Below are 113825 nucleotides of genomic sequence, written 5' to 3'. Positions count from 1 at the left end.
GGCTCTTCTTCGTCGGGATCGTCGTGTTGCGCTCGATCAGGCGGGTGAAGACGCCGCCGAGCGTTTCGATGCCGAGCGACAGCGGGGTGACGTCGAGCAGCAGGACGTCCTTGACGTCGCCCTGGAGAACGCCGGCCTGGATGGCGGCGCCGAGAGCGACGACTTCATCCGGGTTGACGCCCTTGTGCGGCTCCTTGCCGAACAGCTGCTTGACGACTTCCTGCACCTTCGGCATGCGGCTCATGCCGCCGACGAGAACGACTTCGTCGATTTCGGCAGCGGTGACGCCGGCATCCTTGAGAGCGGCCTTGCACGGCGCGATCGTGCGCTGGACGAGATCATCGACCAGGCTTTCGAGCTTGGCGCGGGTCAGCTTCAGCGTCAGGTGCTTCGGGCCGGAGGCGTCAGCGGTGATGAACGGCAGGTTGATTTCGGTCTGCTGCGAGGAGGACAGCTCGATCTTTGCCTTTTCCGCGGCTTCCTTGAGGCGCTGCAGGGCAAGCTTGTCGTTCTTCAGGTCGATGCCGTTGTCCTTCTTGAACTCGGCAACGAGATATTCGACGAGACGCATGTCGAAGTCTTCACCGCCGAGGAAGGTATCGCCGTTGGTGGACTTCACTTCGAACACGCCGTCGCCGATCTCGAGGATCGAAATATCGAAGGTGCCGCCGCCAAGGTCGTAAACGGCAATCGTCTTGCCTTCTTTTTTGTCGAGGCCGTAGGCGAGAGCGGCAGCGGTCGGCTCGTTGATGATGCGCAGCACTTCAAGACCGGCGATCTTGCCGGCATCCTTGGTTGCCTGGCGCTGCGCGTCGTTGAAATAGGCCGGAACGGTGATGACCGCCTTCTCGACCTTTTCCCCGAGATAGGATTCGGCAGTTTCCTTCATCTTCTGAAGGATCATCGCGGAAATCTGTGCGGGCGAGTAGCCCTTGCCATTGGCTTCGACCCAGGCGTCGCCATTGTCGCCCTTGACGATGCTGAAGGGAACGAGATGCTTGTCCTTCTCGACGGTCGGATCTTCGTAGCGGCGGCCGATCAGGCGCTTCACCGCAAAGAGCGTGTTCGTCGGGTTGGTGACCGCCTGGCGCTTGGCCGGCTGGCCGACGAGGCGCTCGCCGTCATCGGAAAAAGCCACCATGGAAGGGGTCGTGCGCGCACCTTCCGCATTTTCGATAACCTTCGCGTCCTTGCCGTCCATGACTGCGACGCAGGAATTCGTCGTTCCAAGGTCGATACCAATTACTTTTGCCATGTCATTCTCTCCTTGAAGCAAGCTGTCGGAACCCCCAGAAGGCATTTCCCTGACAGCCCCTTACGGGATGGGTCTACTTAAGATTACGCAATCGTGATTGCGGTGATGCGGCGTATATAAGGAGCGGTTTTCTGGACTGCAAGGCGGGAAATCGCCCGGAATCCAGCAAAACGAATGTGTTGCCTCCAATTTTGACGTTAGCCGGGAAAGCGGCCCGTCCATATCAGGAAAGCGGCTGATCTCTGAGTTGGTCCCGCAGAATGTACAGCGGTTTTGCGCCCGAAAGAACGCGCTCCACTTTAAGGGATCGGGCTTGCGCCGGGCATGCCGCAAGGTTCTCACTGGCCCATGATCAGATCGAGCAGGGTGGTGCGTCGCGGCTGCACGGAGGAGGTCGTCTGCGGCGCCCCGACATCGCCGGGCGGCACCACGTTTCCGTACCCGCCGCCATTACCTTCGGCAACGTCGGCAGGCGGAATCGGACCATTTCCGGATGTTGCCGTCGGCGGCCGGACAGGCGCCTGCGGATAGCGGTTGGCATTCTCGTTGCCGCCGAAGACGCCGGAAATAATGCCGCCGATCGTCGTGGGCGGCGGCACCTCGGCGGTGACCGGCTGCCCACCGTCCGGCGCCGTCTGCGCCATCGGCTGGCCGTCGGGATCGCCGATCAGCTGGCCGTTGCCGAAGAGCGGCGCCGGCGAAAGGCCCTTGTGGGCGGCGATCATGAATTCCTTCCAGGCCTTGGCCGGCAGGCCGCCGCCCGTCACCTTCTTCATCGGCTTGCCGTCGTCATTGCCGAACCAGACGCCTGTCGTGAGGTTACTGGTGAAGCCGACGAAGAGCGCGTCTCGCGAATTCTGTGTCGTGCCGGTCTTTCCCGCCGCCTGCCAGCCGGGAATCTTGGCGCTCTTGCCGGTGCCGTTGTCGATGACGCCCATCATCATCGCATCCATCTGCGCGGCGATCTGTTCGGACAGCACACGCGGCGGGCTGTCATAGGTATTTTCGTAAAGAACCTTGCCGTCTGCGGTCGTCACCCGGCGGATGACATGCGGCGTCGCCTTGTAGCCGCCGTTCATGAAGGCGGCATAGGAGGCGGTGAGTTCCATCAGCGACACTTCCGACGTGCCGAGCGCAATCGAGGCGTTCGGCTGCAGCTCGCTTTCGATGCCGAGCCGGTGGGCAAGCTTGATCACCTGGTCGGGCCCGTCATACATCACCAGCTGCGCGGCAACCGTGTTCAGCGACTTGGAAAGCGCGGTGGCAAGCGTCACTTCGCCATTGTATTTTTTCTCGTAATTCTCCGGCGTCCAGTCGCCGATGCGGATCGGCGCGTCGTTGAAAACGGAAAAGGGCGTCAGCCCCTTTTCCAGCGCTGCGGCATAGACGAAAGGCTTGAACGAGGAGCCCGGCTGGCGTTTGGCCTTGACGGCGCGGTTGAACTGGCTCGTTGCATAGTCCCTGCCGCCGACCAGCGCCCGGATTGCGCCGGTGCCGTCGATCGAGACGAGTGCTGCCTGCGAGGCGTCCAGCTTGTCGCCTTCCTTGTCGAGCACATCGACCAGTGATTGCTCGGCCTTTTTTTCCAGTGACTTGTCGATGGTCGTATCGACGATGACGTCTTCCTTGACGTCGCCGATCAGGCCCGGCAGTTCATCCATCACCATGTCGGCGACATAGTGCCCGGCGCCCGACCAGTAACTCTTGGCCGAAGCCGGGGTCTGCGACATCGCGGTCTTGACCTCGGAATCGGTGATGAAACCCTGTTCGCGCATCGCGGCGAGCACGAGCTGGGCGCGCGCATTCGCAGCTTCGGCGTCGCGGGCCGGCGAAAGCCGCGACGGCGCCTTGAGGAGGCCCGCCAGCACGGCCGCTTCGCCGAGGTTCACGTCGCGCGCCGATTTATTGAAGTAGCGGCGTGACGCCGCCTCGACGCCATAGGCGTTCGATCCGAAGAACACCCGGTTGAGATACATCGCAAGAATCTGGTCCTTGGTGTATTTCTGCTCCAGCCAGAAGGCGAGCAGTACCTCCTGCACCTTGCGCTCCAGCGTTCTCTCGGGAGAGAGGAAGAGGTTCTTGGCAAGCTGCTGCGTCAGCGTCGAGCCGCCCTGGACCATGTGGCCGGCCGTGAAATTGGTGACGATCGCCCGACCGAGGCCGAGCGGATCGACGCCGAAATGCGAATAAAAACGCCGGTCTTCGATGGCGATGACGGCCTCGGGAATATAGGGCGACATGTTTTCGAGCGACAACGCCTCGCCGCCGGTGGCGCCGCGATTGGCAATGACGCTGCCGTCGACGGCGGTGATCTTGACGTTCGGCGGCCGCTCGGGAATCGCCCATGTGCTGGCGCTCGGCATGCGCGAGCCATAATAGACCACAAGCCCGGCAACGCCGATGCCGGCCCAGATGAAAAGCACGACGCACCAGTAGACCACACGGCGCAGAAAGCCGAAAAAGCCGCCGCCTTCACGCTCGCGCGGCTCGCGCCGCCGTTGGCGGGCGGCACGCTGCGGTGGAGGTCTGGAACCGCCGCGCCGCGCCGGTCTGCTGCCGACGACGCGATCATCGGCGTCGAGCGAAAATTCGTCATCGTCGCGGGCCGGGCGGCCGCTGAAGGACGGTTCAATTCTGTCGCTTGATCTGCCTCTGCCTGCCATCGCCGACCGGTCGCATCCCCTGTTCGATCGCGAAGCCTGCTTCGCATAACGGCGCCCCTGCAGCGCTGCGTGTCCTTCCGGACGCGCAAAGAACGCTGTAGCACTTTGAAGGGCTGCGTGATTTTACCTTTAACCGATTCCGGTCCAAGGATCGACGCAGCGGGCGACGCGATCATCCGGTTGAACTTTAATTGCGGCGATTTAACGGGGTGTTAAAGGGCGGCAAACACGATGTCGCGCTGCCGCCGGTTAAATCGTCTCTTCAATATTGGCGGCTTCGTAATCGTCGGGCGTTTCCGGATCCTGCTTATATTCCCACTCGCCGAGATGAAAGCGTCGCCAGATCTGGCCAGAGGGGTTGAGGCTGGCCCCATCAGTCAGGTGTCCTGGAAGGATGGGATTGTATTTATGCCAAACGGCAACGCCCGTGGCGGCCGACCGAGGGCCGAACAGCCCTAAGACAGCCAGGTATATCTTGCGTCATCAGGGTTCCAGCCTCGAATGGATCAGAAATCGATCCGCAATTCCGCGAAATTGCTATAAGCAACCCGGGAAACAAGAGCGGCAGGCTGCGCTCACAGCAAATTGTCGTTGCATCGATCAAATGCGATTTCTGATTTAAGGAATTATGCGCAGGATGGAACCAATAGGCTCGACGATTGTTTATTGAGCAGCGGGACACCCCCTCAAGTCCCGCCTAGATCGGCCGTCTCCCCTCAACGCGGCCGATCGACATCAGGCCCGGTGCATCCCCCCAAGGAGCGCCGGGCTTTTTCTGACACTGCTGTCGCATTGAACCCGTCCATGCAGAAAGGGCGGCATTGCTGCCGCCCTCGATATTTCAGTTGTCGCAGGACGGATCGCCCGGGCGGCAGACAAAGGGCGAAGCCCTGGGATCCGGGCGGTTGTAGGTATCGGCCTTTCCGCCCCTGAACTGCGGCAGATCACGGAAATCCGAACTCCTGTTGTCGTCATCCCTGCGGACCTCTCTGCGGCGTTCCTCCCGTCGGACGTCGTCGCGTCGGTCCCGGTCACGATCCCGGTATTCGCGGACCTGATAATCCCGATCCCGATACTCCCGCGGCCGGTAATCCCGCTCCCGGTAGTCGCGGTCGCGGTAATAATAGTCCGGGCCGCGGCTCCAGCGGTCACGCTCGCGATAGAAATCGCGGCCGCGGTAGTAGCGGTCCCAATAATTGCCGACGCTGAAGGTAACCATCGGAATGCCCAGCGGACGGTAATATTGCGGGCCGACATAGACACGGCGTTGCTGGTAGACGGCCTGCACATACTGGCCGGAAACCCAGCCGCGGCCGCCGTAGAATTCGACGTCGCACCAGTTGACGTTGGAAAGACATCCACGGATTTCGACCGAAGAGCCGGCGGGGATGACTGCGACAGCGGGATAGCGCGTGCTTGGTCCCGCACGCATGTTGACATTCGCCGTCGAGTAGCCCTCGGCGGCCTGTACTATTGCCGGAGCCAGCACAAGCAGCGCGGCCGCGGCGATCTTGACGATGAGGTTTTTCACGCTTCTCACTCCTGGTTGGCGTGTTTTCAGCAGCGCTTGGCTGCGTTTGTTTGCGGCATATGCCATATGCGCAAAGATAGAGCGATCGCCGGCATTTGTTAGGCGTCACCATTTTTCTTGTCTTTCAAAGGCTTATACTGAGGTCACGATGAACGCAGCTTGAACGAGGGGGATTTTTGTGATGCGATATGGCGTTCTCGATTCGAAGACGCTTGTGCAGGTGTCGTTAACCGCTCGTTAACCTTTAGAAGGCAGTGTCATGGCAATCCCGCTTGCTCCTTGACCACGGATGAACTGGCACTGAGACGAGCGGATAACGAAAGGCCGGTTTGAACCGGCCTTTTTGTTGTCGCAAATTTTTGTGCTGCGTGAGACGCGCCAGTCTCTCTCAGGCGGCAAGGGCCTGAAGAATCCGTACCCAGGAGCGGATGCCCTTGTGATAGGAGACAAGCTCGTATTTTTCGTTCGGCGAATGGATGCGGTCGTCGCTGAGGCCGAAGCCGACGAGCAGCGATTCCATGCCGAGCATCTTCTGGAAATCGCCGACGATCGGGATCGAGCCGCCCATGCCGATGACGATGGCGGGTTTCGGCCATTCATCGGAAAGTGCGGTCTTTGCCTTGGTCAGCAGAGGCGAGTCATAGGAGAGATGAATCGCCGGCGAGCCGCCATGCGGATGGAATTCGACCGAGCAGTCGGCCGGAATTTTCGACCTGATATAGCTGCGGAACGCCTCGCGGATGGCGGTCGGATCCTGGGTGCCGACGAGCCGGAACGAAACCTTTGCCGAGGCCTTGGCGGCGATCACCGTCTTGAAGCCCTCGCCGGTATATCCGCCCCAGATGCCGTTGATTTCGGCGGTCGGCCGCGCCCAGGTCAGTTCCAGCACCGACCGGCCCTTTTCGCCGGAGGGAATGGAAAGGCCGACTTCGCCGAGGAATTTGTCCGCGCTCTTACCGAGCGTCTCCCATGACGCCTTGATGTTGTCGGGCGTTTCCTCGACGCCGTCATAGAAGCCGTCAAGCGTGATGCGGCCGGTCTCGTCATGCAGCCCGGCAAGCGCCTCGACGAGAATATGGATCGGATTTGCCGCCGCCCCTCCGAACAGACCGGAATGCAGATCGCGGTCGGCGGCCGTCACGACCACCTCCTCGCCGACGAGGCCGCGCAGCGCCGCGGCGATGGCCGGCGTGTCGCGGTCCCACATGCCGGTATCGCAGACAAGCGCATAGTCGGCCTTCAATTCGGCGGCGTTGGCTTCGAGAAAAGGTTTCAGCGACGGTGAGCCCGATTCTTCCTCGCCTTCGAAGAGAATGGTGATGCGGCAGGGAAGCGCGCCGTTGATCTCCTTATAGGCGCGGCAGGCTTCGACGAATGTCATCAGCTGGCCCTTGTCGTCGGATGTGCCGCGGCCGGTCAGGATCTTGCGTCCCTCGCCGATATCCTTGATCGACGGCTCGAAGGGATCGTTTTCCCAGAGTTCGATCGGATCGACCGGCTGCACGTCGTAATGGCCGTAGAATAGTACATGGGGCGCATCGGCGGAGGCCCCGGCATGGTGGGCGACCACCATCGGATGGCCGGGCGTGTCACGCACCGAAGCGGAAAAGCCGATCCCCTGGAGATAGGCGACCAGCCATTCGGCGGCTTTCCGGCATTCCGCCTTGAAGGCGGGATCGGTGGAAATCGACTGGATGCGCAGAAGCTCGAACAGCTTTTCGAGACTAGAGGAAAGGTTCTGATCCGCGCGTGCAAGCACCTGTTGTACATCCGTCATTTTCGACTCCTTTTTGAAATTCGGCCGGACGATAGACCAAACCAGCAGGGCAGGCGAGGCGGAAAAAGCAAAAGTGGGCCTGGCGGAAGTGACCAGATCTGGACCGGTGTCGGGAAGATTTGTCGGATAGTATAGAAGAACATCCTAATTCAATTTACGGTTATTTAGTACAACCAAATTAACTTGACCGAATTCAGCTGTGCGAGGGGCGAGATGTTTTCGGTCATTACTTGTATTCGCGACAATCACGATTGGCGGCTGGTGCTCGCGGCGGCCGTGGTCTGCCTGATCGGGGCAATGGCAGCGATGCTGCCGCTTTCCCGCGCCCAGGAATGCGATGCGGGACGCCGCAAGCTTTGGATCGGCGCGTCGGCTTTCGCTTTCGGCACCGGCGTATGGGCAACCCATTTCATCGCGATGCTGGCCTATGACGGCGGCATGCCGATCACCTACCAGCTGGGCCTGACGGCGCTTTCCTTCCTCTTGTCGGTGGTCGGCTCGTGGGCGGCAATCCTCGTCGCTTCGCAGGGCCGGGGCAGGTTTTCGCGCATCCAAGGCGGCGTTCTGATGGCGCTCGGCATCGCCTCGATGCACCTGACCGGCATGCAGGCGATCGAGACGCAGGCGGTTATCCTCTACGATCCGTACATGACGTTGAGTGCGGTACTCGCGGGGGCGCTGCTGTCGAGCATTGCCTTCCACGCCTTCTTCCACTTGAAGGGACTGAGACGGCTCCTCGCCTCGTCGGTCACCTTCGTCCTTGCGATCTGCGCACTCCACTTCATTTCAATGGCCAGCATCACCCTCGTGCCGGATCCCGGCAAAGAGGTTCCGGCAACGGTGCTGGACACCAGCCTGCTGGCCGCGATCGTCGTGGTGGCGGCCACAGCTCTCATTCTGATCGCTATTGCCGTGGTCTTTGTCGAAAGCCACCTGACGGATCTGAGGGGGCTGGCAAATGCGTCGCAGGAAGGATTGCTGATCCTGCGGGAAGGCAGGATTATCGATGCCAACGAACGCTTTCAGGGCTTTTCCGGCTGGAAGCTTGCCGATCTCCTGGGCAAGGCGCCCTCCATGGTCTTAACCCAGGGACAGAACAGGCCGGGCGAGACGCTGCTCAACACCAGGAACGGCAGGGAGATCTCCGTCGAAGTGAACACCAGCAGGATCGTCTATCGCGGGCACCACTGCGACGTGCTGGCGGTGCGCGATCTCACCGAGCGCAGGCAGGCCGAGGAGATGATCGAGCACCTCGCCCACCACGATGTTCTCACCGACCTTCCAAATCGGTCGTTGTTCGACAAGCGCATCCGCCAGGCGCTGCAGATGGCCAAGGGAAAGAACAGCGAGGTTGCCCTCTTCTATATCGATCTCGATCGCTTCAAGACCGTCAACGATATTTTCGGCCACGCCGAGGGCGACCGCATTCTTTGCAAAGTCGCCTCGATCCTGCGTCGCGTGGCCGATGAACGCGATACCATCGCCCGTCTCGGCGGCGATGAATTTGCCATCATTCAATCCGCCGGACAGCAACCGGCGGCCGCGCAGAAGCTCGCAGCCGCGATCCTCGACGAATTCGCCGCCGAGATGGATATGGCGCGCGACCCGACCGCCGTCGGCGTCAGCCTCGGCATCGCTCTTTATCCGACCGACGGAAGCGATGCAGACGAGATCTGCAACAACGCCGATATCGCCCTTTATCGGGTCAAGCACGGCGGCCGCGGCAAGGCCTGTTTCTTCAATGCGGAAATGGACGAGGCCACGCGAGCCCGCCGCCAGATCGAAAGCGAACTGCGCCACGCCATCACCCGCAATCAGATCCATGTCAGCTATCAGCCGGTTCTCGATGCACAGAGCGGCGAGATCAGCGGTTACGAGGCCCTGATGCGCTGGAACCGGCCGGGCCACGGCCTGAGCGAGCCGGATATCTTCATTCCGATCGCCGAGGAAAGCGGGTCGATCGTCCAGCTCGGCGAGTGGGTGCTGCAGCAGGCCTGCAAGGAGGCCGCGCGCTGGCCGCTTCCGCTGAGGATCGCCGTCAACGTTTCGCCGGTGCAGTTCATGCTGCCAAACCTATGCGAGCGGATCGAGGCGATCCTCAAGGAAACCGGGCTTGCGCCCGGCCGGCTGGAAATCGAGATCACCGAGGCCGCTCTCATCCGTGATCGCGACCGGGTGATGGCCACGCTGCAGCGTCTGCGCAGTCTGGGTGTTCACATCGTCATGGACGACTTCGGCACCGGTTTTTCCTCGCTTTCCAACCTGCGAACCTTCCCTTTCGACAAGATCAAGGTCGACCGCAGCTTCACCGGAATGCTGGACCATGACGCGGCGGCGCGTTCGATCGTGCGCGCGATCATCGGCCTCGGTCACAGTCTCGGCATGCCTGTCGTGACGGAGGGCGTCGAAACCGAGACGCAGCGCCAGATCGTCGTCGAAGAAGGCTGTGCGCAGGTACAGGGGTTTTTGCTCGGCAGACCGGATGTCGAGCCGAGCACCAAGCTCGCTGCCCGCGAGACCCTCCTGTCCTCGATAGCCTAATGCATGTCGCCCGGAAGTGTGCATCGGTTCTGGGACAACGCCATGCATCAAAACAAAAGGCTAAAGGACGATCCGTCGATAACGTGGCGGTGATCCAGCCGTCTTGCCGGCGAGCAATACCCGGTCAGAGCGCCTTGGCGTTTTCCAGCAGCCGGCGGATATATTCGAGCGTCAGCTCGCGCTCGAAAGTCCGAAAGCCCTTGAACAGCGCGAGGTCGGCCTCGCGCGCGCTTTCGATCGCCTCGGCTTCCATGGCACGCGCCTTCGGCGTCAGGAAGATCAGCTGCGCCCGCTTATCGGATGGATGCGGCCGACGTTCGATCAGCCCGTCGCGGACCATGCGCGACAGCGTATTGGCCATGGTCGCCTGCTCGATATCGACCCGCTCGAGCAGCTGTTTCTGGGTCAGGCCGTCTTCGCCCCAGAGTTCCAGCAGAATGGGAAACTGACCGGGGGAAAAACCGAGCCCGACCGCGCGCCGGTGCAGCGAGCGGGCAAAACCCTTCGCCAGCTGGCTGGCAAGGTAAGCTCCCGAATCCATGCGGTTAAATCCCATGATTGCAAGTTAGGCTCAAAACCATGCCGGAGACAATGCAGCAAATCGCATAGGACGCTCCAAAAAGACGCAAGCTCCGCCCATCGTTTCGAGGGGCTGGAAAAACAAAAGTCGCCATGACCTGGAGGTTGGCCATGGCGACCTTAAAATGGGGACAAAGGCCCGGAGAGGGGGATAAAGGCCTTTGTCCAAGCCTGATGCGGCGGGGGACAAGCCGGTAATCAGACCCGCGGCGCGATCAAGCGCCGGTGACATGAATTTGTAACTGCGAATGTGGTTTTTCAAGGGTCACGCCACGTTACAAATCGGTAACAGTTTGGTGAGCAGGAATCCCTTCTGCATATATCCTTGAACCCGACGCCATAATCTCCTGGCGCGCCGAACTTTATATGGACCTCGTTCCGTGCCCGCGCTATCCATGCACGCATGAAAAAAGGCGATCACCTCTTCCTAGTCGACGGTTCCGGTTTCATCTTCCGGGCGTTTCATGCATTGCCGCCGCTGACGCGCAAGACGGACGGCCTGCCGGTCGGCGCCGTTTCCGGTTTTTGCAACATGCTGTGGAAGCTTTTGAGGGATGCGCGCAATACCGATGTCGGGGTAACGCCGACCCATCTTGCCGTCATCTTCGATTATTCCGCCAAGACTTTCCGCAAGGATCTCTACGACGCCTACAAGGCAAACCGGTCGGCCCCGCCGGAAGAGCTCATCCCGCAATTCGGGCTAATCCGCGAGGCAACCCGCGCCTTCAATTTGCCCTGTATCGAGACCGAAGGCTTCGAGGCCGACGACATCATCGCCACCTATGCCCGCCAGGCCGAGGCAACGGGCGCCGACGTCACCATCGTTTCCTCCGACAAGGATTTGATGCAGCTCGTCACAGCAAATGTCCACATGTATGACAGCATGAAGGACAAGCAGATCGGCATTCCCGATGTCCTCGAGAAATGGGGCGTGCCGCCGGAAAAGATGATCGACCTGCAGGCAATGACCGGCGACTCCGTCGACAATGTGCCCGGCATTCCCGGCATCGGCCCGAAAACCGCGGCCCAGCTCCTTGAGGAATACGGCGATCTCGACACGCTGCTCGAACGCGCCACCGAGATCAAGCAGGTCAAGCGCCGCGAGACCATTCTAGCCAATATCGAGATGGCAAAGCTTTCGCGCGAACTCGTGCGGCTGCGCACCGACGTACCGCTCGATCTCGATCTCGACGCGCTGGTGCTGGAGCCGCAGAACGGCCCGAAGCTGATCGGCTTTCTCAAGACGATGGAATTTACGACGCTGACGCGACGGGTCGCCGAAGTCTGCGATTGTGATGCAAACGCCATCGAACCGGCGGTCGTCCGCATCGAATGGGGAGATGCCGCCCATGGTCCCGATCTCGATGCGGCCGAGCCTGCGCCCGTGGCCGGCGGCATTCCTGATGTCTCGGGGCCATCCGTGCCCGTGCCGCCGCGTGCGAAGGCTGGCGTCGAAGGCGCCTTTTCACCTGCCGATCTTGCCAAGGCGCGGGCCGAGGCCTTTGCGACGCTGCCCTTCGATCATTCCACCTATGTGACGATCCGCGATCTGGCGACGCTCGACCGATGGATCGCCGATGCGCGCGACACCGGCCTCATGGCCTTCGATACCGAGACGACGTCGCTTGACGCGATGCAGGCCGAGCTCGTCGGCTTTGCGATGGCGATCGCCGACAATGTCGCCGATCCCACCGGCACGAAGATCCGCGCCGCCTATGTGCCGCTTGCCCACAAGAACGGCGTCGGCGATCTGCTCGGCGGCGGCCTTGCCGAAAATCAGATCCCGATGCGCGATGCCCTGCCGCGGCTGAAGGCGCTGCTGGAGGACGCTGCGGTTCTCAAGGTCGCCCAGAACCTGAAATACGATTACCTCTTGATGAAGCGTTATGGCATCGAGACCAAGAGTTTCGACGACACGATGCTGATCTCCTACGTGCTCGACGCCGGGACCGGCGCCCATGGCATGGACCCGCTCTCGGAAAAATTTCTCGGCCATACGCCGATCCCGTACAAGGACGTGGCCGGCAGCGGCAGGGCGAACGTGACCTTCGATCTGGTCGATATCGACCGCGCCACCCATTATGCCGCCGAAGACGCGGACGTGACGCTGCGCCTCTGGCTGGTGCTGAAGCCGCGGCTGGCGGCAGCCGGGCTGACCAGCGTTTATGAACGGCTGGAGCGGCCGCTATTGCCGGTGCTGGCGCGCATGGAAGCGCGCGGCATCACCGTCGACCGGCAGATCCTGTCGCGCCTGTCCGGCGAGCTGGCCCAGGGTGCGGCGCGGCTGGAGGACGAGATCTATACGCTGGCCGGCGAGCGCTTCAATATCGGCTCGCCGAAGCAGCTCGGCGACATCCTGTTCGGCAAGATGGGTCTTGCCGGCGGCAGCAAGACGAAGACCGGGCAATGGTCGACCTCCGCCTCGGTGCTCGAGGATCTCGCCGCCGCCGGTTTCGAGCTGCCGCGCAAGATCGTCGACTGGCGCCAGCTCACCAAGCTGAAATCGACCTACACCGATGCGCTTCCCGGCTATGTGCATCCGGAGACAAAGCGGGTCCACACCTCCTACTCGCTGGCCTCGACGACGACAGGTCGCCTGTCCTCCTCCGAGCCGAACCTGCAGAACATTCCGGTGCGCACCGCCGAAGGCCGCAAGATCCGCACCGCTTTCATCTCGACACCGGGCCACAAGCTGATTTCCGCCGATTACAGCCAGATCGAACTGCGCGTGCTTGCCCATGTGGCCGAGATCCCGCAGCTGACCAAGGCCTTCGAGGATGGCGTCGATATTCACGCCATGACGGCGTCGGAAATGTTCGGCGTGCCGGTCGAAGGCATGCCTGGCGAGGTGCGACGCCGCGCCAAGGCGATCAATTTCGGCATCATCTACGGCATCTCGGCCTTCGGGCTCGCCAATCAGCTCTCGATCGAGCGGTCGGAAGCCGGCGACTATATCAAGAAATATTTCGAGCGTTTCCCGGGCATCCGCGACTATATGGAAAGCCGCAAGGCGATGGCGCGGGACAAGGGTTATGTCGAGACGATTTTCGGCCGGCGAATCAACTACCCCGAAATCCGTTCGTCCAATCCGTCGGTGCGCGCCTTCAACGAGCGCGCCGCGATCAACGCGCCGATCCAGGGCTCGGCCGCCGACGTCATCCGCCGGGCGATGATCAAGATGGAGCCGGCGCTTGTTGAAGCCGGTCTTGCCGAGCGTGTCCGCATGCTCTTGCAGGTGCACGACGAACTCATCTTCGAAGTCGAGGATGAGGATGTCGAAAAGGCGATGCCGATCATCGTCTCGGTCATGGAAAACGCCACCATGCCGGCGCTCGAAATGCGCGTGCCGCTGCGCGTCGACGCCCGCGCCGCCACCAATTGGGACGAGGCGCATTGAGCGCCTCCCCAAAACGGAAAAAGATTTTTCCGTTTCACACAACTCATTGAAATAGCGACGGTTTGCCTCTGGGAGCTGTATCGGAACGATCCGGCTGGAAGGAACTTATTAACCTTCCTTTTCTATCCCGGTAGGGTCGTAATTTGTTAGGCATGAGTGAGTAGCGGACGCATGCGTTTTCCCAGAACCAATTTGACGGATGCCGCAGATTTTTCCAGCGGGCTTGAAACGGAGCTTGTGGAGGAAAATCCCGGTGAAAAGCCGGCGGCGCCGATCTGGCAGAGCAACTTTTCGCTCGCGCCGAATGTTCGCTTCACGCGCACCCCGGAAACGCTGATCAGCCGGCGCCGTCCGCCGAACGACCCCGTTCGCGACGAACCGCAGCTCGAACAGCATGCAATACGGATAGAACCGGTCGCCGTCGATGTGCCTTTCGACATCTATCTGCCGGAGCCGAGCGAGCTTGCCGCAGCACCGGCTGCGATGATCGAGATGCCGCAGCCGTCGGCCTCCGGCCGGGCGGAGGCGCCTGCCTTGCGCGCTGCCGCCGAACTGGCTTCGATTTCCGATTTCGCCTTCTGGGAAGTCATGGCCTTCGAAGAAGGCGAGCCGGTCCGCATACCCTCGATCGTTGTCCCGAAGATCGAGACCACGCCCGAATCGATCACCGCCCTGTTCCGCGTCATGGAATGGCGTCCAGGCGCGCCGAAACCGGCTTCCGCCGCATCGCGCCCGATCCAGCCACCGGCCGCAAGACCCACATCGGCAGCTCCGCGGCCGCCGGCCGCGATGCCCCTGCAAAAGCCGGTTCGTGCTCCGGAGCCGATTGTGTTGGCGCCCAGAGGCGTGCCCCAGGCACCCGAGAGCGCGCCGATGCCCCAGGCTATATCGTTGCCCCAGGCTGCAGCGTTGCCCCAGGCAGCGCCGGCGCCTCGGTCGACGCCTCCGGTCGCCGCCGTCCTGCCGTCGCCGCGCCTGATGGCAAGACCGGAAAAGGTCGATGCATCCGGCTATGAGTTCCCGCCGCGCGCCCTGTTGCAGGAGCCGCCGGAACGGCTTGGCGAGATCATGTCGCAGGAGACGCTGGAACAGAATGCCGGCCTGCTGGAAAGCGTGCTCGAGGATTTCGGCATCAAGGGCGAGATCATTCATGTCCGCCCCGGCCCTGTCGTCACCCTCTATGAATTCGAGCCGGCGCCCGGCGTGAAGTCATCGCGCGTCATCGGTCTCGCCGACGATATCGCCCGCTCGATGTCGGCGCTTTCGGCCCGCGTCGCCGTCGTTCCCGGCCGCAACGTCATCGGCATCGAACTGCCGAATGTCACCCGTGAGACTGTCTATTTCCGCGAGATGATCGAGAGCCAGGATTTCGACAAGAGCGGCTATAAGCTGGCGCTCGGCCTCGGCAAGACCATCGGCGGCGAGCCTGTCATCGCCGAGCTGGCGAAGATGCCGCACCTGCTCGTCGCCGGCACCACCGGCTCGGGCAAATCGGTCGCCATCAACACGATGATCCTGTCGCTGCTCTACCGCATGACGCCGGAACAGTGCCGGCTGATCATGGTCGACCCGAAGATGCTCGAGCTCTCGGTCTATGACGGCATCCCGCATCTGCTGACCCCCGTCGTCACCGACCCGAAGAAGGCCGTCATGGCGCTGAAATGGGCGGTGCGCGAGATGGAGGAGCGTTATCGCAAGATGTCGCGCCTCGGCGTACGCAACATCGACGGCTATAATGGCCGCGTCTCCCAGGCGCGCGAAAAGGGCGAGACCATCCATATCATGGTCCAGACCGGCTTCGACAGGGGAACCGGTGCGCCGGTCGAGGAGCAGCAGGAGCTGGATCTCGCGCCGATGCCCTATATCGTCGTCATCGTCGACGAAATGGCCGACCTGATGATGGTCGCCGGCAAGGAGATCGAAGGCGCCATCCAGCGTCTGGCGCAGATGGCGCGTGCGGCCGGTATTCACCTGATCATGGCGACGCAGCGCCCGTCGGTCGATGTTATCACCGGCACGATCAAGGCGAACTTCCCGACCCGTATTTCCTTCCAGGTCACCTCGAAGATCGACAGCCGCACCATTCTTGGCGAACAGGGCGCCGAGCAGCTGCTCGGCCAGGGCGACATGCTGCACATGCAGGGCGGCGGCAGGATTGCCCGCGTGCACGGTCCCTTCGTTTCGGATGCCGAGGTCGAAAAGGTCGTTGCCCATCTGAAAACGCAAGGGCGCCCCGAATATCTCGACACCGTTACCGCCGACGAAGAGGAAGAGCCGGAAGAGGAAGAGGCCGGCGCCGTGTTCGACAAGAGCGCCATGGCCTCCGAGGACGGCAACGAGCTCTACGAGCAGGCAGTCAAGGTCGTCATGCGCGACAAGAAGTGCTCGACCTCCTACATCCAGCGCCGCCTCGGCATCGGCTATAACCGCGCCGCCTCATTGGTCGAACGCATGGAAAAGGAAGGCCTCGTCGGCCCGGCCAATCACGTCGGCAAGCGCGAGATCGTATCGGGACGGGGTGACGGCGACTAATCGGGGACGGCCGGAGCGCCGCAGGCGCTTCAGTCTCAGGTTCTCAACGTGGCCAATCGTATCGTCTCGTCGACAAAGGCCGATTTTCCGCCGGTATAAAAATCCCAGTCGTCGTCCGCCTCCGCGGCCAGCCGGCGTTTGAGATCGGCATAGGCTTCGGCCCTGTCGGTATGATCCCTGAGATAGTCGCGAAACAGGATGCGTTGCCGATGCGCGAGGTTGGCGGGGTCGCAAAGATAGAGCTTGAAGCCATAGGCTTGGTGATCTCGAGTGAGGGCCCAGCGGTTCTCTCCCAAGTCGCCGTGGAAGACAAAATCGGCAGCGCGCAGGATGTCGATAGCCGCCGGCAGAACATCGTCTGAGATGGTGACGACATCGAGGTCGATTTTCGGCTTGGCCGCCAGGCCAGGCACCGACGTGCTGCTGGACAGCACGACATCGCCGAGCAAGACGGAGATTTCGGCGCTGATTTCGGCAAAGCGCCGCGGCCAGGAGGGATCGTAGTCGATCACTTTGATGGCGCGCATGCCCTTCCCTTCAATTGCGGTCAATGCACCTCGGAGAGCAGCCCGTCGAGGATCGCGACCATCTTCTGTTTGGCCTCTTCCAGCGAGCCGCTATTGTCGAGCTCCGCCACGTCGTAGTCGCCGCGCACCGTCAGCGGCCCGCGGGCGAGTCTCGCCATGATATCCTCATGCGTCTCGCGCCCGCGCGCCTCCAGCCGGCTGGCGAGCACTTCGGGGCGAGCGGTGACGTTGATCACCTTGAGCCGCGGGAAGGCGGCCTGGAAACGGTGAAGCGCCGAGCGTGAACCATTGGCGACGACGACATGGCCGCGCGACAATGCCACCGAGACCTCGGCCGGAATGCCGTATTTCAAGCCGTGCGCCTCCCACCAGACGGCGAAGGAGCCCGACTGTTCCATCGCCGCAAAGCCTTGGAGGGAGACGGAAAGATGGTCTTCGCCGCCGGCGTCGCGGTGGCGGGTGATGACGCGGCGGGTGAAATGAATGTTGGCGCGGCCGGCGAAATGCCGCGCGGCAAGGTTCATCAGCGTGTCCTTGCCGGCGCCGCTCGGCCCGACGACGACGACCATGATGCCGCGCTCGGCTCCGGCTCCGGGGTGGGGTTCGTGCGGCGTCATGCGACACGGCGTCCCTGGCGCCAGACGGAGCGTGTCACCGGCACGCCATGCGAGCGGTGGACGCGGACGAGATCGGCGCGCAGCCCTGTCGCGATCCGGCCGCGATCGTCGAGACTGACGGTGCGGGCGGGCGTCGACGTCACCATCGCGATCGCCTTCGGCAGCGTGATGCTCTCGACCTCGTCGGCGAGGATGAAGGGCGCATGCAGCAGGCTGAGCGGCACGTAATCGGAGGACAGCACGTCGAGCACGCCCATCTCGGCGAGGTCGCGGGCGGCGATATTGCCGGAATGGGATTTGCCGCGCACGATGTTCGGCGCCCCCATCAGCACGCTCATGCCGTGTTCATGCGAGGCCCGGGCCGCATCGAGGCTGGTCGGGAATTCGGCAAGCCGCACACCGTTGTCGATCGCCTCGTCGACATGGGCGAGTGTGGCGTCGTCATGGCTTGCAACGGTGATGCCGCGTTCGGCGCAGACCTGGGCGATGGCGTTGCGATGCGGCGTCGAATTGCGCGCCGATTCCGCCTGGCGCTTGGCGACGAAACGGGCGAAGACCTCGTCGCTCAGGCCCCGCTTCTTCTGGTAGTAGAAGATGTATTGATCCATCGTCTGGAACTGCCGCTGGCCGGGCGCGTGATCCATCAGCGAGACGAGCCGCACATGCGGATCGTTTTCGAAATCGGCGAAATGTTCGAGAACATTGTCGGCCGAAACCTCGCAGCGCAGATGGAGCAAGTGTTCGGCGCGCAGCCGGCCTTCCTTCTCCGCCGCCTGGATGGCGTCGGCCATCTCGCGCATCTCGCCATGTTCGAAGCCGCCGTCTTCGTCCGCGCCCATGCGCAGGCAGTCGAAGACCGTCGTGATGCCTGATGTGACGATCTGGGCGTCATGCGCCTGGACCGCGGCCGTCTTGTTCCAGCGGATGCCGGGACGCGGCTGATAATGGCCTTCGAGATGGTCGGTGTGCAGCTCGACGAGGCCGGGAATGATGAAGTCGCCTTCGAAATCTTCGCCGGCTACCGAATTGCCTTCGGAGATGTCGGCGATCTTGCCATCACGAATGAGCATCGAGCCGAGGACGATATCGTCCTCAAGAACGATGCGGGCGTTGGAAAACACGGTCTCTTTGCTCATAAGCCTTTGATCTTTCAGCGTTTGGCGCCGGTAAGCGGCAGCCAGGAATGAACTTTGAACGGGGCGCCGCGCGTCTCCTCGGTGAAGACGGCAAGGCCGGAAATCGAGAGCGGCCGGCCGGTGAAACCGGCAAAACGCTCGGCCAAGATCGCTTTCATCACTGCGGCGCGCGTCTCCGGTACCTGACCGCTCAGCGTCATGTGAAAGCCGAAATCCTCCATGACGTAAGGATAACCCCAGCGATGCAGATTGGCGCGTTGGCTGTCGCTGAGCTTCTCCGGATTGCGCCTGTTGGTGTCGGCCTCGGAGAGTGCGGCGCGAAACGGCTCGAAGGATTTTACCACCTTCGCGGCGAAATCCTGAAGAGGTTGATGAAGAGAGCCGGGAACAAGGGCAAAAAAACGGCCGAGCTGGCCGAGTACGAGCTCGGGAATCTCGAAGGCCGGCGTGCTGGCGGCAAATTCCTCCGCAACCGCCATGAGATCCTTCTCGGTGACGGTGGCGGCAAGTGAAAATGGCGCCTTGATCGTGGCGTGAAAGCCGTAGCGTCGCGGGTCGGCGGTCAGGTCGAACTGCTCTTCCGCACTGAGCGTCTCATGCTCCGGCGCAGGATAGGCCTCGCCGGTGAAAGCATCGCGGCCGAGCCAGCGCGAGGCGGCGCCGGTCAGGGGATCATCCTTCGGCGGCGAGAAATAGAGAGCGTAGCGCAAGGCTTTTATCCTGGGGATCGTCGAGACGGGGGAGCGCAATGTGCAGTGATTTGGCGGCCAACCGCAAGCAGGCTCCCGGCTAAAAGATTTCGGTGACAGAATGATGATGACGGCAGCTTGTCAGTGGTTCTTTTTCCCCATCACGCGCGATCGCAGCGCATTCGAGAGGTTGTCGAAGGCGAAGACGACCAGGAGTATCAGAAGCACCATGTAGGCGACTTTGTCCCAGTCCGAATTTGTCTTCATGGATTCCAGCAATTTCAGGCCAATGCCGCCCGCACCGACGGCGCCGATCACGGTTGCCGAACGGGTATTCGATTCCCAGAAATAAAGTGATTGCGAGATGAAGACCGGCAGGACTTGTGGAACGACGCCGAAACGTTGAACGGCAACTGGCGCCGCACCCACCGACTTGACGCCCTCACGCTGCTTGTCGTCGATGTTCTCGAGGGCTTCGGCGTAGACTTTTCCGAGCGCGCCGGTATCGGTGAAGAAAATCGCCGCGATCCCGGGAAGCGGCCCCGGACCGAAGGCACGGGTGAAGAACAACGCCCAGATCAGCATGTCGATCGAGCGCAGGAAATCGAAGAGCCGCTTCGTGGCCCAGTTCACAGCGCGGTTACGCATGATGTTGCGTGCGGCGATGAAGGCGAGCGGAAAAGCAACCAGGGTGCCGAATAATGTGCCGACAAAGGCCATGACCAGTGTCTGCATCAGTTTCGACAGGATGTCGCCGTGCTGCCAGCTCGCGTTGTTGAGGAAGTTGTCCAATGCCAGCGACGCGTTGGATTGATTTGCATCGAGTCGTGCGCCCGAGAACATCAGGCCCACGACTTCGGGCAGGCTGCGGCCCCAGAAGGGCGATTGCGTATCGAAGAAGAAGTTCGCCCAGCCGAGAAAGCGGCGCTGTACGTAGACCTGGCTGGTGCGGATTTCTGCCTGCCCGGAAAAACCGTAATAGACATTCACCTTGTTGTCGTCCTGCTGCATCTGGACTGGCGCATCGGCAGGCAAAGAGGCACGGTCGCGGGTGATGGTGACGGGATAGAGCTTGCCGTCGATATAGACGTCAACGCGGCTTGGGCTCACTTCCAGACGGTCACCGTCGCTGCCGAAGGTGACAGTGTATCTGCGCCCATCGGCGCTGGGCTTGAGCCAGTAGATCTCAGCGCCTTCGGGATACTGGCGACGGCTTGTCCATTGTGGGACGACCTGATCGTTCTGGAAACGCAAGCGCGGCTGGGCACGCCAGGAATACCAGTCCTGAACATAGATTGCTGCGCGATCCCAGTTGCCGTTTACGAAAGTCGGAATGACGTTGAAGAAGGCGAAGCAGAAGGCAAGGTAGACGAGGACTGCCGCAGAGATGAGGAGAAGGCCCCATCGCTGCATGAAGCTGCGGTGGAAGACGTCCGGATAGGCGGTCAGCAGGCGGTTGCGTTCGACGGCGTTCATGGTCAGGCCAGAGGACATCACGCTGCTCCCCGGCCAAATTCGAAGGACTGCCGGCCGATCAGCCGTTGACGCAGCCAGGCGGAAAATTGATCAACGCAAATGACGGTGATCAGCAGCAGGATGATGATTGCGTAAGTCTTGGCGGCATGGTCGCGTCCAATCGACAGGCTGAATACCTCGCCTATGCCGCCGCCGCCGACGGCGCCGATAATGGTCGAGGCACGCACATTTATCTCGGTACGCAGCAGCGTGTAGGAAACGAAGTTCGGGAGCACCTGCGGCAGGATGGCAAAACGTACACGCTCCAGCCAGCCGGCTCCGACGGCGCGCAGGCCTTCATCCGGCTTCATGTCGGCGTTCTCGACAACTTCAAAGAACAGCTTTCCAAGCGCGCCGACGGTGTGGAACCACACCGCGATGATTGCTGAGATAGGGCCGATCGACAGGATCGCCGCGAGAAGACCGGCGGTGACGATCTCTGGAAAGGCGCGCATGATCTCCATGATGCGCCGCACGATCCAGCGCGTGAGACCTGCACCGACGAGGTTGGTGGACGCGAAAAAGCAGAGCAGGAACGCGCCGCTCGCACCCAATATGGTGGAGACGATGGCGATGTTGAGCGTGATCGCGAGCTCGTAGAAGAGATTCGGTATGTAGAAACTGTCGGTGATCCAGACGCGGTCGCTTGTATAGTCGTATTTTATCGAACCGTCGGAGTAGGGCGACGGCAGGTCGAACATGGCGCGGAAGATCTCCAGCGGGCTGTCCGGCACGAAGCTCTTCATGAAATCGAAGAAATAGGGCAGGCGCTCAAAGAACTTGCCCGAGTTGGCGCTGTTGGCGAAATCGAGCGAAGTGCCGAGGATAATCAGGAAGATCACGATGGAGACGGCCGTATAAATCCGGCGAGTTCGGACTTGGTTCTGGTAATTGTCGAGGATCGTACGGGAGCTTTCCTGCAGTCCGTTCAGATGATCCGCTCCGGCCGAGTGCGCCATATGTGGCTTCCTTATTTGGAACGCGGCGGCATCGTGACGATGCCGCCGGAAGATTGCACAGACCGAGGATCAGCCGCCGATAACGGCTTTGCGGGCATCGATGATCGTCTGGTAGAAGCTCTGGTCGACCGGCGACCAGTCAACGTAGCCGCCGCCGGTGAACGATTCGAAGCAGCTCATGTCCTTCTTCGGCAGCTCTGCGAAGTAAGCGGTAACCTTCTTCTGGAGATCGGCCGGCAGCTTCTGGGAAACCATCAGCGGGCCATTCGGGATGAGCGGCGACTTCCAGACCTGGACGATATCGTCCATGTCGAGCAGACCCTTGGCGACCATCTGGTGCAGGTTGCCGGAGGTGTAGCCCTGCGCCCAATCGCCCTGAGCGGAACCGAAGGTGGTGCCGACATCGAACTTCTTGTCGAGAACACCGAGGACGAGGTTTTCGTGGCCGCCGCCAAAGCCGGTTTCAGAGAAATACTGCTTGACGGGAACGCCGATGTCCTTCGGCAGGGCAACGTTCGGAACAAGGTAGCCCGAGGTGGAGTCCGGATCGGCGAAGCCGAGCTTCTTGCCCTTGGCGTCGGCGAGCGTCTTGATGCCCGAATCCTTGCGGGCCACCATGATCGAGTAGTAGCCGGTCGAACCGTCGGCCTGCTTGGTCGTGAGAACCGGGGTAACGGCGTTCGGATCCTTGAGGTAGATAGCCGCGTACGAGGAGGCGCCCATGACGGTGAGATCGATCGTGCCGCCGAGAAGGCCCTGGATGACGCCGTTATAGTTCGGCGACGGGAAGAGCTGCACTTCGGAAACGCCGGTGGCGGCGATCAGGCCTGGTTTGACGCACTCGGTACGGCGCACCTGGTCGGCTTCGTTTTCACCGCCATCGAGACCGATGCGGAGGACTTTGACGTCCTGAGCGGCGGCATTGCCGGCGAGGGCGGCTACGGCGATGGTTGCCATCAAAATCTTGCGGAATGCAGACATGGAAGTCTCCTGTTGTGACGTGGCTTGTCAGTTGGTTCTCCGGCCGTTGTCCCGTCGGCCGGACACGGGTCAATGCATGGCGGCTGTTTTGGCCATCATGCCGGATGATGAGGCCTCGGCGCGGCGCGTGGATTCGAGGCTGGTCGACGTCATGGTTTCGTCGATGCCGGCGCCGTCCTTGTCAGTCCCGTAGATCGCCTTCACCGCTTCGGCGGTCAGCTCGGACGGCTTGCCGTCGAAGACCACGCGGCCGCCGGCCATGCCGACGATGCGCTCACAATAGTTGCGGGCGGTATCGAGCGTGTGGAGGTTGGTGATGACGGTGATGCCCTCGCGCTCGTTGATGTCGCGCAGCGCATCCATGACGATCTTGGCGTTCAGCGGATCGAGCGAGGCGATCGGCTCGTCGGCAAGAACCATCTTCGGGTTCTGCATCAGCGCGCGGGCGATCGCCACGCGTTGCTGCTGGCCGCCGGAAAGCGTGCCGGCCGCCTGCAGCGCCGTCTGCTCGATGCCGAGGCGTTCGAGGGCCGCGATCGCGTGCACGCGTTCCTCGCGGGTGAAGATGTTGAGGAGGCTCAGGAACGTCGAGCGGTGATTGAGGCGGCCGAGCATGACATTGGTGAGAACATCGAGGCGTGGCACCAGGTTGAACTGCTGGAAGATCATCGCGCAGTCGCGCTGCCAGTTGCGCAGCGCCCGGCCGCGAAGCCCGGAGACCTCGACACCGGCGAATTGGATGGAGCCGGAGCTCGGCTCCTGAAGTCGGTTGATCATGCGCAGCAGCGTCGACTTGCCGGCGCCGGAGCGGCCGATGATGCCGACCATCTGGCCTTGGGGAATGGCGAGCGTGACGGAATCGACAGCGAGCTTTTTTCCGAAACGACGTGTGACATTCTTCAGCTCGAACATCATGCTCTTCCCTTGCGATCCAGGCCTTGGTCAGCATCGCATTAGTCCCGCTTGATGAACCTCACATGTCATATTTGTGTAAGTCCTGTCACAATTCTCCGCCCCAATATCGGGGGTTTAGCCGTCGTAGCGAGATAGGAAATCTTCCGCGGTCAGGTTGCGGAAATCCTGGAGCGCCTGACGCAGTCGGTCATGCTCCCAGTCCCACCAGGAAAGCCTGTCCATCCGTTTGCCGACCTCTCTTGGAAAGCGCTCGCGGATGAGCTTGGCCGGTACGCCGCCGACGATCGCGTAAGGCGCGACGTCCTTCGATACGACGGCGCCGGCCCCGATCACCGCGCCGTTGCCGACGTTGACGCCGGGCAGGATCGTCGCCCCGTGGCCGATCCAGACGTCGTTGCCGATCGTCACGCGGTTTGCGCGCCGCCAGGCGAAGAAGTCCGTCTCCATGTCGCCGTCTGGCCAATAGTCAGCGGCGCGATAGGTGAAATGATGCAGTGTCGCGCGCCAGGTCGGATGGTTGGTGGCGTTGATGCGCACGGCGGCGGCGATATTGACGAACTTGCCGATCGTCGCACACCAGACGGAGCCATCCTGCATGATGTAGGAATAGTCGCCGAACGTGGCCTCGCTGATGCGGCAGCGTTCAGACACCTCCGTATAGCGCCCGAAGGTGGAATCGCTGACGGATGCCGTCTCATGAAAGTAGGGCTCGATACCCAGCTTGCGGCTCATGCAGCGATCTTTCTGGGTGAGAATTGCTGGACGTCGAGGATGCGGTCGGCGACGGCTTCGCGCACCTCTTCGTCGTGGAAGATGCCGAGAAGGGCCACCCCCGCCTTCTTCTTTTCCGCGATCATGCCGACGACGACGGCGCGGTTCCTGGCATCGAGTGAGGCTGTGGGCTCGTCGAGAAGCAGGATCGTGTGCTCAGTGATGAAGCCGCGCGCGATGTTGACGCGTTGCTGCTCGCCGCCGGAGAAGGTGGCGGGCGGAAGCTGCCAGAGCGTTTCCGGCAGATTGAGCCTGGCAAGCAGGGTGCCCGCCTTTTCCCGTGCCGTGACGGCGTCCTCGCCGCGTGCCACCAGCGGTTCGGCAACCACGTCGATCGCCGCGACGCGCGGCACGGTGCGCAGGAACTGGCTGACATAACCGAGCGTATTGCGGCGGACGTTGAGCACGGTGCGCGGATCGGTGGAAGCCAGATCGACGATGCGTCCGTCGTGGCGAATGAGGATCTGGCCGGTGTCGACGGCATAATTGCCGTAGATCATCTTGAGCAGCGAGCTCTTTCCAATGCCCGATGGGCCACCGAGGACGACGCATTCGCCCGATGTGACCGAGAAGGCGACATTGGAGACGACAGGCAGCTTGATACCGTCGCGCAGATGCATGGTGAAGCTCTTCGAGACTTCGGAAACGACGAGGGGCGTTGCCATGATTTCTTCTTCCTTGGTTTCGGACCTCAGACCTGCAGGATCGAGGAGACGAGCAGCTGCGTATAAGGTTCGCGCGGGTCGTCGAGCACGCGGTCGGTGAGCCCGTGTTCGATGACGTAGCCGTCCTTCATCACCATCATCCGGTGCGAGAGCAGGCGGGCGACGGCGAGATCGTGGGTGACGATAATGGCCGAGAGGCCGAGATCGTTGACGAGACCGCGCACGAGATCGAGCAGGCGCGCCTGCACCGAGACGTCGAGGCCGCCGGTTGGCTCATCCATGAAGACGAGGCGTGGGCCGGTGACGAGGTTGCGGGCGATCTGCAATCGCTGACGCATGCCGCCGGAAAAGGCGCGCGGCTGGTCGTCGATGCGGTCGGCATCGATCTCGACGCGTTCCAGCCAGTCGATGGCGGTGGAGCGGATCTTGCCGTAATGCCGGTCGCCGATCGCCATGAGGCGTTCGCCGACATTGGCGCCGGCCGACACCGTCATGCGCAGGCCATCGGCCGGGTTCTGGTGCACGAAGCCCCAATCGGTGCGCATCAGGAAGCGCCGCTCGGCCTCGTTCATGCGGTAGAGATCGCGGTAGCTGCCATCGCGCATATGATATTCGACGCTGCCGGTGCTCGGCAGCAGCCGGGTGGAGAGGCAGTTGAGCAGCGTCGTCTTGCCGGAGCCGGACTCGCCGACGATGGCGAGCACTTCGCCGGGCCAGAGCTCGAAGGAGACGTCGCGGCAGCCGATGCGGTTGCCGTAGAATTTCGAAACGTCATGGACTTTGAGGAGGGGCGTATCGCTCATTCTGCAGCCTCCCGGGCCAGCATCTCGCCGGCATGCCCGTGCGCGCGGCGGTCTTCGCAATGATCGGTGTCGGAGCAGACGAACATCCGCCCGCCCTTGTCGTCGAGAACCACCTCGTCGAGATAGACATCCTCCGCACCGCATAGGGCGCAGGGTTTATCGAAACGCTGGATATCGAAGGGATAATCCTCGAAATCCAGGCTGACGACGTCGGTATAGGGCGGAACCGCATAGATGCGTTTCTCGCGTCCGGCGCCGAAGAGCTGCAGCGCGTCCGACATATGCATCTTCGGATTGTCGAATTTCGGCGTCGGCGACGGGTCCATGACATAGCGGCCATGGACCTTCACCGGATAGGCGTAAGTCCGCGAGATGCGGCCGTTATGGGCGATGTCCTCGTAGAGCTTTACATGCATGAGGCCGTATTCTTCGAGTGCATGCATCTTGCGGGTCTCGGTCTCGCGCGGTTCGAGGAAGCGCAGCGGCTCGGGGATCGGCACCTGGTAGACGAGCACCTGGCCGGGTCCGAGTTTTTCCTCGGGAATGCGGTGGCGCGTCTGGATGATCGTCGCATCCTTGGTATGCGTCGTCACCGCGACATTGGCGACCTTCTGGAAGAAGGCGCGGATGGAAACGGCGTTGGTCGTATCGTCGGCACCCTGGTCGATGACCTTCAGCACGTCGTCCGGTCCGATGATCGAGGCCGTCACCTGCACGCCGCCGGTGCCCCAGCCGTAGGGCATCGGCATTTCGCGCGAGGCGAAGGGCACCTGGTAACCGGGAATGGCGATTGCCTTCAGGATAGCCCGGCGGATCATCCGCTTGGTCTGTTCGTCGAGATAGGCGAAGTTGTAGCTGGCCAGATCGGTCATTCAGCGGCTTCCTTCATGTCTTCACCACCGTTGCGGGCGGCTTCGAATTCGCGGCGCATGCGGCGGACGAGATCGAGTTCGGCCTGGAAATCCACATAATGAGGAAGCTTTAGGTGCTCGACGAAGCCCGTCGCCTGGACGTTGTCGGAGTGCGAGATGACGAATTCCTCGTCCTGTGCCGGCGCGGTGATATCCTCGCCGAGCTCTTCGGCGCGAAGCGCCCGGTCGACCAGCGACATCGCCATCGCCTTGCGCTCGCTCTGGCCGAAGACCAGGCCGTAGCCACGGGTGAATTGCGGCGGCGCCTTGGCCGAACCCTTGAACTGGTTGACCATCTGGCATTCGGTGATCTGGATCCTACCGAGCGAGACGGCGAAGCCGAGTTCCGGCACGTCGAATTCGACCTCGACCTCGCCGATGCGGATCTCGCCGGTGAAGGGATGGTTGCGGCCGTAGCCGCGCTGGGTGGAATAACCGAGCGCCAGCAAAAAGCCTTCGTCGCCGCGGGCGAGCGCCTGCAGGCGAAGGTCGCGGCTCATCGGAAATTCCATCGGCTCGCGCGTCAGATCGCCGATCTCGTGATCCTCCGGCATGTCGCCATCGGCCTCGATCAGGCCTTCCTCGCCGAGAATTTCGGAGACGCGCATGACGCGGCCGGTCTCGGCGGCGCGCTGCGCCGGCGTCTCGACCGCCTCGTCGGCCAGCAGCGACGGGTCGAGCAGCCGGTGGGTATAATCGAAGGTCGGCCCGAGAAGCTGGCCGCCCGGCAGATCCTTGTAAGTCGCCGAGATACGCCGTTCGATCGTCATTTCAGCCGTGTCGAGCGGCTTGGAATAACCGAAGCGCGGCAGCGTCGTGCGATAGGCGCGCAGCAGGAAGATCGCCTCGATCATATCGCCGCGCGACTGGCGGATGGCGAGTGCGGCGAGCGTACGGTCGAAAAGCGAGGCCTCGGCCATGACGCGGTCGACGGCGAGCGCCAGCTGCGCGACGATCTGGTCGATGCCGATCGCCGGCAGCGAACGGTCGCCGCGGCGGCGGTCGGCAAGCAGGCGGTGGGCATTGGCGATGGCGGCCTCGCCACCCTTGACGGCAACATACATGAGCTCAGATCTCCGTTGCAGTGATTTTGGTGGTGCGCGGCAAGCAGAGGAAGCGCGCGGCCGATGTCAGCACGATGTCGATGCCGCGCGGGAAGAGCGCGCGGTTCTCGGTCCAGAGCCGCAGGAAGGTCTCCGGCAGGCCAACCGGCGCAATGTCCGCGACACTCTGGATGCCGGGGCCGATCAGCGCCATCCGGCGCCCACCCTCGAGTTCGGAGAGCTCCATAATGAGCGTCGTCGAGCGGTCGGGATATTCCTGCGTGCCCGAGGCGAAGAGGCCGAAGGGGCAAAGCGCGGCGCCGGCTTCGGTGAAGGCGAAGCGTGCCTCGGCCTTCTCCGTGGTCAGCGGCGCGCCGACGTGGAAGCCGAGCCATTCCGGCGCGCCGGATTTCGTTAGCCCCTGCGAAAGCCAGACCGGCGTGTCGTGGTCGCAAAGAGTCAGCGCGATCGCGCCGGCGGCAATGCCGAGCGGCGCAGGCGGCGCGACATCGGGCTGAACGGTCTGGATCGTCCCGGGACGGGCCATGCCGTCCATCAGCATCTTGAAGACGCTCTGGGCATGGAAGACCGGCTCGGCAAAGCCGCCGGTCAAGGCGTCCGTCTTGAAACCCATCAGTTGTCTCCCCGCACCATGGTGAAGAAATCGACGCGGGTCGCCGCCGTCTCGTCGGCCTTGCGGCGTTCGGCAGCGGCGATCCGCTCAGTGATCGGCAAAAGCAGCGCTCGTTCGACGAAATCCGTCGTCGCCTCCTCCTGCCAGAGCGCATCGAAGATCGCCGCAAGCCGCGCCTTCTCGCGGTCGGTGCCGAGCGCCTGCGCATGGCCGATCAAGCCGGAGTCGAGCCGGACCGTCGCGCGCGTCACTGTCACCTCGCCAAGATTGAAGGGAGCGCCGCCGCCGCCGATGCGTCCGCGCACCATCACCAGCCCGGTCTCCGGTCCACGCACCGGATGCGCCGCAGGCTTTTGCGGCAACGCATTCCAGGCCGCCGAGAGTTCGCTGCGTTCTGCGCGTGCCAGCAGATCGGCGGCGCGTTTGCGCCCCGATGCCGTCTGTGACGCAGCGTTGTTGCTGTCCGCTGATATCATAGCCGCTTCCCTTAAAATGTCTATTGATATAGACAACCATACAAGCTATATCTAGTCCTAAATCGCTGCGGTGACAAGCGTGTGACATCCTGCAGCGCGGCCACGTCTTTTCAGGCGCGTGAAGAGTGTTAAAAAGGCGCGAATGGCAGGGCAGGGATGGAATGGCGGGACTGAAGCAGGTGCAAAGGCAGACCGGCGTGGCGCTCTGGCGCCAGATCGCCGACCGGATTCGCGAGGCGATCGGCAACGGCGCCTATGATGAAACCGGAATGGTGCCGCCAGAAACCGTTCTGGCGCTGCAATTCGGCGTCAACCGGCATACGGTGCGCAGCGCCTTGGCAGCTTTGGCGCAGGAGGGCATCGTCCGGGCGGTGCAAGGTCGCGGCACATTGATCGAACGCAAGGAGCGGCTGAATTTCCCGATCACCAGGCGCACCCGCTTTACCGCCGGCATCGGCGATCAGGCGCGCGAGATGCGCAGCCTGTTGCTCGATGAGGTGAAGGAGGAGGCGAGCTCTGAGATCGCCCGCTGGCTGGGGCTGAAGCCGGGAGCAACAGTGATCCGGTTGGAAACGCTGCGCGAGGCCGATAAGCGGCCGGTGTCAAAAGCGACGAGCTGGTTTCCCGCCGAGCGTTTCGCCGGGATCGGCGAGGCCTACCGCAAACATCAATCGATCACCAAGGCTTTCGCCGAACTTGGGCTGGCGGATTATGTCCGGGCGACCACCGAGGTGACGGCGGCGCACGCCGATACGGCTGATCTGGCCGATCTCGAACTCACCCCAGGGGCGATCCTTCTGATCGCCAAGGCGATGAATACCGATCTCGACGGCGTGCCGGTGCAGTATTCCATCAGCCGGTTTGCGGCCGACCGGGTGCAGTTCACCATCGAGAACTGAGGACGGCCTTCCCTGCACTGACAGGGAAGGCCGTTGGCTTCAATGTGCGCCGGACATGTCGCCGAGCACTTCCTTGGAAGCGACGGTAGAATCGGCGTTCAGCTTGTAGACCATGGGGACGCCGGTCGCGAGGTTGAGGTCAAGCACGCCTTCCTTGCTGAGCTTGTCGAGCACCATGACGAGTGAGCGCAGCGAATTGCCGTGGGCGGCGACCAGCACTTTCTCGCCGCGCAGTACCCGCGGCAAGATTTCGGTGAGGTAATAGGGCCAGACGCGGGCGCCGGTATCGCGCAGGCTTTCGCCGCCAGGAGGCGGCACGTCGTAGGAGCGGCGCCAGACATGGACTTGTTCCTCGCCCCATTTGGCGCGGGCATCGTCCTTGTTGAGCCCGGAGAGGTCGCCGTAGTCCCGCTCGTTCAGCGCCTGATCGCGGATCGTCTGCAGGTCGGGCTGGCCGACCTTGTCGAGGATGAGCTTCAGCGTGTGTTGGGCGCGCACCAGCGCCGAGGTATAGGCGACGTCGAATTTGATCCCGTATTCGGCGAGTGCTGTGCCGCCGGCATTGGCTTCCTGGATGCCGAGTTCAGTCAGATCGGGATCCTTCCAGCCGGTGAAGAGATTCTTCAGGTTCCAGTCGCTCTGGCCGTGGCGAACGAGGACGAGGGTTCCGCTCATGAATATGTCTCCGAAATGTCGTTATTGGGAAGAAAGCCCGAGCACGTCGAGCATGGAATAGAGACCCGGCTTCTTGTCGCGCGCCCAGAGAGCCGCCTTGATGGCGCCGCGCGCGAAGATCGAGCGGTCGGCCGCACTGTGCGACAGGGTGACGATTTCACCTTCTCCGGCGAAAAGCACGGAATGCTCGCCGATGACGGAGCCGCCGCGCAGCGTCGCAAAGCCGATCGTGCCGGCCTCACGGGCGCCGGTATGGCCGTCGCGCACCCGGACCGATTTCGCGGCCAGACCGATGCCGCGCCCCTTGGCCGCTGCCTCGCCGAGAAGAAGCGCGGTGCCGGAAGGCGCATCCACCTTGTGCTTGTGATGCATTTCCAAGATTTCGATATCCCAGTCATCAGGATCGAGCGCCCGGGCTGCCTGCTCGGCTAGCACGCTGAGCAGATTGACCCCGAGGCTCATATTGCCCGACTTGACGACGCGGGCATGGCGGGCGGCCGCGGCGATCCTGGCATTGTCGTCTTCCGAACAGCCGGTGGTGCCGACGACATGGACGATGCGGGCCTGGGCAGCGAGGCCCGAAAAATCCACCGTCGCTGCCGGCGAGGTGAAGTCGAGCACGCCCTCGGCATGCAGGAAGGCATTGAGCGGATCGTCGCCGATGATGACGCCGGTCGGCCCGAGCCCGGCAATCTCGCCGGCATCCTTGCCGACGAACGGTGAACCGGGGCGCTCGACGGCGGCATGCAAAGTCACGCCCTCGATCGAATGGATGAGCCGGATCAACGTCTGTCCCATGCGCCCTGCCGCGCCGACCACCACCAGTTTCATCGCAGCATCGCTCATTTCGGTCTCGCCAGGTCAGTTTGTATCGGAGGCCGAAGGCCTCTGCAGATTGTTGAGGCGAGCGTAAAGACCGTCGCTGACCTTCGCAAGCGTCTCATGATTGCCTTCCTCGACGACCCGGCCCTGCTGCATGACGACGATCTTGTCGGCGCGCACCACGGTCGAGAGCCGGTGGGCGATGACGACGACGGTGCGCCCGGTCATCGCCTCGTCGAGCGCCTTCTGCACGGCGGCTTCGGATTCGGTGTCCAGCGCCGACGTCGCCTCGTCGAGCAGCAGGATCGGCGCGTTGCGCACCAGGGCCCGGGCGATCGACAGCCGCTGGCGCTGGCCGCCCGAAAGCGTCACGCCGTTTTCGCCGACCGGCGTGTCGTAACCCTGCGGCTGGGCGCAGATGAAGTCATGCGCATAGGCAAGCCGGGCCGCCTCTTCCACCTCGGCGTCGGTGGCTTCCGGCCGGCCGTAGCGGATATTGTCGCGGATCGTGCCCTCGAACAGGTAAGGCTGCTGCGAGACATAGGCGAGCTGCTGGCGCAGCGACTTCTTGGTAATGTGGGCGATGTCCTGTCCGTCGATCAGGATCTCGCCCTCGCGCGGATCGTAAAAGCGGGGAATGAGGTTGACGACCGTGGATTTGCCGGCCCCCGAAGGCCCGACCAGCGCCGTCGTCGCGCCGCCCTCGGCGATGAAGCTGACGCCGCTCAACACGCTCTCATTGCCGTAGCCGAAGGAAACGTTGCGGAATTCGATCTTGGCTTGCGTCACCGTCAGCGGCTGAGCATCCGGCAGGTCGCGCTGGCGCGGCTCCATGTCGAGCAGTTCATAGATCATCCGCGCATTGACGACGGCACGCTCCATCTGAACCTGCAGGCGGGCGAGCCGGCGTGCCGGGTCATAGGCCAGCAGCAGCGCCGTGACGAAGGAGAAGAAGGCGCCCGGCGGCACATTATAGTAGATCGAGCGGTAGGCGGCATAGGCGAGCACGCTGGCGACGGCAAAGCCCGCAAAACTCTCGGTCAGCGGCGATGTGCGTTCGGAAAGCCGGGCAATCCGGTTCGCCCGGTTTTCGGCGCCTTTGATGAGTTTGTTGACCTTGCGTTCCAGCTCCTCTTCCATCGTGAAGGCTTTCACGATGGCAATGCCCTGGATCGTCTCCTGCATGGCGCCCAGCACGTGGCTGTTCAGATGCACGGCCTCGCGGGTTGCCGAGCGCAGCCGTTTGGAAACATAACGCAACGCATAGAGCAGCGGCGGCGCCATGATGAACACGGCAAGGCTGAGCAGCGGGTCCTGGAGGACCATCACGCCGATCAGCGAAACGAAGGTCAGGAGGTCGCGCACTGTCGAGGTTATCGTCAGGTTGAGCACGTCGCGGATGCCGCTGACGTTCTGGCTGACCTGCGCGGCGATATGGGCCGAGCGCGCCTCGCTGAAGAAGCCGACGGAAAGCGTCATCAGATGCGCATAAAGGCGGCGCTGATATCGCGCGACGATATCGTTGCCGACCTTGGAGAGCGCCACTGCCTGACCGTAACTCGCAAAACCGCGCAGCACGAAGGCGACGAAGATCGAAAGACAGATGATCCAGACAACGTCGGCGCGGCGATTGGCGAAGGCCTCATCGATGATCGCCCGCATGATCCAGGCAGTGAACGCCGTCGAAAGCGCCACGATGATGAGGCAGGCAATCGCGAAGACATAACCCCAGAGATGGTCGCGGCCGTTTTCAGCGATGATGCGCTTCAGGATGCCGGTGACGGTATCGCTGCTGACGCTCTGCTTTCTGCTTTCCGCCGCTTCCAATAATGAGCTTTCCTGTCTCGACCCAACGCGGCGCAGGGGCGACGCGTGCTTTTGGCGGCTCTATAAAGAGTTGGGATCGGTTTGGCTAGAGTGCGGCGCGTCCAGGTGGGACGCGCGCTGGATCAGCGCCGCCAGCGGCGGCCTTCCGTCGAGACGCCGAAATTGGCCGGCATGCGCGCATAGGAGGAAAGCCCGGCAAGGGCTGCCAGCGGATGCGTCACCACATAGGTCGGGATGGTGCGAAGCAGGGCGGTGTGCGGCGCCTTGTCCTCGAAGGCCGCGCGGAATTCCGGCTTCTTCAGGGCCGGGAGGATCTTCTGCGAGATGCCGCCGGAGAGGTAGACGCCGCCGCGCGCCATGAACACCATCGCCATGTCGCCGGCCACGCGGCCGAGATAGGTGGCAAACAGCGAGACGGTCTCGACGGCGGCCTTGTCGCTGCCGGCAAGCGCGTGCGAGGTGATGTCGGCCGGATCCTTGATCGTCGGCTGGATGCCGTCGACGATGCAGATGGCGTTATAGAGATTGACGAGGCCGCGCCCGCAGAGGATCTGCTCGGCCGAGACGCGGCCTTCGATCGTCTCGATATACGGGAAAATCTCATAGTCGCGCGTGCTGCGCGGCCCGAGATCGATATGGCCGCCTTCGCCGGGGACCGGGATCCAGCTGTGTTGGGCATGCACGAGCCCGCCGACGCCGAGGCCGGTGCCGGGTCCGAGCACGACGCGCGAGGCGATCATGTCGCCGGTGGCATTGCCGATGCGCTCGCGGTTTTCATCCGACAGGGCGGCGATCGCCAGCGCCTGTGCTTCGAAATCATTGACGACGAGCACGTCTTCGATGCCGAGGCCCTCGATCATCGTTCTCGGCCGCACCACCCAGTCGCAATTGGTCAGCGGGATCTCGTCGTCGTTGATCGGGCCGGCGACGGCAAGGATCGCTGAACGCGGTTGCACAGCGGTCTTGTCGAGCACGCCCTTTTGGATCGCTTCGTCGATCGTTACGAAATCGGCCGTGCGCACGTTCGGAAACTGCTTCGGCTCGGCATAGGCATCGGACAGGATGGAGAAGCGGGCATTGGTGCCGCCGATATCGCCGATCAGGATCGGGAAGGGCAGCGGAGCGGTGCTGTGGTTCGGTTTTGGCATGGCCGGTTCCGTGCTGATCAGGCTTCGAGGGTGGGAAGGAGCTTTATAGCGGTCGCATGGTTGAGAGCCATCGGAATGTCGTAGACGATCGCCAGCCGCATCAGCGCCTTCACGTCGACATCATGCGGCATCGGCGTCAGCGGGTCGACGAAGAAGATCAAGGCATCGACCTCACCGGTCGAAATCAGCGCGCCGATCTGCTGGTCGCCCCCAAGCGGCCCGCTTTTCAGCCTGACGACGTCGAGGTCGGGCACGGCATCGAGCACCCGCCCGCCGGTCGTGCCGGTGGCGACGATCTTCCAGCGCGAGAGAAGGTCCTTGTTGGCGCGGGCGAACGCGGCCATGTCGTCCTTCTTCTGATCATGCGCAATCAATGCGAGGCATTTGCCGCCGGCCATCAATCCCTCCGACCCAATAATTCAATCGATTTGACCGCTTCTATACCAAGAATTTGCGATTTGAAAGACAGCGCCGGGCGCTCCTCATTGGACCACCGGCTTGTCGTTCGGAACCGGGCCGACATCGGGCAGTTCTCCGTCGTCATCGTCATCGTCGGCGGCCGGCGCCGCGGCCGGTGCGGCGGCAAGCGCGCTCGCGGCAGAAGGTCCGCCCGCGGCGGAAGGTCCGCCGTAGGTGGCGGCCTGCATCGAGGTGACGGAAGCGGCGTCGAGCACGGCGGCGCAGGCCTTCGGCATGTCGGAGACCATCATCTCGCGCGGCGGCTTCGGCGGCTTGGCGTCCGGTTTTGGCGGTTTCGGCGGCGCCCAAGGCGCCGGCGTGAACCAATACGCGAGCGACTTATCGCAGCCGTCCCCCGCGGCGACGGCTGCTTGCGGGGTGCATCCGGCTGCACCGGGCGGGCACTTCATACGGATGTGAAAATGCGAGTCATGGCCGTATATCGGCCGGAGCTTGCCGAGGTTGGTGCGATCGCCCGTCCAGGTGTCGCACATCTTCTTCTTGATGGCGGGATTGACGAAAATGCGCTCCACCTGGGGATAGCTTGCCGCCAGCATCAAGAGACGCGCCCGCGACTCCGTCCATACCTTGGGATTGACGGTCAGGAACTTGTTCTTTTGCAGCATGGTGGTGAAAGGCAGGTTTTCACGCTCCTCTGCCGTCAGGCGGCGCGCCGGCATTGGCATGAACCATATATCGGCATCGAGGCCGATCTGGTGCGAGGAATGGCCGTTCAGCATCGGCCCGCCGCGCGGCTGGGCGATGTCGCCGACAAGAATGCCCGGCCAGCCGGCGTATCTGACCGCATCTTGCGAAAACCGTTCCAAGAGCGCGATCATCGCGGGATTGCCCCAGCGGCGGTTGCGCGAAAGCCGCATCGCCTGCCAGGTCGGCCCGTCGGTCGGCAGCGCCACGGCTCCGGTCATGCAGCCCTTGGCGTAGAAGCCGATCGGCTGCGCCGGTCCCTGCGTCGGCAGGCTGGCGCCGGCGAACAGCGCCTTGGCGCTGCCCGGGCTTGGCGTCTTCTGCCCGGCGCCGACTTCGCCGGCGGCAAGGCCCGCGCCGATTGCGCCGGCGAGCGCCAGTCTGCCGAATGTCCTGAAAGCTTGAGTGAAGCCGAATGCCATGCTGTTCCCTTGAGAAGTGATTTGTCTGCGAATCTAACGTGAAAAGAGATTTTGGTGAATCGATGATTTGCCGGGCGGACGCCGGAGGCGGCGGTGACGGAACGCCGCAGCGGTCAAGGCATCTGCGATTGCTGACGCCGATAAGGGCTCAAAATTTCGCGAGCCCGGCAAAAACCAAACTCTCTCCTGTTTTTCGCCCCTATTTCTCGTATTGTCGAATCTATGAAAAATCAGGGGAAAGTGTGAATGGCGGTTCTGTGGTTGAAGATCGGTGTGTTTCTGGCGCTTGCGGGTGTGTTGGCGCCATTGACGGCCGCGGGCCAGGACCAGCCATTTCAGATCGGAAGCTCGGTCGTCAGCGAGATGAAGTACAAGCCTGGCTTTGCGCATTTCGACTACGTCAATCCCGATGCCCCAAAAGGTGGCGATCTCCGTCTGTCCGCAAGCGGTGCCTTCGATACCTTCAATCCTCTTCTTGCGAAGGGCCAGACAGCGGTAGGCCTGTCGCTTGTTTACGACACCTTGCTAAAGCCGGCCGATGACGAACTCCTCGTCTCCTACGGCCTGCTTGCCGAAGGGCTCTCCTATCCCGATGACGTCTCAAGCGCGACCTTTCGACTGCGCAAGGAAGCGAAATGGGCGGATGGCCAGCCGGTAACGCCCGAAGACGTCATCTTCAGTCTGAGCAAGACCAAGGAGTTGAACCCGATTGCCGGCAACTACTATCAGCACGTCGTCAAAGCGGAAAAGACGGGCGAGCGTGATGTCACTTTCACCTTCGATGAGAAGAACAATCGAGAACTGCCGAACATTCTTGGCCAGTTGATGGTCGTCCCCAAACATTGGTGGGAGGCGCCGGGACCGGACGGTAAACCGCGCGACATTACCAAGACGACCCTGGAGCCGGTGATGGGGTCGGGACCTTACAAGATCGCCTCCTTCTCGCCCGGCGCCACGATCCGCTATGAACTGCGTGATGACTATTGGGGCAGGGACCTCAATGTGAATGTCGGCCAGAACAATTTCCGCAACGTCATCTACACTTATTTCGGTGATCGGGACGTCGAGTTCGAAGCCTTTCGCGCCGGCAACAGCGACTACTGGCAGGAAACCACCGCTGCCCGCTGGGCGACGGGATATGATTTTCCCGCAGTGAAGGAAGGACGCGTCAAGAAGGAGGAGGTTGCAAACCCGCTTCGCTCTACCGGCATCCTGCAAGCCCTCGTGCCCAACATGCGGCGCGACCTCTTCAAGGACATCAGGGTTCGCAAGGCGCTGAATTACGGTTTCGATTTCGAGGAGTTGAACCGCACGGTTGCTTTCAACAGTTATAAGCGGATCGACAGCTATTTCTGGAACACCGACCTCGCCTCCTCCGGCCTGCCGCAGGGACGGGAACTTGAAATACTGCAGGGGCTGAAGGACAAAGTTCCGCCAGAGGTCTTTACGACGCCTTATACCAATCCTGTCGGTGGTGATCCGCAGAAAAGCCGCGACAACCTCCGCAAGGCTATAGCACTATTGAAAGAAGCCGGGTGGGAGCTCAAGAACAACCGGATGGTCAACTCCAAAACCGGCCAACCGATGAGTTTCGAGATCCTTTTGTCGAGCCCAATGTTGGAGCGCTGGGCGGTGCCGTACACTAACAACCTCAAGAAAATCGGGATTCATGCGAGCGTCCGTACAGTCGACGCGTCGCAAGCCGTCAATCGCGAGCGCAGCTTCGACTTCGACATGATCTGGAATGTTTGGGCGGAAACGATGAATCCGGGCAATGAGCAGGCCAACTACTGGGGTTCCAGCTCGGCCAATCAGCAGGGTTCTCGCAATTATGCCGGCATTGCCAACCCCGCCGTCGATGAGCTTATTCGCATGATTATCTTCGCGCCGAACCGCGATGAGCAGATAGCGGCGATCAAGGCCATGGACCGGGTCCTGCTTGCAAATCACTACGTCATCCCGCTGTTCTACCGCGAGACGCAAAACGTTGCCTATTGGAACACCATTACGCATCCGGCGGAGTTTCCGGCCTACAGCCTTGGTTTTCCGGACGCCTGGTGGTCCACCTCGGCAAAATGAGTGGGCTTGCATTGCAGCGGGCCTGGGCTCCAAATGGCGAAAGCGAATCACGACAAGCCGGCGGGGCCGGCAAGGGAAGGCTGGCGGATTGAGCGGCATTGGACTGAACGGTGTGCAGACAAGAAAAACTTTCCCGGAGGCTGAAGGCTGATGGGCGCTTATGTCATTCGCCGCCTGCTTTTGATGATTCCGACCATTGTCGGCATCATGGCGATTTCCTTCATCGTCGTTCAATTCGCCCCCGGCGGTCCGGTCGAGCAGGTGATCGCCCAGCTGACCGGCCAGGCCGACAGCGCCGATCAGCGCCTGTCCGGCGGCGGTGATCTTCTCGGCGGAGGAGGAGGCGAAGAAAGCTCGAAATATCGCGGCGCCCAGGGGCTCGATCCGGAGCTGATCGCCAAGCTTGAAAAACAATTCGGCTTCGACAAGCCGCCGCTGACGCGTTTCGGCGAGATGATGTGGAACTACATCCGCTTCGATTTCGGCGAGAGCTTCTTCCGCAACACCTCGGTGCTCGACCTCATCAAGGAAAAGCTGCCGGTGTCGATCTCGCTCGGCATCTGGATCCTGATCTTCTCCTACGCGATCTCCATTCCGCTTGGCATCCGCAAGGCGGTCAAGGACGGATCGACCTTCGATGTCTGGACCTCGGGCGTCATTGTCATCGGTTATGCCGTGCCGAGCTTTCTCTTCGGCATCCTGCTGATCGTGCTTTTCGCCGGCGGCTCCTTTTACGACTGGTTCCCGCTGCGGGGCCTGGTTTCCGACAATTTCGACCAGCTCGCCTGGTGGCAGAAGCCGCTCGATTATTTCTGGCACCTCACTTTGCCGCTGATCTCGCTTTCACTCGCCGCCTTCGCCACGACGACGCTGCTCACCAAGAATTCCTTCATCGAGGAGATCAAGAAGCAATATGTCGTCACCGCCCGTGCCAAGGGCCTGAACGAGCGGCAGGTGCTTTATGGCCATGTGTTCCGCAATGCCATGCTGATCATCATCGCCGGTTTTCCCGGCGCCTTCATCTCCGCCTTCTTCACCGGCTCGCTGCTGATCGAGAACATCTTCTCGCTCGATGGCCTCGGCCGCCTCGGCTATCTCTCGGTGGTCAACCGCGATTATCCGATCGTCTTCGCGACGCTCTACATCTTCTCGCTGCTCGGCCTTTTCGTCAGCCTGATCTCCGACCTGATCTACACCTGGATCGATCCGCGCATCGATTTCGAGCGGAGGGATGTCTGATGGACGCTGCCGCAAATCCTGCCGTCGCAACACCCGTCAAGCCGCCGCTCAAGGGCCTGCTGTCGCCGACCAACATCCGACGCTGGAAGAATTTCCGGGCGAACGGCCGCGGCTACTGGTCGTTGTGGCTGTTCCTGCTGCTCTTCGTGCTCAGTCTCTTCGCCGAGTTCCTCGCCAACGACCGGCCGATTGTCGCCTCCTACAAGGGCGAGATCCTGTTTCCGGTGCTGATCGACTATCCCGAGGAGAAGTTCGGCGGCTTCCTTGCCGAAACCGATTACCGTTCCTCGGTGATCGCAGACGAGATCAACGCCAATGGCTGGATGATCTGGCCGCCGGTCCGCTATTCCTACCGCTCGGTCAATTCCAACATTCCGCATTCGGCGCCGACCGCTCCTTTCTGGCTGATGACCAAGGAGGAGCGCTGCTCCGGCTATCCGCAAGGGATCAACGATCCCGCCTGCACGCTCGGCAATCTCAATTGGCTCGGCACCGACGATCAGGCCCGCGACGTGCTCGCCCGCGTCATCTACGGCTTCCGCATCTCGGTGCTCTTCGGGCTGGCGCTGACCATCTGCTCGGCGATCATCGGCGTGACGGCCGGCGCGGTGCAGGGTTATTTCGGCGGCTGGACCGATCTTTTGCTGCAGCGCTTCATCGAGATCTGGTCGTCGATGCCGGTGCTCTACATCTTGCTCATCATCGCCGCCATCCTGCCGCCCGGCTTCTTCGTGCTGCTCGGCATCATGCTGCTCTTTTCCTGGGTCGGCTTCGTCGGCGTCGTGCGCGCCGAATTCCTGCGCGCCCGCAATTTCGAATATGTGCGCGCCGCCCGCGCGCTTGGCGTCAACAACCGCACCATCATGTGGCGGCACATGCTGCCGAACGCCATGGTCGCGACGCTGACCTTCCTGCCCTTCATCCTCTCCGGCTCGATCACGACGCTGACCTCGCTCGATTTCCTGGGCTTCGGCATGCCGCCGGGCTCCCCCTCGCTCGGCGAGATGATCGCCCAGGGCAAGACCAACCTGCAGGCGCCATGGCTCGGGCTGACGGCCTTCTTCGCCATGTCGATCATGCTGTCCCTGCTGATCTTCATCGGCGAAGCCGTGCGCGACGCCTTCGACCCGAGGAAGACGTTTCAATGAATGACATGACAGAACCGCTCCTTTCCGTCCGCGATCTCTCGGTTGCCTTTCATCAGGGCGGCGAAGCCTCGCTTGCCGTCGATCACATCTCCTTCGATATCGCCAAGGGCGAGGTCGTGGCGCTGGTCGGCGAATCCGGTTCCGGCAAGTCGGTCTCGGCCAATTCGATCCTGAAGCTTTTGCCCTATCCCTCCGCAAGCCACCCCTCCGGCGAAATCCTGTTCAAGGGCAAGGACCTCTTGAAGGCGTCGGAGCGGGCGTTGCGCGAGGTGCGCGGCAACGACATCACCATGATCTTCCAGGAGCCGATGACCTCGCTCAATCCGCTTCATACGATCGAGAAGCAGATCGCCGAAATCCTCGCCCTGCACCAGGGCATCACCGGCCAGTCGGCGCGCCAGCGCGTGCTGGAACTGTTGAACCAGGTCGGCATCCGCGAGCCGGAGAAGCGGTTGAAGGCCTATCCGCACGAACTGTCCGGTGGCCAGCGCCAGCGCGTCATGATCGCCATGGCGCTCGCCAACCGGCCGGAATTGCTGATCGCCGACGAGCCGACCACGGCGCTCGACGTCACCGTGCAGGCGCAGATCCTCGAACTGCTGCGGCAATTGAAGGCGGCGCACGGCATGTCGCTGTTGTTCATCACCCATGATCTCGGAATCGTACGCAAATTCGCCGATCGCGTCTGCGTCATGACCAAGGGCAGGATCGTCGAGACCGGAACCGTCGCGGAGGTCTTCGCCAATCCAAAGCACGATTATACCCGGCACCTCCTTGCCTCCGAGCCGCGCGGCGAACCGCCGCTTGCCGATCCGTCGAAGCCGGTGGTGATGGAAGGTTCCGACATTCGCGTCTGGTTCCCGATCAAGGCGGGGCTGATGCGCCGCGTCGTCGACCACGTCAAGGCAGTTGACGGCATCGATTTATCGCTGCGCGCCGGGCAGACGCTCGGCGTCGTCGGCGAGTCCGGTTCCGGCAAGACCACCCTGGGCCTGGCGCTCACGCGGCTGATCTCCTCGCAAGGGCGGATCGCTTTCGTCGGCAAGGACATAGCCGGCTATTCGTTCAGCGAGATGCGGCCGCTGCGCAACCAGCTGCAGATCGTCTTCCAGGATCCTTACGGCTCGCTGAGCCCGCGCATGTCGGTCGGCGATATCATTGCCGAAGGGCTGAAGGTGCATGAGCGCTCCTTGAGCGCCGAAGAGCGCGACCAGCGCGTCTGCTGGGCGCTGGAGGAGGTCGGTCTCGACCCTCTGACCCGCTGGCGTTACCCGCATGAATTTTCCGGAGGCCAGCGCCAGCGCATCGCCATTGCCCGCGCCATGGTGCTCAAACCGCGCTTCGTCATGCTCGACGAGCCGACCTCGGCGCTCGATATGAGCGTCCAGGCCCAGGTCGTCGATCTCCTGCGCGACCTGCAGAAAAAGCACGACCTCGCCTATCTCTTCATCAGCCATGATCTGAAGGTGGTGAAGGCGCTTGCCAACGACGTCATCGTCATGCGTTTCGGCAAGGTGGTGGAGCAGGGGCCCTCCTCGGAAATCTTCCGTGCTCCGAAGGACGATTACACCAAGGCGCTGATGGCCGCCGCCTTCAACATCGAGGCGGTGCCGACGCCCGCCGTGCAGCAGTAAAGAACATCATGTCCACACCTTCTCCTGTTCTCGTCGACATCAAGTTCAATCCCGAAGGCGTCGCCCGCGTGCTGAAAACGGCCTTTGCCGACCGCGGCAGCATCAATCTCGCCGATCCGGCCGATCGCATGCGGGATCTGCGCGCGGCCGAATACGCGCTTGTCTGGAAGCCGGATGCCGATCTTTTCAACCGGGCGCCGAACCTCAAGGTCATCTTCTCGGGCGGCGCCGGCGTCGACCATATCATCTGCATGGACGGCCTGCCTGACATACCGATCGTTCGTTTCGTCGATCGCAGCCTGACCACCCGCATGAGCGAATGGGTGGTGATGCAATGCTTGATGCATCTGCGCGGGCAATACGCCCATGACAGCCATCAGCGGCGGCGGGAATGGGCCAAATTGATCGCGCCCGAAGCAGCGGAGGTGACGGTCGGCGTCATGGGCCTCGGCGTGCTCGGGCAGGACGCGGTCGTCAAGCTGAAAGTGATGGGTTTCAACGTCATCGGCTGGTCGCGCACCCCAAAAGAGATCGATGGCGTCGAGACCTTCGACGCGCGGCAATTGGACGGCTTCCTCGCGAAGACCGACATTCTCGTCGGTCTCTTGCCGCTGACACCTGACACCACGGGCTTTTATGGTAGCGGGCTATTTAAAAAGCTCCGCCGCGACGGCGCGCTTGGGCGGCCGGTCTTCATCAATGCCGGCCGCGGCCGGAGCCAGGTCGAGGCCGACATCGTCTCGGCCATCCGGGACGGCATCCTCGGCGGCGCTTCGCTTGATGTTTTCGAGGTGGAGCCCTTAGCGTCAGATAACCCGCTATGGGAGTTGGAGAACGTCTTCATCACCCCGCATGACGCGGCGGTCTCCGAAGAGAACGCGCTGTTCCGCCATGTCGAGACCCAGATCGCCCGTTTCGAGCGCGGTGAGCCGCTGGAATTCGTGGTCGACCGCGCCGCTGGCTATTGAGCGTCCGGAACCTTCGAGACGACTGACCGTTTTCTCTGCAAAAGTTTCTTGGCGGCCGGATCGGCCGCCAAGACAGCGGAAGGAGACGATGATGGCGCATCAGACGGAAACACGCTGGGAAAAATCCGACGGCAAGCTTCACAAGGAAGAGCAGATCCCGCCGGTCAAGGCAAAGCAGGGGCGCATGGGATACCGCATCCTGACGGTGCTGCTCGTCGCGCTGATCCTCGCTTTCGTCGTTTGGATCCCGGTCGAGATCTGGGGCAATCGCGAGGCGAACGAGGTGGCGCCGCAGCAGCCCGGCCAGCAGCTCCAGCAGCAGCAATCGGACGCAGCACCTGCCCCGACGCCGCAGAACGGCAATGCCGTGCCGACAGCGCCGGCCCCGGCCCAGCCAGCGGCGCCGGCCCAATAGAGCAATTCCAGATGATCTCCCCATCCCGCCGCCATGCCGCGGCGGGATGTTTATGTTTTGTCTGGACTTTTCCCGCCGATTTTTCGATAAGAAGACGCACGAGCCGGTTTCGTGCGCCGGCCTGCAAACTTGGCAGCACCTGACCGGATTGGACAGGGGCAGGAATTCATGGCCAAGACCGATATCGCACGACGCGTCTACAATCACGCTTGGAAGCTCGATCCGATCATCCGCAGCCTGATCGATACCGACTTCTACAAGCTGCTGATGCTGCAGATGATCTGGAAGCTCTATCCAGACGTCAATGCCTCCTTCACGCTGATCAACCGGACCAAACGCGTTCACCTCGCCGAGGAGATCGACGAAGGCGAATTGCGTGAACAGCTGGATCACGCCCGTACGCTGCGTCTCTCCAAAAAGGAGATGATCTGGCTTGCGGGTAACAGCTTCTACGGCCGCGCGCAGATTTTCGAGCCGGAATTCCTCGCCTGGCTTTCCAACTTCCAGCTTCCCGAATACGAGCTGTCGAAGAAGGACGGCCAATATGTGCTGGATTTTCATGGGGCCTGGAAGGAAACCACAATGTGGGAGATCCCGGCGCTCGCGATCGTCAACGAGCTGCGGTCGCGCTCGGCGATGAAGGCGCTCGGCCCTTTCACCCTTGACGTGCTCTATGCCCGCGCCAAGGCGAAGATGTGGTCGAAGGTCGAGCGGCTGAGGGAACTGCCGGGCTTGCGCATCTCCGATTTCGGTACCCGCCGCCGCCACAGTTTTCTCTGGCAGCGCTGGTGCGTCGAGGCACTGAAGGAAGGCATCGGCCCGGCCTTTACCGGCACCAGCAATGTATTGCTGGCTATGGATTCCGATCTCGAGGCGGTCGGCACCAATGCCCACGAGCTGCCGATGGTGGCCGCTGCCCTGGCGCAAACCGACGAGCAGCTGCGCAACGCGCCCTACAAGATCCTGCGCGACTGGAACAAGCTCTATGGCGGCAACCTTCTGATCGTCCTGCCGGATGCCTTTGGCACTGCGGCCTTCCTGCGCGATGCGCCGGAATGGGTGGCCGACTGGACCGGCTTCCGCCCGGACAGCGCGCCGCCGATCGAAGGCGGTGAGAAGATCATCGACTGGTGGAAAAAGATGGGCCGCGATCCGCGCCAGAAGCTGCTGATCTTCTCCGACGGCCTCGATGTCGACGCCATCATCGATACCTACCGGCATTTCGAAGGCAGGGTGCGGATGAGCTTCGGCTGGGGCACGAACCTGACCAATGATTTTGCCGGCTGCGCCCCGACCGAAATCTCCGGCCTCAACCCGATCTCGGTCGTCTGCAAAGTCAGCGATGCCAATGGCCGTCCGGCGGTGAAGCTCTCAGACAATCCGCAGAAGGCGACCGGCGAACCGGCAGAGGTCGAACGTTACCTGAAATTCTTCGGCACCGAGGACAGGGTCGATCAGACCGTCCTGGTTTAGGCTCGCCGCGCCGTACGGCCATCCCCGGATACGGCGCGGCCGTTCCGGGGTACGACGCGGCCGTCGCGGGGCATATCGATGTGCCCGGCCATCGCGTCCTCGATTGCCCAGCCGAAGCGCCAGGCGTCGAACATCGAAAACCATTCCTGAAGGTCGGTGATCGGCAGGACATCCGGTTTCGACATCGGATTGTCGGCCAGACTGCGGCCGAGCGAACGGTCGCGTGCACCGCGTTCCTGCATCTCAAGCAGATCCTCGAACATCGTCACCCCCTCTTTAGACGGGTTTATGCAATCATGCTAATGAAGCCTTGTCGAGTCCGGATGCGACGATTCCGGTTTTTCACAGGATTAGCCCTAATTTGCTATCTCGACGCACCGAGTTGACGGGGAGGCCCGGCTCCGCCGAGCCTCCCGGCTGGCCGATCTTCAAGTCGGCAGCGCCGACAAGTTGTCGCCTTCCGGTCGGGGCGATCCAACCAAGATGAGATCAATGGTGAACGGTCGGCTAATATCCACCGGATCTGTGCCGATCCCAGACGATCCGGCAGGTTGGTTGCGGCATTCCTTGACTGTTCAGGCCGCCCGCCTGCGAAACCGGGTTCTGATCCGGTCGAGGTAATAATGGCCGGGAGACGGCGCCGCCGTCATCGCATGGGCTTCCGAAGAGGGAACGCCCTCGAACAGCCGCTCCTCGCCATTCTTGAAGCAAATCCTGAGCCGCCCGTCTTCCTGGCTGAAATAGACGGATTTGATGATCTTCGACTTCACCGAAAGTTCTTCCACCTGTTTTACCTCTGGTTTTTAATTTTCCAGAGCATACCGCGCCACGTGCAAAGACCCGGTGAAGCGGCATGGTAAAAATTCAGGAATCGCGTGTGTTTTAAACCTCGGCCATCGCAGAGCTCTATTCGGCTAGATCACACCCGATCAGGTTTTGCCAATCCGGCGGAGAAGGCCGTCAGCAGAGCCTTCCCCTGCGTCCACTCCTCAAGGCCGCTTTGCCCGTTGATATGACCGAAAGCACCGATCTCGACAAGGCCGCTACCCCAGAGATCGGCTCGCGCTCGGGCATGGTCGAGCGTGCCGAAAGGATCGTTGGCGCTTGCGACAATCAGAGTGGGGAAGCGCATCTCTTGCGATGGCGGATAGCCGAATCCGGCCGCCTCCTCAGGAAATGAAGCGGACTGCGGATCCGGGACCGCCACGAGAAAAGCGCCGGCAACGGCAAGCGATGAAAGCTGCTGCCAATGCGCAACCAGCAGACAGGCGAGGCTGTGGGCGACCAGCAGCGGCGGGGTTGCCGATGCGCCGACGGCGCGATCGTTTGTAGACCTGTGGCAGGGGTATATGCGTACCGCCGCACAGAGTACCGCACTATGACGCAAGATCGACGAAAAATGGCGGACAGGGTGGGATTCGAACCCACGGTACGCTTTCACGTACACACGCGTTCCAGGCGTGCGCCTTAAACCACTCGGCCACCTGTCCTTTTTTGGCGTTCGCGCCCGGAGAGGAGCAAATCGTCGGAACGGCGCGATATATACCGATGAATTTTTGCCGATCAACCGAAATCTAACAGTTTTTTGACTTCTTCCGATAAAACTCGCCTTCGCCCGTCCATTGTGCTTCACCTCATCGATGACTATGTAATTCTCAAGGTGAAGAATGGCGCGGGTCCGCCGGAATTGTCCGGCATATCGAAGCGTCGGAGGAGTTGATGCGTTTCCTGTTGCGTCTGGCCAGTCTTGTCGCGCTTGCGGCGGCCGTTATTGCCGGGACCATCGATTCGATCCAGTCGGTTGCGGCATCCGCCGTTGTCATGACGCCGATGTCGGAGGCTTGGCAGGATGTGAGCCCGGACACGCTGATCTCGCTGCAATCTGCGCTCTCCTACTATATCCATCCCCGTTTCTACGCCTTCATCTTCCAGTGGCTGATGCTCCAGCCGGCCTTTGCCGTCTTTCTGGTGATCGCGCTGCTTTTTTGGATGATCGGCTACAAGAAGCCGCCGATCGCCGGTCGCTTCACGGCTTAATGCATGTCGCCGGAAGTGTGCAGCGGTTCCAGGACAACGACATGCATAAAAACAAAGAGCTAAAGCGTGTCGCATGAATCAAATTTGATGCGACGCGCTTTAGATGTTTGAGCCGGTGCGATCCGGCAAAAGACCGGGTGCATTTGCCCGTCCCCGGTTTCAGCAACGGCCAGCGGATCGGCTAAAAAATCTGCATCCCGGTCGGCGAGATGTCCAAAAATCCGCCCGGCAGAACTGATTTTCAGCAATTGCTGCAAATCTTTACCGCCTGAAAAATTTCTGGTGAATTTTTCCGTGAGCCATGCAAGGATGCGCGCAGCCAGGCCTCCGGGGGGAGGTCGGTGGTTCCGCAGACATGTCCGCAAAGGGCTTGCGGGAGGACCCCAAACAAATAGCAACAACAGGGCTGCAACTCATGAAAAAATCCCTTCTCACTCTTCTTGCCGTGGCTGCCATGTCGACGACGGCGCTTGCCGCCGATGTCAAGCCGGCGCTGGTTTACGGCACTGGCGGGAAGTTCGATAAGTCTTTCAACGAAGCGGCCTATAACGGCGCCGAGAAGTTCAAGGCCGAGACCGGCATTGCCTATCGCGACTTCGAGCCGACCGGCGACACCCAGGGCGAACAGGCCATCCGCAACTTCGCAAGCCGTGGCTTCAACCCCGTGGTCGCCGTTTCCTTCGCCTGGACTTCGGCCATTGAGAAGGTCGCAGCCGAGTTCCCCGACACCAAGTTCATCATCGTCGACTCCGTCGTCGACAAGCCGAATGTCCGCTCGGTCGTCTACAAGGAAGAAGAAGGCTCCTATCTCGTCGGCATTCTCGCCGGCATGGCCTCCAAGACCGGCAAGGTCGGTTTCGTCGGCGGCATGGACATTCCGCTGATCCGCAAATTCGAATGCGGCTATGAGCAGGGCGCCCGCGCCGCCAAGGCCGATATCCAGGTTTTCCAGAACATGACCGGCACCACCGGCGCGGCCTGGAATGACCCGGTTCGCGGCGGCGAGCTCACCAAGAACCAGATCGACCAGGGCGCCGACGTCATTTACGCGGCAGCCGGCGCCACCGGCCTCGGCGTTCTGCAGACTGCCGCCGACAACAAGAAGCTGTCGATCGGCGTCGACTCCAACCAGAACCATCTGCATCCGGGCTCGGTGCTGACCTCGATGGTCAAGCGCGTCGACCTCGCCGTCTACAACGCCTATACCGACACCAAGAACGACAAGTTCACCGGCGGCGTTCAGGCGCTGGGCGTCAAGGAAGATGGCGTTGGCGCCGCGATCGACGACAACAACAAGTCGCTGATCACGCCGGAAATGCAGGCCGCCGTCGACAAGGCCAAGGCTGATATCATCGCGGGGACCATCAAGGTTCACGATTACACCTCGGACAATTCTTGCCCGAAGTGATCCGCGCCCTGATGTAATCGACGATTGAGATCGGGCGTATGGCGGAGGGGATTTTCGCCATACGCCCTTTTCTTATTTGGAGCCTGCTGTGACAGATAAGCCCGCTATCGAGCTTGTCGGCATCGATAAGAAATTCGGTGCCGTCCACGCCAACAAGGACATCAACCTCACCGTTGCCAAGGGCACGATCCACGGCATCATCGGCGAGAACGGCGCCGGCAAATCGACGCTGATGTCGATCATTTACGGTTTTTACCACGCCGACAGCGGCGAGATCCGCGTCAACGGCAGTCCGATCACCATTCGCGACAGTCAGGCGGCGATCGCCGCCGGCATCGGCATGGTGCACCAGCATTTCATGCTGGTCGACAATTTCACGGTGCTCGAAAATGTCATGCTCGGCGCCGAAGGCGGCTCGCTGCTGGCGAGAGGCGTCGCCTCGGCCCGCGCCGAGCTCAAGCGGCTGGAAACGGAATACGGCCTCGAGGTCGATCCGGACGCGCTGATCGAAGAGCTGCCGGTCGGCCTGCAGCAGCGCGTCGAAATTCTCAAAGCGATGTATCGCGGCGCCGAAATCCTGATCCTCGACGAACCCACAGGCGTGCTGACGCCGGCGGAAGCCGATCACCTCTTCCGCATCCTCAAGGTGCTGCGCGACCAGGGCAAGACGATCATCCTCATTACCCACAAGCTGCGCGAGATCATGGCGATCACCGATACGGTCTCCGTCATGCGCCGCGGCGAGATGGTCGCCACCCGCAAGACGGCGGAAACGACGGTGGAGGAGCTTGCCGAACTGATGGTCGGCCGCCGCGTGCTGCTGCGGGTGCAGAAGGGCGAAGCCAATCCAGGTGCTGCCGTGCTTTCCGTCCGCAACCTCACGGTCAAGGACAATCGCGGTGTCACCATGGTCGACAATGTCTCCTTCGACGTGCGCGCCGGCGAGATCGTCGGCATCGCCGGTGTTGCCGGCAACGGCCAGTCCGAATTGCTCGAAGCGATAGCCGGCATCCGCAAACCCACCTCCGGCGAAATCCTTCTCGACGGCCAGACGATCGACAAGGCCGATCCCGCCCGCCTGCGCGATCTCGGCCTCGCCCATATTCCCGAGGACCGCCACCACATGGGCCTGGTTCTGAAATTCGAGGAATATGAAAATTCCGTGCTCGGCTATCACCGCCGCCCGGGCTACAGCAAGGGTCCGCTGCTCGATCTCGAAGCGATCCGCAGGGATGCGATGGAGAAGATCGAAAAATACGACATCCGCCCGCCGAACCCGCGGCTGAAGACGGCGAATTTTTCCGGCGGCAATCAGCAGAAGATCGTCGTCGCCCGCGAGATCGAACGCGATCCGAAGATGCTGATCATCGGCCAGCCGACGCGCGGCGTCGATATCGGCGCCATCGAATTCATTCACCGCCGGATCATCGAAATGCGCGATGCGGGCAAGGCGATACTGCTCGTCTCCGTCGAACTCGATGAGATCCGCGCCCTTTCAGACCGTATCCTTGTCATGTTTGCCGGCCATGTGGTCGGCGAGAAGACGCCCGATGCCGGTGAACAGACCCTCGGCCTGATGATGGCCGGCATTGCCGCGTGAGGCCCTTATGAGCACTGCTTCCGTTCCGCTGCCAAACTGGATCAACTACGGTCTGATCCCGCTTCTGAACCTCATCGTCGCCTTCCTGATCTCCGGCTTCGTCGTCTGGCTGATCGGCGAGAGCCCGCTTGCCGCTCTTTCTCTGCTGATCGAAGGTGCTTTTGGCAGCGGTGAAGGCATAGGCTTCACGCTCTACTATGCGACGAGCTTCATCTTCACCGGCCTTTCCGTCGCGGTGGCGATCCATGCCGGTCTCTTCAACATCGGCTCCGAAGGCCAGGCCTATATCGGCGGCCTCGGCTGCGCGCTGGTGGCGCTGGCGCTCGACAATTACGTGCCCTGGTACGTGACGATGCCGGTCGCCATCGTCGGCGCCGGCATTTTCGGCGCAGCTTGGGCCTTCATCCCCGCTTTCCTTCAGGCCAAGCGCGGCAGCCACATCGTCATCACGACGATCATGTTCAACTATATCGCCGCCGCCCTCATGGTCTATCTGCTGGTGCACGTGCTGATCGTGCCCGGCAAGATGGCGCCGGAAACCCGCACCTTCCTCGAAGGCGGTCAGCTTCCCAAGCTCGGTTGGCTCATGACGATGTTCGGAGCCAAGCTCGGTGCCGCCCCCTTTAACGTCTCCTTCATCGTCGCCCTCTTTGCCGCCTGGTTTGTCTGGATCCTCATCTGGCGCACTAAGCTCGGCTTCGAGATGCGCACGCTGGGTGTAAGCTCGACAGCCGCCGACTATGCTGGCATTCCCTATGCGCGGATCGTCATCATCGCCATGCTGCTTTCCGGCGCGCTCGCAGGGATGATGGCGCTCAATCCCGTCATGGGCTCCTCCGCCCGTTTGCAGGTCGAGTTCGTCGGCGGCGCCGGCTTTGTCGGCATCGCGGTCTCGCTGATGGGCCGCAACCATCCGCTCGGCATCATCCTGGCGGCGATCCTCTTCGGCACCCTCTATCAGGGCGGCGACTGGATCTCTTTCGAAATGCCGAATATCACCCGTGAAATGATCCTCGTCATCCAGGGTCTGGTGATCCTCTTTGCCGGTGCGCTGGAATATATGTTCCGCCCGGCAATGGTGCACATCTACCAGCAGTTCAAGCCAGCCTGAGGAGCGGACGATGGATTACTACGACATCTTCATCAACGTCCTAAGCTCGACGGTCCGGCTCTCCATTCCGCTGATCTTTACGGCGCTGGCGGGATTGTTTTCCGAGCGCGCGGGCGTTTTCGATATCGGTCTTGAAGGCAAGATGCTGGGCTCGGCCTTTGCCGCGGCCTGTGTGGCCTATCTCACCGGCTCTGCCTGGCTCGGGCTCGGCGCCGGCATCGTCTGCTCGGTGGCGCTGAGCCTCGTGCACGGCTTCGCCTCGATCACCAATCGCGGCAACCAGATCGTCTCCGGTGTGGCGATCAACTTCTTCATCGCCGGCATCACCATCGTGCTTGGCCAGGCCTGGTTCGGCCAGGGCGGGCGCACGCCGCAGTTGCCGCCGGATGCGCGCTTCGCGCCGATCATCCTGCCGGGCGCCGATGCCCTCCGTGACGTGCCGATCCTCGGCCCGCTCTATGCCAACGTCATATCGGGCAACAATATCCTCACCTATCTCGCCTTTCTCGCCGTGCCCTTCTCCTGGTGGGTGCTTTACCGCACCCGCTTCGGCTTGCGGATGCGCGCCGTCGGCGAAAACCCGGGTGCAGTGGATACCGCCGGCATCTCGGTCGCCTGGCTGCGCTACCGCGCCGTCATGTGCGCCGGCATCCTCTGCGGCTTTGCCGGCACCTATCTGGCGATCGCCCAGTCCGCCGCCTTCATCAAGGACATGTCAGCCGGCAAGGGCTATATCGCGCTCGCCGCCCTCGTCTTCGCCAAGTGGAAGCCGGTGCCTGTGATGTTTGCCTGCCTGCTCTTCGGCTTCCTCGATGCGCTGGCGAATTTCATGCAGGGCAAGCAGGTGCCGCTGATCGGCGAAGTGCCGGTCCAGGTCTTCCAGGCGCTGCCCTATGTCCTCACCTGCATTCTGCTTGCCGGCTTCATCGGCGTCGCGATCCCTCCGAAGGCCGGCGGCGTGCCCTATACGAAGGAACGTTGATCATGTCCCACGACCTGTTCGAAGCCGCTCGCGGCGCCATGGCTTTTGCTCATGCGCCCTATTCGAAATTCCCCGTCGGCGCGGCGATCCGCGCCGAGGATGGCAAGGTCTATACCGGCGCCAACATCGAAAACCTCTCCTTTCCGCAAGGCTGGTGCGCTGAGCCGACGGCAATCAGCGCCATGATCATGGGCGGCGCCAGGAAGATCGTCGAAATGGCTGTCATCGCCGAGAAGCTGCCGCTCTGCCCGCCCTGCGGCGGCTGCCGCCAGAAGATCTCCGAATTCGCTTCCAAGGACACGAAGATCTATCTCTGCGACGAGGCCGGCGTGCAGAAGACCATGACCATGGAAGAGCTTCTTCCCTTCAGCTTCGAGACGGAACTCGGATGAAGGCGACGGTCGACCTCCTCGCCGCCTTGATCGGCGCCATCAAGCCGCGCCATGGCATCGTGCTCGGCTCCGGCCTCGGCTCCCTCGTCGGTCAGCTGGACGGCGCCGTGCGTATTCCCTATCGCGACCTGCCTGGCTTTCCCGTCAGCGCCGTCTCCGGCCATGCCGGCGAGGTCGTTGCCGGCCGGCTCGGCGGCGTGCCCGTCGTCATGCTTTCCGGCCGCGTGCATTATTATGAGAAGGGCGATCCCAACGCCATGCGCCTGCCGATCGAGGTGCTGAAGGCGCTCGGTGTCGAGGCGCTGATCCTGACCAATTCGGCAGGATCTCTGCGTGACGACATGCCGCCCGGTTCGGTGATGCAGATCACCGACCACATCAACTATTCCGGCATGAACCCGCTGATCGGCGAGGAAAGCGATCATCGCTTCGTCGGCATGACCAATGCCTATGATGCCGGTCTTGCTAGCGCGATGCAGAAGGCTGCGGCAAAGCTCAAGATCGAGCTGGCGCAGGGTGTCTATATGTGGTTCTCCGGTCCAAGCTTCGAAACGCCGGCCGAAATCCGCATGGCGCGCATCCTTGGAGCCGATGCCGTCGGCATGTCGACGGTGCCAGAGGTCATCATCGCAAGAATGCTGGGCCTGAGGGTTGCCGCAGCCTCCGTTATCACCAACTATGGGGCGGGCATGACCGGCAATGAGCTCAGCCATGAAGAAACCAAGGACATGGCGCCTGTCGGTGGCGCCCGTCTCGCCGCCATACTGAAAGAGATGATTGCGGCCAGAACAGGATGATTTTAGGCCGGGTCGGCCTAAAATCTGAATCCTGTTCTACACTAATAGCGAGAGCATGATGTCGTCCGAAAACCGCTCACACTTTTCGGCATCATGCTCTAGAGGAAGTGAAAATGAATAGCCATTCCATCCGGGAAACGGCGGCGGTCGCCCTTTCCCTTCTCGATCTCACCAATCTGAAGGACGATTGCACCGAGGCGCAGATCGAAGCGCTCTGCGCCCGTGCTCAGACGCCCTACGGCACCAGCGCCGCGATCTGCATCTGGCCGCGCTTCGTCGCCCAGGCCCGCAATATCCTCGGCACCGGCCATGCCGTGCGGATCGCGACCGTGGTCAATTTCCCGGCGGGCGAGATGGAAGTGGCCGATGTCGCCGCCGAAACCCGCGAGGCGATTGCCGACGGCGCCGACGAGATCGATCTGGTCATCCCCTACCGCAAGTTCATATCAGGCAATGAGAAGGCGGTGACCGACATGGTCAGAACGGTGCGCGCCGAATGCACCGGCCCCGTTCTGCTGAAGGTCATCATCGAGACCGGCGAATTGAAGGAGGCGGCATTGATCCGCCGCGCCTCCGAGCTCGCCATCGAAGCCGGCGCGGATTTCATCAAGACCTCCACCGGCAAGGTCGCCGTCAATGCGACGCTCGAAGCCGCCGACATCATGATCCGGGCCATTCGCGAAAGCGGACGCAAGGTCGGCTTCAAGCCGGCCGGCGGCATCGGCTCGGTGGCCGATGCGGCGCTCTATCTCAGCCTCGCCGAAACCATCATGGCGCCGGATTGGGCGATGCCCTCGACCTTCCGCTTCGGTGCTTCCGGCCTTCTCGACGATATACTGGCGGTTCTAAGCGGAACGCAGCCGGCATCGGCTGCGGCATCGGGCTATTGAGATGATCCCGCAGGAGATCATCCGGCGTAAGCGCGACGGCGGCGAACTCGACGCTGCCGATATCCGATCTTTCATCGATGCGCTTGCCGCCGGTCGATTGTCCGAAGGCCAGATCGGCGCCTTTGCCATGGCCGTCTGGTTCAAGGGCATGTCCCGGGCTGAAATCGTCGCCTTGACGCTGGCGATGGCCGATTCCGGCGATCGGCTGCAATGGGCCGATATCGACCGTCCGATTGCCGACAAACATTCGACCGGAGGTGTCGGCGACAACGTTTCGCTGATGCTGGCGCCGATCGCCGCCGCCTGCGGCCTTGCCGTTCCGATGATATCGGGCCGCGGCCTCGGCCATACCGGCGGCACGCTCGATAAGCTCGAATCCATTCCCGGCTATATGATCACCCCGGATGCGGATCTGTTTCACCAAGTGGTCAAACAGACAGGATGCGCCATCATCGGCCAGACCGGCGCCTTGGCGCCTGCCGACGGCAGGCTCTATGCCGTGCGCGATGTGACCGCCACCGTCGATTCCATTCCCTTGATCACCGCCTCCATCCTCTCCAAAAAACTTGCCGCCGGTCTTCAGACGCTGGTGCTCGATGTCAAGGTCGGCAACGGCGCCTTCATGGCTGAGCGCGATCAGGCGGAAATTCTCGCACGGTCGCTGGTCGAAGTGGCGAATGGCGCGGGCGTGAAGACCTCAGCACTGATCACCGACATGAACGAGCCGCTCGCCGATAGCGCCGGCAACGCCGTCGAGATGCGCAACTGCCTGGATTTCCTGGCCGGCAGGAAGGGGAATACGCGGCTCGAGACTGTCGTTCTTGCCTTCGCCGCCGAGATGCTGGAGAAATCGGGCATTGCCGCTTCGCCTGAGGAAGGCGAGGCAATGGCGCGCCAGGCCCTGTCGTCGGGCAAGGCAGCCGAGGTTTTTGCGCGCATGGTTTCCCTGCTCGGCGGCCCGGCCGATTTCATCGAAAACCCGGACAGATACCTGGCCCGCGCGCCGGTCGAAAAGCCTGTCGCAGCTAGCCGGTCCGGCTGGCTTGCCGCCTGCGACGCCCGTGGCATCGGTGTCAGCGTCATCGATCTAGGTGGCGGAAGACGCCATCCCGCGGATCGGATCGATCACCGCGTCGGCTTCTCCGGATTGCTGCCGCTCGGCACCCGCGTGAATGCCGGCGAGCCGATCGCCCTCGTTCACGCCGCCGACGAAGCCGCGGCGGAGAGGGCAGCCGCAGCACTTACCGCGCACTACCGCATCACCGAGGACGAGCCGGCGCTGAACCCCGTCATTGCGGGTCTTATCTGACGCAGTCTATTGCTTGAGGCTGAGCGAGCCGTCAGCGACGGAATAGGAGGCGAGCTTCTGCAGGAAGCTCATGCCGACCAGCGTCGTCGTCAGCGCTTCATCCCTAAGGACGAAGGCTTCGACATCGCGGACGCGGATGCCGCCGATTTCGATCCGGTCGAGCGTCACATGCGCGGCCTTGGTCTGACCGTTCGCGGTGTTGACGCCATGGCGGAAATCGAGCTGGTTGGCTGTGAAGCCCAGCCGGCGCGCGAGCGTCTCGTTGAGCGCGACATAGGTGGCGCCGGTATCGATCAGGCCTTGCACCGGCTTGCCGTTGATCTTGAAACTGCCGGTATAGTGGCCCTGCGCGTCTGCCTGCAGCCGGATCACATTGCTGCCGGAGACGGGTGCGGGGGCTGCGGGCTTACCGCTTTCGGTCGAGATGTAATTGGCGGAAAGAGTGTCGGCGGGCTGTTGGCCGGTGCCGGCGAAGAAGGACGGCACATGTGTGGCGAGCGCCGCGGCAATGCTGGCGAATATGATCGTACGCACGAGCATGAAACAGAAATCCTTCCTGTATAAACCCCGGCTTCATGCGAGGCCTCATGCTTCCAGACTGCTACGCCGCAAGTGCTGATAAGTTGCTAAGATCGACAGGAAAACAGCCCGGGGCGAACCGCCGGGCCGTTAAACTCTTTCGATTTGGTAAAGGAAGGCTGAAATTACTTGGTGCCGTACATGCGGTCGCCGGCGTCGCCGAGGCCGGGCACGATATAGCCCTTCTCGTTGAGCTGGCTGTCGATCGCCGCGGTGAAGACAGGAACGTCGGGATGCGCGGCGCGGAAATTGCGGATGCCTTCCGGGGCGGCAAGCAGGCAGAGGAAGCGGATATTGTGGGCGCCGCGTTCCTTCAGCTTGTCGATCGCCGCGATCGAGGAGTTGCCGGTGGCCAGCATCGGGTCGACGACGATGATCAGGCGTTCGGCCACATCTTCCGGCGCTTTGAAATAATATTCGACTGGCTGCAGCGTTTCGTGATCACGGTAGACGCCGATATGAGAGACGCGGGCGGAAGGCACCAGATCGAGCATGCCTTCAAGCAGCCCGTTGCCGGCGCGCAGGATCGAGGCGAAGACCAGCTTCTTGCCTTCCAGGATCGGCGATTCCATCGTCTGTAGCGGCGTCTCGATCGTTGCCATCGTCAATTCGAGATCGCGGGTGACCTCGTAACAGAGCAGCGTGGAGATTTCGCGCAGCAGCCGCCGGAAACTTCCCGTCGATGTCTCCTTGCGCCGCATGATGGTGAGCTTGTGCTGCACAAGCGGGTGATCGATGACCGTGACGCCGTCCATGGGGAAGCCTTTCATTCTTTCTATCGAATGTTTCTTTCACGGAAATCGGCCCGACCGCAAGAGTGCAGCCGAATTTGCGCCGATCTTCCCCAACCTCCGGAGCCTTTCCTGGTAAGACAGGCTCTCACCCTCAAAGGCGGGCGAGCAGGGCCCTCCGCGTCTCCTCGTCGACGAAGGCCGCTTCGATTGCGGTGCGCGTCATGGCGTCGATCTCCGCATCGCCGAAGCCGAAAGCTTCAGCGGCAAGCGCATACTCCCGGTCGAGCGATGTATGAAAGAAAGGCGGATCATCCGAGCTGATCGTCACCTGCACGCCCGCTTCCTTCAGCCGGCGCAGCGGATGCGAAGCGAAATCGGGAAAGACCCGCAGTGCGATATTCGAACCGGGGCAGATCTCGAGCACGGTTCCGAGATCGGCAAGCCGCTTCACCAGATCGAGATCTTCGACGGCGCGCACGCCATGGCCGATGCGCGCAGGGCGCACGGCATCAAGTGCATCGGCGACGCTGAAGGCGCCACAAACCTCGCCGGCATGGATGGTGAGCCCCAGGCCGGCATCGCGGGCGATATCGAAGGCGCGGGCATAATCGGCCACGCGGCCCATGCGCTCTTCGCCGGCGAGATTGAAACCGGTGATCAACGGATTGCCGGCGTTGGCCGCATATTCGGCCGCACCGATCACGCTCTCCGGGCCGAAATGCCGCTCGCCGGTGACGATCAGCCGGGCCTCGATGCCGCTCCTTTCCCGAGCGCGGAGGATGCCTTCGCAGACACCTGCTATATAGGCATCGGCGCCGAGCCCGATGCGTTTGCCGTGATCGGGTGAGACGATGAGTTCGCTGTAGATCGTGTTGATGGCGGCCAGTTCATCGAGATAGGTTTCGGTCAGAAGCGCATAGTCCTCCTCGGTCTTGTAGACCTCCGAAACCTTGTCGTAGCATTCGAGGAAACTCGCGAAATCATGCCAGACATAGGCGCCGTCACGAAGCTGCCCACTGATGTCGATGCCGTATTTCCGCGCCTGCGCCTCAGTCAGGGCAGGGGGGGCCGCGCCCTCCAGGTGGCAGTGCAGCTCGACCTTCTTCAAATGCGATGTCACAGAAAACTCCTTCCTTGCGGTCCGGCCGGAATGCCGAGATGGCGCGCAATGCTTTCGCCGATATCGGCATAGGTGCGGCGCACCCCGATCGAACGCGACCGGATGCCGGGGCCATAGGCGATAACAGGCACGCGCTCGCGCGTGTGGTCAGTGCCGCGCCAGGTCGGATCACAGCCATGATCGGCGGTGAGCACGACGAGGTCGCCGGGCTTCAGCTTCTTGTGCACTTCCGGCAGGCGCGTATCGAAGGCTTCGAGGGCTGCGGCATAGCCCGGCACATCACGGCGATGGCCGTAATTCATGTCGAAATCGACGAAATTGGTGAAGACGAGATCGCCGTCGTTCGCCGCGTCGATTGTCGACAGAGACGCATCCATCAGCGCCTCGTTGCCTGTCGCCTTGATGACGCGCGAAACTCCCTGATGGGCGAAGATATCGCCGATCTTCCCGACCGCATGCACGTGCCGGCCGTTCTGGAGTAGCCTGTCCAGCAATGTCGGTTCAGGCGGCAGCACGGAGAAGTCGCGCCGGTTTCCGGTGCGCTGGAAGGTGGAAGCCGACTGGCCGATAAAGGGCCGGGCGATGACGCGGCCAATATTGTAGGGATCGACGAGGCCGCGGGCTATACGGCAGAAGGTGAGCAGGCGTTCAAGGCCGAAATGCGCTTCGTGCGCGGCGACCTGGAAGACTGAATCCGAAGAGGTATAGCAAATCGGCTTGCCGGTGCGGATATGCTCTTCGCCGAGCCGGGCGATGATTTCGGTTCCGGAAGCATGGCAGTTGCCGAGAATGCCGGGGACATCGCCGTCTCTGCACAAGGCCTCTATCAGTTCCGGCGGGAAGGCGTCGCCTTCCGTTGGGAAATATCCCCAATCGAAATTGACCGGGGTTCCCGCGATCTCCCAATGGCCCGAGGGGGTGTCCTTGCCGCGGGAGATTTCGTTGGCGGCGCCATAAACGCCGTAGACCTTTTCCGGGACGGGCATGCCGGCGGGAAAACGGCCGGAGGCGGACCGTGCGATGTGCATCAATCCCAGTTCCGACATATTGGGCAGGGAAAGCGGCCCGCAACGCAATCCGTCGCGATCGCCGGCTCCGGCTGCACAGAATTCGGCGATGTGACCGAGCGTATCGGCACCCTCGTCGCCATAGGCCGCCGCATCCGGCGCGCCGCCGACGCCGAAGGAATCCAGAACGAAAAGAAAGGCACGCGCCATGTTGCACCCGAGAGACCGATCACCCCTCCGGTAGGTCGGAAGCGGTTGAGGCCCAGGCATATAATGCCGCGCCCGGCTTGGCAAATTCGAGATGGGGGAGGTCAGCAGTCGCCGCAGGGGATCGAATCGCCCTGTCGCTGTCGGTAGAAATAACTGCGGCTGATGTTGATCGTGCGCACTCCATCCGGCATGAAATTCGGCGCGAACAGGAACATCGTATAGGGAATGCTGAGTTCGGTGCGGACGAGGAAGCTGTTGGCCGTCTTCATGTCCGAGGGCACGTCGCTGACCGCGGCGTTCTTGGCATAGGGCACGCTCCCGTCCTGCGCCCAGGACCAGAGCACCTTCGCATTGGCGCTGGCATCGACGGTTATCCCGGTGATCTTCAGCGTCAGCGAGGTCGAGTTGTAGGGCACGAAGGTCGCGGTTGCGACCGACCGCATCTCTGCAAGCGTGCTCTTCGTGACCGATTGCTGCTGGGTAACAAGATCGGCGATCGAACCGGCGGCCCGGGTCGCGCGCTTGGAGACGCTGAGACCGATCGTGATCTCGAAAGCGCCGATATAGAGCATGACCAGCACGGGAAAGAGGATCGCAAACTCGATCGCGCCGGCGCCCTTGCGCTCTCGGATCAGCCGCCGCGCCGTCAGTGCCAGTCTGGTGAACGGGTTGCGCAATGCCATTATGGATACTGCTCGTTCTGGAAGGCCGCGGTCGCGATGATCAGATATTGCGTCGGCATCGAACCGTCGGAAGGACGGATCGTCGTGATGTAGGGCCGGACCAGATCCGTGATGATTTCCCAGCGATAGTAGGCGCGCACCATGTTGATCGTGCCGGCGCCGCCGGGCGAATATTTGATAGCGGCCGTATTGATGTCGGAATATCTGTCGGTGGAGAGCTTGGGGATTGTCGTCGGAATTGCCGAGAAGGCGGCGAAGGTCTGCACATCCAGGTAAAGCTTGCTCGGCGTGGCGGCCTCGGTCGCCGAGCAACTGATCAGGATCGCGATCTCGCCGCAGAAGGCCTGCCGGAATTGCGTTTGAGTCATATCGGTCGTACGGCCGAGATTGTAGGTGATCTGCCCGGTCCGCATCCGGCGGCTCATCGTATCGACGGCATTGGAGACGAGTTCTTCGGCGGCGAAAGCGATGAAGGTTTCGAGGATCGCGAAGATCACGACGAAATAAGGAATGGCAAGCAGGGCGAATTCGATCGCCGCCGCGCCGTCGCGCGAGCGGGCGGCAGCGCGAAACTGGGAAAAACGGAACGGCGCGAAGGCGCGCTCCCCATCCGTCTTCTGATCAACTACCGTCATTGCCTGGACCCGAGCGACATCTACCTGCCACACTAGGGTCCGTTCGTTGATTTTCCGTTTCAGTCCGATACGATGATTTTAACGAATGGCGAAGATCGAGCCGGGCCGATCAGGGTGACGTGGTGCCGCCGGCCGCTTGCTGCGCGTGCTGCTCGCAGTTCGGCGTGCAGGACAGCACGGAGCGCTCCGTCTGCCGGTAGACGCGCACCGTATTGCCCTCATCGATCGACACCAGGATGCGCTCGTCGAGGATGGCGTTGCCGTCGGCGTCCAGCAGAACGAGATTGGTCGTGCCGAAGCTGCGTCCTGTCAGGACGATCGTCTTGGCATCGGCCACGGTCGCGTCGGCGACCTTGGCATTGCCGACGATCACCTTGCTGACGGGGCGGTCGAGCTTCAACACACGCGCGTGATCCATATAGACGCGCAGCATGTCATCGTCTGCGGCCGCGGAAACTCCCGAAACAGCGAAAACGGCGATCATGCCGGCAAAGAAGATGGTTTTGCCGCTCGATGACATTTGGTCCTCTTTCACGATCACAGCGCAATAGCGCATAGAATGGAAAAAAATGGTGAATGAAGCTTTAAACTCACCCAGTTGTTTCGAGGTGAGGCAGGATGATCCGATTTGGCACGCACTCCGAGCAACACACGTCCCAGTTGGGTGCGAAGCCGGCGCTATTTCCAGATGAAACCCGTCGTTAGCCCAGGAATATCGTTAAATATTGAGAGAAATGAATAAGGTAACACTTACCCTACAACGGCCCGTTATTGCCTTTACACCTCGTTAACTCTTTTTCTTAAGCCGATGGAAACGCCCATTCATTAGATTGCGGTCATCCGATCAACGGCAACAGTTGGCGGACGTGCTGAACATCAACTGGAGTTAGGAGTAACCATGACCAAGCTTTTTAGCCGTTTTCTGAAGGACGAATCCGGCGCGACCGCAATCGAATACGGCCTGATCGCCGCCCTCATTTCCGTCGCGCTCATCACCGGCGCAACGAGCCTCGGCGGCAAGATCGGCAACACCTTCAACGGCCTGAGCACCAAGATGGACGGCGCCACTTCGGCGGCCAACTAAGCGAGCTGCCGCAACGCGGCATCTCCCATTCTGGCCGGAACTGCTCTGGCTGGTCTATCGAGCGGGCTCACGCGCTGTACGGCCGTGAGCCTTTTCGTATCTTACGATGATCGGGTATGCGCATGATCGCAGCTGCAGTCTTTCTAATTCTGCCACTCTGCCTCGCCATGGCGGCCTTCTCGGATCTGTTCACCATGACGATCCCGAACCGCGTTTCCCTGATCCTTATCGTCTCGTTTCTCGTGCTCGCGCCGCTTTCCGGCCTGGGCCTAGAGGCAATCGGCATGCATCTTGCCGCTGCCGCTATCGTGCTTGCCGCCTGTTTTGCGCTTTTTGCATTCAATGTGATGGGCGGTGGAGACGCCAAGCTTCTGACCGCCACCGCGCTCTGGTTCGGCCTGAACCAATCCCTCGCCCTGCTGATGGCCGACGTCGCCATGATCGGCGGTCTCATCACCTTGCTCATCCTGCTGGTGAGGACCCAGTCGAACACCATTCTCGCCATCGGCCTGCCGGTCCCGAACTCGGTGCTGCTCGCCAAGAAGATCCCTTACGGCATCGCCATCGCGATCGGCGGCTTCATGGCCTTCCCGTCCTCTCCGATCTTCATCGCCGCGCTGGAAAGCCTGAAATAACGGCATTTTAAATGCTCGTTAACTTAAAATGTAAGCGTTCCATTAACCATAATTATACCAATTGCTGAGCATTCTGCAGGGCGAACATATCGTGCCTTGAGGAATGATCGATGAAACCGGCCCGCCTGATAATCCTAGCTGTCGCCCTGGTGGCAGCCGGCCTCGCCGGCTTCCTGGCGATGCAAATGGCCGGCAGTGGCAGTGTCGTCACCCAGGTCCAGTCGGTCATCGAGAAAGAACCCACCGTCAACATCCTCGTCTCGAGCGCCAATCTGCCGGTCGGCGCAAGGCTGGGCGACGACACGGTGCATTGGATGGCCTGGCCGAAGGACGGCGTCGTCCAGGGATTCATCACCGAAGCCGACAAGCCGGATGCGATCAAGGATCTGCAGGGCGCCGTCGTGCGTCTGCCGATCTTCGAAGGCGAGCCGATCCGGCCTGAAAAAGTCGCCGATTCCAGCAGCCGTATCCTGTCGTCGCTGTTACCGGCCGGCAAACGCGCCGTCGCGACCGAGATATCCGTGGCAACGGGCGCCGGCGGCTTCATCCTGCCGAACGACCGCGTCGACGTCATCATGGTCCGCAAGGGCACCGAGGCCAACAAGCTCATCACCGAAACGGTGCTCAGCAATGTCCGCGTTCTCGCCATCGACCAGCAGATCCAGGAAAAGGATGATGGCTCGAAGGCCGTGGTCGGCACCACTGCGACGCTTGAGCTCACGCCCGATCAAACCAAGGTTCTCGCCGTAGCCCAGCAGATGGCCGACCGGCTGTCGCTCGCGCTGCGCTCGGTCGCCGATGCACAGGAGCAGGATACCAGTGCCGCCGACTACCTGCTGAGCGGTGACAACGGCAGTGCGATCATTCAGGTCATCAAGTCGGGCTCCATCGTAACGGACGCCGGCGAAGCGCCGAAGCCGGAGTAAAGGGACGTGCAAATGGGCAATTCAACGCGGCGCGCCAAACTTCTCCTGACAGGTAGCCTTTCGTTTGCGATGAGCGTCACCGGCCTGGCGCCAGCCCCTTTCGGGCCGCTTCTCGCCCTCGATCAGGCGCGTGCCGATTCTGGAAACCTTATCCGCATCGCGCAGACCGGCCCCGACGCGCATCGTCGGCTGAAGCTCGGGCTGAACAAGGCCGTCGTCGTTGATCTGCCGGAGGATGCGCACGATATTCTCGTATCCGATCCGAGTATGGCCGATGCCGTCACCCGTACCTCGCGGCGCATCTATCTGTTCGGCAAGAAGGTCGGCCAGACGAATATTTTCGTCTTCGGCGCCGGCGGGCAGGAGATCATCAATCTCGATATCGAGATCGAACGCGACGTCTCCGGTCTCGAAGCCAATCTCCGCCGCTTCATTCCCGATTCCGCCATCAATGTCGAAATCGTCTCCGACAACATCGTCCTGACCGGTTCCGTGCGCACCCCGCAGGATGCCACGCAGGCCGCCGATCTCGCCCAGGTTTTCCTGAAGGGCGGCGAGGCGACGACGAGAACGGAGACGGCGTCCGGTACCGGCGGCGACAGCGCGGTGGCGCTCTTTGCCGAAGGCCGGCAGACTTCCCAGGTCGTTAACCTGCTGAAGATCGAGGGTGAGGACCAAGTCACCCTCAAGGTCACGATCGCCGAGGTCCGTCGTGAGGTCCTGAAGCAGCTCGGCTTTGATAACCTGGTTTCCAATTCCTCCGGCATGACGGTCGCCCAGCTCGGCACTCCCAGCGCCGACAGCGCGACGGCGACGGTTGGCGGCGGCCTGGCGGCTCTCTTCAAGAGCTCGATCGGCAAATACGATATCTCCACCTATCTCAACGCGCTGGAGCAGGCCAAGGTGGTCAGGACGCTTGCCGAGCCGACGCTGACGGCAATCTCCGGCCAGGCCGCGACCTTCAATTCCGGCGGCCAGCAGCTTTATTCGACGACCGACAGCGACGGCAATGTCACCGTCGTGCCGTTCAATTATGGTATCAACCTGGCCTTCAAACCGGTTGTGCTGTCGTCGGGCCGCATCAGCCTGGAGATCAAGACCAACGTCTCCGAACCGGTGGCCGGCAGTGGCAACGCCACCTATCAGCGCCGTTCGGCAGAGACCTCCGTGGAGCTGCCCTCGGGCGGCTCGATCGCGCTCGCCGGCCTCATCCGCGACAACGTCTCCCAGACGATGGGCGGCACGCCCGGCGTTTCGAAGATTCCGCTGCTCGGAACGCTGTTCCGTCAGAAGGGCTTCGAACGTCAGGAAACCGAGCTCGTCATCATCGCAACGCCCTATCTGGTGCGTCCGGTGGCGCGCAATCAGCTGAACCGGCCGGACGACAATTTCAGCCCCGAGAATGACGGTGCGACCTTCTTCCTCAACCGTGTCAACAAGGTCTATGGCCGCCGCGAAGCACCCGTCGCGGATGCACAGTTCCACGGCTCGATCGGGTTTATCTACAAATGAGTGGAGCGGGATCGGCAGCAATGGCACAGAACAGAGATCAGGCGATGGCCTTCATGACTTCGACGACACCCCGGCTCGCAATCTCCAAGGCGCTTTTCGTCACGGCCGCCGTTTCGGTGGCGATCCTTTCCGGATGCGCCGGCCCGCACGACCAGCTGACAACCGGCGGCATTCCGGATGATTACCGTGCCCGTCACCCGATCATCGTCACCGAGGCCGAGCAGACGGTGGATATTCCGGTTGCTTCCACCGATCGGCGCCTGACCATCGCCCAGCGCGATCTCATCCGCGGCTTTGCCGCAAACTATATCTCCCGCGCCTCGGGTCCGGTGTATGTATTGTCGCCGGAAGGCTCGCCGAATTCGGCAGCCGCCCATCAGCTGCGCAATCAGGTCCGCGCCGAGTTGGCGTCGAGAGGGATCGCGAGCTCGAAAATCATCAATACCTCCTATGCCGCCGCCGGTGCCGGCGATGCGGCGCCGATCCGCCTGAGCTTCACCGGCACGACCGCGATCACCACGCAGTGCGGTCAGTGGCCGAAGGACATCTCGAACGATTTCGCCAATCAGAATTACTATAATTTCGGCTGCGCCACGCAGAACAACCTCGCCGCCCAGGTCGCCAATCCGGAGGACCTGGTGGCGCCTCGCGGCATGACGCCGATCGACGCGCAGCGGCGCAACAATGCGATCCAGGAATACCGAACGACGACATCGACGATCGAGGATGTCGCCGGCAGCGACAGCAGCTTCTGAGGCGAGACGGGACGATGAGCGCCATCGAATACGAGATCAAGAACCCCAGCGAGCTTCGTCATGCCGAAGAGGCGGTGCGCATGGCGGATCTGGAGGCCATGCGGCCGCTGCCGCGCATTTCCGTTCACGCCTTCTGCGAGAGCGAGACCTTGCAGCAGGTCATGGAACGCTGCGCAAATGACCGGCGCATGGCGAAGGTGAGCCTGCGCATCACCAGCGGCGGCATCGCAGCGGCTGCCAATATGTTTTCCGGCGCGCCGACGCCGAACCTCATCATCCTCGAGACCAAGGCGAATGTCGGAAGCCTCCTTGCTGAGCTCGCCCCGCTCGCCGCGGTCTGCGATCCGACCACCAAGGTCGTCATCGTCGGCTACTATAACGATATCGGACTTTATCGCGAGCTGATCCGCAACGGCATTTCCGAATACATGGTCCAGCCCGTGGCCATGCCCGATATCCTTGCGGCGATGGCCTCGATCTTCGTCGATCCGGAAGCCGAGCCGCTCGGCCGCAGCATCGCCTTCATCGGCTCGAAGGGTGGCACCGGCGCTTCGACCATCGCCCATAATTGCGCTTTCGGCATTTCCAATCTCTTCTCCACCGAGACGATCCTCGCCGACCTCGACCTTCCCTATGGCACGGCGAATATCGACTTCGACCAGGATCCAGCCCAGGGCATCGCCGAGGCGGTCTTCGCGCCCGACCGTCTCGACGAGGTCTTCCTCGACCGCCTGCTGACGAAATGTTCCGAGCATCTGTCGCTGCTCGCCGCACCCTCGCTGCTCGACCGCGCCTATGATTTCGACGGCCAGGCCTTCCAGCCGGTGCTCGACGTCCTGCAGCGCAGCGCCCCCGTCACCGTGCTCGACGTTCCGCATGCATGGTCGGAATGGACCCGCTCGGTGCTGGCGAGCGTCGACGAGGTGGTCATCGCGGCGGTGCCCGATCTTGCCAACCTGCGCAACACCAAAAACATGCTGGATGCGCTGCGCAAGATGCGGCCGAATGACAAGCCGCCGCATCTCATCCTCAATCAGGTCGGCATGCCGAAACGTCCCGAGATCTCGCCGTCGGATTTCTGTGAGCCGCTGGAGATTGATCCGATCGCGATCATCCCCTTCGACATCAACCTCTTCGGCAACGCGGCCAACAGCGGCCGGATGATCTCGGAAGTCGATCCCAGGTCGCCGACGGCTGAGACCTTTTCGCAGATATCGCACATCGTCACCGGCCGGGTCGCGATCAGGAAGGCGAAGAAGGGCGGCCTGCTGGGCCTCCTGAAGCGCAAGTAAACGATGAGCAATTCCAGCAAAAGTGTGAAGCGGTTTTGCCAGGCAAATCGCGAAGCGCTTTTGCCGGGAATTGCGTGAAAACAAAAAGATAGCGCATTTCCGTGACTCGGAGAAAACGGAAATGCTCTAGAACGAGCAGATTGGATCGAGGGCATGTTTGGAAAACGCGGAAACGAAGGTTTCGGAAAGGCTGGGGGTGCGATCGCTCCTCCGCCGCCGGCTCCGGCTGCGCCTGCACCCGTGGCTTCCTCTCCCTCCATTCTGGTCGAACCCTCGAGCGAGAACCAGCGCCAGCAGGTGACGCCGCCGCCGATGCAGGCGCCGCAGCGTAAGCGCCCCGTTCGCACCGACGAATATTACGACACCAAACAGCAGGTCTTTTCTGCACTGATCGACACGATCGATCTCTCGCAGCTTTCCAAGCTCGACGGCGAAAGCGCGCGCGAGGAAATCCGCGACATCGTCAACGACATCATCACCATCAAGAATTTCGCGATGTCGATCTCCGAGCAGGAAGAACTGCTCGAAGATATCTGCAACGACGTCCTCGGCTACGGTCCGCTGGAGCCGCTGCTGGCGCGCGACGACATCGCCGACATCATGGTCAATGGCGCCGGCCAGACCTTCATCGAAGTCGGCGGCAAGACGATCGAATCGGAAATCCGTTTTCGTGACAATGCTCAGCTTCTTTCCATCTGCCAGCGCATTGTCAGCCAGGTCGGCCGCCGCGTCGATGAATCGAGCCCGATCTGCGATGCGCGCCTGCCCGATGGCTCGCGCGTCAACGTCATCGCGCCGCCGCTGTCGATCGACGGGCCGGCGCTCACCATCCGCAAGTTCAAGAAGGACAAGCTGACGCTCGATCAGCTCGTCCGTTTCGGCGCGATCACCCCGGAAGGCGCGACCGTGCTGCAGATCATCGGGCGGGTGCGCTGCAACGTCATCATTTCAGGCGGCACGGGCTCGGGCAAGACGACGCTTCTGAATTGCCTCACCAATTATATCGACCGCGACGAGCGCGTCATCACCTGCGAGGATACGGCCGAACTGCAGCTGCAGCAGCCGCATGTCGTGCGGCTCGAAACGCGCCCGCCGAATATCGAAGGCGAGGGCGAGATCACTATGCGCGATCTCGTCAAGAACTGCCTGCGTATGCGTCCCGAGCGCATCATCGTCGGCGAAGTGCGCGGACCCGAGGTTTTCGACCTGCTGCAGGCGATGAACACCGGCCACGACGGCTCAATGGGCACGATCCACGCCAACACCCCGCGCGAATGCCTGAGCCGTATCGAATCGATGATCGCCATGGGCGGCTTCACGCTGCCGGCAAAGACGGTGCGCGAGATCATCTCCACCTCGGTCGACGTCATCATCCAGGCGGCGCGCCTTCGTGACGGTTCGCGCCGCATCACCCAGATCACCGAGGTGATCGGCATGGAAGGCGACGTCATCATCACCCAGGATCTGATGCGCTACGAGATCGAAGGCGAAGACGCGGGCGGCCGATTGATCGGCCGGCACATGTCGACCGGCGTCGGAAAACCGCATTTCTGGGATCGGGCTCGTTACTTCAACGAGGAAAAGCGCCTGGCCGCCGCCCTCGACGCGATGGAAGCGAAAACCAAGGATTAGGCTGATGTTCGGGTTCGATCCGGTAGTCCTGGCAATCGTCGTCCTCGCCGCAGTTTCCGCGGCGGCGGTCGCCTATGCCCTGATGTTTTCCCGGATCGAGACCGACAAGAAATCGGCAAGCCGCATCAATCGTGTGAAATCGGCAGAGGTCGACCGGGTCAAGGTCAAGGCTGCCCGCGACCGCGTGCAGGAACTGTCGAAGCGGCGCAAATCGGTGCAGGACAATCTGAAGGATCTGGAAAAGCGTCAGAACGAAAAGACCAAGAAGACCCTGTCGATCAAATCGCGTCTGGTGCAGGCCGGCCTGACGGTCAGCCTGTCGCAGTTCTATCTCTTCAGCGCCGTCTTCGCCTCGGTTCTGCTGCTTGTGGCTTTCGTCCTCGGCGCATCCCTGCTGGTCATGGCCGGCATTGCCGTCGTTGCCGGTCTCGGCCTGCCGCGCTGGGTTCTCGGCTTCCTGATCAAGCGCCGCCAGACCAAATTCCTCAACGAGCTCCCCAATGCGCTCGACGTCATTACCCGCTCGATCAAGTCAGGTCTGCCGCTCAACGATGCGATCCGGCTGATCGGAACCGAAGGCACCGAGCCGGTCAAGAGCGAGTTCCGGCGGGTCATCGAGGCGCAGCAGGTGGGCCTCAGCATTCCCGACGCCTGCGCCCGCATGACGCTCCACATGCCGCTCCAGGAAGTCAACTTCTTCGCGATCGTCATCGCCATCCAGTCGCAGGCGGGCGGCAATCTGTCGGAAGCGATCGGCAACCTCTCCAAGGTGCTACGCGAGCGCCGGAAGATGAAGGCCAAGGTGTCGGCGCTGTCGATGGAAGCCAAGGCGTCGGCCGTCATCATCGGCGCGCTGCCCTTCATCGTCGCGACTCTCGTCTACCTCACCTCGCCGAACTACATGATGATCCTTTTTACCGATCCGCGCGGTCATTTTATCATGGGTGTCTCAGCGATCTGGATGTCGATCGGCATCTTCGTCATGCGCAACATGGTCAATTTTGACATCTAGCGGAAGGAAGCACCATGTCGCAGGACCTCGCCGCAACGTTGACCAATCCGGGCATGCTGATCGCCATCTTTGTCGCGATCGCCGTCTTCGCCACTTTCTACACGATCGCCATCCCCTTTTTCGAGCGCGGCGATCTCACCAAGCGCATGAAGGCTGTTTCGACCGAGCGCGAGCAGATCCGCGCCCGCGAACGCGCCCGCATGAATACCGACCCGGCCGCCGGCAAGGCGTCGCTCCGCAGCCAGAACAATCGCTCGGTCCGCCAGATCGTCGAGCGGTTCAACCTGCGCCAGGCGTTGGTCGACGAAAATACGGTCAACAAGCTGCGTGCCGCCGGGTTCCGCTCGGAGAATGCGCTGAATACCTTCCTCGTCGCGCGCTTCCTGCTGCCCTTTCTCTTTCTGGCGCTTGCCGCTTTCTGGGTCTTCGGCCTCGGCAACCTCGCCGAAAGGGGCATGCCCATCCGCCTCTTCGCCGTCATCGGCATCGGCTATCTCGGCTTCTACGCACCGAACATCTATATCTCCAACCGCATGGGGAAGCGCCAGCATTCAATCAAGCGCGCTTGGCCGGATGCGCTGGACCTGATGCTGATCTGCGTCGAATCCGGCATCTCGATCGAGGCGGCGATGCGTCGCGTGTCGGAGGAACTTGGCGAGCAGTCGCCGCCGCTCGCCGAGGAAATGGTCCTGACGACGGCAGAGCTTTCCTTCCTGCCGGATCGCCGGGTGGCGCTGGAAAACCTTGCCACGCGCACCCAGATCGAACTGGTGCGGTCGGTCACCCAGGCGCTGATCCAGGCCGATCGCTACGGCACGCCGGTCGCCCAAGCGCTGCGCGTTCTCGCTCAGGAAGGGCGCGACGAGCGCATGAACGAAGCGGAAAAGAAGGCGGCCGCCCTGCCGCCGAAGCTGACGGTGCCGATGATCCTGTTCTTCCTGCCGGTACTGATTGCCGTCATTCTCGGCCCGGCCGGCATCCAGGTGGCGGACAAGTTCTGACGGGCGCGCAGACGATATGTCGTCCGTGCCGGTGACGGGCGCCGGCATAGCTGTTAAATGGGATGACGATGACCAGCTGGCGCGGAGGCCGTGTCTCTCTGACGCCTTCCATCCCGAAAGCGAGGTTCCGATGTCTTCTCAGGGCATTTTCATCAGCATCATGGCAGCCCTGGTGGTCGGCGCCATGAGCCCCGGTCCGAGCTTCGTCATCGTCTCCAGGATCGCCATTTCACGGTCACGGCTGGACGGACTTGCGGCCGCGCTGGGCATGGGCGCCGGTGGTGTGGTGTTTGCCGTGCTGGCGCTCGCCGGGCTGACGGCGCTGCTATCTCAGTTCGAATGGCTCTATATCCTGCTGATGGTCGCAGGCGGCGCCTATCTTGTCTATATCGCCATCAATATCTGGAAAGGCGCCGGTCGGCCGCTCGAGGTTTCCGACGCCGTCCATGACCGCCGCGCGCCGATGCGCAGCTTCACGACCGCGCTGCTGACCCAGCTCAGCAACCCGAAGACCATCATCGTCTATGCCAGCCTGTTTGCCGCGCTTTTACCGAGGACGGTGCCGCTCGATCTCATCTTCGCGCTGCCGCTCGGTGTCTTTGCGGTGGAGGCGGGCTGGTATTCGATCGTGGCGCTCGCTTTTTCGGCCCGCCATCCGCGGCGGCTCTATCTCCATGCCAAGGGGTGGATCGACCGGGCCGCCGGCGCCGTCATGGGTGGCCTCGGTCTCCGTCTCATCCTTTCGGGCCTCAGCGTCCGCTGAACACGGTTTAGTTGGTGTTGCTGCCGTCCGCCGCGCCCGGCGTCTTGTCCTTGGCGGCGAGCTTCTGCCAGGAATTCTGCTGCGAGAGCATCCCCCTGAGATAGGCGACATTGGCATCGGCCTGTTGCGGCGAAAGTTCGCGCCGCGCGATCTGCTCGGCTTCCGGGAAACGTCCCTGCAGGCCGACGACGAGGGCAAGGTTCTGCCTGACGCGGCTGTCGGCGTTTGGTTGGCCGGCGGCCGAGCGCAGATAGGTTTCGGCGGTGCGCAGGTCGCCGGTCAGCACGTAGGACATTCCGAGATTGGAAAGGATAGAAGGTTCGTTCGGCTGAATGTCGAGCGCGTCGCGGTAGCGCTGCCTGGCCTCGCTTGCCCGGCCCATCTGATCAAGGATCGCGCCCTGGGCCGAGATCAGCCTCCAGTCTGGACGATCCGGTGTCTGGGCCCGGCCGATGGTGTCGAGCGCCTGCTGGAACTGTCCAGCTGCCGCTTGCGCCTTGCCATAGGCGGCCAGCACGTTTCGGTCGCCGGGATTGGCGATCGCCACCTGCTGCATGACGGCGAGCGCCTGCGCGTCACGGCCGTTCATGCGCAGCAGATTGGCATAGTTGACGCCGGTGACGGGATCGCGCGGGTTCTTGTCATAGGCCTGGCCGAGCCGATCCGTTGCCGAGCGCAGCTCGGTCGCGTCCATCTCTTCGACCGGCTTGGTGAGTTTCGGCACCGAGCCTGTCGTCATCCGGTCCTTGGTCGTCGAGCAGCCAGCCAGCGCAAGGACGATCAGCGACGCCGCGACGCCCTGCAGGAAGCGATTGGTGGATATGGTGGTGAGCGAGGCAGGCATGACGCGTTCCTGATTCCGAAATCGGCGCCTGACCTCGAACGCGGAACAGGGAAAGGTTTGACGCAATCTTCGCTCCAGCAATAGTCTGTTAACCCTAACAGACCGTTAAGGAGTGATTCCTGACGACCGCCGAAGGACAATCATGGCCCCCTATCAGTTCATCGAAAGACCGACCCCCTTCAACACGAAGGGCGGTTCGACGCTGCCGATCTTTGCCGTCACACCCGCCCACATCGAGACCGGCACAATCGATCCGATCGCCCTCGACTGGGCGAAAAAGGCAGGGTTCAAGGCAGAGAGCGGATCGCTGCTGCTGATCCCGACCGCCGAAGGCCATCTCGGCGGCGCGCTTTTCGGCCTCGGCACCAATCCGTCCGAACAGCCCTACATCGCCGGTAGACTCGCGCGTGCGCTGCCGGCCGGCGACTGGCACATCGAGACCGCGCCGCTGACGGCAAATCGCCTGGCCCTCGGCTTCGGGCTCGGCAGCTACCGTTTCGACCGCTATAAATCGGAAAAATCTCCCGCCGCGACAATGCTCATTCCGAGCGATGCCGACGGCGCCGACATCAAGCGCCAGCTCGCCGGCGTCTTTCTCGCCCGCGATCTCATCAATACGCCGACGAACGACATGGGGCCGGACCAGCTCGAGGCGGCTTTCCGCGGCCTGGCTCAGCATTACAAGGCTGATGTATCGGTTATAACAGGTGACGCGCTGCTTGAGAAAAACTTCCCGCTCGTCCATACCGTCGGCCGCGCCAGCGCCGATGCGCCGCGCCTTCTCGAACTGCGCTGGGGCAAGAAGGGCCATCGCAAGGTGACGCTCGTCGGCAAGGGCGTCTGCTTCGATACCGGCGGTCTCGACATCAAGCCGGCTGCCTCGATGCTCCTGATGAAGAAGGACATGGGCGGCGCCGCCAACGTCATGGGGCTCGCCCTGATGATCATGGACGCGAAGCTGAAGGTCGATCTGCGTGTCATCGTCCCGGTCGTCGAAAACGCGATCTCCTCCAACGCCTTCCGCCCAGGCGACATTTATCGCAGCCGCAAGGGCCTCACCGTCCAGATCGACAATACCGACGCCGAAGGCCGCCTGATCCTGGCCGATGCGCTCGCCTATGCCGACGAGGAGGAGCCCGAGCTCTTGATCGACATGGCGACGCTGACCGGTGCCGCTCGCGTTGCGCTGGGTCCGGATCTTCCGCCCTTCTTCACCGACGACGCCAATCTGGCGCATGACCTGACCGAAGCGAGCCTGGAAACGGACGATCCGATCTGGCGCCTGCCGCTCTATCCCGGCTACGAAAAAGATATCCGCGCCAAATTCGCCGATCTCACCAACGCGCCGGCCGGCGGCATGGCGGGATCGATCACCGCCGCGCTCTTCCTCAAGCGTTTCGTCAGCAAGACGAAGAGCTGGGCGCATTTCGATATTTACGGCTGGGCCCAGTCTGAACGGCCGCATTCGCCGGGGGGCGGCGAAGCCCAGGCGATCCGCGCGCTCTTTCATCATATCCGCACGGGCATGCGCTGAAGCAGGCCGGCCGAAGCAGCCCCCGCGGCGTTGGGCAGAGGGCGATCGTTAAAATTTTATTCACCCTGCCGGACGGCAATTGCCGGCCGCCCTTGCATGTGTATGGCAACTGCCGGAAAATGAAACGCTAGCGTAACGATTTTCCGGAGGGGCCGTGCCGATCGAACTGACCGCCTCGCAGGCGCTGGGGCTCTGGCATGGCGTGGCGCTCGATCAGGTGCGCCTTGACGATCGCGATTTGACGTTGCGCCAGATGGCGATCCTGCTGCATATTTATCTGGTGCCGCCGCCCCACACCGTGCGCGGGCTTGCCGCCACGCTCGGTGTCACCAAGCCGGTCATTACCCGCGCTTTGGACACGATGGGCGAGATGGGTCTGGTCGACCGCGTGCGCGACGATGCCGACCGGCGCAACGTGATCATCAAGCGCACCGTCGGCGGCGCGCTTTACCTGGAAAAGCTCGGCGATCTCGTCCGGGAGCAGGGCCGCCGTCTGCCGATCTGAACGGGCGATGTGAAAGGAATGGGAATGACGATGTTCGACCGCCGCCTGCATGCCTATAGGTCCGATCTCGCGGAAGCAGAACTCGAAGGCAAGGTGGAGGCGTCGCGCTTCGTGGAAGGCACGCCGGCGCGCGTCGCCGTTCCCGTCATTGCCTTGCGCCCCGAACCGGAACTTGCGCGCGGCATCGATACGGAGCTGCTCCTTGGCGAGCAGGTGATGGTTTTCGATCGCGCCGACGGCTGGTGCTGGGTGAAAGCCACTTCGGACGGTTATGTCGGTTATGTAACCGCAGACGCGCTCTCGCAAATTGACCCGGCACCGACCCATATCGTCACCGTGGCGCGCACCTTCCTCTATCCGGAGCCCGAACTGCGTAAGCCGCACCTGACGACGCTTTCGATGGGAAGCCGCGTTCACGTCGCCGGCACGGCGGAAGCGCGGGGCAATCATTATGTCGTGCTCGAGGATGGAACCGCGATCTTCGCCAGGCACGTCCAGCCGATCGGCGCTCTCGACGGTGACGATTATGTCGAGGTCGCCGCCCGATTCCTGGAGACGCCCTATCTCTGGGGCGGGCGCTCCGGTCTCGGCATCGATTGCTCCGGCCTCGTCCAGCTTGCGATGCTGATGACGGGCCGACAGGCGCCGCGTGATACCGACATGCAGGCAGCCGGCCTCGGCGAAGCGATCGATCGTTCCGAAATCCGTCGTGGTGACCTAGTGTTCTGGAAGGGCCATGTGGCGATTTTCGAGGATCCGCAGACCATCCTTCATGCCAATGGTCACAGCATGACGGTGGCGCGCGAGAATTTCGAGGCCGCCGTCAAGCGCATAGGCTCGCTCTACCAACAGCCGACCGGCTATCGCCGCCCATTCAAGTGACCGGCGGCCGCGGCCAGGCGCTTACGCCTCCCGTCCAGTCTTCGAAGGCTTTCGACAGCCTGAGGACCCGCATGTCGTCGAAGCGTGGCCCGACGATCTGCAGCCCGATCGGCATGCCCGACCGGGAGAAGCCGCAATTGATCGAGGCGGCCGGCTGTTCCGACATGTTCCATGGCACGGTGAAGGCGATATGTTCGAACGGCCTTGCCGGATCGTTGGTCGGCGATGCCCATTCGGCCGGATAGGAAATGATCGGGTTGGTCGGCGAGAGCAGCGCGTCGACCGTGGTGAACAGCTGCCCGCAGCTCCTGCGCATTTCGATCGTCTGGTTGAAGCCTCTGACCGCATCGACGCCGCTGACATCGGCGCCGGCCTTCGCCCAATCGCCTATATAGGGCAGGATACTGTCGCGCCGCTCTTCGTCCAGGCCTGCGATATCGCTCCAGAGGCGGGCGCGCCAGAAGGTGTCGAGCCCGTCAAGCATGGCGCGCGTCAGCACCGGTTGGACGGATATGATGGTGGCGCCGGCCTTCTCGAAACCTTTTGCCGCCGCTTCGACCGCGCCCCTGATTTCGTCATCCACCGCAAGCCCGCAGCCGGCATCGAGCATCAGGCCGATCTTCATGCCTGACATGTCGATCTCGAGATCCATCCAGTTGAAATCGTTCGGCGGCAGGCTGGTGCCGTCGCGCCAGTCCGGTCGTGACAGCGTCGCCATGGAAAAGGCCGCATCCTCGACCCTGCGCGTCATCGGGCCCAGGCAGCGCCCGACATAATAGGGATCGGCCGGGATGCGCCCATGGCTCGGCTTGTAGCCGAAGATGCCGGTCCAGCCGGCAGGCAGGCGCACCGAGCCGCCGATATCCGTGCCGATATGCAGCGGCCCGTAGCCGGCTGCAGCCGCGCCGGCAGCTCCGGCGCTCGATCCGCCGGGATTCTGTGTGATGTTCCAGGGATTGCGGCTGAGAGGATGAAAGCTCGAAAGGCCGGAGGAAAGCATGCCGTAATCGGGGCAGGTAGTCTTGGCGAAGATCACTGCGCCATCCTCGCGCAGCCGGGCGGCGGCCGGCGCATCGGCCTCCGCCGGTTTCAACTCCACCGCCTTGGTGCCGAACGGCACCGGCTGGCCCTTCGTGGCGATCAATTCCTTCAGCGTCACCGGAATGCCGTCGAGCGCGCCGAGCGGCCGTCCCTTCGCCCACCGCGCCGTCGATGCTTTCGCCTGCGCACGCGCCGCTTCCGGATCGTAAAGGTAGAGCGCTGAAATCGACGGCTCCCAGGCGGCGATATGGTCTTCGAGCGCGAGCCAGTATTCCAGCGGCGAAAGGCTTTTATCGGCGAAGCGCCGTCTGAGCTCGCGGATGGTCAGATTGGTGTCGCTCATGGCCTCGGTCCTGGGCTTTTTGTCTCGGCGGGACATCAGCGGCTTGCCTCGCGTGGATCGAGAAGGTCGCGCAAGCCGTCGCCGAGTATGTTGAAGCCGAGGACAGCAAGCGCGATGGCAAGGCCCGGCAGGATCGCCAGCCAGGGGGCCAGCGCCAGATAGGTTTGCGCATCGGCAAGCATCCGGCCCCATGTCGGCGCCGGCGGCGCCATGCCGAGTCCGAGAAAGCTGAGACCGGCTTCGGTCAAGATCGCCAACCCGAGCTGGATCGCCCCATGCACGATGATCTGGCTGATGATGTTCGGCAGCACGTGGCGCAGCGAAATGGTCAGGCGCGTGTTGCCGATCGCGCGCGCCGCCGTCACATAATCCCGGCTCCAGGCCTGCAGCGAGGTCGCAAGCGTCACCCTGGCAAAGACCGGGATCATGAAGACGGCGATCGCGGCGATGGCGGTCAACCGGCCCGGCCCGAGAAAGGCGCCGAGCACCATCGCCGACAGGATCGGCGGCAAGGCAAAAATGACATCGCAGATGCGCATCAGCAGCGCTTCGAACGGGCCGCGGATTGCCGCGGCCGAAACGCCGGCGATCGAACCGAGCGTCCCGCCGATCGCAACCGCGCTGATGGCGATAGACAGCGAATTCCAGCATCCCGCCATCAGCATCGAAAGCACGTCGCGGCCGAATTGGTCGGTGCCGAGCAGGCCGAAGGCGAGCGGCGGCTGCAGTTTGTGGACGATCTGCATCTTTTCAGGTGGCAGCGGCGTCCAGACGAGAGACAGCAGCGCAACGGCGATCAGCAGGCCGACGATGAAAGCACCAGAAATCAGGTTCATTCGCCGGCTAAGTCTAGCGGCCCGACGGCGGTGGGCGATGGCCGTGGATGTGATCGGTGCCATTTGTCAGGCCGCCTTTCTCATCCTGGGATCGATCGTCAGATAGGAGAGATCGACGATGAAATTCACCACGATGACGAGGGCGGCGAAGAACAGCACGACATCCTGCATGACGATGATGTCGCGCTGGGAAAGCGCCTGCAGGGCAAGGCGCCCGAGGCCGGGCAGGTTGAAGACGTTTTCCACCAGCACCGCGCCGGCGACGAGAAAGGTGAACTGCAGCCCGATCATGGTGAGGATCGGGATCAGTGCGTTCGGCACGAGGTGCCGCCATAACACGGCGCCGCGCGAAAGGCCTTTGGCCACCGCGGTGCGGGCAAAATCCTCATGCATCGTCTCGAGCACGGCCGAACGCGCCACCCGCGTCAACACGCCCGCCTGCGGCATTGCCAATGCGACCGCCGGCAGAGCAAGCGCCTGCAATGCCGGCAGAAGACCGGCTTCCCAGCCCGGGAAACCGCCGGCCGGCATCAGTCCGAGCATCGTCGAAAACAGAATGATCAGCAGCAAAGCCACCCAGAAAGCCGGCATTGCGATGCTGATCTGTGAAAACAGCGCTGCGGCGATATCGAAGACACGGCCGCGGCGCGAGGCGGCCAGCACGCCGAGCGGCAGGGCGATCGCCACCGAAAGTGCGATCGCCATCAACGCCAGCGGCAGCGTCACCGCCAGCCGCTCGACGATCAATCCCGCGACCGGAACGCCATAGGTGTAGGATTGGCCGAGATCGCCTGACAATAGGCCCGCCAGCCATTGCCCGTAACGCAGGATGAGCGGCTGGTCGAGCCCGAGTTCATGGCGCAGCGCTGCTAAGGTTTCCGGGCTTGCAGAGGTGCCGAGCATGATCGAGGCGGGATCGCCCGGCAGGAGATCCATGACGGTGAAGATCAGCAGTGAGACGATGAGAAGCGTGATGACAAGGCCGGCGAAGCGGCGCGCGAGGAGGGCGATCATGTGGGCCACGCTGCCGAGGTGGCGCGGCGGCTCTCCCATGGGCTGGCGTTGGGTTTGGCGAAAAGCTCAACCCCACTCTCCGTCTTCCTCGGCCTTGAGCCGAGGATCCACGTCGCGGCTGCTGGTGGATGCCGTGTGGATGCTCGGCTCAAGTCCGAGCATGACCGAGTGCGGGGTGAGTGGAGGGAGCCATCCAAGGCGCTGACGCCAGGGGTGCCATCCAGCGAAATCAAACCATGTCGGCGCCAGCTGAACGGAGTTGGCGAGCCAGGGAAAAGGCTGCGCGCTATATCGGCCAAATACATCTCGGATCTGTCCAAGGCCATCCTCTTTTTCGCGTCCCACCCGGCCCCGCAGCTCACTCCTCCCAGGAAACCCCGGACAGCACGTTGGAAGGGATCGGCTCGTTCTCCCACAGCCCTTTCAGCTTCCTGTCCCAGACGCCGAGTTTCGGCATGACGAAGAGGTAGAGCGCCGGCACGTCCTCGGCGAGGATCTTCTGCGCTTGCGCATAGATCGCATTCTGCGCGGCGGGATCGGCCGTCTCCTGGACCTTCTTCATCAGCGCGTTGAAGGCCGGGTTCTTGTAATTGAAATAATAGGGATCGCGGGCATAGATGTCGATGTCGAGCGGCTCGGCATGGGCGACGATCGTCATGTCGAAATTGCGGTCCTTCATGATGTCCTGGACCCATTTCGCCGGAAATTCCGTCGGCTCGATATTCATCGTCACGCCAATCTCGGCAAACATCGCCTGCATCACCTGAGCGCTGCGCGGCGCATAAGCCATCTGCGGCGATTTGATCGTGAAGGTGAAGCCGTTGGGATAGCCGGCTTCGGCCAGCAGCGCCTTGGCCTTCTCGACGTCATAGGGCAGCACGCCGGTCATATCCTGATAGCCCGGGTCGTTCGGCGTGTAATGGCTGCCGATCGGCGTGCCGAGGCCCGACCACGCCCCGTCGATCACCGTCTTGCGGTCGATCGCCATCATCAGCGCCTGGCGCACGCGCTTGTCGTCGAACGGCTTCCTGGCATTGTTCATGCCGGCGACGACCTTGAGCTCGGTATTGCCGATCCTGGTGACGAGCCTGGTATCGCCGTCGAACGAACTCATCAGCTCGGGTGCGGCAAATTCCGGAAAGGCGTCGAGATCGCCCGATTTCAGCGCGGCCGCCTGCGCCTGTGGATCGGCGATGAAGCGGAAGGTCACCTTGTCGAGCTTGGCGGCGGCATCCTTGTTCCAGTAGTCGGCATTTCTGGCGAGTTCGACCTTGTCGCCCTTCGCCCAACCGGCGAATTTGAAGGGACCGGTGCCGATCGGCGTCACCTTGTCGTCGGCCGCCGTCTTCGGCGCGACCATGACAGAGGCCGGCCAGCCGAGCCAATAGATCAGGCTGCCGGTCGGCGCCGAGAGGTGCAGCACCAGCGTTTCGGCATCGGGCGTTTCGATCGAGGCGATCGAGGCGAAGAAGCGCTTCTGCGGATTGACCGAATCCGCGCCGCGGGCGCGGTCGAGCGAAAACTTGGCGCTGGCGGCATCGAAGGCCTCGCCGTCGTGGAATTTGACGCCGGTCTGCAGCTTGAACGTATAGGTCAGGCCGTCGGGCGAGACCTCCCAGCTTTTGGCCAACTGCGGCTGGACCTTGCCGGCCTGGTCGATCCTCACCAGCCCCTCGAACACGTTCTGCCAGGTGACCTGGCCGATTGCGACGGGGGCTGCGATCGTCGGGTCGAGCCCGGTCGGCTCGACGCTCATGCCGAGGTTGAGGGTGGTTTTCGCCGCTTCCGCCGGCGTCATCGCCGTCATCATCAGAGCGGCCAAAAGTGCCGCGCCAAGGGAAAGCCGTTGGACGAAACGCGCTGACGGCGCAAAGGAAAGCTCGATCATCATGTTCCCTTGTCTGGCCACGCACAGTTGGCGGAGGCCCTTTTTGCGAAGAGAGTGGCACTGTCCCCGTGCACACACAATGGCGATTTTGTGTGCTCAGTGTAGCTGAAAAAGCTACACAGCAAATTGGCCGTCAAGGCAAGCCGGAAGCTTCAGATTATTGCTCGGCTCGGCGGTTCGTTTGCTCGCGCATGAATCTCTCGATGAAGTCGAGCAGCTTCGTCGCGGCGAAAGACAGTTGCCGGTCGGGCGCGACGCAGAGATCGACATGGGTGCGGATGCCGGTCTTGCCGGAAAGCGGGATGGCCAGAAGCTGGCCCGCTTCGACCTCACGGCGGACGGCAAGTGCTGGCAACAGCGTCGCTGCGGCCCCGCTGAGCACCAGTTCCTTCAGCATTTCGAGCGAGCTGGTGACGAAGACCGGATCAAGGCTCAGCCCCTCCTTCTCGAACAGCGTGTCGAAGGCCTGGCGGAAGCCGAAGGATTGATCCGGCAGTGCCAACGCGTAGTCGGCGAGCGTCCTTAGCGGGATTTCGGCATGCGCGGCCGCCGGATGCTGCGGCGTGGCGATGAGATCATACGCGATCTCGGAGCGCAGCCGCACTTTGGTGCCGGACAGGACCGGCGAAAAAAGGGTCACCGCGATATCCGCCTCGGCACTGTTGACGGCATCGATCGCCTGCCGTGCGCTGGTGATCATCACGCTAAAACGCAGCTGCGGATATTTCAGGCTGAATTCGGCCAGCGCCGGCGCCAGCAGATTGGCGACGGTCGCGCCGTTGGCATAGATGCTGACACGGCCGCGCTGCAGTCCCTTCAGGTCTTCGATCAGCTGCTGCACGTGATCGAGTTCCCGCAGCGTCCGGCCGGCGCGGGCTGCAAGCAGCTCGCCGGCGGCCGTCAGCTTGACGCCGCGGGCGCTGCGTTCGACGAGCGGCGCACCGAAATGATGTTCGAGATTCTCGATCTGCCGGCTGATCGCCGTCGGCGCGACGTTGAGGTTCTCGGCCGCCTGGCGCATAGAATTGGTCCTGACCAGCTCGTCGAAATACATCAGCGCTCGGATCTGCATTCACGTCTCTCCGCCACTCTACCCGGATGACGACCCTATTCAATCAGTGGCCGTCGGGATAGCGGTCGCGCCAGGCCTTTTGCGCGCCCTCGGCTGGCAGCGCGGTGGCGGCGTAGACGCCGCGGGCGATCGCCCGTGCCATGACGATGGTGGCAAGATGGCAAAGCTCCATCAGGCTTGCCATGTCGTCTCGTCGATGTCTGCCGGTCGACGCGGCAAAGACGGTGTCGCCGTCGAGCGGCAGGTGCGCCGGCAAAAGCGCCCGGGCGAAGCCGTCATGGCCGGCCAGCGAAAGGCGGTGCGCCTCCGCCTTCGTCAGCTGCGCGTCGGTCACCACCGCACCGATCGTCGTTGCCGGCGTGTTCATCCCCTTGAGCCTCATCCTGTGGTCGGTCACGACAGGCATGCCGAGCCCGCCGAATTCGCCGTCCTTCTCGAAGGGCGCCGCCCAGAAATGCGGCCCGTCGCCGATCGTTGCCGAGCCGAGTGCATTGACGGCGACGATTGCCGCGACACGATCGCCGACGCTGCTGACGGCGCTGGCCGAGCCGAGCCCGCCCTTGAAGGTGGCAGTCGTCGCCCCCGTGCCGGCCCCTATCGTGCCGAGGGGGAAGGCGCCCGGGGTGGCGGCCTTCACCGCGGCATAACCCATGTCGCGATAGGGCGAATGCAGCCCCCAATCCTTGTCGCCGCCGTTCAGCAGATCCATCAGGATCGCCTGCGGCACGATCGGTATGCGCACCGGCCCGACCGCGAAGCCGCGGCCGAGTTCGCGCAATCCAGCCTGCACGCCGCCGGCGGCATCCAGCCCGAAAGCCGAGCCGCCGGAAAGCACGAAGGCATCGACGGCGTTGACGGTCATCGACGGGTCGAGCAGGCCGGTATCGCGCCCACCCGGCGCGCCGCCGAGCACCGTACCGGATGCGACGGCCGGCTCGTCGAAGACGATGACCGTAACGCCGGAGCCGAGCGTGAGATCGGTCGCATGGCCGACGGCGACGCCATCAATATCGGTGATCAGGTTTAGAAGCTCAGGCAAGGGCGGATCCTTGTGCGCGAAGGGCCGCCGATAGGACTGCAATTGTCCTCAAAAAACAAGACCGGCCCCTAAGACCGGTCACAACAGGAAAGCCGCCAAACTCGGCAGCGGCCGCATGCCCTCAGGCATGAACCGGCTTCGGATGACGGCGGGTCATCAGGTCATGGATGGCCAGCCGCACCTCGTCGGGCGAACCAAACCGCTGCTCGTCGAGGTCGTGGACATGATATTTCACGGCGATGAACTTCAGCCGGTCTTCGTCGGGAATGACGATCCCGACGGGAACGCCGGCATATTCGATAACTTGCTTCTTCATGGATAGAACTCCTGCCGCGCGACATGCGCAGCCATGGCGAATTGACTTGTCTGGTACCGTTGAAAGGAGGACGAACGTCACATTCGACAGTTCGGGCGGGAGAGGGCGCCCGGACGGTCATTGCCAAGCACAGATCGCCCAAGGAGATCGGCGAGAATATCGATGTCTATCATGTCTCGTTCCTTGCGTTGGCGTTGCGCTTGAGTGGTCCCGGAAGAGCCCGGGGCCGGTGATGGCTATCTTCTATAATCTACTAACTTGGTAGAGATTACCCGAGAGCCTGTCAGAAACATATTCCGAAACGTGTCAAAAAATCGACGATCCGAAAAAAATCATTCCGCCTTGCCCAAAACTTACGGAAAGAAACATATCAGCTCTTCGTAAAATTCGGATGACAGAATCGAAACTCTTTCGACCGCCGCAGCAGAGATAGGAAGCCTTGCTGATTCCGGCAATGGGCCACATCGGCAAAAATCGAAATGCCTCGAAATGACCGATTTGGTAAGGCGGTAAGAGCTACGTTCACCAGCCTTCGTCGAGCACCTTTTCCAGCATGTCGGCGAAGAAATCCGCGCTTTCGATGCTAAGGCAGAGCGGCGGTTTGATCTTCAGCACATTTTGGTGATCGCCGGTCGGCTGCATGATGACGCCGAGATCGAGAAGTCGGCCGCAGATCGCCGCCGTCTCTTCTTTTGCCGGCTCCAGCGTCGTTCTGTCGCGGACAAATTCCAGGCCGAGATAGAGGCCCATGCCGTGCACGGCGCCGGCGATCGGGTGGCGGTCGATCAGCGCCGCAAGCCGTCCCTTCAGGTGTTCGCCGACCGTGCGGGCATTTTCCTGCAGCTTTTCCTCGGCCATGATGTCGAGCACCGCCAGGCCGGCGACGCAGCTGACCGGGCTGCCGCCGGTGGAGGAAAAGAAGGGCCCTTCCTTCTCCAGTGACTGTGCGATCTCGCGTGTGGTGATGACGGCGCCGAGCGGATGGCCGTTGCCCATGCCCTTGGCGACGGTGATGATATCGGGCACGACCCCTTGTTGTTCGAAACCCCAGAAATAATGACCAAGTCTGGAATAACCGACCTGCACCTCGTCGGCGATGCAGAGGCCGCCGCGGGCCCGCACCTGCGCGTAGATCCCCCGGAGATAACCATCGGGCAACGGAATGCCGCCGGCATTGCCGTAGACTGATTCGCAGATGAAGCCGGCCAGGCCTTCGCCGCCGGCGTCGATCGTCTCCAGCACGGGTGTGACAGCGCCAAGATAGCTCGCTGCCGTGGCGGGCCCGCGAAATGCGCCGCGATAGGTATTCGGCGAAACGACCGCATGCACCCAGTCCGGCCGGGTGGTCAGGGCCTGCGGATTGTCGGCGATCGAGGTGGAGACGGCGTCGCTCGCCGCCGACCAGCCGTGATAGGCTTCGAGCAGGCAGAGCATATTGCGCGCACCGCTATGGGCTTGCGCCAGCCGGATCGCCAGATCGTTCGCCTCCGAGCCGCTGTTGACCAGAAAGACCGTATCGAGACCCTCCGGCGAAAGCGCGGCGAGCCGTTCGGAAAATTCCGCGATCGCGGCATAATGGAAGCGCGAATTCGTATTGAGCCGCAGCCATTGGGCGCTGATCGCCGCCGCCAGCTTGGGATGGCCGTGGCCGAGAATCGTGACGTTGTTGACCATGTCGAGATAGGCGCGGCCTTCGACATCGAACAGATGCTCTCTCCAGCCGCGCTCGATTTGCGGCGGCGCGGCATAATAGTGCTTCTGCGGGCCTGCGAGATGCGCCTGCCGCGTGACGAACAGTTCTGCGGTTTTCGGTTGCGGCGCATCCGCTTGCCGGTCGAGAAGGGGCGACGGCGAAGGGCAGAGCACCGACCAGGCCGCCGCCTCCCGCGGCGTGGCAAAGAGCGGCGGTTCGAGACCGGCGACGCTGCAGAGTTGGAGGCGCAGCCCGCCGAGCGATGACGCCTCGCCGGAAACCGAACCCAGCGGATCGCCGGCGGCAAGCGCGGCGCCATCCTCGACCCCACCCTCGATTGAAGGGGTAAGCCCATCGAGGTGCAGGGTCATCGTCTCGGAGGTCAGGGTCAGATGCTGGTCCTTCCAGCCGATGCGGCCGGCAAAGGGTGCTGTGACCGCGCTTCCCGCGGCAAGGCATATGTCGACATGCAGGGCGCAGGTTGCCTGTCCCTTGGTATTTCCGAGCGCCGCGCGGGAGAGCCGATATTCACTGTAGCGCGTCGCCGCCGTACCGTTTTCGGCTGCAGCCCGGGCCAGCAGCCGCCAGTCCATATCGGCATTCAGCCAATTGCCGGCGGAAAAATGCGGGCTTCGCACGCCAAGGTCGATATAGGCGATCGCGGCGGGATCGATGTCCGGCAACAGCGGCAGCCATTCCGATGTTTGCGGAGCGGCGACGTCCGCGCCTGCTGCCTTGAGGATGGCGGCTTCCATGAGTTCGAACGGAACCGACATTGCCGTATCGAAGATCGCCCGCTCGCGCTCGAGATTGCCGCGGACGTAATCATTGTCGGGATCGATTGAAATCTGCTGCTCGCTGCTGGCGACGAGGATGACCGCGCGGGCGACGATCAGCGGCCACAGCGCCTTCAGTTCGTCGTTACTCAGCGGATAGATCGCCTGATAGGCGGTGACGGCGGGCAGGATATGAAAGGGATCGCCATTTGCCTGATGCAGCAACGAGGCGCAGGTGACGGCGAGGTCGCCGACCAGCCAGCCGCGGATGATGTCGCCGAAATCGATCACGCCGTCGGGGATCGTGTGGCCATGGGCGTCGCGATGACCAACGACATTGTCGCCGGTGACATCGTGATGGACAGCCTGCAGCCGGAGCGACGGCGCCAGGGGCTGGATGCGGCGAACGGCCAGCACCATGGTCTTGGCGATCCGGTCGCGGGCAGCGCTGTCGGTGATGGCGGAAAGCAGCTGCACGGCGACCGGCCCGGCGCGCCTCAGATCCCATTGCAGGCTGCGGTCGAGGCCCGGATGGTCGAAATCGGCAAGCGCCTGGGCCAGCCTGGCGCAGAGAGCGCCGAGTGCTGCTACGGAAGCCGGCGCGACATATGTCAGTTCCGTCAGCCCCTGGCCTTCGAGATATTCCAGCAGCCGGACCTGGTAGCCCTGCCCACGCACGGTGAGGACAAGGATCTCTCGCCCGTCATTCGTGGCGACGACGTTCGGAACACGCGGCGCGTCCGACTTGCTTTTGAGGTGATGGATCGCCGCGTTCTGCGCTTCGAGTTCGCGGGTCTCGTAGGCGGCATGGCAGATCTTCAGCACATAACGGCCGCGATCGCTGTCGACGCGGTAGTTTCGATCCTGCTGGCTGCCGAGTTCGGCAAGCGTGCCTGACAGACCGTAATGATCAAGCAGGATCTCTTCCGCGTCCGCGACGGTGACGTCGGGACGCGGCAGCGCCATGCGATCAACAAGTGCCTCGTCGGTCATGACACCCCCTCCCGCAGCATGATTCGATTACCCGTTGAGCGAGATAATCAAATACTTGCTGCCGGCAGGCAACGGGTGATTGTCGTTTGCCAGCAAAAGAGATGCGGGTCGTTACCAGCCTCAGCCCATGCGTTCGGAGGCATAGCTTCCGGGGCTTGCCGGGAAGACGACGGTGCGGTTGCCGTTGATGAAGGTGCGGTGGTGGATATGGGCGTGGATGGCCCGGGCCAGCACCTGGCTTTCGACGTCGCGCCCGATCGAGACATAGTCGTCGGCGCTCTGGGCGTGGGTGATGCGGGCCGTGTCCTGCTCGATGATCGGGCCTTCGTCGAGATCGGCGGTGACGTAATGGGCGGTCGCGCCGATCAGCTTGACGCCGCGCTCATAGGCCTGCTTGTAGGGGTTGGCGCCCTTGAAGGACGGCAGGAAGGAGTGGTGGATGTTGATGATCTTGCCCGACATCTGCTTGCAGAGCTGGTCGGAGAGAACCTGCATGTAGCGGGCGAGCACGATCAGCTCGGTGCCGGTCTGATTGACGAGCTCGACGAGCTGGGCCTCGGCCTGCGGCTTGTTCTCCTTAGTCACCTTGATGTGGTGGAAGGGGATGTCGTGATTGACCACGACCTTCTGGTAGTCGAAATGGTTGGAGACGACGCCGACGATGTCGATCGGCAGCGCCCCGATCTTCCAGCGGTAGAGCAGGTCGTTGAGACAATGGCCGAAGCGCGACACCATCAGCAGCACCTTCATGCGGCTTTCGCTATTGTGGAAATCATAGTCCATCGCAAAGGGCGCGGCGACGGCGGCAAAATCGGCGCTGATCGCGGAGCCCGACAGACCCTCTTCCGAAATGAAGCTGACCCGCATGAAGAACTTGCCGGTATCGAGATCGTCGAACTGCGAGCTGTCGATGATGTTGCAGCCCTTCTCGGCCAGATAGCTCGAAATCGCCGCAACGATGCCGCGCGTCGATCTGCAGGATACCGTCAATACATAGCTTGTCATGTCTGTCCCTCTTCCCTCTTCAAGAGCGCCGCCGTGCTTAGATCAAAGCCCGGGCCGCGAATAGGCCGGTGCGCTTTCATTCATGCGACAAATTGCAAGATGAACCATCATATTTCTGCAAGTTCTCTCGCTTCCAGGCCTTAGCTTAGAAGAAGTTGCGCAAAAAACTGTGCCGCCAGCGCCGCGGGGATGCGTATTCTCGCCTTCGGCACGAAAGTCAGGCCGGCGGACGGCTTGCCGCGGCCACCTTGCGGCGCGGCGTGGTGATTTCATGGATGACTGCGCCGCCGATCGACGAGAGCACCAGCGACAGGATCACGAAGAGCACCGGTTGCTGCAGGATACCGAATGGCAGGCGGTCGGCGGCGACCCTCAGAAAGGCGAGTGTGAAGGCGTGGGTGATATAGATGGCGTAGGAGCAGTCGCCGAGATAGTTCAGCCATCCGAGAACCGGCAGCCGCGAAAAGTCGATGGAAACTGCGCCGTAGAGGATGAAGATCGCCGGAATTCCCCAGGCGTAGAACCGGCTCTCCGGCTGCATCAGCGCCTCGTTGACGAAGAGGAACGCAAAGCCGGTGGCCAGTGCCGCCCATGCCCAGCGGTTGGCCAGAAGCACATTCTGCCGATAAAGCCAGCCGAGCACCACGCCGGCGAGAAATTCCAGCATGATCGGCTCGCCATAGAACCGGGTGGCGGTCGTTTCCGGCAGCAGCCGGCAGGCGATCAGGATCACGGCAAAGACGGCAAACATGGCTGGAATGCGACGGGCTTCCGAGAGTGGCAGCAGCAGCGCGAACACGAAATAGAAGAACATCTCGTAATTCAGCGTCCAGCCCGGCACGACGACAGGGGTGATCGTTCTCGGATCGGCTGCATTGGGCCATGGCAGGAAGAGCAGCGAAGCGGTCAGATGCGGAAGGTTGATCACGGTCGACTTTAGGAGTGACGGCGCCGCCAGCGCCACGACCGCCGAAAACAACGTGGCCAGCCAATAGAGCGGGACGATCCTTCTGATGCGGCGGCGGGCGAAATCGATAGGGCTCGTCGCGCGCCCGCTCGTTGTCAGCCACATCACGAAACCGCTCAAGACGAAGAAGATGTCGACGCCGGTTTCACCATAAAGAAAAGCTGTGGCGTCGATGGCGGGATCGACTTTGGCAAGCTGCAATATCGCATGGAAATAAACGACCATCAGCGCTGCAACGGCGCGCAGATACTGAAGCTGGACAAGCATCGAGCGTCTTGCTCCCCGGGCTTGCGGACGACGGTCGCCACCGTGCCGCTGCGGTCAACTCTCTACATCTGCCGCACGACCCTGCCGGATGCGCGGGCTGTCGTGGAAGCGCATATATCCGACGACGAACCACAGGAGGCCGGCAATCTTCATCGAGAAAACGGCGGTCCCTCCGATCATCATATTCAGAAAAATGAAAAGAGAAAGTGAATGGGCGCAACGCCGCTGCGCCGCCGTGCGGCCGGCGGGGAAGAGGCAGACGAACAGCCAGAAGACGATGACGCCGAAGATGGTCGCCGCGTAGATCAGGTAGACATAGCCGCTGTCGGCGAATTCGCCGACCCGGTCGACCGAAAGCCCGAGAACGGCCAGAGGATCGAGCTCCATGATCTTCTTCATGGTCAGGTTGATGCGGCCGGTGAAATTGTCGCCTGTCGCATTGGGTTTCAGGGTATAGACCAGGAAACCCGCAGCGACGATCAGCGGCATCAGCGCCAGATTGAAATTCTTCGGGACCTTCGGAAAGACGAAATAGCCGACGATACAGGCAAAACAGAAGATCAGCATCGTGCGCGTATCGTTCGTCACCAGGATCAGCACTGCCGTAGCGATGAACAGCAGCCGGTCCCAGCGGCCTGTTCTTTCCCACATGGAGATCAGGTAGATCGCGATCACGCCGCAGAAATTGGCGAGCGACACCTGCTCGAGAAAGATCGACGACGAGCGGTGGTCGATGATGCCAAAGGAGAAGCGCTCGGGAAAACCGAGCGCATTCTGGAACAGGCCCGTCTTATTGTAGCTCAGCGGCAGCAGCCCGCGCGTATTGGCGAAATAGTCGGACGGATGCACGATACTGACATAGAACGGCACGCTGACGATCTCGAAGATCAGGAAGATCAGCACCGCAAGGCTTGCCCAGCGAAAGGCAAGCTTCATCGTTTTCTCGTTGCTCCACCCGCCGAGGCCGGAAAAGCAGAAGATGATCAGCACGTTGCGGAAATGATCGACGAAGGGCAGGCGATTGAGCACGCTGACATAGATGGTCACGACAAGCGTGAACAGCAGGAACAGGAAGGCCGGCAGGTCGGTTTCGTAAATCCCCTTGTGGAGGATGTAGATGATGGCGCTTGCCAGAATCAGGCCTTCGCTGGCGGCGACATGCGTCAACGAAAGCGGCATGATGTTGTGGTTGATGAAGGCCAGAATGCCGTTATAGAGCACCGACAGCAGGCCGAGCCAGAGCACTGGGTGGTCGACGCGCGATCCCCTCGCGGCCGCATCGAGCCGGTTGCCCGTCACGGTGAACGTCGCTGCCTTCTGATCGACGGCTGCCACGGTCAGTTCTCCGCGGGCTTGACGGCGGTGCAGGCGCTGCGATCGGCTTTGGCCGACTCGGCGAGAAGCCGCATCTGCGGCCGCTCAGCTCCCTCACGCGGCTGAACGTTGAAAGGTTCGTTCGCCGGCCACCATTCGCCGGCCGCCCAATAGGACCAGCCGAGCCAGACGTCGCTATTTCCGGACATGGTGGCGTAGATTTCTCTCAGCCCGCCCATGCAGTCCTTGTCGGCGGAGGCGCCGAATTCGCCGAGAAAGCCGCGCTTGTGGTTTTGCTTCAGCCAGGCGGTAACCCCGGCGATTGCCTCGACTGCGCCGGCCGCACCTTCGCAGGTTGGATGGGTTCCCGACGAATCGACATCGAGATATTGGTGGACCTCGTAGGCGTAGAAATCGAGCGGATCGCGCACACCGAGCATCACCGTGCCGTTGGCGCCGCCGATCACATCCTTTTCCCAGCTGTGAGCGCCGCTCCAGGCGGTGCCCGGTACGAGGATGAGGTTGCGTGCGCCGACGGCCCGGATGCTGCGGATCGCGGCGTTGGCGGCATCGAGCCAGTCCGTTGCCTTGATGTCATGCGGCTCGTTCATCAGGCCGAAGAGCACGCCATTCTCATTGGCGAATTCGACCGCGAGCCTCGCCCAGAAGTTGGCGAATGCGGCGTCCGTCGCCGGCGCGGTGCCGATCTGTACCTTGTCGTAATAGCCGAAATTATGCGGGTCGAGCAGGACGGCCATGCCGTGTTTGCGGATTAAAGCGGCGGTATCTTTGATCCGCTTGATTTCGTCCTCGTCCAGCCGGCCGCCGAGCGCCGGCTGCAGCCGCTCCCAGCGGAAGGGCAGCCGGATGATCGTCATGCCTTTCCTAGCGAAATAGCCGATCGTCTCCTCGCTCGGATAGAGGTAGTTTGTGCCGTAGGTGGCGTCGCGCTCGCCATATTCGCCGCCGGAAAGATTGACGCCGCGATAGCAGGGCTTGTCGGCCGCAAGCGCCGGCGACGGGATGAGGGCGGCCGCAAGCAGCAGCGCCGTCAGATGTCGTGTCGTCCTCATGGCTATCCCTCGCAGTCGCGGCAAACGCCAACATCTCTATGGCCGCCAGTATCTTAACGGTCCGTTAGCTAAGAATTTCTAAAGTCTCGGCACCTCGGCTTCAGTCTTTCACGCTGGGCGGGACACGAGTGCGCGTATGAGCCAGTATGACAGGAATAGAGTAAGCCGGCTGCCCGGCTGGCGCAGTTATGAGCCGCCTCAGACTGCGCCGGAAGGCGTACGCCTGCGCAGCCCTGTCGTCCGCCCGGATGATTTCGCCCGCCCGGCGCCCGAACCCTCTCCGCCTTTCGTGCCGCCGCCGGCCAACATCGCGCAAACGCGCCGATACGAGCAGCCGTCGCCTCCGCCTGCCGAGCGGCCTGCGGCCGATCTGCCGCCGCAGAGCACATTGGCACCACCCGCAGCCCCGCTTCTTGATCTCCGCTCCAGCATCGCGGCGATCTGGAGCCGCCGGCTGGTGGTGCTTGCCCTGGCCCTGATCGGCGCGGTCGCCGGCGGCTCGGTGGCGCCGTTCATCGGCCAGAAATACACCGCCGTCAGCAGCCTCTATTTCGATCCGCGCCAGATCGGCCTTGCCGAGGCCGGTGCGCAATCTTCCGGTCCGTCGCCGGAAATGATCTCGGCGCTGATCGACAGCCAGGTGCAGATCCTGACCTCGGGCAATGTGCTGCGCCGCGTCGTCGAGGCGATGAAGCTCGATCAGGATCCGGAGTTCACCGGCGGCCGGACCGATGGCGCTGCCGTCATCGGCACCCTGCAGAAGGCGCTTGTCATCACCCGCCAGGCCACCACCTATGTCGTTTCGCTTGCTGCGACGACCAATGATCCGGAAAAATCCGCAAGGCTTGCCAACCAGGTCGTCACCGCCTTCACCGAAGAGGAGAACAGCGCCTCGAACGGGCTCTACGAAAACACCTCCTCGACGCTCGACGGACGCCTCGACGACCTGCGCCAGAAGGTGCTGGAGGCCGAGCAGGCGGTCGAGACCTTCCGGGCCGACAACGACATGGCCGCGACCGAGGGCAACCTGATTTCCGATCAGCGGCTCGGCTCGCTGAACACGCTGCTGGTGACGGCGCAGGAAAAGACAATCCAGGCGAAGGCCCGCGCCGACGCCGTCGCCAATCTGCGCGTCGAGGACATCGTCGCCGGCAATCAGACCGAGGGCGGCGTCACTTCGCCACTAGTCAGCCTGCGCCAGCAATATTCCAGCCAGGCCGCCGCCGTCGGCAGCCTCGAAAGCCAGATGGGCACGCGTCATCCGCGCCTGCAGGCGGCCCGCTCCTCGCTGCAGAGCATATCCGGCGAAATCAAGGGTGAATTGCAGCGTCTCGCCACCTCGGCACGCGGCGAATACGAACAGGCCAAGGCCGCCGAGAACAGCATCGCCAAGGAGCTTGCCGTTCAGAAGGCGCTGCAGGCGACGACCTCGGACAAGCAGGTGGAATTGAACGAATTGCAGCGCAAGGCGACGGCGGCGCGCAATATCTACGAGACGGTCCTGAAGCGCTCGAGCCAGACGAGCGAGGAGCAGAACCTCACCCAGAGCAACATTCGCGTCATCTCGCCGGCCGAGCCGCCCGTCAAGGCCGATGGCCCGGGAAAGAAGATCCTGCTGGTCGCCGGCATCATCGGCGGCCTGCTTGCCGGTTTCGTCGTCGGCGCCGGTTTTGCGATCTTCGCCGGCCTCTTCAGCCATCCCATCATCAGAAGCTATTTCAGGAAATCGCCCGCTGCGGCTGCTTGATCAGTAGCTCCGGTTTTCCTACATCCTATGGGTGGCCGACGATGCCGGCAGGAGAGGTTCCATGCGGCTTGTGATGATGTTTCCGATATTGCTCGTTGCCCTATCAGGCCTTGCGCCAGCATCCGCCTTTGCCGTCGACTGGTCAAAACCGGTGAATTCGGACGTTCAACCCCTCTATCCCTACAAGGGTCTGCCCGGCGTCAAGGTGCAGCCGGACAAGAAGGAAGAGGAATCCTATAATTGCCGCACTGAAACCGTCCAGATCCGCCGCCGCTACGACGAGATCTTCCGCTCCGGCGGCATGCCGACGCTGATGTATGTCTGCGAACGCGACGGCTTCGTCACCATGGGCGGCAAAGTGCCACTGCGCGGCCACTATCAGCCGGTGCGATAGGCGTCTTAGCCGGTCAGCAAAGCCGTTGGGTACGCCTTTCGGAACCGCTAGGCCGGAAGCTCCATCCTCAGATAGTCGAAGCCGGCATTTGCTTGCGATCGATCGACGACCGAATATTTGACCATGCCTTCTTCGTCGGTGCGCCGCAGCCGCAGGCTTTCCGCCGCCGCAAAGCCCAGCCACTTGTAAAGACCGATCGCTTTTTCATTGTGGGAGAAGACGTGCAGTTCGGCCGTTCCCACCCCAAGCCCGGAAAACATCCACTCCAGCATTGTCATACCGCAATGGCGCACCAGTCACGTAGGCCGTTGCCGGGGATCAGAAGAAAATGGCTCTATCGGGCATCAAAATCGCTTTCCACCTTGCCCGGCACGATCCTTGCATTATTACTAATATTCTAATCCTTGGGGAGAAAGTGCAATGCAATGGAACACATCGGCGGATTTTTCGCCTCTTGTTCTCTTTCTTGGCGCCCGGCACCAGCGTAGGATCGTGAGAACGCTCCGCGACGCAGCCGAGGTTTTAATGACGGAATGGCCGCTTGAGGATGGAGAGGAATACGTCGCGGCCGTAAAGGCTTGCGCGGATGCCATTACGGGGCAAGCGGGGACGGATCAGCTTAGGGATTTGCTTTTGAGCGCCGCCAGGGAGGCCGGCATCGCCGTTTTGTCAGTGATTCCGGACAGCGGGCAGACAACGCCGCACATGGCGGCGTAGAAGCCGGCAACACGCCATCATCCTTGCTGGCCGACTTCCAGAATCGGCGTCATGCAACCCCGCGTGTAGGCAAAACGCATTGCTAATCGCCTTCGCCGGAAAGTACCAACCCGCAATTTTGGAAGGTTTGATTATCTGATCTCGGTAGCGATCAAGATTGGAATGGTGCCCAGAAGAGGACTCGAACCTCCACGCCTCGCGGCACAGGTACCTGAAACCTGCGCGTCTACCAATTCCGCCATCTGGGCGACGGAGAGCGATGTAAGGGGGTGGCTCGTGACTGTCAACTGGGTTTTTGAAGTTTTCCTGACAGTCGGCAAAAAACTGCCGATCACATGCGGGAGAGCGGCCGGAGGGTGGGCATAGCGCGGTGCTTGGGGCGTCCTATATAAGGGTATATCGAAAGGAATGCCTCATGGCTGCTGCCCGAACCCTACTCGTCGCCGGTCTTCTCGCCGTTTTCGCGCCTGCCATGGCCAGCGCTGATTCGCCGAAGCCGGGTCTCGGGCCGCTCAATACGGGGTCGACGCTCTGCGATTTCCGCGGCTGCTTCGGTTTCGGGCCGCAGCAATGGCATCGGCCCGCCTATGTCCAGCCGAATTACCGTCCGCGCGGCGCCGGGCCGACCTATTATCTGCCTGGTGCAGCCGGGCGGCCGCAGCTGACCTATGATCCGCCGCCGGTGCGCCGCGCACAGCCGGCGGCGCGCGATATGAACAAGCATATCGCCTGGTGCACCAACGAATACCGCTCCTACAATCCGCGGACGGATCACTTCCTCACCTATGAGGGCGTCTACCGGGTCTGCCGCTCGCCGTATCGCTGAGGTCAGCTCTCGAGCGAGGCGCGGTCGACATGGCCGAGATCGCGGCCGGGCTCGACGATGTCGCGAACCCGCTGCTTCAGCTCTTTCGGCCCGGGAAAGCCGCCGTCGCGCTTGCGCTCCCAGATGAGGTCGCCATTGACGCGGATTTCGAAATTGCCGCCGGTGCCGGGGATCAGCGCCACCTCGCCGAGGCTGTCGGAAAAGGTGTGCAGCAGCTCCTGCGCCATCCAGGCGGAGCGCAGCAGCCAATTGCACTGGGTGCAGTAGAGAATCGAGACGCGGGCTTTTTCGGTCATGGCGATTTCCTTTCGTTCCGGCAGGTTTAAGCCTTGCCGCCTGCGTGCGCAATCGGCCTTGCACAAGCGTCTTGCGCGCTGCATCCGGGCATGATCTCCTCCCGCCATCGGCCAGATCGGGAAAAGCCATGCGAGTCGCAGTCGTCGAAAATATGAGAAATACCGGGCTCGGCGCGCTTGCCAGAGCACTCGAGGAGGCGGAAGCGGAGATCGAGTGGTTCCGCGTGTGGCGGGACGGCAATCTGCCGCAAGATATAGCCGGCCATGACGCGCTCGTCGTTCTCGGCGGCGAACAGAGCGCGCTGGATGACGAGACGCACCCCTATCTGCCGGAACTCGTGCGGCTAACGCGCCGCTTCGGCGATGCCGGCAAAGCCGTGCTCGGCATCTGCCTCGGCAGCCAAGTCCTCGCCCGCGCCTATGGTGCCGACAATCTGCTGGGTGCCGCTCGTGAGTTCGGCTGGCACAGCATTGGCGTCACGGGTGAAGGCCGGTCCGATCCGCTGCTGACCGATGTGGGCGACCAATTCACCATCTTTCAATGGCACGCCGATACGTTTTCCTTGCCCGAAGGTGCGGTGTGTCTGGCGACGAGCCCCGTCGCCGAGAACCAGGCCTTCCGCATCGGCCGCGCCGTCTACGGCACGCAGTTTCACTTCGAGGCCGACACTGAGGTCGTCGGGCAGTGGAAAGGCGAATTCCCCGGCACGATCGAGCGTATCGCTCCCGGCTGGCTGGAGAATTATGACGAATTGGCAGCGCGCCATGGTGGTGCCGCCGATGCCGCAGGCCTTGCCATAGCGCGCGCCTGGGTCAGCCTCATCGAGCGGCAAGAGGCCGGACTGCTGTCGCAGGCGACCGCGTGAGGAACGAGACGATGCCGGTCAGCGAACGGGAAAAGATGGCGGCCGGGGAATGGTATTGCTGCCTCGATGCCGAGCTCGATCGCCTGCGCCAGCAGGCGCGCGTGGCCGTTCACGCCCACAACACCTTGCCGCCCGACGAGCGAGGCGCGGCGGCGCCTGCCTTGAGGGCGCTGTTTGCGCAGGCTGCGCCCGATATCTTCATCGAAGCGCCGTTTCACTGCTCTTATGGTATCAACATCATTCTTGGCGAGCGCGTCTATTTCAATGCCGGCTGCACCATTCTCGATTCCGGCCGGGTGACGATTGGCGATCGCAGCATGTTCGGTCCGGGCGTACAGATTTATTGCGCCGAGCATCACATGGATCTTCCCCTCCGCGGCGCGGGCATCGAGATCGCCCGGCCGGTCACGATCGGCAGCGATGTCTGGATCGGCGGCGGTGCCATCATCCTCGGCGGCGTGGCGATTGGCGATGGCGCGATCGTCGGCGCCGGCGCCGTCGTCACGAAGGATGTGCCGGCGGGCGCAACTGTGGTCGGCAATCCCGCGCGCCCGATAAGCCGTCTCTGAGATTCGTGGCAGCGGGCTCCCTCGACAATGGCGCCGGCTCCGCTAGATCAGGTGGCGGAAGGGGAGAGTAATGATGACAGCAAAGAACTTACCCATGGAAGGCGGCTGCCGTTGTGGCCGGGTGCGATTGAAGATCAGCGCGCCGCCGCTGCTGACGATGGCCTGCCATTGCACGGGCTGCCAGAGGATGACCGCGAGCGCCTATTCGCTGAGTGCGGCCATCCCCAGCGAAGGTTTCGAGGTGACGAAGGGCGAGCCGGTCATCGGCGGCCTACACGGCACGACGAAACACTACTTCTGCCCGCATTGCATGAGCTGGATGTTCACCCGTCCGGAAGGCATGGACTGGTTCGTCAATCTGCGCGTCACCATGCTCGATGACCCCAGCTGGTTCACGCCTTTCATCGAAACATGGACGAGCGAGAAGCTGGCCTTTGCCGAGACCGGCGCGGTGCACAGCTACACGGCACTGCCGGAGATGGCGGCCTATGAGGGGTTGGTGAAGGAGTATATGGGCAGGGCATGACTCAAAACTGCCTGTATTTCGCGAACGGCATGCCATGCTTCGCGACATACTCATTTTGCTCCGCGATCGCCTCGGCATTTTCAATTCGCCAAAGTCTTTCGCGTTCTTCTCTATCTCCTTGGACGACTGATAGAGCGTGACCACGTCTCCTCCGTCATGCTCGGGCCTGTCCCGAGCATCTGCAGCCGGTTGATATGTTGGCAGATCCTCGGCAGAAGGCCGAGGATGACGGAGAAAAAGAGCGAGGCTTGTCAACAAACCAAGGAGACTCAGGACTCTTCGTCAAAGAGAGGCCCTGCGAAAGCCTATTCGTCGCCCATCTTCAACGCCGCGATGAAGGCTTCTTGCGGAATCTCGACCTTGCCGAACTGGCGCATGCGCTTCTTGCCGGCCTTCTGCTTGTCGAGCAGCTTGCGCTTGCGGGTGGCGTCGCCGCCGTAGCATTTCGCGGTCACGTCCTTGCGCAGCGCCGAGATCGTCTCGCGGGCGATGACGTTGCCGCCGATCGCCGCCTGGATCGGGATCTTGAACATGTGCTTCGGGATCAGCTCCTTGAGCTTCTCGCACATGTCGCGGCCGCGCTTTTCGGCGGCGGTGCGGTGCACCATCATCGACAGCGCGTCGACCGGCTCGCCGTTGACGAGGATCGACATCTTCACGAGGTTGCCCTCGCGATGATCGGTCAGCGTATAGTCAAAGGAGGCATAGCCCTTGGAGATCGACTTCAGCCGGTCGTAAAAATCGAAGACGACTTCATTGAGCGGCAGGTCGTAGGTTAGCATCGCGCGCGTGCCGACATAGGTGAGTTCGATCTGGATGCCGCGCCGGTCCTGGCAGAGCTTCAGGATGCCGCCGAGATAATCGTCGGGTGTGAGGATCGTCGCGCGGATCCACGGCTCGTGAATCTCCGAGATCTTGACGACGTCGGGCATGTCGGCCGGGTTGTGCAGCTCGCGCTCGGTGCCGTCGGTCATGAACATCTTGTAGACGACGGAAGGGGCGGTGGCGATGAGGTCGAGGTCGAACTCGCGCTCCAGCCGCTCCTGGATGATTTCGAGATGCAGCAAGCCGAGGAAGCCACAGCGGAAGCCGAAACCCAGAGCGGCAGACGATTCCATCTCGAAGGAGAAGGAGGCGTCGTTGAGGCGCAGCTTGCCCATCGCGGCGCGCAGATCCTCGAAATCGGCGGCGTCGACCGGGAAGAGGCCGCAGAACACCACCGGCTGTGCCGGCTTGAAGCCCGGCAGCGCCTGTGCCGTCGGCCGCTTGTCCTCGGTGATCGTATCGCCGACGCGGGTATCGGCCACTTCCTTGATCGAAGCGGTGATGAAGCCGATCTCGCCGGGGCCGAGGCTGTCGACATTGACCATCTTCGGCGTCAGCACGCCGACGCGCTCCACCTGGTATTTGGCATCGGTGCCCATCATGCGAATGGTCTGACCCTTGGTCAGCACGCCGTCGATGATGCGCACGAGAACCATGACGCCGAGATAGGTGTCGTACCAGCTGTCGACGAGCAGCGCCTTCAGCGGCGCCTTCTCGCCGCCCGGGCTCTTCGGCGCCGGCAGCTTGTGGACGATCGCTTCCAGCACATCGGGAATGCCGAGTCCTGTTTTGGCCGAGATCAGCACGGCCTCGGAAGCGTCAATGCCGATCACTTCCTCGATCTGTTCCTTGATGCGATCGGGTTCGGCGGCCGGCAGGTCGATCTTGTTGAGCACGGTGACAAGCTCGTGATTGTTGTCGATCGCCTGATAGACGTTGGCGAGCGTCTGCGCTTCCACGCCCTGGCTGGCGTCGACGACGAGCAGCGAGCCCTCGCAGGCCGACAGCGACCGCGAGACTTCATAGGCGAAGTCGACGTGGCCGGGCGTGTCGATCAGGTTGAGAATGTATTTCTCGCCATTGTTCGCCTGGTAGTGCAGGCGCACGGTCTGGGCCTTGATGGTGATGCCGCGCTCGCGCTCGATATCCATATTGTCGAGCACCTGCTCGGACATTTCGCGCTCGGCAAGGCCGCCCGTCGTCTGGATCAGGCGGTCGGCCAGCGTCGATTTGCCGTGGTCGATATGGGCCACGATCGAGAAGTTGCGGATATGGGACAGCGGAGTGGTCGAATTGGTGCTCATGCGCGCCATATAGCAGCGCCGCCCCCGGCCGCAAAGCGGTAATTATCCCGCCGTTTACGCTATTTTACGAGGCGGTCGAACACGTCTCAGACCGGCCAGGTCTCCAGCCGCCAGGCGGAATCCCAGAACATCCATTCATATTGCGAGGCGCGCACGAAGACATCGGTCATCTCTGTGCGTTCTACCGGCGAGGCGGCGCGGGCGGCGATGTCGGTCAGCGCGATCACTTCGCGGGCGCCGGCGGCAAATTGCGGATCGCCATAGGTGTTGATCCATGCCTGGAAGGCATTGCCCTCGATAACAGGCCGGTTCTTGATCGCCTCGCCGACATGCCAGTAGATCCAGAAGCAGGGCAGAATGGCGGAAAGCGCCACCGCGTAGGAGCGGTGATAGGCGGTGGCCAGCAGAAAATTGGTATAGGCAAAGCAGGTGGGCGACGGCTCGGCCGAGGTCACATCCGCGGCCGTGATGCCGAACTGGGTGAGGAAGCCGGCATGCAGGCCCTGCTCGACGGTGATCGCCTTCTGCGCCGAGCCGAGAAAACGCAGCACCTGCGCATTGTCGGGCGCCTTGGCCGCGACGATGGCCAGGCATCGCGCATAGTGCTTGAGATAAAGTGCGTCCTGCAGGATGTAGTGGCGAAAGATTTCCGGCGGCAGCGTGCCGTCGGAGAGCCGCGTCAGAAGCGGCAGCGCCTCGATCTCGGCCATGATGGGCGCAATCCTGTCCCAGGCCGCGGCTGTGAAGCTTCCCGTCAGTTCCGTGCTCTGCGTGCTGGCGTCCATTATTCCCTCCATCGATCGCGCTGACATATACCGGAGAGGCTGCGGTGAAAGCAAGTTGCGTGCGCGCCGCTTATCGCTTGATTCCATCATTGGATAATGTATTTCTCTTATAGTAGAATCGTGGATGGAACGATGGAACAGCAACTCGAACAGGCGATCGGCATTCGCATCCGCACGCTGCGGCTGGAAAAGGGCCTGACGCTGGACGATCTCGCCGCTGCCTCCGGCGTCAGCCGCGCAATGATTTCACGGATCGAACGGGCCGAGGCGAGCCCGACGGCCTCGCTCCTGGCAAGGATCTGCGCCGCGCTCGGCCTGTCGCTCTCTGCCTTCTTCTCGGAGGAGGGGCAACAGGCCTCGCCGCTTGCCCGCCGGCAGGAGCAGCAGGTCTGGCGCGATCCGGAAACCGGCTATCTCAGGCGTGCGGTGTCGGCGCCGGGCACCGCTTCCGACGTCGATATCGTCGAGGTCGAATTCCCCGCCGGCGCCCGCGTCAGCTTTCCCCCGCATGCGGCATCCCACGGCATGACGCAGCATATCTGGCTGTTCGACGGCGAGCTGGAGATGACGGCGGGCGAAACCGTTTACCGGCTGCGCCCCGGCGACTGCCTCTTCATGCCGGTCGGCGAGGGTCATGTCTTTCACAATCCCGGCAACGCGCCGGCGCGTTATTGCGTCGTGCTCGATCGCGGCGGCCGATAACGATATTCATTTCAGGAGAAGCATATGCCCGACATTCGTGCCCTTTCCGCCGAGGAGGCCCGCGCCGCCATCGCCGATCTTTCGGACGTGCTCGCCGATTGCGTCGCCGGCGGCGCCTCCGTCGGCTTCATGCAGCCCTATGGGCCTGACGATGCCGCACCCTACTGGCGCGATGTCGCCGATGCGGTCGGGGCGGGCGTCAGCCTGCTTCTGGTCGCCGAACTGGAGGGCAGGATCGTCGGTACGGTGCAGGTGGGGGCGGCGCAGATGCCGAACCAGCCGCATCGCGGCGATCTGAAGAAGCTGCTGGTGCATCGCTCCGCCCGCGGGCGGGGCCTCGCCCGGCTGCTGATGGAGGCCGCCGAACGCGAGGCAGCAAAGCACGGCAAGACCCTGCTCGTGCTCGACACGGCAACCGGCAGCGATGCCGAGGCGATTTATCCGCGCTTGGGCTGGCAGCGCGTCGGCGTCATTCCCGATTACGCGCTGTGGCCACAAGGCGGCTTCTGCGATACCACCCTGTTCTACAAGCGGCTCGCCTGATTGCGCTCCGGCTCCGCTCCTGCCAGCCGGCGCAAACCCGGAAATGCCCCGGCAAGTGTGGTGCCCGCCGTCCACTGCGCCGCGTTCCAGCCGAACCGCCGCGCCGCTTCGATATTTTCCGCCATGTCGTCGATGAAGCCGATTTCGCCGGGCAGGGCGCCGGCGTGTTCGGTCGCCAGCCTGAAAAAGTCCGGCGAAGGTTTGCGATGTCCGAGCGCGGCGGAATAGATGATGCCGTCGACATGCGGGCCGAGGCCGGCCTCTTCCATCAGGTAGCCCGCCCGCCTGTGCTCCTGGTTGGTCGCCAAAAAGAGGGCAACACCGCTTTGCCGGAGGGCGGCAAGCTCTTCCAAGAGATTGAGATCGAGGCGGGAATCGTTTTCGAACCAATAATCGATCAGGATTGCGGCGCTAAGATGGGGCGCGATCTCTGCAAGCACGGCGGAAAGCCGCGGCTCCAACGCCTCGCGGCCGATGACGATGTCGTTCCAACAGGTCTGGAAGAATGCCTGCTGCAGCAAGTCGGGTCGCAAGCCGAGATCGCGCTCGAGATAGGTGAAGTGCGGCAGGCCGTCGGCCGGGCGGCCATGAATGAGCACGCCATCGACATCGACCATCAGCACTTTCATGCGGAAAATTTCCTCGTTCTGAAAACATCGGCGAAGGTGGCGTCATTTAGCGCGGCGATCAAGCCAGCACACTGCTTTTTCGTTGGGGCGAAGCCGTGTAAATCTCGATTTTCAACCAGGGGCAGGATCTGCAATGCGCGTCATCTATTCCGAAGACCATAAGCTGCGCGATGCCAGGACCGAGCTCTATGCCGGCCAGCTGGTGACCCCCTTCGAGGCGCCGTTCCGGGCCGAATGGATCCTGGCGGCGGTCAAGGAGGCGGGCTTTGCCGATGTCGTCGCGCCCGATGCGCACGGGCTGGAAACGGCCAGGAAGGTGCATGACCCCGCCTATCTCGATTTTCTCGCCACCGTCTGGGACCGCTGGGTGGCCGCCGGCTTCGAAGGCGAGGCGATCGCCAATTCCTTCCCGGTGCGCCGCACCAGCCAGCGCGTTCCCGACAATATCGTCGGCGCGATCGGCCATTATGCCAATGCCGCCGACACCTCGATCACCAAGGGCTCCTACGAGGCGGCAATCGCCGCGATGCGCTGCGCCGTAACGGGCGCCGACTCGCTGGCAGAGGGTCATCGTTTCGCCTTCGCGCTCTGCCGCCCGCCCGGCCATCATGCCGGCATCGATCTCTTTGGCGGCTACTGCTTCATCAACAATGCAGGTGTGGCGGCGCAACGGCTGCTCGATCATGGTGCGGCCAAGGTCGCTGTGCTCGATGTCGATTTCCATCACGGCAACGGCACCCAGGATCTGTTCTATCGCCGCGGTGACGTCTTCACTGCCTCGCTGCACGGCGATCCCATGCAGGCTTTCCCTTATTTCCTCGGCCATGCCGACGAAGAGGGCGAAGGCCAAGGCACCGGGACCAACCGCAACTATCCGATGCCGCCGGGCACGCCATGGCGGGTCTGGTCTTCGGCCCTTGCCGATGCGCTTGGCCGCATCAAGGCCTTCGGCGCCGAGGCGATCGTTCTGGCGCTCGGCGTTGACACTTTCGAACGCGATCCGATCTCCTTCTTCAGCCTCACCTCCGACGATTTCACCCGCATGGGCGCGATGATATCAGCCGCCGGCCTGCCGGTGCTTGTCTGCATGGAAGGCGGCTACGGCGTGCCGGAAATCGGGCTCAATGTCGCCAATGTCCTCAAGGGCCTGGAAGCCTGATCGCTTGATATGACCGACGAGACCGTTCCATCCGATAGCCCGACACCGCGCATGCTGAGCTGGGCGCGCAACTCCACCGTCTACCGCCTGGAGCGGCGGATGATGACGGAAAAGCAGCTGTTCGACGCCATTACCCGCAAGGCGAAGGAGAAGTTCGAAGAGATCAGCGCCGGCCAGCTCAAGGCCGTTGCCGAATTCGCCGTCAAATTCGCCTATGACAACAAGGTGCTCGACGATAACGCCTATGCCGAAATCAGCACGCGCTCGGCCGTGCGTGGCGGCAAGTCGAAGCGTGCGATCGCCCAGAAGCTTGCCGCCAAGGGTGTTGCGAGCGACAAGGTCGAGGCCGCGCTCGAAGGGGCTGACGATCTCTATGCCGCGACCATATTCGCCCGCAAACGCGCCTTCGGCCCGTTTCGCCGTGGCGAACTCGACGACAAGCGCAAGGCAAAGGAACTGTCCGCCTTCGCCCGCAATGGCTTCAGCTTCGAGATCGGCAGGAAGGTCTTCGATATGAGTTTCGAAGAAGCCGAAGAGGTGATCCTCTCCGGCCGCCTCTGATATGCATCAGCTCTCTTGCTGCCTGGATCAGAAGATTGAATTGGTCGGTTGCAAGCCACCTCCGTATGAAGAGCGCTCGATCGGAGATGCAGATGAAAGACGGAACGAACGACGGCGCCGGCGTGCTGGCATTGGAAGCGCCTGCAACGTCCTCCGGCCTGGCGGCCGGCGGGCTGATGTGCCTCCTGTCCATGTCATCGATCCAGTTCGGCGCAGCTCTGTCTTCCCATGCGATCGCCACCTACGGACCGGCCGGCGCAAGCTGGCTGCGCCTCGTCTTTGCCGCCATCATCCTGGTGGTCGCCGTCCGTCCGCGCATATTCAGCTACTCCAGAGAGCAATGGACAAGCGCGCTCGTTCTCGGCACGACGACAGCGTTGATGACCATGAGTTTTTTCGCGGCAATCGAGCGCATTCCGCTCGGCCTCGCCGTGGCGATCGACTTTCTCGGCCCGCTTTCGGTCGCGACCATCGGTTATGGTCTCAGCCGGCGTCTCGTCTGGCCGCTCATTGCCGCCCTTGGTGTGCTGGCGCTTGCCCATGACGGCGAAGGCTGGATCGGGGATATGTGGGGCATTCTCTTTGCCGGCGGCGCCGGCACCGGCTGGGCGATCTATATCGTGCTGACCAAGAAGATCGGCGCCAGCTTCAAGGGGCTGGAAGGGCTTTCCATGTCGCTGATGGTTGCCGCGGCGGTTGCGACGCCCTTCGGTTTTGCAGGCGCAGCGCCGGCGCTTGACGCTTATGGCCTGATCGAGATGGCGGGTCTTGCCGTGCTCGTGCCGCTGCTGCCCTATACGCTGGAGCTGATTGCCCTGCGGCGCATGCCGACGACATCCTTCGGCATTCTCATGAGCCTGGAACCGGCCATTGCGGCTCTGGCAGGCTTCGTCATTCTGATGCAGCCGATGACGCTTCTGCAGATGGCAGGAACTGCCCTGGTCGTCGCCGCAAGCGCCGGCGCGACCTTTTCAGCCAGGCAATGATGCGTCAGCCCGCCTTCTTCGCCGGGTCGTCGAGCGCCGGATTGTAGAACAGCGACAGCGTCAGGCTCTTCGCGATCCGCTCCGCCGTCGCCATGAACCAGGCCTTGGCCTCCGGCGACGGGGTGACATCGTCGAGCGTTGCGGCAAACAGCGCCAGCCATTTCGGAAAGAGATCCGGCGTCAGGTCCGCGACGCCGGTATGCGCCTGCACCGGCTTGCCGCCATAGGCGCCGCTGCGAAAGGCGACGGCCGACCAGAAGCTCTTCATCTTATCCATATGCTCCGGCCAGCGGCCGGAGAGCCTGGCGTCGAACACCGGACCAAGATCGGGATGCGTCAGCACGCGCCCGTAAAAAGTCTCGACCAGCCTGCCGATGAAGGCCTCATCAACGCCCATTGCCCGCATCTCGACCTCCGCCCTTTCGCGGATCGCCGCGACATGGGCAGGACGGCCCTGAATGTCATTGTCCATCATAAACCCCGACGCCGCATGATGCGGCGCCCTCTCATATAGGTGTTTGTGCCCGCGCGCCAAAGGCATCCGTGCGGCTTGCGGCAATCCGTCAGCCGGCCTGTCTGCACCCTTGACCGCCATTGGCTCCTTCTTTAGATTTAGAATAATTCTAAATTATGGAGAATAGTGATGTTGGCGCGATTTTTCAGATCACCGAAACGGTCTTTCGAGTCGCTGTCCGAGCAGGAGATTCTCGCCCTCGCAATCGCCTCCGAGGAAGACGATGCCCGCATCTATCTTGCCTATGCCGACAGGCTCCGGAACGAATTCCCGGCCTCGGCAAAGGTTTTCGAAGATATGGCCGAGGTCGAGGATACCCATCGCAAATCCCTGATCGAGATCCATCGCCAGCGTTTCGGCGAGCGCATCCCGCTGATCCGGCGCGAACATGTGCAGGGCTTCTACGAACGCAAGCCCGACTGGCTCAGGGCAAGCCTTTCGCTCGATGCGATACGGCAGGAGACCGAAGCGATGGAGGAGCAGGCCTACCGCTTCTATGTCGAAGCGGCAAAGCAGACTTCCGATGCTTCGACGCGTGAGCTTCTCGGCGATCTCGCTCTTGCCGAGCAGGGGCACGAAGATATCGCCCGCATGCTGGGCGACAAACATACGCCCGAAGATATCAAGCGCGACGAGGACGAGGCGGCGCACCGGCAATTCGTGCTGACCTATGTGCAGCCGGGCCTTGCCGGGCTGATGGACGGCTCGGTCTCGACGCTGGCGCCGATCTTTGCCGCCGCCTTTGCCACGCAGGATACCTGGCAGACCTTCCTTGTCGGCCTTTCCGCTTCCGTCGGCGCCGGCATCTCGATGGGCTTCACCGAAGCCGCCCATGACGACGGCAAGATCTCCGGCAGGGGCTCGCCGGTCAAACGCGGCCTTGCCTGCGGCATCATGACGACGCTCGGCGGTCTCGGCCATGCGCTGCCCTATCTGATCCCGCATTTCTGGACGGCGACGATCACCGCCGGCGTCATCGTCTTCTTCGAACTCTGGGCGATCGCCTTCATCCAGAACCGCTACATGGAAACGCCGTTCCTGCGCGCCGCCTTTCAGGTGGTGCTGGGCGGCAGCTTGGTGCTCGGTGCAGGGATTTTGATCGGGAATGGGTGAGCTGTGGTCGGGCAGAGCCCGAGCAATCGATCCGAACGCCCGGAGCCATGCGGAGGGCCGGGATAGGATGCGGCAAACGCAACCCACTTACAGTACCGCAATCTCCACGCCGATTTATATCACCAAGCCCACCTCCCTCATCCTGGTCGGCAGCCAAAGCAAACAGCCCTCATCCTTACACGTTGAGGAGTCCCAGCGGGGAGAAGATGCCCGAAGGGCAGATGATGGGGTGAGGAGCGCGAGCGACGAACAGCTTGAGCAGAAGCGAAAGGTGACGGTCGACGCGGCTCCAATTCCCCCAAAAGCAAAAGGCCGGCTTTCGCCGGCCTTTTTCCCCGCATCCCCCTGAAATCCTCAGCGCAGGGCGCCGACCAGAACGTCGCGGCCGTTCTCGATGGTGACCCAGCGGCCGGCATTGTAGCTCGACTGGCGCTTGACGAAAGAATAGGGCGTTCCGAACCACGGCTTGACGTCGGCGGCGAGGTTGTCGAGCACGAAGTCGCCCTCGGCGGTGCGCAGCGTCAGGACGGCATGGCCCTCACCGTCGGGCTTGCGCACGACGGTCATCAGCAGGTCGGCGGCCGGAACGCCGCGCTGGATCAGGATGCGCCGCTTCAGCAGCGCGAAGTCCTCGCAGTCACCCGCGGTGGTCGGATAGGCCCAGACTTCATCCTTGCCGTAGATTTCCTTGTCGGTCATCGGCGTGATCGTGCGGTTGATGGTGGCGTTGATCGAGCGGACGATCGACCACTTGGCCGGGGTCATCTCGACAGGGCCCGCATTGCGGTTTGCGCCGCATTCACTGCTGTGGGTCTGACAGAAATCATAATGGCCGATCGGCTGCGAAGTGGCGTTGCCTGTTACCATGGAAGCATTTCTGCTTGGAGCTGGGATGGCGGCAGTCGCCATCGCAAACACGGCCATCATGGCCACAAAGATACCTTTGATCCGCACGCCCGCTCTTTCCTAATCGCCCCTTAATTATTAACAAACTGTTAATGGAGAGGGCCGAGAAGAGTCAATCGTTACTTCTTGTAGGGACCTTGCGAGCCGTCGACATGGTTAAAATGCAACAAGACGGCGATCTGTTTCAGCAGGTTATTACCCGGCCATGGAGGTGCGGATGATACCTTTGACGGCGCTCAGAATAAGGGCGATATCGCTGGGGCGGGACAGGCGATGGTCGCCGTCGCGGATGAAGGTCAGCACCACGTCGTCGGCAGGAAGGTGCTCGACAAGTTTCATCGCATGCGCATGCGGCACGTCGGGATCCTTCATGCCCTGGAGAATATGCACCGGGCATCCAGTTTCGATCATGCCGTCGAGCACGCGGTTCTTGCGGCCATCCTCGATCAGCGCCCTGGTATAGATGTCCGGCTCCGGGCTGTATTGCGAGCGCTCTGCGAAATAGCCGCGCTCGGCCAGCGACTTACGCTCCTTGGCCGTCAGGTTCGGCTCGATCAGTTCGGAGGTGAAATCGGGCGCCGGCGCGATCAGCACCATTCCTTCGAGTTTTGGGCCTTCGAGCTTCGGGCCGTCCTGTCGCGCGAGCTCCTGCGCCAGCCGCAGCGCAATCCAGCCTCCCATCGAGGAGCCGACGAGAATGACCCGGTCGGGCGCGATGTGGCGGATCACGGCCAGCGCCTCCTCCAGCCAGCGTGAGATCGTGCCGTCGCGAAAGCTGCCGCCGGAAAGCCCGTGGCCGGAATAGTCGAGGCGGATACAGGCAGTACCGAGTTCGCCCGCCAGTCCGTCGAGCTCCAATGCCTTGGTGCCGCGCATGTCGGAACGGTAGCCGGATAGCCAAACGAGCGTCGGGGCATTATTGCCGGCTTGCGCCGGGCGCACCAGCATGGCGATCTCACGTGCCGCCTTGCCTTCGCCGACCGTCAGGAACTGCGGCTGAACATTTGGCATCTGATCGGACATCGGCGAAACTCCTATTGTTTTGGCCTATAAAACAGATTCTTGGCAGGCTGACAGCAGGTGATTTTTCCGCTAAAGGATGATATTGACTCCGTTGCAGCGATAACGAGATACGTTTGTGCACCCTGGTCGGGAGCGCGCGGCTGCAACATTCCGGAAACAACGCGAGGAGAATACGACCATTCGCAGACCTTTTAAGACCGATGCGCCCGTGAAGGACGGCCCGCGCTCGAACCGTGAAATCCGCATTCCCAAAGTTCAGCTGATCGCGGCTGACGGACAGAATATGGGCATCGTGCCCACCGACCAGGCCTTGAGAATGGCAGAAGAAGCCGGCCTCGATCTTGTCGAAATTTCCCCCAATGCCGAACCGCCGGTGTGCAAGATCCTCGATCTGGGCAAGCTGAAATACGCCAACCAGAAGAAGGCCGCCGAGGCGCGCAAGAAGCAGAAGATCGTCGAAGTCAAAGAAATCAAGATGCGCCCGAATATCGACACCCATGATTATGAGGTGAAGATGAAGGCGATGGGCCGCTTCTTCGACGAGGGTGACAAGGTTAAGGTGACGCTGAAGTTCCGCGGCCGTGAAATGGCCCACCAGGAGCTCGGCATGAAGCTTCTGCAGCAGGTCAAGGCCGACACGCTTGAGATCGCCAAGGTCGAAGCCGAGCCAAAGCTCGAAGGCCGTCAGATGATGATGGTGCTGGCGCCGAAGTAAGCGCCAGATACTTTTTGCCCAAGGCCGTCCGCAAGGGCGGCTTTTGTGCTTTCGGCCATCCCGATTTTGGGCTGGCGAAGATTCCTCCGCGGCCCCGTTGCACTTTCATGACGCTGCGGTTATAAGCGCGCGTCCGAACTGACCGGCAGGGCATGCCGTGGCAGTTTCGAATGCTTGCGGAACGGTTCGTCGCCGAAGCCGCAGATCAACAACAAACGCTCCCGCACCTTGTTGCGACGGCCGGAGAACCGGACTTCGCGAGAGGGCTTTTTTGATGAAGCGCGCAGGGAGGACAGAAGGAGTAGCAAAATGCCCAAGATGAAGACGAAGTCCTCTGCCAAGAAGCGGTTCAAGATCACCGCGACGGGCAAGGTCAAGGCTGCCGCTGCCGGCAAGCGCCATGGCATGATCAAGCGTACCAACAAGTTCATTCGCGATGCACGTGGCACGATGGTTCTTGCAGAACCGGATGGCCGCAAGGTTATCAAGAATTACCTGCCGAACGGTCTCTGAGACTCGTCCGCGAACGCTAGATTTAAGGAGATCATGATATGGCACGTGTAAAAAGAGGCGTCACCTCTCACGCCAAGCACAAGAAGGTTCTGAAGGCCGCCAAGGGCTTTTACGGCCGCCGCAAGAACACCATCCGCGCCGCCAAGGCCGCTGTCGACCGGTCGAAGCAGTACGCTTACCGCGACCGCAAGGTCAACAAGCGCAACTTCCGCGCACTCTGGATCCAGCGCATCAACGCTGCTGTCCGCGAATTCGGCCTGACCTATGGCCGCTTCATCGACGGCCTGAACAAGGCCGGCATCGAAGTCGACCGCAAGGTTCTCTCCGACATGGCGATCCACGAGCCGGAGGCATTCGGCGCGCTGGTCAATGCCGCCAAGAAGGCCCTTGAATACCTCAAGGAAACCGGTACGGCCAACGAGTTTGAAGGCGCGGTTCGTTAACCAGCGCTTCCCAAGCTTGACGCTTTTTGAATTTTGGGAAACCCGCGCTGGTTTGGGCTAGCGCGGGTTTTTCTTTCTTTATATCCCTTGCGCCGGTCGGCGCCGCCTGCCTCCCGATCCCCGCCTGATACTGGACGGAAAGAAGTGACAATGTCAGATATCGACCAGCTCAACTCATCGCTGCTCGCGGAAATCGCCGCCGCCAATGACGAGGCCGCACTGGAAGCCGTGCGCGTCTCCGCTCTCGGCAAGAAGGGCTCGGTCTCGGAACTCCTGAAGACGCTCGGCGCGATGACGCCCGAGGAGCGTCAGACCCGGGGTGCTGCGATCAACGCCCTGAAGAATGCGGTGGCGGATGCCGTCGCCGAACGGAAGTCGGTGCTGAAAATGGCGGCGGTCAACGCCCGCCTGAAGGCCGAAACCGTCGATGTCAGCCTGCCGGTGCGCTCCTCGCCGGCCGAGCGCGGCCGCATTCATCCGATCAGCCAGATCGTCGATGAGATCACCGCGATCTTCGCCGACATGGGTTTCTCGATCGCCGAAGGCCCCGATATCGAGACCGATTATTACAATTTCACCGCGTTGAATTTTCCCGAAGGCCATCCGGCCCGCGAGATGCACGACACCTTCTTCTTCAATCCTGACGAAAACGGTGAGCGCAAGGTGCTGCGCACGCATACCTCGCCGGTGCAGGTGCGCACCATGGAAGCGCAGAAGCCGCCGATCCGCATCATCATTCCCGGCAAGACCTATCGCCAGGACAGCGATGCCACGCATTCGCCGATGTTCCACCAGGTCGAGGGATTGGTCATCGACAAGAAGGCCAATGTCGCCAATATCCGCTGGGTGCTCGAGGAGTTCTGCAAGACCTTCTTCGAGGTCGACAGCGTGACGATGCGCTTCCGCCCATCCTTCTTCCCCTTCACCGAGCCCTCCTTCGAGGTCGATATCCAGTGCGATCGCTCCGGCCCGATCGTCAAGTTCGGCGAAGGCACCGATTGGATGGAGATTCTCGGCTGCGGCATGGTGCACCCGAACGTGCTGCGTTATGGCGGCCTCGATCCGGACGAGTATCAGGGTTTTGCCTGGGGCATGGGCCTCGACCGCATCGCCATGCTGAAATACGGCATGCCCGACCTGCGCGACTTCTTCAATGCCGATGTCCGCTGGATGACGCATTACGGCTTCCGCCCGCTCGACATGCCGACGCTGTTCGGCGGTCTCAGCGCTTGAACGGAGAATTGAGACGATGAAATTCACGCTCTCCTGGCTGAAAGAGCATCTGGAAACGGATGCCACGCTCGATGAAATCTGCACGCGCCTGACCGAGATTGGGCTGGAAGTGGAGGATGTCAACGACAAGGCAGCATTCAAGCCCTTCGTCATCGCAAGAGTTGTCTCGGCGGAAAAACATCCGCAGGCCGATCGCCTGAAGGTGCTGATGGTCGACACCGGCGCCGGTGCGCCGGTCCAGGTCGTCTGCGGCGCTCCGAATGCGCGCGCCGGCCTCGTCGGCGCCTTCGCCTCACCCGGAACCTATGTTCCTGGTATCGACGCGACACTTGCCGTCGGCAATATCCGCGGCGTCGAAAGCCGCGGCATGATGTGCTCCGAAAAGGAGCTGCAGATCTCCGACAATCACGACGGCATCATCGATCTGCCCGAGGATGCGCCGGTCGGCCAGAGCTACGCCGCCTATGCTCACCTCGATGATCCCGTTATCGAGATCAATCTGACGCCGAACCGGCCGGACTGCACGTCGATCCACGGCATTGCCCGCGATCTTGCCGCTTCAGGTCTCGGCACGCTGAAGACACGGGGCGCGCCGAGCTTCTCCGTCGAAGGCGAAACGCCGGTCAAGCTGACGCTCGATCTCGACGATCCCAAGCTCTGCCCCGGCTTTTCGCTCCGCCTCGTGCGCGGCGTGAGGAACGGCCCGAGCCCGCGCTGGATGCAGCAGCGGCTGACCGCCATCGGCCTGCGCCCCATCAATGCGCTGGTCGATATCACCAATTACATGACCTTCGATCAGGGCCGGCCGATGCACGTCTTCGACGCCGCCAAGGTCAAGGGCAACCTCACTGTCCGTCGCGCCAGGGAAGGCGAGACCGTGCTCGCGCTCGACCAGCGCGAATACAGGCTCGGTCCGAACAACGTCGTCATCGCCGATGAAGACGGTATCGAATCGATCGGCGGCATCATGGGCGGCGAACATTCCGGCTGCGACGAGAACACCGTCGACGTGCTGATCGAATCGGCTCTCTGGGACCCGATGAACATCGCCAAATCGGGCCGTACGCTCGGCATCATCACCGATGCCCGCTACCGCTTCGAACGCGGCGTCGATCCGGAATATATGGTTCCCGGTCTCGAACGCACGACGGAACTGGTGCTCGATCTTTGCGGCGGCACGGCCGCGCGCGCCGAGGTCGTCGGCTACAAGGGGCATGAGCCGAAGGTCGTCGATTTCCCCTATTCGGAGGTCAAGCGCCTGACCGGCCTGGAAGTCTCGACGGAGGAAAGCAACGCGATCCTCGCCCGCCTCGGCTTCACGGTTTCCGGCTCCGGCGAACGCGTTTCCGTCTCCGTTCCGTCGTGGCGCCCCGATGTTGACGGCAAGGCCGATCTCGTCGAGGAGGTCATGCGCATCCACGGCGTCGACAAGATCAAGCCGGCGCCGCTCGAAAGCCATGCCGCCGTCAACGGCAGAATCTTGACGACGCTGCAGATTCGCACCCGCGCGGCCAAGCGTGCGCTTGCCTCGCGCGGTATGCTGGAGGCCGTCACCTGGTCCTTCATCCCGGAAGATCAGGCGAAGCTCTTCGGCGGCGGTTCGCCGGCCCTCAAGCTTGCCAATCCGATCGCCGCCGAAATGTCGGACATGCGCCCCTCGCTGCTGCCGGGCCTGCTGACGGCTGCCCAGCGCAATGCCGACAAAGGCTATGGCGACGTGGCGATCTTCGAGGTCTCGGGCACCTATGAGAATGATAGGCCGGACGGTCAGCGCCGCGTGGCCGGCGGCATCCGCCGCGGCACTGCCTCGCTCGCCGGCGGAGGCCGCATGTGGTCGAATGCAGTGAAGGGCGGCGGCAAACCGGTCGACGTCTTCGACGCCAAGGCTGATGCGCTCGCCGTCATCGAAGCCTGCGGCTTGCCGATGGGCAATATCCAGATCGAGCAAGGCGGCCCGGAATGGTATCATCCCGGCCGCTCAGGCACGATCAAGATGGGGCCGAAGGTGGTGCTCGGTTACTTCGGCGAATTCCACCCGCTGACGCTGGAAGCGCTCGATGTCTCCGGCGCCCTCTGTGGCTTCGAGGTCTATCTCGACGCGATGGCCGAGCCGAAGAAGAAGGCGACCCGCACCAAGCCGGCGCTGGAACTGTCACCCTTCCAGGCGGTCAAGCGCGACTTCGCCTTCGTCGTCGACAAGACGGTGGAATCGGGCGCCATCATCAAGGCTGCGACCGGGGCAGACCGCAAGCTCGTCACCGGCGTCAACGTATTCGATATTTTTGAAGGTGCGTCTGTCGGCGAAGGCAAGAAGTCGGTGGCGATCGAGGTTCAGATCCAGCCGGTCGAACGCACGCTGACGGATGAGGATTTCGAAGCGCTGACGCAGAAGATCGTCGCGAGCGTTGCGAAGTTCACCGGCGGCGTCCTCAGAAGCTGATCCCGCCAGTCTTCGCCAAAAACAAAGCACCGGTCGTTGCGGCGGCCGGTTCTTTCACGTGTGAAGATGGTAGAGCTTGCTGACGATCACCCATCGGCCATCGATCTTCAGCAATGAGAGATAGTCGGTAAAGCGCATTCCGGCGAAATCGTCGGTGACCTTGACGCTCGCCGCCTCACCCTCGACATCGACGCTTTGTATGTCCATGAAGGGCTGCGTGCCGGGCGGAGCCGGCTCCTCCGCCAGGATCGCGGTGATGAATTCGTCCCGCGTCAGCCATTCGACGGCATTCTGGTAGTAGCCGATGATCGAGCTTTGCGGGTGAAAGGCCTTCTTCAAGGCTGCCGCATTGGCGAAGGCCATGCCTTCGACATAGAGATGAACCGTCTGTTCGACTGACTGCCTGTCCGACATGTTTCCATCCCGTTCTCCAAGATGGCGTTAGATAGTTTCGCCGGCGGCGAAGGCAAGCCCGGCCGGCTGCATCAGACCGGGCTTCTTCGATTACAGATTCGTCATCGCAAGCGAGGCGTCCGAATAGCGTTTTCCTGCCACCTGTGCGGCGGGGATCGCTTCGCCGAGCTGCTGGAGCTCTGCTGCGCTGAGCGTGATATCGGCAGCGGCGGCGTTCTGTTCGAGATGGTGAAGCTTGCGAGCGCCGGGGATCGGCACGATGTCGTCGCCCTGGCTCAGCACCCAGGCCAGCGCCAGCTGCGCGGCCGTCACGTCCTTCTCGGCGGCAAGCTCTTCGAGCGCTGCGACGAGCGCGGCGTTGGCATCGAAATTTTCCGCCTGGAAACGCGGCACCTGCCGGCGGAAATCGTCGGCGGCGAGATCGTCGGCCTTGCGGATCGCTCCTGTCAGGAAACCGCGGCCGAGCGGACTGTAGGGCACGAAGCCGATGCCGAGTTCACGGCAGGTGGCAAGCACGTCCTCTTCGGGATCGCGGGTCCAAAGCGAATATTCGCTCTGCAGCGCTGCGATCGGATGGACCGCATGCGCCCGGCGGATGGTGGCGCTGCCGGCTTCCGAAAGTCCGAGCGCGCGGACTTTGCCTTCCCTCACCAGTTCGGCCATGACGCCGACCGTCTCCTCGATCGGCACGTTGGGGTCGACCCGGTGCTGGTAGAGCAGGTCGATGGTCTCGATGCC

The 113825-nt window shown here is 62.2% G+C and carries 110 protein-coding genes, 2 tRNA genes and 4 pseudogenes (2 of these 116 cut by a window edge); 52 read left to right on the top strand and 64 right to left on the bottom strand.

The features are described from left to right. The 5 genes and pseudogenes from dnaK to K6M89_RS17825 form a co-directional block, all read right to left on the bottom strand. Positions 1-1255, bottom strand: the 5' portion of a protein-coding gene (gene dnaK / locus K6M89_RS17840; RefSeq protein WP_097581291.1) for a molecular chaperone DnaK. Its footprint begins 662 nt before the window's first position; only the first 1255 of its 1917 coding nucleotides appear in the window; the start codon lies at positions 1253-1255; its stop codon lies off the left edge, out of view. 338 nt (positions 1256-1593) lie between these two features. Beyond that, the gene (locus K6M89_RS17835; protein WP_097581356.1) at positions 1594-3918 is read right to left on the bottom strand and encodes a transglycosylase domain-containing protein; all 2325 of its coding nucleotides are present in this window, start codon (positions 3916-3918) and stop codon (positions 1594-1596) included. A 249-nt stretch (positions 3919-4167) separates the two neighbouring features. Continuing rightward, positions 4168-4402: pseudogene (locus K6M89_RS31105) on the bottom strand (hypothetical protein). 357 nt (positions 4403-4759) lie between these two features. Then, on the bottom strand, positions 4760-5449 hold the full coding sequence (locus K6M89_RS17830; protein WP_222140353.1) for an SH3 domain-containing protein: 690 nt from the start codon (positions 5447-5449) through the stop codon (positions 4760-4762). Positions 5450-5837: 388 nt separating this feature from the next. Beyond that, on the bottom strand, positions 5838-7226 hold the full coding sequence (locus tag K6M89_RS17825) for a dipeptidase (protein WP_097581293.1): 1389 nt from the start codon (positions 7224-7226) through the stop codon (positions 5838-5840). Positions 7227-7439: 213 nt separating this feature from the next. Here K6M89_RS17825 and K6M89_RS17820 point away from each other — a divergent pair, with 213 nt between their 5' ends. After that, complete coding sequence (locus tag K6M89_RS17820; protein ID WP_222140352.1) at positions 7440-9767, top strand: bifunctional diguanylate cyclase/phosphodiesterase; 2328 nt, start codon at positions 7440-7442, stop codon at positions 9765-9767. Positions 9768-9891: 124 nt separating this feature from the next. Here the strand turns inward: K6M89_RS17820 and K6M89_RS17815 are convergent, their stop codons facing one another. Continuing rightward, positions 9892-10308, bottom strand: coding sequence for a MarR family winged helix-turn-helix transcriptional regulator (locus K6M89_RS17815; protein ID WP_004674042.1), 417 nt, complete (start codon positions 10306-10308; stop codon positions 9892-9894). Between the two features lie 441 nt (positions 10309-10749). Between K6M89_RS17815 and polA the strand changes: the two genes are divergently transcribed. After that, on the top strand, positions 10750-13743 hold the full coding sequence (polA, locus tag K6M89_RS17810; RefSeq protein WP_222140351.1) for a DNA polymerase I: 2994 nt from the start codon (positions 10750-10752) through the stop codon (positions 13741-13743). A gap of 171 nt (positions 13744-13914) precedes the next feature. After that, complete coding sequence (locus K6M89_RS17805) at positions 13915-16275, top strand: DNA translocase FtsK (protein ID WP_222140350.1); 2361 nt, start codon at positions 13915-13917, stop codon at positions 16273-16275. A 35-nt stretch (positions 16276-16310) separates the two neighbouring features. Here K6M89_RS17805 and K6M89_RS17800 read toward each other — a convergent pair whose 3' ends face one another. From K6M89_RS17800 to phnG, 15 genes are all read right to left on the bottom strand, one after another. Next, entirely contained in the window at positions 16311-16802 is a 492-nt protein-coding gene (locus K6M89_RS17800; protein WP_222140349.1) for a GrpB family protein, read from the bottom strand. Positions 16803-16822: 20 nt separating this feature from the next. Next, positions 16823-17419, bottom strand: a complete 597-nt coding sequence (gene phnN, locus K6M89_RS17795; protein ID WP_097581298.1) for a phosphonate metabolism protein/1,5-bisphosphokinase (PRPP-forming) PhnN — start codon at positions 17417-17419, stop codon at positions 16823-16825. After that, positions 17416-18555 (bottom strand): alpha-D-ribose 1-methylphosphonate 5-triphosphate diphosphatase, encoded by a 1140-nt coding sequence (locus tag K6M89_RS17790; protein ID WP_222140348.1) that lies wholly within the window; start codon positions 18553-18555, stop codon positions 17416-17418. The genes phnN and K6M89_RS17790 overlap by 4 nt, the downstream gene beginning before the upstream one ends. Before the next feature lie 14 nt (positions 18556-18569). Beyond that, the gene (locus K6M89_RS17785; RefSeq protein WP_222140347.1) at positions 18570-19265 is read right to left on the bottom strand and encodes a DUF1045 domain-containing protein; all 696 of its coding nucleotides are present in this window, start codon (positions 19263-19265) and stop codon (positions 18570-18572) included. A 120-nt stretch (positions 19266-19385) separates the two neighbouring features. Continuing rightward, positions 19386-20738, bottom strand: coding sequence for a phosphonate ABC transporter, permease protein PhnE (gene phnE, locus K6M89_RS17780; RefSeq protein WP_222140346.1), 1353 nt, complete (start codon positions 20736-20738; stop codon positions 19386-19388). Beyond that, positions 20738-21718, bottom strand: coding sequence for a phosphonate ABC transporter, permease protein PhnE (gene phnE / locus K6M89_RS17775; RefSeq protein WP_222140345.1), 981 nt, complete (start codon positions 21716-21718; stop codon positions 20738-20740). The genes phnE (K6M89_RS17780) and phnE (K6M89_RS17775) overlap by 1 nt, the downstream gene beginning before the upstream one ends. A 69-nt stretch (positions 21719-21787) precedes the next feature. Then, complete coding sequence (gene phnD / locus K6M89_RS17770; protein ID WP_222140344.1) at positions 21788-22699, bottom strand: phosphonate ABC transporter substrate-binding protein; 912 nt, start codon at positions 22697-22699, stop codon at positions 21788-21790. Positions 22700-22768: 69 nt separating this feature from the next. Then, on the bottom strand, positions 22769-23611 hold the full coding sequence (gene phnC / locus K6M89_RS17765; protein WP_222140343.1) for a phosphonate ABC transporter ATP-binding protein: 843 nt from the start codon (positions 23609-23611) through the stop codon (positions 22769-22771). 117 nt (positions 23612-23728) lie between these two features. Continuing rightward, positions 23729-24346 (bottom strand): DapH/DapD/GlmU-related protein, encoded by a 618-nt coding sequence (locus tag K6M89_RS17760; RefSeq protein WP_222140342.1) that lies wholly within the window; start codon positions 24344-24346, stop codon positions 23729-23731. Next, complete coding sequence (gene phnL, locus K6M89_RS17755) at positions 24343-25050, bottom strand: phosphonate C-P lyase system protein PhnL (RefSeq protein WP_222140341.1); 708 nt, start codon at positions 25048-25050, stop codon at positions 24343-24345. Before phnL ends, K6M89_RS17760 begins: the two co-directional genes overlap by 4 nt. A gap of 26 nt (positions 25051-25076) precedes the next feature. Beyond that, on the bottom strand, positions 25077-25853 hold the full coding sequence (gene phnK / locus K6M89_RS17750) for a phosphonate C-P lyase system protein PhnK (RefSeq protein ID WP_222140340.1): 777 nt from the start codon (positions 25851-25853) through the stop codon (positions 25077-25079). Continuing rightward, complete coding sequence (locus K6M89_RS17745) at positions 25850-26725, bottom strand: alpha-D-ribose 1-methylphosphonate 5-phosphate C-P-lyase PhnJ (RefSeq protein WP_029873730.1); 876 nt, start codon at positions 26723-26725, stop codon at positions 25850-25852. The genes phnK and K6M89_RS17745 overlap by 4 nt, the downstream gene beginning before the upstream one ends. Continuing rightward, positions 26722-27828, bottom strand: a complete 1107-nt coding sequence (locus K6M89_RS17740) for a carbon-phosphorus lyase complex subunit (protein WP_222140339.1) — start codon at positions 27826-27828, stop codon at positions 26722-26724. Before K6M89_RS17740 ends, K6M89_RS17745 begins: the two co-directional genes overlap by 4 nt. A 4-nt stretch (positions 27829-27832) precedes the next feature. Next, on the bottom strand, positions 27833-28441 hold the full coding sequence (gene phnH, locus K6M89_RS17735; RefSeq protein WP_222140338.1) for a phosphonate C-P lyase system protein PhnH: 609 nt from the start codon (positions 28439-28441) through the stop codon (positions 27833-27835). Continuing rightward, positions 28441-28917 carry a phosphonate C-P lyase system protein PhnG gene (gene phnG / locus K6M89_RS17730; protein WP_222140337.1) on the bottom strand — a complete coding sequence of 159 codons (477 nt, stop codon included), beginning with the start codon at positions 28915-28917 and terminating at the stop codon, positions 28441-28443. Before phnG ends, phnH begins: the two co-directional genes overlap by 1 nt. A gap of 161 nt (positions 28918-29078) precedes the next feature. Between phnG and phnF the strand changes: the two genes are divergently transcribed. Beyond that, positions 29079-29816: a phosphonate metabolism transcriptional regulator PhnF gene (gene phnF / locus K6M89_RS17725; protein WP_097581311.1), complete on the top strand. Its 738-nt coding sequence runs from the start codon at positions 29079-29081 to the stop codon at positions 29814-29816. Between the two features lie 39 nt (positions 29817-29855). Here the strand turns inward: phnF and K6M89_RS17720 are convergent, their stop codons facing one another. The 6 genes from K6M89_RS17720 to mepA all read right to left on the bottom strand — a co-directional run bounded on the left by K6M89_RS17720 (position 29856) and on the right by mepA (position 35874). Next, positions 29856-30491: a 2,3-bisphosphoglycerate-dependent phosphoglycerate mutase gene (locus K6M89_RS17720; RefSeq protein WP_222140336.1), complete on the bottom strand. Its 636-nt coding sequence runs from the start codon at positions 30489-30491 to the stop codon at positions 29856-29858. 21 nt (positions 30492-30512) lie between these two features. After that, positions 30513-31337 (bottom strand): 4-hydroxy-tetrahydrodipicolinate reductase, encoded by an 825-nt coding sequence (gene dapB / locus K6M89_RS17715; RefSeq protein WP_222140335.1) that lies wholly within the window; start codon positions 31335-31337, stop codon positions 30513-30515. A 15-nt stretch (positions 31338-31352) separates the two neighbouring features. Next, the gene (locus K6M89_RS17710) at positions 31353-33140 is read right to left on the bottom strand and encodes an ABC transporter ATP-binding protein (RefSeq protein WP_222140334.1); all 1788 of its coding nucleotides are present in this window, start codon (positions 33138-33140) and stop codon (positions 31353-31355) included. Positions 33141-33262: 122 nt separating this feature from the next. Further along, entirely contained in the window at positions 33263-34288 is a 1026-nt protein-coding gene (locus K6M89_RS17705) for a glucokinase (RefSeq protein WP_222140333.1), read from the bottom strand. A gap of 17 nt (positions 34289-34305) precedes the next feature. Next, a complete protein-coding gene (locus tag K6M89_RS17700) occupies positions 34306-34686 on the bottom strand; it encodes a methylglyoxal synthase (protein WP_097581316.1) in 381 nt (126 codons plus the stop codon). Positions 34687-34770: 84 nt separating this feature from the next. Beyond that, the gene (gene mepA, locus K6M89_RS17695; RefSeq protein WP_222140332.1) at positions 34771-35874 is read right to left on the bottom strand and encodes a penicillin-insensitive murein endopeptidase; all 1104 of its coding nucleotides are present in this window, start codon (positions 35872-35874) and stop codon (positions 34771-34773) included. A 246-nt stretch (positions 35875-36120) separates the two neighbouring features. Between mepA and K6M89_RS17690 the strand changes: the two genes are divergently transcribed. The 7 genes from K6M89_RS17690 to pncB all read left to right on the top strand — a co-directional run bounded on the left by K6M89_RS17690 (position 36121) and on the right by pncB (position 44830). Next, positions 36121-37953: an extracellular solute-binding protein gene (locus K6M89_RS17690; protein WP_222140331.1), complete on the top strand. Its 1833-nt coding sequence runs from the start codon at positions 36121-36123 to the stop codon at positions 37951-37953. A gap of 150 nt (positions 37954-38103) precedes the next feature. Further along, entirely contained in the window at positions 38104-39192 is a 1089-nt protein-coding gene (locus K6M89_RS17685) for a microcin C ABC transporter permease YejB (RefSeq protein WP_222140330.1), read from the top strand. After that, the gene (locus K6M89_RS17680; RefSeq protein WP_222140329.1) at positions 39192-40340 is read left to right on the top strand and encodes an ABC transporter permease; all 1149 of its coding nucleotides are present in this window, start codon (positions 39192-39194) and stop codon (positions 40338-40340) included. Before K6M89_RS17685 ends, K6M89_RS17680 begins: the two co-directional genes overlap by 1 nt. Continuing rightward, complete coding sequence (locus K6M89_RS17675) at positions 40337-41974, top strand: ABC transporter ATP-binding protein (RefSeq protein WP_222140328.1); 1638 nt, start codon at positions 40337-40339, stop codon at positions 41972-41974. Before K6M89_RS17680 ends, K6M89_RS17675 begins: the two co-directional genes overlap by 4 nt. An 8-nt stretch (positions 41975-41982) precedes the next feature. Then, positions 41983-42942, top strand: a complete 960-nt coding sequence (locus tag K6M89_RS17670) for a 2-hydroxyacid dehydrogenase (RefSeq protein ID WP_222140327.1) — start codon at positions 41983-41985, stop codon at positions 42940-42942. A gap of 88 nt (positions 42943-43030) precedes the next feature. Then, positions 43031-43357: a hypothetical protein gene (locus tag K6M89_RS17665; protein ID WP_097581323.1), complete on the top strand. Its 327-nt coding sequence runs from the start codon at positions 43031-43033 to the stop codon at positions 43355-43357. A 168-nt stretch (positions 43358-43525) separates the two neighbouring features. Then, entirely contained in the window at positions 43526-44830 is a 1305-nt protein-coding gene (gene pncB, locus K6M89_RS17660) for a nicotinate phosphoribosyltransferase (RefSeq protein WP_004673542.1), read from the top strand. Here the strand turns inward: pncB and K6M89_RS17655 are convergent. The 4 genes from K6M89_RS17655 to K6M89_RS17640 form a co-directional block, all read right to left on the bottom strand. Continuing rightward, a complete protein-coding gene (locus K6M89_RS17655) occupies positions 44827-45093 on the bottom strand; it encodes a CrpP-related protein (protein ID WP_097581324.1) in 267 nt (88 codons plus the stop codon). The two genes, pncB and K6M89_RS17655, sit on opposite strands and share 4 nt — an antisense overlap. 312 nt (positions 45094-45405) lie before the next feature. Further along, positions 45406-45615 carry a KTSC domain-containing protein gene (locus K6M89_RS17650; RefSeq protein WP_222140326.1) on the bottom strand — a complete coding sequence of 70 codons (210 nt, stop codon included), beginning with the start codon at positions 45613-45615 and terminating at the stop codon, positions 45406-45408. 134 nt (positions 45616-45749) lie between these two features. Continuing rightward, the gene (locus K6M89_RS17645) at positions 45750-46220 is read right to left on the bottom strand and encodes an RBBP9/YdeN family alpha/beta hydrolase (protein WP_376744683.1); all 471 of its coding nucleotides are present in this window, start codon (positions 46218-46220) and stop codon (positions 45750-45752) included. Between the two features lie 10 nt (positions 46221-46230). Further along, positions 46231-46320, bottom strand: a tRNA-Ser gene (locus K6M89_RS17640). Between the two features lie 229 nt (positions 46321-46549). Here K6M89_RS17640 and K6M89_RS17635 point away from each other — a divergent pair. After that, the gene (locus tag K6M89_RS17635) at positions 46550-46867 is read left to right on the top strand and encodes a hypothetical protein (protein WP_222140325.1); all 318 of its coding nucleotides are present in this window, start codon (positions 46550-46552) and stop codon (positions 46865-46867) included. A gap of 59 nt (positions 46868-46926) precedes the next feature. On the opposite strand, the gene K6M89_RS17630 is transcribed toward K6M89_RS17635, so the two are convergent. Continuing rightward, positions 46927-47124: a hypothetical protein gene (locus K6M89_RS17630; protein ID WP_141507431.1), complete on the bottom strand. Its 198-nt coding sequence runs from the start codon at positions 47122-47124 to the stop codon at positions 46927-46929. A 158-nt stretch (positions 47125-47282) separates the two neighbouring features. Here K6M89_RS17630 and K6M89_RS17625 point away from each other — a divergent pair, with 158 nt between their 5' ends. The 8 genes from K6M89_RS17625 (at position 47283) to deoA (ending at position 55356) form a co-directional block, all read left to right on the top strand. Then, positions 47283-48275, top strand: a complete 993-nt coding sequence (locus tag K6M89_RS17625) for a BMP family lipoprotein (protein WP_222140324.1) — start codon at positions 47283-47285, stop codon at positions 48273-48275. 88 nt (positions 48276-48363) lie between these two features. Further along, positions 48364-49875, top strand: coding sequence for an ABC transporter ATP-binding protein (locus tag K6M89_RS17620; RefSeq protein WP_097581327.1), 1512 nt, complete (start codon positions 48364-48366; stop codon positions 49873-49875). A 7-nt stretch (positions 49876-49882) separates the two neighbouring features. After that, the gene (locus tag K6M89_RS17615; protein ID WP_038686176.1) at positions 49883-50986 is read left to right on the top strand and encodes an ABC transporter permease; all 1104 of its coding nucleotides are present in this window, start codon (positions 49883-49885) and stop codon (positions 50984-50986) included. Between the two features lie 10 nt (positions 50987-50996). Continuing rightward, complete coding sequence (locus K6M89_RS17610) at positions 50997-51968, top strand: ABC transporter permease (protein WP_222140323.1); 972 nt, start codon at positions 50997-50999, stop codon at positions 51966-51968. A gap of 2 nt (positions 51969-51970) precedes the next feature. Further along, positions 51971-52360: a cytidine deaminase gene (locus K6M89_RS17605; protein WP_004673557.1), complete on the top strand. Its 390-nt coding sequence runs from the start codon at positions 51971-51973 to the stop codon at positions 52358-52360. Next, positions 52357-53157: a purine-nucleoside phosphorylase gene (locus K6M89_RS17600; RefSeq protein ID WP_222140322.1), complete on the top strand. Its 801-nt coding sequence runs from the start codon at positions 52357-52359 to the stop codon at positions 53155-53157. Before K6M89_RS17605 ends, K6M89_RS17600 begins: the two co-directional genes overlap by 4 nt. A 113-nt stretch (positions 53158-53270) precedes the next feature. After that, entirely contained in the window at positions 53271-54047 is a 777-nt protein-coding gene (gene deoC, locus K6M89_RS17595) for a deoxyribose-phosphate aldolase (RefSeq protein ID WP_222140321.1), read from the top strand. A gap of 1 nt (position 54048) precedes the next feature. Continuing rightward, positions 54049-55356 (top strand): thymidine phosphorylase, encoded by a 1308-nt coding sequence (gene deoA, locus K6M89_RS17590; RefSeq protein WP_222140320.1) that lies wholly within the window; start codon positions 54049-54051, stop codon positions 55354-55356. A 6-nt stretch (positions 55357-55362) separates the two neighbouring features. Here the strand turns inward: deoA and K6M89_RS17585 are convergent, their stop codons facing one another. The 7 genes from K6M89_RS17585 to K6M89_RS17555 all read right to left on the bottom strand — a co-directional run bounded on the left by K6M89_RS17585 (position 55363) and on the right by K6M89_RS17555 (position 60844). Beyond that, positions 55363-55896, bottom strand: coding sequence for a TIGR02281 family clan AA aspartic protease (locus tag K6M89_RS17585; RefSeq protein ID WP_222140319.1), 534 nt, complete (start codon positions 55894-55896; stop codon positions 55363-55365). Between the two features lie 164 nt (positions 55897-56060). Further along, positions 56061-56690 (bottom strand): uracil phosphoribosyltransferase, encoded by a 630-nt coding sequence (gene upp, locus K6M89_RS17580; protein ID WP_097581333.1) that lies wholly within the window; start codon positions 56688-56690, stop codon positions 56061-56063. A 130-nt stretch (positions 56691-56820) separates the two neighbouring features. Next, positions 56821-57789, bottom strand: a complete 969-nt coding sequence (locus K6M89_RS17575) for an adenosine deaminase (RefSeq protein WP_222140318.1) — start codon at positions 57787-57789, stop codon at positions 56821-56823. After that, on the bottom strand, positions 57786-59006 hold the full coding sequence (locus K6M89_RS17570) for a phosphopentomutase (protein WP_222140317.1): 1221 nt from the start codon (positions 59004-59006) through the stop codon (positions 57786-57788). Before K6M89_RS17570 ends, K6M89_RS17575 begins: the two co-directional genes overlap by 4 nt. A gap of 101 nt (positions 59007-59107) precedes the next feature. Further along, positions 59108-59689, bottom strand: coding sequence for a TadE/TadG family type IV pilus assembly protein (locus K6M89_RS17565; RefSeq protein WP_222140316.1), 582 nt, complete (start codon positions 59687-59689; stop codon positions 59108-59110). Beyond that, positions 59689-60324, bottom strand: a complete 636-nt coding sequence (locus tag K6M89_RS17560; protein WP_097581358.1) for a TadE/TadG family type IV pilus assembly protein — start codon at positions 60322-60324, stop codon at positions 59689-59691. The genes K6M89_RS17565 and K6M89_RS17560 overlap by 1 nt, the downstream gene beginning before the upstream one ends. 109 nt (positions 60325-60433) lie before the next feature. Next, positions 60434-60844, bottom strand: a complete 411-nt coding sequence (locus tag K6M89_RS17555) for a pilus assembly protein N-terminal domain-containing protein (protein WP_183842545.1) — start codon at positions 60842-60844, stop codon at positions 60434-60436. A 378-nt stretch (positions 60845-61222) separates the two neighbouring features. Here K6M89_RS17555 and K6M89_RS17550 point away from each other — a divergent pair, with 378 nt between their 5' ends. From K6M89_RS17550 to K6M89_RS17505, 10 genes are all read left to right on the top strand, one after another. Then, positions 61223-61408, top strand: a complete 186-nt coding sequence (locus tag K6M89_RS17550) for a Flp family type IVb pilin (RefSeq protein ID WP_064681527.1) — start codon at positions 61223-61225, stop codon at positions 61406-61408. A gap of 122 nt (positions 61409-61530) precedes the next feature. Continuing rightward, positions 61531-62043, top strand: a complete 513-nt coding sequence (locus K6M89_RS17545) for an A24 family peptidase (RefSeq protein WP_222140315.1) — start codon at positions 61531-61533, stop codon at positions 62041-62043. A 110-nt stretch (positions 62044-62153) separates the two neighbouring features. After that, a complete protein-coding gene (gene cpaB, locus K6M89_RS17540; protein WP_097581339.1) occupies positions 62154-62969 on the top strand; it encodes a Flp pilus assembly protein CpaB in 816 nt (271 codons plus the stop codon). A gap of 12 nt (positions 62970-62981) precedes the next feature. Next, positions 62982-64481, top strand: a complete 1500-nt coding sequence (locus K6M89_RS17535; protein ID WP_222140314.1) for a type II and III secretion system protein family protein — start codon at positions 62982-62984, stop codon at positions 64479-64481. After that, positions 64478-65236 carry a CpaD family pilus assembly protein gene (locus K6M89_RS17530; protein WP_097581341.1) on the top strand — a complete coding sequence of 253 codons (759 nt, stop codon included), beginning with the start codon at positions 64478-64480 and terminating at the stop codon, positions 65234-65236. Before K6M89_RS17535 ends, K6M89_RS17530 begins: the two co-directional genes overlap by 4 nt. A gap of 14 nt (positions 65237-65250) precedes the next feature. Next, complete coding sequence (locus K6M89_RS17525; RefSeq protein ID WP_222140313.1) at positions 65251-66528, top strand: CpaE/TadZ family protein; 1278 nt, start codon at positions 65251-65253, stop codon at positions 66526-66528. A gap of 153 nt (positions 66529-66681) precedes the next feature. Then, a complete protein-coding gene (locus tag K6M89_RS17520) occupies positions 66682-68160 on the top strand; it encodes a TadA family conjugal transfer-associated ATPase (protein ID WP_222140312.1) in 1479 nt (492 codons plus the stop codon). Positions 68161-68164: 4 nt separating this feature from the next. Next, a complete protein-coding gene (locus K6M89_RS17515) occupies positions 68165-69172 on the top strand; it encodes a type II secretion system F family protein (protein ID WP_222140311.1) in 1008 nt (335 codons plus the stop codon). Between the two features lie 14 nt (positions 69173-69186). After that, the gene (locus K6M89_RS17510; protein ID WP_064681520.1) at positions 69187-70173 is read left to right on the top strand and encodes a type II secretion system F family protein; all 987 of its coding nucleotides are present in this window, start codon (positions 69187-69189) and stop codon (positions 70171-70173) included. 130 nt (positions 70174-70303) lie between these two features. Beyond that, on the top strand, positions 70304-70936 hold the full coding sequence (locus K6M89_RS17505; protein WP_222140310.1) for a LysE family translocator: 633 nt from the start codon (positions 70304-70306) through the stop codon (positions 70934-70936). A 7-nt stretch (positions 70937-70943) separates the two neighbouring features. Here K6M89_RS17505 and K6M89_RS17500 read toward each other — a convergent pair whose 3' ends face one another. Continuing rightward, positions 70944-71780, bottom strand: a complete 837-nt coding sequence (locus K6M89_RS17500; RefSeq protein ID WP_097581347.1) for a tetratricopeptide repeat protein — start codon at positions 71778-71780, stop codon at positions 70944-70946. A gap of 142 nt (positions 71781-71922) precedes the next feature. On the opposite strand from K6M89_RS17500, the gene K6M89_RS17495 reads away from it, so the two are divergent. From K6M89_RS17495 to K6M89_RS17485, 3 genes are all read left to right on the top strand, one after another. Continuing rightward, positions 71923-73314 (top strand): leucyl aminopeptidase family protein, encoded by a 1392-nt coding sequence (locus K6M89_RS17495; RefSeq protein WP_222140309.1) that lies wholly within the window; start codon positions 71923-71925, stop codon positions 73312-73314. 154 nt (positions 73315-73468) lie between these two features. After that, a complete protein-coding gene (locus K6M89_RS17490; RefSeq protein WP_010032039.1) occupies positions 73469-73819 on the top strand; it encodes a MarR family transcriptional regulator in 351 nt (116 codons plus the stop codon). Positions 73820-73843: 24 nt separating this feature from the next. Next, positions 73844-74701 (top strand): C40 family peptidase, encoded by an 858-nt coding sequence (locus K6M89_RS17485; protein ID WP_222140308.1) that lies wholly within the window; start codon positions 73844-73846, stop codon positions 74699-74701. On the opposite strand, the gene K6M89_RS17480 is transcribed toward K6M89_RS17485, so the two are convergent. From K6M89_RS17480 to K6M89_RS17425, 12 genes are all read right to left on the bottom strand, one after another. After that, the gene (locus tag K6M89_RS17480) at positions 74694-76085 is read right to left on the bottom strand and encodes an amidase (RefSeq protein ID WP_222140307.1); all 1392 of its coding nucleotides are present in this window, start codon (positions 76083-76085) and stop codon (positions 74694-74696) included. The genes K6M89_RS17485 and K6M89_RS17480 overlap by 8 nt on opposite strands. A gap of 35 nt (positions 76086-76120) precedes the next feature. Next, on the bottom strand, positions 76121-76984 hold the full coding sequence (locus K6M89_RS17475) for an ABC transporter permease (RefSeq protein WP_222140306.1): 864 nt from the start codon (positions 76982-76984) through the stop codon (positions 76121-76123). A 3-nt stretch (positions 76985-76987) separates the two neighbouring features. Then, on the bottom strand, positions 76988-77935 hold the full coding sequence (locus tag K6M89_RS17470) for an ABC transporter permease (protein ID WP_222140305.1): 948 nt from the start codon (positions 77933-77935) through the stop codon (positions 76988-76990). 358 nt (positions 77936-78293) lie between these two features. Further along, positions 78294-79823 (bottom strand): ABC transporter substrate-binding protein, encoded by a 1530-nt coding sequence (locus K6M89_RS17465; RefSeq protein WP_222140304.1) that lies wholly within the window; start codon positions 79821-79823, stop codon positions 78294-78296. A 157-nt stretch (positions 79824-79980) separates the two neighbouring features. After that, entirely contained in the window at positions 79981-80895 is a 915-nt protein-coding gene (locus K6M89_RS17460) for a LysR family transcriptional regulator (RefSeq protein ID WP_222140303.1), read from the bottom strand. Between the two features lie 43 nt (positions 80896-80938). Continuing rightward, on the bottom strand, positions 80939-81934 hold the full coding sequence (locus tag K6M89_RS17455) for a P1 family peptidase (RefSeq protein WP_222140302.1): 996 nt from the start codon (positions 81932-81934) through the stop codon (positions 80939-80941). A gap of 121 nt (positions 81935-82055) precedes the next feature. Next, the gene (locus K6M89_RS17450) at positions 82056-82250 is read right to left on the bottom strand and encodes a hypothetical protein (RefSeq protein ID WP_010033580.1); all 195 of its coding nucleotides are present in this window, start codon (positions 82248-82250) and stop codon (positions 82056-82058) included. 522 nt (positions 82251-82772) lie between these two features. Further along, a complete protein-coding gene (locus tag K6M89_RS17445; RefSeq protein WP_222140301.1) occupies positions 82773-85712 on the bottom strand; it encodes an aminotransferase in 2940 nt (979 codons plus the stop codon). 120 nt (positions 85713-85832) lie between these two features. Further along, the gene (purU, locus tag K6M89_RS17440; RefSeq protein WP_222140300.1) at positions 85833-86717 is read right to left on the bottom strand and encodes a formyltetrahydrofolate deformylase; all 885 of its coding nucleotides are present in this window, start codon (positions 86715-86717) and stop codon (positions 85833-85835) included. A gap of 217 nt (positions 86718-86934) precedes the next feature. Continuing rightward, positions 86935-87951, bottom strand: a complete 1017-nt coding sequence (locus K6M89_RS17435; protein WP_222140299.1) for an acyltransferase family protein — start codon at positions 87949-87951, stop codon at positions 86935-86937. Positions 87952-88005: 54 nt separating this feature from the next. Then, a complete protein-coding gene (locus K6M89_RS17430; protein ID WP_222140298.1) occupies positions 88006-89286 on the bottom strand; it encodes a hypothetical protein in 1281 nt (426 codons plus the stop codon). Positions 89287-89288: 2 nt separating this feature from the next. Beyond that, positions 89289-90338, bottom strand: coding sequence for a glycoside hydrolase family 5 protein (locus tag K6M89_RS17425; protein ID WP_222140297.1), 1050 nt, complete (start codon positions 90336-90338; stop codon positions 89289-89291). 136 nt (positions 90339-90474) lie between these two features. On the opposite strand from K6M89_RS17425, the gene K6M89_RS17420 reads away from it, so the two are divergent. Beyond that, a complete protein-coding gene (locus tag K6M89_RS17420; protein WP_222140296.1) occupies positions 90475-92085 on the top strand; it encodes a GumC family protein in 1611 nt (536 codons plus the stop codon). Between the two features lie 61 nt (positions 92086-92146). Next, positions 92147-92479, top strand: a complete 333-nt coding sequence (locus K6M89_RS17415; RefSeq protein ID WP_097579404.1) for a hypothetical protein — start codon at positions 92147-92149, stop codon at positions 92477-92479. 47 nt (positions 92480-92526) lie between these two features. Here K6M89_RS17415 and K6M89_RS17410 read toward each other — a convergent pair whose 3' ends face one another. Then, on the bottom strand, positions 92527-92751 hold the full coding sequence (locus K6M89_RS17410; protein WP_170964737.1) for a GNAT family protein: 225 nt from the start codon (positions 92749-92751) through the stop codon (positions 92527-92529). Between the two features lie 148 nt (positions 92752-92899). Between K6M89_RS17410 and K6M89_RS17405 the strand changes: the two genes are divergently transcribed. Further along, a complete protein-coding gene (locus tag K6M89_RS17405) occupies positions 92900-93196 on the top strand; it encodes a DUF982 domain-containing protein (RefSeq protein WP_010030002.1) in 297 nt (98 codons plus the stop codon). A 163-nt stretch (positions 93197-93359) separates the two neighbouring features. Here K6M89_RS17405 and K6M89_RS17400 read toward each other — a convergent pair. Then, a tRNA-Leu gene (locus K6M89_RS17400) sits at positions 93360-93444 on the bottom strand. 167 nt (positions 93445-93611) lie between these two features. Between K6M89_RS17400 and K6M89_RS17395 the strand changes: the two genes are divergently transcribed. Then, the gene (locus K6M89_RS17395; RefSeq protein ID WP_222140295.1) at positions 93612-94022 is read left to right on the top strand and encodes a BA14K family protein; all 411 of its coding nucleotides are present in this window, start codon (positions 93612-93614) and stop codon (positions 94020-94022) included. Positions 94023-94024: 2 nt separating this feature from the next. Here K6M89_RS17395 and K6M89_RS17390 read toward each other — a convergent pair whose 3' ends face one another. Beyond that, on the bottom strand, positions 94025-94318 hold the full coding sequence (locus K6M89_RS17390) for an Rdx family protein (RefSeq protein ID WP_009990553.1): 294 nt from the start codon (positions 94316-94318) through the stop codon (positions 94025-94027). Between the two features lie 128 nt (positions 94319-94446). On the opposite strand from K6M89_RS17390, the gene K6M89_RS17385 reads away from it, so the two are divergent. The 4 genes and pseudogenes from K6M89_RS17385 (at position 94447) to K6M89_RS17375 (ending at position 96279) form a co-directional block, all read left to right on the top strand. Further along, positions 94447-95184: a type 1 glutamine amidotransferase gene (locus K6M89_RS17385; RefSeq protein WP_222140294.1), complete on the top strand. Its 738-nt coding sequence runs from the start codon at positions 94447-94449 to the stop codon at positions 95182-95184. 11 nt (positions 95185-95195) lie between these two features. After that, positions 95196-95354 (top strand): annotated as a pseudogene (locus K6M89_RS31885) (maltose acetyltransferase domain-containing protein); the annotation flags it as partial. A 231-nt stretch (positions 95355-95585) separates the two neighbouring features. Next, positions 95586-95735 (top strand): annotated as a pseudogene (locus tag K6M89_RS31880) (DapH/DapD/GlmU-related protein); the annotation flags it as partial. A gap of 91 nt (positions 95736-95826) precedes the next feature. Continuing rightward, complete coding sequence (locus tag K6M89_RS17375; RefSeq protein WP_097579633.1) at positions 95827-96279, top strand: GFA family protein; 453 nt, start codon at positions 95827-95829, stop codon at positions 96277-96279. Between the two features lies 1 nt (position 96280). Here the strand turns inward: K6M89_RS17375 and K6M89_RS17370 are convergent. The 3 genes and pseudogenes from K6M89_RS17370 to tenA all read right to left on the bottom strand — a co-directional run. After that, a pseudogene (locus tag K6M89_RS17370) lies at positions 96281-96388 on the bottom strand (type II toxin-antitoxin system CcdA family antitoxin); the annotation flags it as partial. A 196-nt stretch (positions 96389-96584) separates the two neighbouring features. Then, positions 96585-98417: a translation elongation factor 4 gene (lepA, locus tag K6M89_RS17365; RefSeq protein WP_097579409.1), complete on the bottom strand. Its 1833-nt coding sequence runs from the start codon at positions 98415-98417 to the stop codon at positions 96585-96587. A gap of 77 nt (positions 98418-98494) precedes the next feature. Further along, positions 98495-99193: a thiaminase II gene (gene tenA / locus K6M89_RS17360; RefSeq protein ID WP_222140293.1), complete on the bottom strand. Its 699-nt coding sequence runs from the start codon at positions 99191-99193 to the stop codon at positions 98495-98497. Positions 99194-99325: 132 nt separating this feature from the next. Between tenA and K6M89_RS17355 the strand changes: the two genes are divergently transcribed. Further along, positions 99326-99895, top strand: a complete 570-nt coding sequence (locus K6M89_RS17355; protein ID WP_222140292.1) for a type II toxin-antitoxin system RelB family anti-toxin — start codon at positions 99326-99328, stop codon at positions 99893-99895. Between the two features lie 24 nt (positions 99896-99919). Further along, on the top strand, positions 99920-100438 hold the full coding sequence (locus K6M89_RS17350; RefSeq protein WP_222140291.1) for a GNAT family N-acetyltransferase: 519 nt from the start codon (positions 99920-99922) through the stop codon (positions 100436-100438). Here the strand turns inward: K6M89_RS17350 and K6M89_RS17345 are convergent. Next, positions 100420-101067 carry an HAD-IA family hydrolase gene (locus K6M89_RS17345; protein ID WP_222140290.1) on the bottom strand — a complete coding sequence of 216 codons (648 nt, stop codon included), beginning with the start codon at positions 101065-101067 and terminating at the stop codon, positions 100420-100422. The two genes, K6M89_RS17350 and K6M89_RS17345, sit on opposite strands and share 19 nt — an antisense overlap. Before the next feature lie 133 nt (positions 101068-101200). Here K6M89_RS17345 and K6M89_RS17340 point away from each other — a divergent pair, with 133 nt between their 5' ends. The 3 genes from K6M89_RS17340 to K6M89_RS17330 all read left to right on the top strand — a co-directional run bounded on the left by K6M89_RS17340 (position 101201) and on the right by K6M89_RS17330 (position 103773). Then, the gene (locus K6M89_RS17340; RefSeq protein ID WP_222140289.1) at positions 101201-102226 is read left to right on the top strand and encodes a histone deacetylase family protein; all 1026 of its coding nucleotides are present in this window, start codon (positions 101201-101203) and stop codon (positions 102224-102226) included. 9 nt (positions 102227-102235) lie between these two features. Further along, positions 102236-102787, top strand: coding sequence for a recombination regulator RecX (gene recX / locus K6M89_RS17335; RefSeq protein WP_222140288.1), 552 nt, complete (start codon positions 102236-102238; stop codon positions 102785-102787). 92 nt (positions 102788-102879) lie between these two features. Further along, the gene (locus K6M89_RS17330) at positions 102880-103773 is read left to right on the top strand and encodes an EamA family transporter (RefSeq protein ID WP_222140287.1); all 894 of its coding nucleotides are present in this window, start codon (positions 102880-102882) and stop codon (positions 103771-103773) included. A 4-nt stretch (positions 103774-103777) separates the two neighbouring features. Here K6M89_RS17330 and K6M89_RS17325 read toward each other — a convergent pair whose 3' ends face one another. Continuing rightward, positions 103778-104245: a group III truncated hemoglobin gene (locus tag K6M89_RS17325; protein ID WP_222140286.1), complete on the bottom strand. Its 468-nt coding sequence runs from the start codon at positions 104243-104245 to the stop codon at positions 103778-103780. A 171-nt stretch (positions 104246-104416) separates the two neighbouring features. On the opposite strand from K6M89_RS17325, the gene mbfA reads away from it, so the two are divergent. Beyond that, entirely contained in the window at positions 104417-105400 is a 984-nt protein-coding gene (gene mbfA, locus K6M89_RS17320) for an iron exporter MbfA (protein ID WP_097579417.1), read from the top strand. 354 nt (positions 105401-105754) lie between these two features. Here mbfA and K6M89_RS17315 read toward each other — a convergent pair whose 3' ends face one another. Both K6M89_RS17315 and K6M89_RS17310 read right to left on the bottom strand, forming a co-directional pair. Further along, positions 105755-106354: a transglutaminase-like cysteine peptidase gene (locus K6M89_RS17315; protein ID WP_222140285.1), complete on the bottom strand. Its 600-nt coding sequence runs from the start codon at positions 106352-106354 to the stop codon at positions 105755-105757. Between the two features lie 147 nt (positions 106355-106501). Next, positions 106502-107329 carry an alpha/beta hydrolase gene (locus tag K6M89_RS17310; RefSeq protein WP_222140284.1) on the bottom strand — a complete coding sequence of 276 codons (828 nt, stop codon included), beginning with the start codon at positions 107327-107329 and terminating at the stop codon, positions 106502-106504. Positions 107330-107507: 178 nt separating this feature from the next. Here K6M89_RS17310 and infC point away from each other — a divergent pair, with 178 nt between their 5' ends. The 5 genes from infC (at position 107508) to pheT (ending at position 112673) form a co-directional block, all read left to right on the top strand. Beyond that, entirely contained in the window at positions 107508-108044 is a 537-nt protein-coding gene (gene infC / locus K6M89_RS17305) for a translation initiation factor IF-3 (protein ID WP_082928759.1), read from the top strand. 309 nt (positions 108045-108353) lie between these two features. After that, positions 108354-108557, top strand: coding sequence for a 50S ribosomal protein L35 (rpmI, locus tag K6M89_RS17300; RefSeq protein WP_003570998.1), 204 nt, complete (start codon positions 108354-108356; stop codon positions 108555-108557). Between the two features lie 38 nt (positions 108558-108595). After that, on the top strand, positions 108596-109000 hold the full coding sequence (gene rplT, locus K6M89_RS17295) for a 50S ribosomal protein L20 (RefSeq protein ID WP_064681475.1): 405 nt from the start codon (positions 108596-108598) through the stop codon (positions 108998-109000). A 150-nt stretch (positions 109001-109150) separates the two neighbouring features. Then, a complete protein-coding gene (gene pheS, locus K6M89_RS17290) occupies positions 109151-110233 on the top strand; it encodes a phenylalanine--tRNA ligase subunit alpha (RefSeq protein ID WP_222140283.1) in 1083 nt (360 codons plus the stop codon). A 16-nt stretch (positions 110234-110249) separates the two neighbouring features. Further along, positions 110250-112673 (top strand): phenylalanine--tRNA ligase subunit beta, encoded by a 2424-nt coding sequence (gene pheT, locus K6M89_RS17285; protein ID WP_222140282.1) that lies wholly within the window; start codon positions 110250-110252, stop codon positions 112671-112673. Positions 112674-112727: 54 nt separating this feature from the next. Here pheT and K6M89_RS17280 read toward each other — a convergent pair whose 3' ends face one another. Beyond that, the gene (locus tag K6M89_RS17280) at positions 112728-113087 is read right to left on the bottom strand and encodes a nuclear transport factor 2 family protein (RefSeq protein WP_222140281.1); all 360 of its coding nucleotides are present in this window, start codon (positions 113085-113087) and stop codon (positions 112728-112730) included. 90 nt (positions 113088-113177) lie between these two features. Beyond that, positions 113178-113825 carry the 3' portion of an aldo/keto reductase gene (locus K6M89_RS17275; RefSeq protein ID WP_222140280.1) on the bottom strand. 348 nt of this gene lie beyond the right edge of the window, so only the last 648 of its 996 coding nucleotides appear in the window; its start codon lies off the right edge, out of view; it ends in the stop codon at positions 113178-113180.

The sequence above is a fragment of the Rhizobium croatiense genome (assembly GCF_019793465.1).
Lineage (GTDB): Bacteria > Pseudomonadota > Alphaproteobacteria > Rhizobiales > Rhizobiaceae > Rhizobium > Rhizobium croatiense.
Note: the sequence above shows the minus strand (reverse complement) of the source record. Positions and strands in the feature narration are given on the sequence as shown.

Coding starts and splice junctions, on each gene's coding strand:
- K6M89_RS17420 (WP_222140296.1), top strand. CDS start 90,475: ATGAGCCAGTATGACAGGAATAGAGTAAGCCGGCTGCCCGGCTGGCGC.
- K6M89_RS17820 (WP_222140352.1), top strand. CDS start 7,440: ATGTTTTCGGTCATTACTTGTATTCGCGACAATCACGATTGGCGGCTG.
- K6M89_RS17610 (WP_222140323.1), top strand. CDS start 50,997: ATGGATTACTACGACATCTTCATCAACGTCCTAAGCTCGACGGTCCGG.
- K6M89_RS17515 (WP_222140311.1), top strand. CDS start 68,165: ATGTTCGGGTTCGATCCGGTAGTCCTGGCAATCGTCGTCCTCGCCGCA.
- K6M89_RS17700 (WP_097581316.1), bottom strand. CDS start 34,686: ATGGCCGGCGGCAAATGCCTCGCATTGATTGCGCATGATCAGAAGAAG.
- purU (WP_222140300.1), bottom strand. CDS start 86,717: ATGACAAGCTATGTATTGACGGTATCCTGCAGATCGACGCGCGGCATC.
- K6M89_RS17485 (WP_222140308.1), top strand. CDS start 73,844: ATGACGATGTTCGACCGCCGCCTGCATGCCTATAGGTCCGATCTCGCG.
- K6M89_RS17330 (WP_222140287.1), top strand. CDS start 102,880: ATGAAAGACGGAACGAACGACGGCGCCGGCGTGCTGGCATTGGAAGCG.
- phnE (WP_222140345.1), bottom strand. CDS start 21,718: ATGGCGCACTCGGCCGGAGCGGATCATCTGAACGGACTGCAGGAAAGC.
- K6M89_RS17585 (WP_222140319.1), bottom strand. CDS start 55,896: ATGCTCGTGCGTACGATCATATTCGCCAGCATTGCCGCGGCGCTCGCC.
- lepA (WP_097579409.1), bottom strand. CDS start 98,417: ATGGCGCGCATGAGCACCAATTCGACCACTCCGCTGTCCCATATCCGC.
- dapB (WP_222140335.1), bottom strand. CDS start 31,337: ATGAGCGATGCTGCGATGAAACTGGTGGTGGTCGGCGCGGCAGGGCGC.
- K6M89_RS17495 (WP_222140309.1), top strand. CDS start 71,923: ATGGCCCCCTATCAGTTCATCGAAAGACCGACCCCCTTCAACACGAAG.
- K6M89_RS17340 (WP_222140289.1), top strand. CDS start 101,201: ATGCGCGTCATCTATTCCGAAGACCATAAGCTGCGCGATGCCAGGACC.
- phnD (WP_222140344.1), bottom strand. CDS start 22,699: ATGTCTGCATTCCGCAAGATTTTGATGGCAACCATCGCCGTAGCCGCC.
- K6M89_RS17605 (WP_004673557.1), top strand. CDS start 51,971: ATGTCCCACGACCTGTTCGAAGCCGCTCGCGGCGCCATGGCTTTTGCT.
- K6M89_RS17760 (WP_222140342.1), bottom strand. CDS start 24,346: ATGAGCCGCAAGCTGGGTATCGAGCCCTACTTTCATGAGACGGCATCC.
- K6M89_RS17675 (WP_222140328.1), top strand. CDS start 40,337: ATGAATGACATGACAGAACCGCTCCTTTCCGTCCGCGATCTCTCGGTT.
- deoA (WP_222140320.1), top strand. CDS start 54,049: ATGATCCCGCAGGAGATCATCCGGCGTAAGCGCGACGGCGGCGAACTC.
- K6M89_RS17505 (WP_222140310.1), top strand. CDS start 70,304: ATGTCTTCTCAGGGCATTTTCATCAGCATCATGGCAGCCCTGGTGGTC.
- mbfA (WP_097579417.1), top strand. CDS start 104,417: ATGTTGGCGCGATTTTTCAGATCACCGAAACGGTCTTTCGAGTCGCTG.
- pheT (WP_222140282.1), top strand. CDS start 110,250: ATGAAATTCACGCTCTCCTGGCTGAAAGAGCATCTGGAAACGGATGCC.
- K6M89_RS17525 (WP_222140313.1), top strand. CDS start 65,251: ATGAGCGCCATCGAATACGAGATCAAGAACCCCAGCGAGCTTCGTCAT.
- pncB (WP_004673542.1), top strand. CDS start 43,526: ATGGCCAAGACCGATATCGCACGACGCGTCTACAATCACGCTTGGAAG.
- upp (WP_097581333.1), bottom strand. CDS start 56,690: ATGGACGGCGTCACGGTCATCGATCACCCGCTTGTGCAGCACAAGCTC.
- K6M89_RS17790 (WP_222140348.1), bottom strand. CDS start 18,555: ATGAGCAAAGAGACCGTGTTTTCCAACGCCCGCATCGTTCTTGAGGAC.
- K6M89_RS17350 (WP_222140291.1), top strand. CDS start 99,920: ATGCCCGACATTCGTGCCCTTTCCGCCGAGGAGGCCCGCGCCGCCATC.
- K6M89_RS17460 (WP_222140303.1), bottom strand. CDS start 80,895: ATGCAGATCCGAGCGCTGATGTATTTCGACGAGCTGGTCAGGACCAAT.
- K6M89_RS17570 (WP_222140317.1), bottom strand. CDS start 59,006: ATGGCGCGTGCCTTTCTTTTCGTTCTGGATTCCTTCGGCGTCGGCGGC.
- K6M89_RS17500 (WP_097581347.1), bottom strand. CDS start 71,780: ATGCCTGCCTCGCTCACCACCATATCCACCAATCGCTTCCTGCAGGGC.
- phnN (WP_097581298.1), bottom strand. CDS start 17,419: ATGACGCCGCACGAACCCCACCCCGGAGCCGGAGCCGAGCGCGGCATC.
- K6M89_RS17625 (WP_222140324.1), top strand. CDS start 47,283: ATGAAAAAATCCCTTCTCACTCTTCTTGCCGTGGCTGCCATGTCGACG.
- phnG (WP_222140337.1), bottom strand. CDS start 28,917: ATGATATCAGCGGACAGCAACAACGCTGCGTCACAGACGGCATCGGGG.
- K6M89_RS17745 (WP_029873730.1), bottom strand. CDS start 26,725: ATGACCGATCTGGCCAGCTACAACTTCGCCTATCTCGACGAACAGACC.
- cpaB (WP_097581339.1), top strand. CDS start 62,154: ATGAAACCGGCCCGCCTGATAATCCTAGCTGTCGCCCTGGTGGCAGCC.
- K6M89_RS17310 (WP_222140284.1), bottom strand. CDS start 107,329: ATGTCCGATCAGATGCCAAATGTTCAGCCGCAGTTCCTGACGGTCGGC.
- K6M89_RS17325 (WP_222140286.1), bottom strand. CDS start 104,245: ATGGACAATGACATTCAGGGCCGTCCTGCCCATGTCGCGGCGATCCGC.
- rpmI (WP_003570998.1), top strand. CDS start 108,354: ATGCCCAAGATGAAGACGAAGTCCTCTGCCAAGAAGCGGTTCAAGATC.
- K6M89_RS17510 (WP_064681520.1), top strand. CDS start 69,187: ATGTCGCAGGACCTCGCCGCAACGTTGACCAATCCGGGCATGCTGATC.
- phnK (WP_222140340.1), bottom strand. CDS start 25,853: ATGAGCGATACGCCCCTCCTCAAAGTCCATGACGTTTCGAAATTCTAC.
- K6M89_RS17405 (WP_010030002.1), top strand. CDS start 92,900: ATGCAATGGAACACATCGGCGGATTTTTCGCCTCTTGTTCTCTTTCTT.
- K6M89_RS17415 (WP_097579404.1), top strand. CDS start 92,147: ATGCGGCTTGTGATGATGTTTCCGATATTGCTCGTTGCCCTATCAGGC.
- K6M89_RS17825 (WP_097581293.1), bottom strand. CDS start 7,226: ATGACGGATGTACAACAGGTGCTTGCACGCGCGGATCAGAACCTTTCC.
- K6M89_RS17705 (WP_222140333.1), bottom strand. CDS start 34,288: ATGCCAAAACCGAACCACAGCACCGCTCCGCTGCCCTTCCCGATCCTG.
- K6M89_RS17550 (WP_064681527.1), top strand. CDS start 61,223: ATGACCAAGCTTTTTAGCCGTTTTCTGAAGGACGAATCCGGCGCGACC.
- K6M89_RS17355 (WP_222140292.1), top strand. CDS start 99,326: ATGGAACAGCAACTCGAACAGGCGATCGGCATTCGCATCCGCACGCTG.
- K6M89_RS17475 (WP_222140306.1), bottom strand. CDS start 76,984: ATGGCACCGATCACATCCACGGCCATCGCCCACCGCCGTCGGGCCGCT.
- phnL (WP_222140341.1), bottom strand. CDS start 25,050: ATGGCAACGCCCCTCGTCGTTTCCGAAGTCTCGAAGAGCTTCACCATG.
- phnC (WP_222140343.1), bottom strand. CDS start 23,611: ATGTTCGAGCTGAAGAATGTCACACGTCGTTTCGGAAAAAAGCTCGCT.
- K6M89_RS17470 (WP_222140305.1), bottom strand. CDS start 77,935: ATGATCGCCCTCCTCGCGCGCCGCTTCGCCGGCCTTGTCATCACGCTT.
- K6M89_RS17565 (WP_222140316.1), bottom strand. CDS start 59,689: ATGGCATTGCGCAACCCGTTCACCAGACTGGCACTGACGGCGCGGCGG.
- K6M89_RS17480 (WP_222140307.1), bottom strand. CDS start 76,085: ATGAGCGACACCAATCTGACCATCCGCGAGCTCAGACGGCGCTTCGCC.
- K6M89_RS17555 (WP_183842545.1), bottom strand. CDS start 60,844: ATGTCATCGAGCGGCAAAACCATCTTCTTTGCCGGCATGATCGCCGTT.
- K6M89_RS17535 (WP_222140314.1), top strand. CDS start 62,982: ATGGGCAATTCAACGCGGCGCGCCAAACTTCTCCTGACAGGTAGCCTT.
- phnH (WP_222140338.1), bottom strand. CDS start 28,441: ATGGGTTTCAAGACGGACGCCTTGACCGGCGGCTTTGCCGAGCCGGTC.
- K6M89_RS17720 (WP_222140336.1), bottom strand. CDS start 30,491: ATGAGCGGAACCCTCGTCCTCGTTCGCCACGGCCAGAGCGACTGGAAC.
- phnE (WP_222140346.1), bottom strand. CDS start 20,738: ATGTCCTCTGGCCTGACCATGAACGCCGTCGAACGCAACCGCCTGCTG.
- K6M89_RS17450 (WP_010033580.1), bottom strand. CDS start 82,250: ATGAAGAAGCAAGTTATCGAATATGCCGGCGTTCCCGTCGGGATCGTC.
- K6M89_RS17655 (WP_097581324.1), bottom strand. CDS start 45,093: ATGTTCGAGGATCTGCTTGAGATGCAGGAACGCGGTGCACGCGACCGT.
- K6M89_RS17685 (WP_222140330.1), top strand. CDS start 38,104: ATGGGCGCTTATGTCATTCGCCGCCTGCTTTTGATGATTCCGACCATT.
- K6M89_RS17280 (WP_222140281.1), bottom strand. CDS start 113,087: ATGTCGGACAGGCAGTCAGTCGAACAGACGGTTCATCTCTATGTCGAA.
- K6M89_RS17395 (WP_222140295.1), top strand. CDS start 93,612: ATGGCTGCTGCCCGAACCCTACTCGTCGCCGGTCTTCTCGCCGTTTTC.
- K6M89_RS17615 (WP_038686176.1), top strand. CDS start 49,883: ATGAGCACTGCTTCCGTTCCGCTGCCAAACTGGATCAACTACGGTCTG.
- K6M89_RS17345 (WP_222140290.1), bottom strand. CDS start 101,067: ATGAAAGTGCTGATGGTCGATGTCGATGGCGTGCTCATTCATGGCCGC.
- rplT (WP_064681475.1), top strand. CDS start 108,596: ATGGCACGTGTAAAAAGAGGCGTCACCTCTCACGCCAAGCACAAGAAG.
- K6M89_RS17375 (WP_097579633.1), top strand. CDS start 95,827: ATGACAGCAAAGAACTTACCCATGGAAGGCGGCTGCCGTTGTGGCCGG.
- pheS (WP_222140283.1), top strand. CDS start 109,151: ATGTCAGATATCGACCAGCTCAACTCATCGCTGCTCGCGGAAATCGCC.
- K6M89_RS17530 (WP_097581341.1), top strand. CDS start 64,478: ATGAGTGGAGCGGGATCGGCAGCAATGGCACAGAACAGAGATCAGGCG.
- mepA (WP_222140332.1), bottom strand. CDS start 35,874: ATGGCATTCGGCTTCACTCAAGCTTTCAGGACATTCGGCAGACTGGCG.
- K6M89_RS17635 (WP_222140325.1), top strand. CDS start 46,550: ATGCGTTTCCTGTTGCGTCTGGCCAGTCTTGTCGCGCTTGCGGCGGCC.
- tenA (WP_222140293.1), bottom strand. CDS start 99,193: ATGGACGCCAGCACGCAGAGCACGGAACTGACGGGAAGCTTCACAGCC.
- K6M89_RS17425 (WP_222140297.1), bottom strand. CDS start 90,338: ATGAGGACGACACGACATCTGACGGCGCTGCTGCTTGCGGCCGCCCTC.
- K6M89_RS17385 (WP_222140294.1), top strand. CDS start 94,447: ATGCGAGTCGCAGTCGTCGAAAATATGAGAAATACCGGGCTCGGCGCG.
- deoC (WP_222140321.1), top strand. CDS start 53,271: ATGAATAGCCATTCCATCCGGGAAACGGCGGCGGTCGCCCTTTCCCTT.
- K6M89_RS17410 (WP_170964737.1), bottom strand. CDS start 92,751: ATGCTGGAGTGGATGTTTTCCGGGCTTGGGGTGGGAACGGCCGAACTG.
- K6M89_RS17680 (WP_222140329.1), top strand. CDS start 39,192: ATGGACGCTGCCGCAAATCCTGCCGTCGCAACACCCGTCAAGCCGCCG.
- K6M89_RS17665 (WP_097581323.1), top strand. CDS start 43,031: ATGATGGCGCATCAGACGGAAACACGCTGGGAAAAATCCGACGGCAAG.
- K6M89_RS17445 (WP_222140301.1), bottom strand. CDS start 85,712: ATGACCGACGAGGCACTTGTTGATCGCATGGCGCTGCCGCGTCCCGAC.
- K6M89_RS17670 (WP_222140327.1), top strand. CDS start 41,983: ATGTCCACACCTTCTCCTGTTCTCGTCGACATCAAGTTCAATCCCGAA.
- K6M89_RS17835 (WP_097581356.1), bottom strand. CDS start 3,918: ATGGCAGGCAGAGGCAGATCAAGCGACAGAATTGAACCGTCCTTCAGC.
- K6M89_RS17520 (WP_222140312.1), top strand. CDS start 66,682: ATGTTTGGAAAACGCGGAAACGAAGGTTTCGGAAAGGCTGGGGGTGCG.
- K6M89_RS17800 (WP_222140349.1), bottom strand. CDS start 16,802: ATGCGCGCCATCAAAGTGATCGACTACGATCCCTCCTGGCCGCGGCGC.
- K6M89_RS17435 (WP_222140299.1), bottom strand. CDS start 87,951: ATGCTTGTCCAGCTTCAGTATCTGCGCGCCGTTGCAGCGCTGATGGTC.
- K6M89_RS17740 (WP_222140339.1), bottom strand. CDS start 27,828: ATGTATGTTGCCGTCAAGGGTGGCGAGGCCGCCATCGCCAATGCCCAC.
- K6M89_RS17600 (WP_222140322.1), top strand. CDS start 52,357: ATGAAGGCGACGGTCGACCTCCTCGCCGCCTTGATCGGCGCCATCAAG.
- K6M89_RS17465 (WP_222140304.1), bottom strand. CDS start 79,823: ATGATCGAGCTTTCCTTTGCGCCGTCAGCGCGTTTCGTCCAACGGCTT.
- K6M89_RS17390 (WP_009990553.1), bottom strand. CDS start 94,318: ATGACCGAAAAAGCCCGCGTCTCGATTCTCTACTGCACCCAGTGCAAT.
- K6M89_RS17560 (WP_097581358.1), bottom strand. CDS start 60,324: ATGACGGTAGTTGATCAGAAGACGGATGGGGAGCGCGCCTTCGCGCCG.
- K6M89_RS17690 (WP_222140331.1), top strand. CDS start 36,121: ATGGCGGTTCTGTGGTTGAAGATCGGTGTGTTTCTGGCGCTTGCGGGT.
- K6M89_RS17805 (WP_222140350.1), top strand. CDS start 13,915: ATGCGTTTTCCCAGAACCAATTTGACGGATGCCGCAGATTTTTCCAGC.
- recX (WP_222140288.1), top strand. CDS start 102,236: ATGACCGACGAGACCGTTCCATCCGATAGCCCGACACCGCGCATGCTG.
- phnF (WP_097581311.1), top strand. CDS start 29,079: ATGGCGGGACTGAAGCAGGTGCAAAGGCAGACCGGCGTGGCGCTCTGG.
- polA (WP_222140351.1), top strand. CDS start 10,750: ATGAAAAAAGGCGATCACCTCTTCCTAGTCGACGGTTCCGGTTTCATC.
- K6M89_RS17545 (WP_222140315.1), top strand. CDS start 61,531: ATGATCGCAGCTGCAGTCTTTCTAATTCTGCCACTCTGCCTCGCCATG.
- K6M89_RS17815 (WP_004674042.1), bottom strand. CDS start 10,308: ATGGATTCGGGAGCTTACCTTGCCAGCCAGCTGGCGAAGGGTTTTGCC.